This is a genomic window from Deltaproteobacteria bacterium (genome assembly GCA_009692615.1).
In the GTDB taxonomy this organism is placed as follows: Bacteria; Desulfobacterota; Binatia; order UBA9968; family UBA9968; genus DP-20.
Map to the genome: position 1 here is coordinate 1 of SHYW01000001.1, position 109,441 is coordinate 109,441.

Annotated in this window: 102 protein-coding genes and 3 pseudogenes; 48 read left to right on the forward strand and 57 right to left on the reverse strand. The window is 57.2% G+C overall.

The window, feature by feature from the left end; all coding sequences use genetic code 11:
• The first annotated feature begins 168 nt into the window (after nucleotides 1–168).
• The 3 genes and pseudogenes from EXR70_00005 (at nucleotide 169) to EXR70_00015 (ending at nucleotide 2,625) form a co-directional block, all read left to right on the forward strand.
• The gene (locus EXR70_00005) at nucleotides 169–651 is read left to right on the forward strand and encodes a hypothetical protein (GenBank protein MSP36856.1); all 483 of its coding nucleotides are present in this window, start codon (nucleotides 169–171) and stop codon (nucleotides 649–651) included.
• Between the two features lie 217 nt (nucleotides 652–868).
• Entirely contained in the window at nucleotides 869–1,378 is a 510-nt protein-coding gene (locus EXR70_00010; GenBank protein ID MSP36857.1) for a hypothetical protein, read from the forward strand.
• Between the two features lie 5 nt (nucleotides 1,379–1,383).
• A pseudogene (locus tag EXR70_00015) lies at nucleotides 1,384–2,625 on the forward strand (threonine synthase).
• Between the two features lie 39 nt (nucleotides 2,626–2,664).
• Here EXR70_00015 and EXR70_00020 read toward each other — a convergent pair.
• The 3 genes from EXR70_00020 to EXR70_00030 all read right to left on the reverse strand — a co-directional run bounded on the left by EXR70_00020 (nucleotide 2,665) and on the right by EXR70_00030 (nucleotide 4,951).
• Nucleotides 2,665–3,756 carry an ABC transporter substrate-binding protein gene (locus tag EXR70_00020; GenBank protein ID MSP36858.1) on the reverse strand — a complete coding sequence of 364 codons (1,092 nt, stop codon included), beginning with the start codon at nucleotides 3,754–3,756 and terminating at the stop codon, nucleotides 2,665–2,667.
• Between the two features lie 132 nt (nucleotides 3,757–3,888).
• Nucleotides 3,889–4,689 (reverse strand): VOC family protein, encoded by an 801-nt coding sequence (locus EXR70_00025; GenBank protein ID MSP36859.1) that lies wholly within the window; start codon nucleotides 4,687–4,689, stop codon nucleotides 3,889–3,891.
• Between the two features lie 13 nt (nucleotides 4,690–4,702).
• Entirely contained in the window at nucleotides 4,703–4,951 is a 249-nt protein-coding gene (locus tag EXR70_00030) for a hypothetical protein (protein ID MSP36860.1), read from the reverse strand.
• A 307-nt stretch (nucleotides 4,952–5,258) separates the two neighbouring features.
• On the opposite strand from EXR70_00030, the gene EXR70_00035 reads away from it, so the two are divergent.
• Both EXR70_00035 and EXR70_00040 read left to right on the forward strand, forming a co-directional pair.
• On the forward strand, nucleotides 5,259–6,149 hold the full coding sequence (locus tag EXR70_00035; GenBank protein ID MSP36861.1) for a PAS domain S-box protein: 891 nt from the start codon (nucleotides 5,259–5,261) through the stop codon (nucleotides 6,147–6,149).
• The gene (locus EXR70_00040; protein MSP36862.1) at nucleotides 6,146–9,172 is read left to right on the forward strand and encodes a PAS domain S-box protein; all 3,027 of its coding nucleotides are present in this window, start codon (nucleotides 6,146–6,148) and stop codon (nucleotides 9,170–9,172) included. The genes EXR70_00035 and EXR70_00040 overlap by 4 nt, the downstream gene beginning before the upstream one ends.
• A 114-nt stretch (nucleotides 9,173–9,286) precedes the next feature.
• On the opposite strand, the gene EXR70_00045 is transcribed toward EXR70_00040, so the two are convergent.
• Nucleotides 9,287–9,517, reverse strand: a complete 231-nt coding sequence (locus tag EXR70_00045) for a hypothetical protein (GenBank protein ID MSP36863.1) — start codon at nucleotides 9,515–9,517, stop codon at nucleotides 9,287–9,289.
• Nucleotides 9,498–9,775: pseudogene (locus EXR70_00050) on the reverse strand (BrnT family toxin). The gene EXR70_00045 and the pseudogene EXR70_00050 overlap by 20 nt, the downstream one beginning before the upstream one ends.
• A gap of 143 nt (nucleotides 9,776–9,918) precedes the next feature.
• Between EXR70_00050 and acnA the strand changes: the two are divergent.
• Together acnA and EXR70_00060 are read left to right on the forward strand one after the other, a co-directional pair.
• A complete protein-coding gene (gene acnA, locus EXR70_00055) occupies nucleotides 9,919–12,612 on the forward strand; it encodes an aconitate hydratase AcnA (protein ID MSP36864.1) in 2,694 nt (897 codons plus the stop codon).
• Nucleotides 12,566–13,642 (forward strand): MBL fold metallo-hydrolase, encoded by a 1,077-nt coding sequence (locus EXR70_00060; protein ID MSP36865.1) that lies wholly within the window; start codon nucleotides 12,566–12,568, stop codon nucleotides 13,640–13,642. Before acnA ends, EXR70_00060 begins: the two co-directional genes overlap by 47 nt.
• Here EXR70_00060 and EXR70_00065 read toward each other — a convergent pair.
• On the reverse strand, nucleotides 13,618–15,012 hold the full coding sequence (locus tag EXR70_00065) for a hypothetical protein (GenBank protein ID MSP36866.1): 1,395 nt from the start codon (nucleotides 15,010–15,012) through the stop codon (nucleotides 13,618–13,620). The genes EXR70_00060 and EXR70_00065 overlap by 25 nt on opposite strands.
• Nucleotides 15,013–15,654, reverse strand: coding sequence for a septal ring lytic transglycosylase RlpA family protein (locus EXR70_00070; GenBank protein MSP36867.1), 642 nt, complete (start codon nucleotides 15,652–15,654; stop codon nucleotides 15,013–15,015).
• A gap of 226 nt (nucleotides 15,655–15,880) precedes the next feature.
• On the opposite strand from EXR70_00070, the gene EXR70_00075 reads away from it, so the two are divergent.
• From EXR70_00075 to EXR70_00165, 19 genes are all read left to right on the forward strand, one after another.
• A complete protein-coding gene (locus tag EXR70_00075) occupies nucleotides 15,881–16,627 on the forward strand; it encodes a YebC/PmpR family DNA-binding transcriptional regulator (protein ID MSP36868.1) in 747 nt (248 codons plus the stop codon).
• Nucleotides 16,628–16,665: 38 nt separating this feature from the next.
• Entirely contained in the window at nucleotides 16,666–17,202 is a 537-nt protein-coding gene (ruvC, locus tag EXR70_00080) for a crossover junction endodeoxyribonuclease RuvC (GenBank protein MSP36869.1), read from the forward strand.
• Between the two features lie 50 nt (nucleotides 17,203–17,252).
• Nucleotides 17,253–17,846 carry a Holliday junction branch migration protein RuvA gene (gene ruvA, locus EXR70_00085; GenBank protein ID MSP36870.1) on the forward strand — a complete coding sequence of 198 codons (594 nt, stop codon included), beginning with the start codon at nucleotides 17,253–17,255 and terminating at the stop codon, nucleotides 17,844–17,846.
• A 17-nt stretch (nucleotides 17,847–17,863) separates the two neighbouring features.
• Nucleotides 17,864–18,883: a Holliday junction branch migration DNA helicase RuvB gene (gene ruvB, locus EXR70_00090; protein ID MSP36871.1), complete on the forward strand. Its 1,020-nt coding sequence runs from the start codon at nucleotides 17,864–17,866 to the stop codon at nucleotides 18,881–18,883.
• Nucleotides 18,884–18,901: 18 nt separating this feature from the next.
• On the forward strand, nucleotides 18,902–19,123 hold the full coding sequence (locus tag EXR70_00095) for a DUF2905 domain-containing protein (GenBank protein MSP36872.1): 222 nt from the start codon (nucleotides 18,902–18,904) through the stop codon (nucleotides 19,121–19,123).
• Nucleotides 19,124–19,149: 26 nt separating this feature from the next.
• Entirely contained in the window at nucleotides 19,150–21,390 is a 2,241-nt protein-coding gene (locus EXR70_00100; GenBank protein ID MSP36873.1) for a PAS domain S-box protein, read from the forward strand.
• Nucleotides 21,391–21,420: 30 nt separating this feature from the next.
• A complete protein-coding gene (gene lpxC / locus EXR70_00105) occupies nucleotides 21,421–22,689 on the forward strand; it encodes a UDP-3-O-[3-hydroxymyristoyl] N-acetylglucosamine deacetylase (protein MSP36874.1) in 1,269 nt (422 codons plus the stop codon).
• Between the two features lie 23 nt (nucleotides 22,690–22,712).
• Nucleotides 22,713–23,162: a DUF2203 family protein gene (locus tag EXR70_00110; protein MSP36875.1), complete on the forward strand. Its 450-nt coding sequence runs from the start codon at nucleotides 22,713–22,715 to the stop codon at nucleotides 23,160–23,162.
• 147 nt (nucleotides 23,163–23,309) lie between these two features.
• A complete protein-coding gene (queG, locus tag EXR70_00115; GenBank protein ID MSP36876.1) occupies nucleotides 23,310–24,488 on the forward strand; it encodes a tRNA epoxyqueuosine(34) reductase QueG in 1,179 nt (392 codons plus the stop codon).
• Nucleotides 24,489–24,569: 81 nt separating this feature from the next.
• Nucleotides 24,570–25,358 (forward strand): enoyl-CoA hydratase/isomerase family protein, encoded by a 789-nt coding sequence (locus tag EXR70_00120; GenBank protein MSP36877.1) that lies wholly within the window; start codon nucleotides 24,570–24,572, stop codon nucleotides 25,356–25,358.
• 68 nt (nucleotides 25,359–25,426) lie between these two features.
• Complete coding sequence (locus EXR70_00125) at nucleotides 25,427–26,587, forward strand: citramalate synthase (protein ID MSP36878.1); 1,161 nt, start codon at nucleotides 25,427–25,429, stop codon at nucleotides 26,585–26,587.
• Between the two features lie 104 nt (nucleotides 26,588–26,691).
• Complete coding sequence (locus tag EXR70_00130) at nucleotides 26,692–28,821, forward strand: CoA-binding protein (protein ID MSP36879.1); 2,130 nt, start codon at nucleotides 26,692–26,694, stop codon at nucleotides 28,819–28,821.
• A gap of 20 nt (nucleotides 28,822–28,841) precedes the next feature.
• Nucleotides 28,842–29,888: a hypothetical protein gene (locus tag EXR70_00135; GenBank protein ID MSP36880.1), complete on the forward strand. Its 1,047-nt coding sequence runs from the start codon at nucleotides 28,842–28,844 to the stop codon at nucleotides 29,886–29,888.
• An 87-nt stretch (nucleotides 29,889–29,975) separates the two neighbouring features.
• Nucleotides 29,976–30,581: a transcriptional repressor LexA gene (lexA, locus tag EXR70_00140; GenBank protein MSP36881.1), complete on the forward strand. Its 606-nt coding sequence runs from the start codon at nucleotides 29,976–29,978 to the stop codon at nucleotides 30,579–30,581.
• Nucleotides 30,582–30,644: 63 nt separating this feature from the next.
• Nucleotides 30,645–32,405, forward strand: a complete 1,761-nt coding sequence (locus EXR70_00145; GenBank protein ID MSP36882.1) for a hydantoinase B/oxoprolinase family protein — start codon at nucleotides 30,645–30,647, stop codon at nucleotides 32,403–32,405.
• A gap of 165 nt (nucleotides 32,406–32,570) precedes the next feature.
• On the forward strand, nucleotides 32,571–33,410 hold the full coding sequence (locus EXR70_00150; protein MSP36883.1) for an MBL fold metallo-hydrolase: 840 nt from the start codon (nucleotides 32,571–32,573) through the stop codon (nucleotides 33,408–33,410).
• 65 nt (nucleotides 33,411–33,475) lie between these two features.
• Entirely contained in the window at nucleotides 33,476–34,060 is a 585-nt protein-coding gene (locus EXR70_00155) for a hypothetical protein (protein MSP36884.1), read from the forward strand.
• 72 nt (nucleotides 34,061–34,132) lie between these two features.
• Complete coding sequence (locus EXR70_00160; GenBank protein MSP36885.1) at nucleotides 34,133–34,465, forward strand: hypothetical protein; 333 nt, start codon at nucleotides 34,133–34,135, stop codon at nucleotides 34,463–34,465.
• Nucleotides 34,466–34,472: 7 nt separating this feature from the next.
• Nucleotides 34,473–35,480: an ABC transporter substrate-binding protein gene (locus EXR70_00165; protein ID MSP36886.1), complete on the forward strand. Its 1,008-nt coding sequence runs from the start codon at nucleotides 34,473–34,475 to the stop codon at nucleotides 35,478–35,480.
• Between the two features lie 38 nt (nucleotides 35,481–35,518).
• On the opposite strand, the gene EXR70_00170 is transcribed toward EXR70_00165, so the two are convergent.
• From EXR70_00170 to rlmD, 4 genes are all read right to left on the reverse strand, one after another.
• Nucleotides 35,519–35,971, reverse strand: a complete 453-nt coding sequence (locus EXR70_00170) for a PIN domain-containing protein (GenBank protein MSP36887.1) — start codon at nucleotides 35,969–35,971, stop codon at nucleotides 35,519–35,521.
• Entirely contained in the window at nucleotides 35,968–36,228 is a 261-nt protein-coding gene (locus EXR70_00175) for a hypothetical protein (GenBank protein MSP36888.1), read from the reverse strand. The genes EXR70_00170 and EXR70_00175 overlap by 4 nt, the downstream gene beginning before the upstream one ends.
• A gap of 153 nt (nucleotides 36,229–36,381) precedes the next feature.
• The gene (locus EXR70_00180) at nucleotides 36,382–37,371 is read right to left on the reverse strand and encodes an ABC transporter substrate-binding protein (protein ID MSP36889.1); all 990 of its coding nucleotides are present in this window, start codon (nucleotides 37,369–37,371) and stop codon (nucleotides 36,382–36,384) included.
• A 14-nt stretch (nucleotides 37,372–37,385) separates the two neighbouring features.
• The gene (gene rlmD, locus EXR70_00185; protein MSP36890.1) at nucleotides 37,386–38,804 is read right to left on the reverse strand and encodes a 23S rRNA (uracil(1939)-C(5))-methyltransferase RlmD; all 1,419 of its coding nucleotides are present in this window, start codon (nucleotides 38,802–38,804) and stop codon (nucleotides 37,386–37,388) included.
• Between rlmD and EXR70_00190 the strand changes: the two genes are divergently transcribed.
• From EXR70_00190 to EXR70_00200, 3 genes are read left to right on the forward strand one after another with little or no spacing between them, the layout of a single operon-like run.
• Nucleotides 38,767–39,132 carry a DUF309 domain-containing protein gene (locus EXR70_00190; protein ID MSP36891.1) on the forward strand — a complete coding sequence of 122 codons (366 nt, stop codon included), beginning with the start codon at nucleotides 38,767–38,769 and terminating at the stop codon, nucleotides 39,130–39,132. The two genes, rlmD and EXR70_00190, sit on opposite strands and share 38 nt — an antisense overlap.
• A gap of 9 nt (nucleotides 39,133–39,141) precedes the next feature.
• Nucleotides 39,142–39,828 carry an ABC transporter ATP-binding protein gene (locus EXR70_00195; GenBank protein MSP36892.1) on the forward strand — a complete coding sequence of 229 codons (687 nt, stop codon included), beginning with the start codon at nucleotides 39,142–39,144 and terminating at the stop codon, nucleotides 39,826–39,828.
• A gap of 55 nt (nucleotides 39,829–39,883) precedes the next feature.
• On the forward strand, nucleotides 39,884–42,466 hold the full coding sequence (locus tag EXR70_00200) for an FtsX-like permease family protein (GenBank protein ID MSP36893.1): 2,583 nt from the start codon (nucleotides 39,884–39,886) through the stop codon (nucleotides 42,464–42,466).
• Nucleotides 42,467–42,514: 48 nt separating this feature from the next.
• Here EXR70_00200 and pal read toward each other — a convergent pair whose 3' ends face one another.
• The 6 genes from pal to EXR70_00230 form a co-directional block, all read right to left on the reverse strand.
• Nucleotides 42,515–43,075 (reverse strand): peptidoglycan-associated lipoprotein Pal, encoded by a 561-nt coding sequence (pal, locus tag EXR70_00205; protein ID MSP36894.1) that lies wholly within the window; start codon nucleotides 43,073–43,075, stop codon nucleotides 42,515–42,517.
• A 91-nt stretch (nucleotides 43,076–43,166) separates the two neighbouring features.
• Complete coding sequence (locus EXR70_00210) at nucleotides 43,167–43,589, reverse strand: VanZ family protein (protein ID MSP36895.1); 423 nt, start codon at nucleotides 43,587–43,589, stop codon at nucleotides 43,167–43,169.
• Complete coding sequence (locus EXR70_00215) at nucleotides 43,586–44,863, reverse strand: MFS transporter (protein ID MSP36896.1); 1,278 nt, start codon at nucleotides 44,861–44,863, stop codon at nucleotides 43,586–43,588. Before EXR70_00215 ends, EXR70_00210 begins: the two co-directional genes overlap by 4 nt.
• Complete coding sequence (locus tag EXR70_00220; GenBank protein ID MSP36897.1) at nucleotides 44,863–46,137, reverse strand: MFS transporter; 1,275 nt, start codon at nucleotides 46,135–46,137, stop codon at nucleotides 44,863–44,865. The genes EXR70_00215 and EXR70_00220 overlap by 1 nt, the downstream gene beginning before the upstream one ends.
• Before the next feature lie 405 nt (nucleotides 46,138–46,542).
• Nucleotides 46,543–47,697 (reverse strand): aminopeptidase P family protein, encoded by a 1,155-nt coding sequence (locus EXR70_00225; protein ID MSP36898.1) that lies wholly within the window; start codon nucleotides 47,695–47,697, stop codon nucleotides 46,543–46,545.
• 68 nt (nucleotides 47,698–47,765) lie between these two features.
• A complete protein-coding gene (locus EXR70_00230) occupies nucleotides 47,766–48,473 on the reverse strand; it encodes a hypothetical protein (protein ID MSP36899.1) in 708 nt (235 codons plus the stop codon).
• Between the two features lie 200 nt (nucleotides 48,474–48,673).
• On the opposite strand from EXR70_00230, the gene EXR70_00235 reads away from it, so the two are divergent.
• The 3 genes from EXR70_00235 (at nucleotide 48,674) to EXR70_00245 (ending at nucleotide 51,384) form a co-directional block, all read left to right on the forward strand.
• A complete protein-coding gene (locus tag EXR70_00235) occupies nucleotides 48,674–49,834 on the forward strand; it encodes a hypothetical protein (GenBank protein MSP36900.1) in 1,161 nt (386 codons plus the stop codon).
• Nucleotides 49,835–49,886: 52 nt separating this feature from the next.
• On the forward strand, nucleotides 49,887–50,705 hold the full coding sequence (locus EXR70_00240; protein ID MSP36901.1) for an alpha/beta hydrolase: 819 nt from the start codon (nucleotides 49,887–49,889) through the stop codon (nucleotides 50,703–50,705).
• Nucleotides 50,706–50,799: 94 nt separating this feature from the next.
• Entirely contained in the window at nucleotides 50,800–51,384 is a 585-nt protein-coding gene (locus EXR70_00245) for a hypothetical protein (GenBank protein ID MSP36902.1), read from the forward strand.
• Nucleotides 51,385–51,617: 233 nt separating this feature from the next.
• On the opposite strand, the gene EXR70_00250 is transcribed toward EXR70_00245, so the two are convergent.
• The 4 genes from EXR70_00250 to EXR70_00265 all read right to left on the reverse strand — a co-directional run bounded on the left by EXR70_00250 (nucleotide 51,618) and on the right by EXR70_00265 (nucleotide 56,211).
• Nucleotides 51,618–52,775 (reverse strand): amidohydrolase, encoded by a 1,158-nt coding sequence (locus EXR70_00250; GenBank protein MSP36903.1) that lies wholly within the window; start codon nucleotides 52,773–52,775, stop codon nucleotides 51,618–51,620.
• A gap of 153 nt (nucleotides 52,776–52,928) precedes the next feature.
• Nucleotides 52,929–53,762 carry an ABC transporter substrate-binding protein gene (locus EXR70_00255; protein ID MSP36904.1) on the reverse strand — a complete coding sequence of 278 codons (834 nt, stop codon included), beginning with the start codon at nucleotides 53,760–53,762 and terminating at the stop codon, nucleotides 52,929–52,931.
• A 316-nt stretch (nucleotides 53,763–54,078) separates the two neighbouring features.
• Complete coding sequence (locus EXR70_00260) at nucleotides 54,079–55,074, reverse strand: ABC transporter substrate-binding protein (protein MSP36905.1); 996 nt, start codon at nucleotides 55,072–55,074, stop codon at nucleotides 54,079–54,081.
• Nucleotides 55,075–55,182: 108 nt separating this feature from the next.
• Nucleotides 55,183–56,211: an amidohydrolase gene (locus EXR70_00265; GenBank protein MSP36906.1), complete on the reverse strand. Its 1,029-nt coding sequence runs from the start codon at nucleotides 56,209–56,211 to the stop codon at nucleotides 55,183–55,185.
• Between the two features lie 198 nt (nucleotides 56,212–56,409).
• On the opposite strand from EXR70_00265, the gene EXR70_00270 reads away from it, so the two are divergent.
• From EXR70_00270 to EXR70_00280, 3 genes are read left to right on the forward strand one after another with little or no spacing between them, the layout of a single operon-like run.
• Entirely contained in the window at nucleotides 56,410–57,279 is an 870-nt protein-coding gene (locus EXR70_00270) for a hypothetical protein (protein MSP36907.1), read from the forward strand.
• A 13-nt stretch (nucleotides 57,280–57,292) separates the two neighbouring features.
• Nucleotides 57,293–57,937: a LysE family translocator gene (locus tag EXR70_00275; GenBank protein ID MSP36908.1), complete on the forward strand. Its 645-nt coding sequence runs from the start codon at nucleotides 57,293–57,295 to the stop codon at nucleotides 57,935–57,937.
• Nucleotide 57,938: 1 nt separating this feature from the next.
• Entirely contained in the window at nucleotides 57,939–58,910 is a 972-nt protein-coding gene (locus tag EXR70_00280) for a fatty acid desaturase (GenBank protein ID MSP36909.1), read from the forward strand.
• 55 nt (nucleotides 58,911–58,965) lie between these two features.
• On the opposite strand, the gene egtD is transcribed toward EXR70_00280, so the two are convergent.
• Nucleotides 58,966–59,994: an L-histidine N(alpha)-methyltransferase gene (egtD, locus tag EXR70_00285; GenBank protein ID MSP36910.1), complete on the reverse strand. Its 1,029-nt coding sequence runs from the start codon at nucleotides 59,992–59,994 to the stop codon at nucleotides 58,966–58,968.
• 55 nt (nucleotides 59,995–60,049) lie between these two features.
• On the opposite strand from egtD, the gene EXR70_00290 reads away from it, so the two are divergent.
• Both EXR70_00290 and EXR70_00295 read left to right on the forward strand, forming a co-directional pair.
• On the forward strand, nucleotides 60,050–60,817 hold the full coding sequence (locus tag EXR70_00290) for an ATP-binding cassette domain-containing protein (protein ID MSP36911.1): 768 nt from the start codon (nucleotides 60,050–60,052) through the stop codon (nucleotides 60,815–60,817).
• Nucleotides 60,814–62,373 carry an ABC transporter permease subunit gene (locus EXR70_00295; protein MSP36912.1) on the forward strand — a complete coding sequence of 520 codons (1,560 nt, stop codon included), beginning with the start codon at nucleotides 60,814–60,816 and terminating at the stop codon, nucleotides 62,371–62,373. Before EXR70_00290 ends, EXR70_00295 begins: the two co-directional genes overlap by 4 nt.
• 15 nt (nucleotides 62,374–62,388) lie before the next feature.
• Here the strand turns inward: EXR70_00295 and EXR70_00300 are convergent, their stop codons facing one another.
• From EXR70_00300 to EXR70_00315, 4 genes are all read right to left on the reverse strand, one after another.
• Nucleotides 62,389–62,694: a transcriptional regulator gene (locus tag EXR70_00300; protein ID MSP36913.1), complete on the reverse strand. Its 306-nt coding sequence runs from the start codon at nucleotides 62,692–62,694 to the stop codon at nucleotides 62,389–62,391.
• Nucleotides 62,669–63,004, reverse strand: a complete 336-nt coding sequence (locus EXR70_00305; protein ID MSP36914.1) for a type II toxin-antitoxin system RelE/ParE family toxin — start codon at nucleotides 63,002–63,004, stop codon at nucleotides 62,669–62,671. Before EXR70_00305 ends, EXR70_00300 begins: the two co-directional genes overlap by 26 nt.
• A 96-nt stretch (nucleotides 63,005–63,100) precedes the next feature.
• On the reverse strand, nucleotides 63,101–64,267 hold the full coding sequence (locus EXR70_00310) for an acyl-CoA dehydrogenase (GenBank protein MSP36915.1): 1,167 nt from the start codon (nucleotides 64,265–64,267) through the stop codon (nucleotides 63,101–63,103).
• A 160-nt stretch (nucleotides 64,268–64,427) separates the two neighbouring features.
• Nucleotides 64,428–65,375 (reverse strand): FAA hydrolase family protein, encoded by a 948-nt coding sequence (locus EXR70_00315; GenBank protein MSP36916.1) that lies wholly within the window; start codon nucleotides 65,373–65,375, stop codon nucleotides 64,428–64,430.
• Nucleotides 65,376–65,695: 320 nt separating this feature from the next.
• Between EXR70_00315 and EXR70_00320 the strand changes: the two genes are divergently transcribed.
• Nucleotides 65,696–66,247: a hypothetical protein gene (locus EXR70_00320; GenBank protein MSP36917.1), complete on the forward strand. Its 552-nt coding sequence runs from the start codon at nucleotides 65,696–65,698 to the stop codon at nucleotides 66,245–66,247.
• 96 nt (nucleotides 66,248–66,343) lie between these two features.
• Nucleotides 66,344–66,661, forward strand: coding sequence for a hypothetical protein (locus EXR70_00325; GenBank protein MSP36918.1), 318 nt, complete (start codon nucleotides 66,344–66,346; stop codon nucleotides 66,659–66,661).
• Nucleotides 66,662–66,871: 210 nt separating this feature from the next.
• Here EXR70_00325 and EXR70_00330 read toward each other — a convergent pair whose 3' ends face one another.
• The 10 genes and pseudogenes from EXR70_00330 to EXR70_00375 all read right to left on the reverse strand — a co-directional run bounded on the left by EXR70_00330 (nucleotide 66,872) and on the right by EXR70_00375 (nucleotide 75,694).
• On the reverse strand, nucleotides 66,872–67,921 hold the full coding sequence (locus EXR70_00330) for a hypothetical protein (GenBank protein MSP36919.1): 1,050 nt from the start codon (nucleotides 67,919–67,921) through the stop codon (nucleotides 66,872–66,874).
• Between the two features lie 33 nt (nucleotides 67,922–67,954).
• Nucleotides 67,955–69,082 carry a mandelate racemase/muconate lactonizing enzyme family protein gene (locus EXR70_00335; protein MSP36920.1) on the reverse strand — a complete coding sequence of 376 codons (1,128 nt, stop codon included), beginning with the start codon at nucleotides 69,080–69,082 and terminating at the stop codon, nucleotides 67,955–67,957.
• Nucleotides 69,083–69,145: 63 nt separating this feature from the next.
• Nucleotides 69,146–69,606: pseudogene (locus EXR70_00340) on the reverse strand (hypothetical protein).
• A gap of 283 nt (nucleotides 69,607–69,889) precedes the next feature.
• Nucleotides 69,890–70,339, reverse strand: coding sequence for a hypothetical protein (locus EXR70_00345; GenBank protein MSP36921.1), 450 nt, complete (start codon nucleotides 70,337–70,339; stop codon nucleotides 69,890–69,892).
• On the reverse strand, nucleotides 70,333–70,881 hold the full coding sequence (locus EXR70_00350; protein ID MSP36922.1) for a hypothetical protein: 549 nt from the start codon (nucleotides 70,879–70,881) through the stop codon (nucleotides 70,333–70,335). Before EXR70_00350 ends, EXR70_00345 begins: the two co-directional genes overlap by 7 nt.
• A 172-nt stretch (nucleotides 70,882–71,053) precedes the next feature.
• Nucleotides 71,054–71,758 carry an ABC transporter ATP-binding protein gene (locus EXR70_00355; GenBank protein ID MSP36923.1) on the reverse strand — a complete coding sequence of 235 codons (705 nt, stop codon included), beginning with the start codon at nucleotides 71,756–71,758 and terminating at the stop codon, nucleotides 71,054–71,056.
• A 5-nt stretch (nucleotides 71,759–71,763) separates the two neighbouring features.
• A complete protein-coding gene (locus tag EXR70_00360) occupies nucleotides 71,764–72,492 on the reverse strand; it encodes an ABC transporter ATP-binding protein (protein ID MSP36924.1) in 729 nt (242 codons plus the stop codon).
• Complete coding sequence (locus EXR70_00365; GenBank protein MSP36925.1) at nucleotides 72,489–73,430, reverse strand: branched-chain amino acid ABC transporter permease; 942 nt, start codon at nucleotides 73,428–73,430, stop codon at nucleotides 72,489–72,491. Before EXR70_00365 ends, EXR70_00360 begins: the two co-directional genes overlap by 4 nt.
• Nucleotides 73,431–73,456: 26 nt before the next feature.
• The gene (locus tag EXR70_00370) at nucleotides 73,457–74,332 is read right to left on the reverse strand and encodes a branched-chain amino acid ABC transporter permease (GenBank protein ID MSP36926.1); all 876 of its coding nucleotides are present in this window, start codon (nucleotides 74,330–74,332) and stop codon (nucleotides 73,457–73,459) included.
• A 138-nt stretch (nucleotides 74,333–74,470) separates the two neighbouring features.
• Nucleotides 74,471–75,694 (reverse strand): branched-chain amino acid ABC transporter, encoded by a 1,224-nt coding sequence (locus EXR70_00375; GenBank protein ID MSP36927.1) that lies wholly within the window; start codon nucleotides 75,692–75,694, stop codon nucleotides 74,471–74,473.
• Nucleotides 75,695–75,926: 232 nt separating this feature from the next.
• On the opposite strand from EXR70_00375, the gene EXR70_00380 reads away from it, so the two are divergent.
• The gene (locus EXR70_00380) at nucleotides 75,927–76,487 is read left to right on the forward strand and encodes a hypothetical protein (protein MSP36928.1); all 561 of its coding nucleotides are present in this window, start codon (nucleotides 75,927–75,929) and stop codon (nucleotides 76,485–76,487) included.
• Nucleotides 76,488–76,504: 17 nt separating this feature from the next.
• Complete coding sequence (locus tag EXR70_00385) at nucleotides 76,505–77,212, forward strand: class I SAM-dependent methyltransferase (GenBank protein MSP36929.1); 708 nt, start codon at nucleotides 76,505–76,507, stop codon at nucleotides 77,210–77,212.
• A gap of 44 nt (nucleotides 77,213–77,256) precedes the next feature.
• On the opposite strand, the gene EXR70_00390 is transcribed toward EXR70_00385, so the two are convergent.
• Both EXR70_00390 and EXR70_00395 read right to left on the reverse strand, forming a co-directional pair.
• A complete protein-coding gene (locus EXR70_00390; protein ID MSP36930.1) occupies nucleotides 77,257–78,564 on the reverse strand; it encodes a hypothetical protein in 1,308 nt (435 codons plus the stop codon).
• A gap of 531 nt (nucleotides 78,565–79,095) precedes the next feature.
• On the reverse strand, nucleotides 79,096–80,148 hold the full coding sequence (locus EXR70_00395; GenBank protein MSP36931.1) for a hypothetical protein: 1,053 nt from the start codon (nucleotides 80,146–80,148) through the stop codon (nucleotides 79,096–79,098).
• A gap of 303 nt (nucleotides 80,149–80,451) precedes the next feature.
• Here EXR70_00395 and EXR70_00400 point away from each other — a divergent pair, with 303 nt between their 5' ends.
• Complete coding sequence (locus EXR70_00400; GenBank protein MSP36932.1) at nucleotides 80,452–81,615, forward strand: cupin domain-containing protein; 1,164 nt, start codon at nucleotides 80,452–80,454, stop codon at nucleotides 81,613–81,615.
• A gap of 349 nt (nucleotides 81,616–81,964) precedes the next feature.
• Here the strand turns inward: EXR70_00400 and EXR70_00405 are convergent, their stop codons facing one another.
• From EXR70_00405 to EXR70_00455, 11 genes are all read right to left on the reverse strand, one after another.
• On the reverse strand, nucleotides 81,965–82,978 hold the full coding sequence (locus EXR70_00405) for an ABC transporter substrate-binding protein (GenBank protein ID MSP36933.1): 1,014 nt from the start codon (nucleotides 82,976–82,978) through the stop codon (nucleotides 81,965–81,967).
• Nucleotides 82,979–83,022: 44 nt separating this feature from the next.
• The gene (locus tag EXR70_00410; GenBank protein ID MSP36934.1) at nucleotides 83,023–83,517 is read right to left on the reverse strand and encodes a GNAT family N-acetyltransferase; all 495 of its coding nucleotides are present in this window, start codon (nucleotides 83,515–83,517) and stop codon (nucleotides 83,023–83,025) included.
• Between the two features lie 14 nt (nucleotides 83,518–83,531).
• Nucleotides 83,532–83,981, reverse strand: a complete 450-nt coding sequence (locus tag EXR70_00415; protein ID MSP36935.1) for a hypothetical protein — start codon at nucleotides 83,979–83,981, stop codon at nucleotides 83,532–83,534.
• A gap of 4 nt (nucleotides 83,982–83,985) precedes the next feature.
• Entirely contained in the window at nucleotides 83,986–84,645 is a 660-nt protein-coding gene (locus EXR70_00420) for a PspA/IM30 family protein (protein MSP36936.1), read from the reverse strand.
• A gap of 32 nt (nucleotides 84,646–84,677) precedes the next feature.
• Complete coding sequence (locus EXR70_00425; GenBank protein MSP36937.1) at nucleotides 84,678–86,099, reverse strand: flotillin family protein; 1,422 nt, start codon at nucleotides 86,097–86,099, stop codon at nucleotides 84,678–84,680.
• A gap of 9 nt (nucleotides 86,100–86,108) precedes the next feature.
• Entirely contained in the window at nucleotides 86,109–86,711 is a 603-nt protein-coding gene (locus EXR70_00430) for a hypothetical protein (protein ID MSP36938.1), read from the reverse strand.
• The gene (locus EXR70_00435) at nucleotides 86,708–87,196 is read right to left on the reverse strand and encodes an XRE family transcriptional regulator (GenBank protein ID MSP36939.1); all 489 of its coding nucleotides are present in this window, start codon (nucleotides 87,194–87,196) and stop codon (nucleotides 86,708–86,710) included. The genes EXR70_00430 and EXR70_00435 overlap by 4 nt, the downstream gene beginning before the upstream one ends.
• Before the next feature lie 130 nt (nucleotides 87,197–87,326).
• Complete coding sequence (locus tag EXR70_00440; protein MSP36940.1) at nucleotides 87,327–87,818, reverse strand: GNAT family N-acetyltransferase; 492 nt, start codon at nucleotides 87,816–87,818, stop codon at nucleotides 87,327–87,329.
• A 27-nt stretch (nucleotides 87,819–87,845) separates the two neighbouring features.
• On the reverse strand, nucleotides 87,846–89,360 hold the full coding sequence (locus EXR70_00445) for a hypothetical protein (GenBank protein MSP36941.1): 1,515 nt from the start codon (nucleotides 89,358–89,360) through the stop codon (nucleotides 87,846–87,848).
• A gap of 152 nt (nucleotides 89,361–89,512) precedes the next feature.
• The gene (locus tag EXR70_00450; GenBank protein MSP36942.1) at nucleotides 89,513–90,781 is read right to left on the reverse strand and encodes a DUF2130 domain-containing protein; all 1,269 of its coding nucleotides are present in this window, start codon (nucleotides 90,779–90,781) and stop codon (nucleotides 89,513–89,515) included.
• 90 nt (nucleotides 90,782–90,871) lie between these two features.
• Entirely contained in the window at nucleotides 90,872–92,062 is a 1,191-nt protein-coding gene (locus EXR70_00455) for an amidohydrolase (GenBank protein MSP36943.1), read from the reverse strand.
• Between the two features lie 184 nt (nucleotides 92,063–92,246).
• On the opposite strand from EXR70_00455, the gene EXR70_00460 reads away from it, so the two are divergent.
• The 4 genes from EXR70_00460 (at nucleotide 92,247) to EXR70_00475 (ending at nucleotide 97,751) form a co-directional block, all read left to right on the forward strand.
• Nucleotides 92,247–94,469, forward strand: a complete 2,223-nt coding sequence (locus tag EXR70_00460) for a xanthine dehydrogenase family protein molybdopterin-binding subunit (protein MSP36944.1) — start codon at nucleotides 92,247–92,249, stop codon at nucleotides 94,467–94,469.
• Between the two features lie 70 nt (nucleotides 94,470–94,539).
• Nucleotides 94,540–95,610, forward strand: a complete 1,071-nt coding sequence (locus tag EXR70_00465; protein MSP36945.1) for a hypothetical protein — start codon at nucleotides 94,540–94,542, stop codon at nucleotides 95,608–95,610.
• Between the two features lie 124 nt (nucleotides 95,611–95,734).
• On the forward strand, nucleotides 95,735–96,766 hold the full coding sequence (locus EXR70_00470; GenBank protein ID MSP36946.1) for an ABC transporter substrate-binding protein: 1,032 nt from the start codon (nucleotides 95,735–95,737) through the stop codon (nucleotides 96,764–96,766).
• Nucleotides 96,702–97,751 (forward strand): ABC transporter substrate-binding protein, encoded by a 1,050-nt coding sequence (locus EXR70_00475; protein ID MSP36947.1) that lies wholly within the window; start codon nucleotides 96,702–96,704, stop codon nucleotides 97,749–97,751. The genes EXR70_00470 and EXR70_00475 overlap by 65 nt, the downstream gene beginning before the upstream one ends.
• 550 nt (nucleotides 97,752–98,301) lie before the next feature.
• On the opposite strand, the gene EXR70_00480 is transcribed toward EXR70_00475, so the two are convergent.
• From EXR70_00480 to EXR70_00510, 7 genes are all read right to left on the reverse strand, one after another.
• Nucleotides 98,302–98,595 carry a hypothetical protein gene (locus EXR70_00480; GenBank protein ID MSP36948.1) on the reverse strand — a complete coding sequence of 98 codons (294 nt, stop codon included), beginning with the start codon at nucleotides 98,593–98,595 and terminating at the stop codon, nucleotides 98,302–98,304.
• A gap of 82 nt (nucleotides 98,596–98,677) precedes the next feature.
• Nucleotides 98,678–100,261, reverse strand: a complete 1,584-nt coding sequence (locus tag EXR70_00485; protein ID MSP36949.1) for a DHA2 family efflux MFS transporter permease subunit — start codon at nucleotides 100,259–100,261, stop codon at nucleotides 98,678–98,680.
• 8 nt (nucleotides 100,262–100,269) lie between these two features.
• Nucleotides 100,270–101,352 (reverse strand): HlyD family secretion protein, encoded by a 1,083-nt coding sequence (locus tag EXR70_00490; protein MSP36950.1) that lies wholly within the window; start codon nucleotides 101,350–101,352, stop codon nucleotides 100,270–100,272.
• Between the two features lie 223 nt (nucleotides 101,353–101,575).
• Nucleotides 101,576–102,697, reverse strand: a complete 1,122-nt coding sequence (locus tag EXR70_00495) for a hypothetical protein (GenBank protein MSP36951.1) — start codon at nucleotides 102,695–102,697, stop codon at nucleotides 101,576–101,578.
• Nucleotides 102,698–103,031: 334 nt separating this feature from the next.
• Nucleotides 103,032–104,126 carry an amidohydrolase gene (locus tag EXR70_00500; protein ID MSP36952.1) on the reverse strand — a complete coding sequence of 365 codons (1,095 nt, stop codon included), beginning with the start codon at nucleotides 104,124–104,126 and terminating at the stop codon, nucleotides 103,032–103,034.
• Nucleotides 104,127–104,287: 161 nt separating this feature from the next.
• On the reverse strand, nucleotides 104,288–105,247 hold the full coding sequence (locus EXR70_00505) for a hypothetical protein (protein ID MSP36953.1): 960 nt from the start codon (nucleotides 105,245–105,247) through the stop codon (nucleotides 104,288–104,290).
• Nucleotides 105,248–105,261: 14 nt separating this feature from the next.
• A complete protein-coding gene (locus EXR70_00510) occupies nucleotides 105,262–106,311 on the reverse strand; it encodes an ABC transporter substrate-binding protein (GenBank protein ID MSP36954.1) in 1,050 nt (349 codons plus the stop codon).
• A 57-nt stretch (nucleotides 106,312–106,368) separates the two neighbouring features.
• Here EXR70_00510 and EXR70_00515 point away from each other — a divergent pair, with 57 nt between their 5' ends.
• The gene (locus tag EXR70_00515) at nucleotides 106,369–107,115 is read left to right on the forward strand and encodes an SDR family oxidoreductase (GenBank protein ID MSP36955.1); all 747 of its coding nucleotides are present in this window, start codon (nucleotides 106,369–106,371) and stop codon (nucleotides 107,113–107,115) included.
• 100 nt (nucleotides 107,116–107,215) lie between these two features.
• Nucleotides 107,216–107,962 (forward strand): 3-oxoacyl-ACP reductase FabG, encoded by a 747-nt coding sequence (locus EXR70_00520; GenBank protein ID MSP36956.1) that lies wholly within the window; start codon nucleotides 107,216–107,218, stop codon nucleotides 107,960–107,962.
• A 201-nt stretch (nucleotides 107,963–108,163) separates the two neighbouring features.
• Here EXR70_00520 and EXR70_00525 read toward each other — a convergent pair whose 3' ends face one another.
• A complete protein-coding gene (locus EXR70_00525) occupies nucleotides 108,164–109,231 on the reverse strand; it encodes a D-2-hydroxyacid dehydrogenase (protein MSP36957.1) in 1,068 nt (355 codons plus the stop codon).
• Between the last annotated feature and the right edge of the window lie 210 nt (nucleotides 109,232–109,441).

A 109,441-nucleotide genomic window follows, 5' to 3' on the forward strand; every position in this document is an offset into this window, starting at 1 on the left:
ACGCACACACTTGGCCTATATCGAACCAACTCCAACAAGGTGGGGTTCCGCTATGGCCAGGTTTCTAACTTACGACCTCAACCCAACGCACTACCCTGACATAATCGCGTTGCTGTTAACATGACATATTGACGTTGCCACGACAATCAGGCAGAGATCGATGCCGCGATGGTCGGTTACAACGAGCACGGCCTGGGATGGTTTTCGCGCCGGCCTGTGGAGTTCGCCTTTGCCAACGGTTCGAAGGACGCCGTGATCGACGTCGCTAACGTGCGGCTGCTCAACCCTGCGGGGGAAAATATGCTCGTCAACGGCGACTTCGCCCGCGGCATGGACCGCTGGTTTTTCACCGTCGACGACCACACGCCGTGGCAGAACTGGAATCACGCCGTTCATCTCTACTTCGAACAAGGTGGGTTGGGCGTCGCAGCTTTCTTCTTTTTCCTGGCCTGCGTCTTCGTCCGGCTCGGCGCACAAGTCATGCGCGGGCAGTGGCTCGCCGCTGTTGGCATGGCCGCGCTGGCGAGTTTTTTGAGCGTCGGTATCTTTGGCTTTCTCTTCGACACGCCGCGCATGGCGTTGCTGTTTTTCTTCGTCGCGCTAGTGTTTGCGCGCGGTTTGGTGGAAGCGGAAAGGACGGCGGTTGGTTGATGTCTTGGCTTGGCTCTTTGTCGGTTTCTGATCCGACTAACACCTCTTTGAAAAAGGGGGGCAAGGGGGATTTTCTTGAGCCGCTTTTGCACGAAGATAATTCAAATCCCCCTCTGTCCCCCTTTTTCAAAGGGGGAGGTTGTAAGAATCTATCGAAGATCTTTTTGGCTTTGGATGATCGATGGCGCGCGGATGTTTGTGATACTGGAGCCACTTCGTGAATACCCTCCAAGAGCGCGCCCAATATTTTCTGCGTCATTGGGCTGCGGCGCACAAAGAAGCGCTGCTCTACGATGAACTGAGCGCGACGTTGCTCGATGTCGCGTCGGGAAAGTCGCTGGCGATTTCCTGGCGCGAGGTCAGCGCCTTTGAGGAGAAAGTCCATCCCGAGAGTCAGGAAGGTTACGGCGTGCTGCGTTTTGAAAATGGCACGCAGATCGCCGTGGTTGATCCCGGCGGCGTGGCGTTTGCGCCGGTGACGGATAATTCCGGGCCGGTGGAAAATTTGCCACCGGTGGTTTGTCTGCGCGATTTTCTCATGCTTAAGCAACGCGTCGATCATCACTTGTACGATCATCCCGACCAGCCGCCGCCGCGCGAGTGCTTGGATTTGATCATGGTCTGCATCGCGACGCTCGATGGCGCGCGGGCGGTGGGTTTCGACGTCGGCGATCTCGAAGGGGAGCTGGAAGTGTCGTTGAATGAAGTCGAGCGCCGCGCTTCGTAGTCGTCATGGCTAAAGTCATCTCATTGCGTTGTCCGAAGTGCGGCAATAATTCCTTGGACCGGCGCGTTTTCAAATGCTCCGATTGCGGCGCGATTCTCGAAGTCAAAGTTGCCATCGACGATTTGCGCCCCGGCGATTTCACGCCCATGCGCCAAAGCCGCGACCGATCGATTTGGCGCTGGTTCGATTTCTTTCCAGTTGAGCACCGTTCGTCGATCGTTTCTTTGGGCGAAGGCTCGACGCCGCTACTGCACGCCAAGCGGCTTGGCGAGAAATTAAACATCGCCCATCTCTATTTGAAAAACGATACGGTGTTACCCACCGGTTCGCTCAAGGACCGCAGCAACAGCGTGGGGATTTCCGTCGCCAAAGAGTTGGGCTTCACGATAACCTCCGTCATGTCGACGGGCAACGCCGCGGCGTCGGTGGCGGCCTATTCGGCGGCGGCGGGTTTGCCGAGCGTTGTTTTAGTCCCGCGCGGCACGGCGGCGGCGAAAATCATCCAAGCCCGCGCTTACGGCGCGACGGTGATCGTCGTCGACGGCGATTTCGACAACCAGGTGGCGCTTCTTTACAAAGCGGCGGTGCAAGAGTTCGGTTGGTACGACTGTCTGTCGTCCAATCCTTATCGCGTCGGCAAAAAATCCTATGCCTACGAATTGGTCGACCAGTTGGACGGCCGGGCCGCCGATTGGGTGATTCATCCCACCGCCGGCGGCACCGGGATTGTTTGCATGTGGCAAGGTTTTCAAGAATTCCTAGCCCTCGGCTGGATCGCGCGCGCGCCGAAATTGGTCGCCGCTCAAAGCGCCGCCGCGGCGCCGTTCGTCACGGCGATGCAAAACCCCACGGCGCAGATCGTCGCGGTAATCGCGCGCGAAACCGTTGCGGAAAGCATCCAAGTCGGCAATCCGGCGGCTCTCGGTTGGCGCGCTCTGGCCGCGCTGCGTGAGTCCAAGGGCGCGGCGGTGGCGTTGAGCGATGGAGAAATTCTCGAAGCGCAGTCGTTGACCGCAAGGCTCGCCGGTATATTCGCCGAACCGGCAGCGGCGACTTCAGTGGCCGCGGCGGGAAAAATGCGCGCGGCGGGTTTGATCGAAAGTGATGATGTGGTGGTCTGCAATCTCACCGGCCACGGATTGAAACAGCCCGAGGCGATTCAGCTCGCCGAGAAACAGTTCGTTCCCATCGCGCCGACTTTGGCGGCGTTGCGTGAGCAGTTAGATAAATCGTCGGTTCCGAGCTGACCGCAGGCAGCGGACTTCCACTCAGTCCTTACTTCTTTTTTAACTTCCCCGCTCGAGCCAGCCGTCCTTGACGAGTTTATCGAGCGGCGCGTGGTCGCGGAACAATTCGGGCTTGCCGAAAAATTCCTTCGACACCGGTCGCCGGCCGGACAGCTCTTTAATCACTATTTCTAATCCTTGGTCCGAAACGTAGGGGATCGGTTTGAAAATCTTGGCGTACACTTCGGCGGTCTTTTTGATAAAGGCGGCGTCGGTTTCGCGGTGCCATTTCTTGATTGACCCTTCAACTACGGTGCTGTCCTTTTTGATCAGGCGGATCGCTTCGACGTAGGCTCGAAGAAAACGCTCGACGACCGCAGGATTGTTCTTGATAAAGCTCCGGCTGGTGGCGACGCATGACGATGGGTAAATGAAATTGGCCGTCGATTGATCGACCAGCAGCGGCCAGCCGGCTTGGATTAAATTATAAGTGTTGCGGTAGGGTAGGGCCGCGGCCGCGACTCGGCCGCTGCGCATGGCCGTGACGATCTCGGCGCCGCCGCCCAACTGTAAAATCGTCATGTCCTTTTCCGGGTCTAGTCCTAATGAGCGCAGCGCCGCGCGCAAATAAAAATGGGTCGTCGAACCGAGCCGGGTAACGGCGCTGCTCTTGCCCTTCAAGTTCGCCGCGGTTTTGATCTCCGGCCGGCCGACAAAATAAACCACATCGGTGTCGGCGGGGCAGGCGATCAGCGCCACGTCGCCGCCTTCGATGCGTGCCGAGACCACGGATTCCGCGCCGGCGCCGGAGAATTGCACCGTGCCGCTCATGATCATAGTCGTGATCAGCGCGCCGCCGCGAATGTGAATGGGCTCGACATTCAATCCGTATTTGGCGAACAAGCCGCTGTCCTTGCCGACCAGCACCGGCAGATGTTGCAGCGACGTCGTCACGCCGTAGGGCACGCGCAGCAGCTCTTGGGCATGGTTGGTAATTGGCAGCCATGCGATCCCGACGATCAGCGCACGCACAAATGCCAGACCTCCCCCTTTGAAAAAGGGGGACTGAGGGGGATTTGAATTTTGCCGCTGCAAGAAAATCCGCTGGAGGAAATTCCCACGTCCCGCAGTTTTCGTCTCGTCGTTACCCATAAGTTTTGGTTCGATAGGAGGGTGTGATACTCAGCCGAGTTGGCTGAAGCGTTCAACAAATAGCGAATTCTCCGCCCCATCAAATCCCCCTCGATCCCCCTTTTCCAAAGGGGGACGGGATCGTTGCTAGTGTCATCGTCCGGTCGAAACATCGATGGGCACGCCGTCGGGGTCGGCGAGTTGGAATTGGCCGTGCTTGCATTTTGCCAGCAGCTTGAGGCGAATCGCGCCTTCGTGGCCGCCGGGTTTCGGCGACAACGCTGGGTTGCGTTCGACCAGCTTGGCTAAATCTTTTTTGAAGGCGTCGAGATCTTCGACGCGAAAGCCCAGATGATCCATGTGGCGCGGTTCGATGCCAGCGCCGTCGTAGTCGGAGATCGCCCAGGGCGCGATAATAATCGTTACCCGCCCGTCGGTTAGATAATGATTCGTGTCGTCCGCCGGTTTTTCCATTTCCTGAAGGTCGTATACCTCGCGATAAAATTTCGCCAAGGTCGCCGGATTCAAAGAGCGGAGAGTGAAATGGCTGATGTAACGCTCCTGTTTCCATTCACCCTCGACGTAGACTTCGGCACGGTTGGTCATCTGCTGTTGCGATAGGTCGAAGACATAACCGTCTGGATCATGGGTGCTGATGCCGGCGAAGGGCCGGTTGGTCGGCCGCTTGACCAGTTGCACGGCGGGATATTTTTCTTTTAGCCGCGCCGCCACCGCTTCGACGCTTTCGACTTCCAAACCGAAGTGTTCGAGTCCGGCTTGGCGGCCTAATTTCTGCGGGATGATATTCATGCCGATGTAGCCGTCGCCGATGGCGACCGCGCTTTCGGGCTGCGGCGACTTGGAAGTCTTCATGCCGAACAGTGCTTGATAGAAGCGGCTCAGTAAAGTGTAGTTGTCGCTGATGATGGCGAGGTGTTTGATTTTCGCAGGCATGAAATTCTCCTTATTAGCGATAGATCTGGTCGATGAAGCCGGATTTGTCCAGCTCGGTGAGAATCGTGTTGTCGATGAAATCGTCCGGGTTGAGCTTCGCCGACTGGGGCAGCTCGGTGCTCATTTGATCCAAGGCGAACTTGACTGCGCGGCGGTCGCCGTAGGGGACTTTCAATGATTGACCGTCGGCGAAGTGCGCTCGGGTAAGTAGTAACGCTAGTGTAGCGGCCCCGAGAAGTTGGATCGCGTGAGATGATTGCATCGAATTTCCGTTGCTTGGTGAACAATGGTTCAAAGTCTTGCAGGTCAAAGTAATGGACGGCCTAGGCTTAAGTCAAGGTAGAGGGCGCTCATCCATTGATCAGAGTTTGTGAAAAAAACTTTTTTAGCTTGAAGAACTCCGCCAGTACGGATAAATTTCGAACAGGTTATCTCGCCATAGTGCTAGGCGGTGTCGCGTAAATTGGAAACTCGTTAAGGTCAAGACATCCATGAACAAATCAGGCCCGATCGTCATTGCTTTCGCTCTGTGACTCCTCGCGGTAGCCGGATTCGTTGGCGACATCCTGATGCCCGGCGACGATACGCTGTTGATGCTGTTTGTTCCCCTTTGTTTGGCGGCAGCTAGTTTTTGTACCGCCCAACAGGCGCGAGCGATAAAAATTCTTTGCACGATCTTCGTCATCGTCGATCTAAGCGTCGAGCTAGAAAGTTTTTCCATGGCCCGGTTCGTGGCCCGCTCCGAAGCTGTGGCGCTGATTTGGATTGTTACCGCCTTCGTTGACCGTTCGCGTCGGCTGTCAGCAACCGATAGCCGGCTTCGGCAAGAAAATGCTGCGCGTGAGCAGAGCGAACGGGTGCTCGAAGAATTACATATCGCCCTGACCAACGCCATGCCAGGGATTGGTCGTCTCGGTATCGACGGTCATTATCTTGAGGTCAACGAAGTGTACGCCGGAATGCTCGGCTATGTACCGGTGGAGTTGATCGGTACAGGCTGGATAAAAACGGTTCACGTTGACGACCGCGCGCAGGCTTTAGCCGCTTACGATCGGATGGTGCAATCCGGCAAGGGCGAGTTCGAAGCCCGCGCGGTGCGTAAAGACGGATCGAATTTTTTCAAACATGTCTTGATGGTTAAGATCGTCGATGAAAATGGCCGCCACATTGGCCATCACTGTTTTATGCGCGACATCAGCGAACGAAAAGCAGTCGAGGCGGAACGAGGACGGCTGGCGACCATCGTCGATCACTCCGACGACGCCATCGTGAGCCGCGGCATCGACCTGAAGATTCTCACTTGGAACGCCGCCGCCGAGCGGAGGTTTGGCTACTTAGCTGACGAAATTGTTGGCCAGAGTATCGATATTCTCAATCCTCCCGATAAGCAGGCATTGGGGGAGCAAAGACGAAAATTGTTCGACGCCTCCGTTCCGTCCCGGCCTGTCGATACTGGTTGACGAAGTCTGGTCAGCGCGTCGACGTTTCCGTCGCCCAATCGCCCATTCGCGACGCCAACGGCAAACTCCTCAGCGTGTCGCTGATCGTGCGCGATATCACCGCCCGTAAATTGGCCGAGCAGGCGCTGCAAACTAGCGAGCAGAGCATCCGGCGGCTATACGAGATTACCAACGCGCCTGAACTCGCTTTCGAGCAACGCTTGCGCGCGTTGCTGGAGTTTGGCTGTGCGCGCTTCGACATTTCCTATGGTTTTTTGACCACCTCCAAGGGAGAGGAGCTTGAGATTATCTACGTACATGCGCCGGACGGCGCGTTTGCCGAGGGCTCTACGATTCCCATGAGCGCTGCGTTTTGTAGTAGCACCATGCGGACGGACGAACCGATTTGTAACGAGCATGTCGGCGCGTCGGAATGGCGCACGCATCCGGGTTACCTCGCCTTGGGTATGGAATGCTACATGGGAACTAAAGTCATCGTCGATGGCGGTATTTACGGCACGCTTTGCTTCTTGGGAGCCGAACCGCACGACGATTTATTTACCGACCCCGACAAAGATTTTCTCAAGTTGATGTCGGTATGGATCGGCGGCGAGATCGCTCGCCGGCAAGCCGCGCAGGCATTGCGCGCGGCGCATGATGAACTTGAGCGGCGCGTCGAGGAACGGACAGCGGAGTTGGCGCAGGCGGTTGCGTCGTTAACTAAAACGGAAGCGCTCTTGCGTCAGGCTGTCGAGGTTGCGGACCTCGGTATTTTCGAGCGCGATCATGTGACCAACGAATTGAACTACTCGCCGACAATGAGAGAAATTTTGGATTTTTCCGAAGATCAGCAGATCAAACCCGGCGAGTTTCTTGCAATTGTTCACCCTGACGACCGGGAAACGGTACGGATGGCAAGGCAGCAGGCGCAGGTTCCAGCTGGCGTCGGCCAGATGTCTTTGGAGTTCCGTATCGTTCGGCGCGATGGCAGCATCGGCTGGATCTTGAATCGAGCCCGCACCTTTTTCGATGGCACTGGCGATGCTTGTAGGTCAGTGCGCACTGTTGGTGCCATACTCGATATCACGAAGCGCAAGCAAGCCGAGCAGGCGCTGCGCGAGAGCGAAGAGCGGCTGCAGCACGCGCTCGCCGTCGGGCAAATGGGCACGTGGGAGCGCGACCTCTGCACCGACACGGAGACGTGGGACCGGCGCACTTATGAAATATTCGGGATTGAGACAGGAACTGCGGTCGACTTTGCGGTTTTCTCTTCTCGTATTCATCAGGAGGATTTACCATCCGTGAAGGAGTCGGTCCTTCGTACGGAGCGCACGGGATCTAGTTATGAGTACGATTACCGCTTTGTTAGGCCTGATGGCAACACCCGGTGGATACGTTCTAACGGTGGGTTGCGCCGCGACGCCAATGGCATGCCGACCCATATCGCCGGAATCAACTTCGATATCACCGAGCGCAGACAAGCGGAAGAGGCCTTGCGGGAGAGCGAAGCTCGAATGCGCGCGATTCTCGACCACAGTCCGGCGCCGGTGTTCATTAAGGATTGCGACGGCAGATATCTGCTGGTCAATTGCCGATTCGAGGAAATGTTCGGCCTCGGCGACGCGAATTGCCTGGGTAAAACCGACTCGGAGTTGTTCGCTGCGGAACAGGCGGCGGCTTTTCAGATGCACGATCGGGAAGTGCTCGATCGGGGCGCCGGTGTCCAGTTCGAAGAAGTGGCGCAATACCAAGACGGTTCGCACACCAGTATCGTCAACAAGTTCCCGTTGCGCGACGGCGCCGGAAAGATTTACGCGCTGTGCGGCATCGCCACCGACATCACCGAGCGCAAACGGACGGAGGACGAGCTGCATCAGCTCAACCAAGAGTTGGATCAGCGGGTGGCGCGGCGTACTGAGCAGCTGGCTGAGTCGCGAGCCAACCTTCGCACCTTGGTGGCCGAGTTGACTCGCGCCGAGGAGCGCGAGCGGCGCCGGCTGGCGGTGGAGCTACACGATTACCTGGCGCAATCGCTGACGGCGACGCGGATGAATCTGAGCCGCGCCGACAAATTTGTCGCGAACTTCAGCAACAGTAGCGATTTGAAGAAAATACTTTACGAAGTGCACAGCGATTTGAATAACTCGATCAATTATACGCGCACGTTGATCGCCGAGTTGAGCCCGCGGGTTTTGTACGATCTGGGCTTGGTGGCGGCGCTCAGTTGGTTGGGCGAGCAGATGGGGCGGCACGGCCTAACCGTCGAGGTCGACGGCCCGCGGGAAGGATTCTCCGTCGCCGAAGATGACGCGGTGTTTCTGTTCCAATGCGCCAGGGAACTGTTATGGAACGTGGTGAAGCATGGCGATACCAACCAAGCCACGGTGGCTTTTGGACGGGACGGCGATCGGGTCTCGGTGGTGGTGATCGACAACGGCAAAGGATTTGATGCGCAATCGACGGCTAATGGTAACGGCGGCTCGCATTACGGACTGTTTAGCATCCGCGAGCGCGTCGAACTGCGCGGCGGGCGCGTGGAGATCGATTCGACGCCCGGAGTGGGCACTTGGGTGACGATTATTTTACCTGTGGATCAGCACGAGGAGGGGTTGGCCGAAATGGTGACGCCAGATATTCAACAGAAGGCGTTCGGAACTGTGATTAAGATCGTCATCGTCGACGATCACAAGATGGTGCGCCAAGGGTTGCGCAGAATTTTGGAAGAGCATGAAGAATTCACTGTCGTCGGCGAGGCGGGCGATGGCGCGGAAGCGATCGCCATGGCGCGCGAGCTGGAACCCAATGTCGTGATCATGGATGTGAATCTGCCGACCATGAGCGGCATCGATGCGACCCAGGCGATCATCCGCGATCGGCCTTCGACGATCGTCATCGGCGTATCCTTCGGCAGCGATTCTTACGTCAGCCAGGCGATGCAAGCGGCCGGCGCGGTAACCTGTATCGCCAAAGAACGGGCGGTTGAAGATGTCCATCGTGCGATCATCGACGCGATGGATGGGCGGTGGGTGGATTCGGCGCGTTAAGCAGCTACTAACTATTCCTGCCATGCGAATCGCACTGCGGCACGAGCATCGATAGCAGAGGATTGAAGGTCGCGATATCCGAACTGCTGTGATCAAGCGCTGCGCTGTTGGTTGTCAGCCGGCGCGCCGCGACATCCTGGTCGCAGCCTGCATTACGGCGCGAAGCGTTTCGTTGACAGCTTGGTCGCTGGGAAATGCTTTCGCGACATCTCTTTCCAACACGACAATGTTCGTTCCCTGACGATATCGTTTGACATACTTGCCGCGCACTCCGCCGGTCATGTCGGGAAAATCGTACTCCGGTAACATTTCATCGCGATCTGGTTTATTTTTTTTGCTCTTCATAAAACCGCCTTTCTCGGTGGGTCGCTGGCCGTGCGCTAATGATCCGAACCGTTTCGTCGTTATCGCTGTGAGAGACCACCAAGACTCTAAGCCGCTGGGACGCGCCAATGATCAAGCGTCGTTCTTCGTTTTCGGAATGTAATAAATCCGGATATGTCATTGATACTGGGTCATCGAATACCGTGGCCGCTTCCACGAAACTAACGCCATGCTTTGACGGTTGCCGGATTCCTTTCTTGGATCCCACTCGATTAACACACGACGACTTTATCATAAACTCAGCGAACCTCCCAACGATTTTGTGGCCGAGCGCTTTGGCTTACCAAACCTCCCTGTTGCTTTATCCCGTGACGCTCGCTACAAAATAGGGCCTACCGATTATCTTTACTTAAGGAGCGCTCATGGCACAGAAATATGTGGATAGTTTCGGCACGCGCAAAGTGCTGACCGTCGACGGCGAGAGCTACGACATTTTTCGCCTCGATCTGTTGGAGAAGGCGGGATTCAAAAACGTTTCGCGCTTGCCGGTGTCCCTAAAAGTGTTGTTGGAAAACTTGCTGCGCCAGGAAGACAACCATCACGTCAACAAAGCCGACATCGAGGCGTTGGCCAATTGGAACGCCAAAGTAAAATCGGAAAAAGAAATCGCCTTCATGCCGGCACGGGTTCTCATGCAGGATTTGACCGGCGTGCCCGCGGTGGTCGATCTGGCGGCGATGCGCGAGGCGATGAAGCGGTTGGGCGGCGATCCGAAAAAGATCAATCCGCTGGCGCCCGTCGACTTAGTCATCGATCATTCGGTGCAGGTCGATTATTTCGGCACCGCCGATTCGTTCCAGAAAAATTCTGAGATCGAATTCGAGCGCAACGTCGAGCGCTATGCGTTCTTGCGCTGGGGCCAGATGTCCTTCGACAATTTCCGTCTGATCCCGCCCGATGTCGGCATCTGTCATCAGGTCAATCTTGAATATCTCGCCCCGGTGGTGTTTCGCGCCAAGAAAGACGGCGCGCATTTCGCCTATCCCGACACCGTGGTCGGGACTGACTCCCATACTCCAATGATCAACGGTCTCGGCGTCGTCGGTTGGGGCGTCGGCGGCATCGAAGCGGAGGCGGCGCTCTTGGGCCAACCGATCATCATGCTGATTCCCGAAGTGATCGGCTTCAAACTCCATGGCAAATTGCCGGCGGGCGCGACGGCGACGGATTTGGTTCTGACGGTCGTGCAGATGCTGCGCAAAAAAGGCGTGGTGGAAAAATTCGTCGAGTTCTACGGCTCGGGACTTTCGAGCTTGAGCCTCGCCGACCGCGCCACCATCGGCAACATGGGGCCGGAGTACGGCGCGACTGTCGGCTACTTCCCCATCGACGACGAAACGCTGCGCTATCTGACCCTCACCGCACGCGATCCGCATTTAATTAAACTTGTCGAAACCTACGCCAAAGAGCAGGGCATGTTCCGCACCGATAGTTCGCCCGATCCGATGTTTACCGATACGTTGGAATTGGATCTCGCCAGCGTGGTGCCGAGCATTTCCGGTCCGCGCCGGCCCCAGGACCGCATCGCTTTGACGGACAGCAAGAAAGCTTTTGCCGAAGCGCTGCCGTCGTTGATGAAAACCAAGAACGCCGACAAGAAAGTCGCCGTGCAATTGAACGGCGACAAGTTCGAGTTGAAGCATGGCTCGGTGGTGATCTCGGCGATCACCAGCTGCACCAACACTTCCAATCCGTCGGTGATGATCGGCGCGGGACTGCTCGCCAAGAAAGCCGGCGAGAAGGGACTGACGCGCAAACCTTGGGTGAAAACCAGTTTGGCGCCGGGTTCGCGGGTGGTGACGGAGTATTTGAAAGACAGCGGCTTATTAACCGATTTAGAAAAAATCGGTTTCAACGTCGTCGGCTACGGCTGTACGACTTGTATCGGCAACAGCGGACCGTTGCCGGAAGCAGTGTCGAACGGCATTCAAGAGGGTGATCTAGTCGCCGCCGCGGTGTTGTCGGGCAACCGCAATTTCGAGGGACGCATTCACGCCAGCGTGCGGGCGAACTATTTAGCTTCGCCGCCATTGGTTGTCGCTTACGCTTTAGCCGGCAGCATGGATGTCGATTTGTACAACGATCCGCTCGGCAACGACAAAGCCGGCAAACCAGTTTTCTTGAAAGACATCTGGCCGACGGCGCAGGAAGTTCAAGAAGTATTGAACAAGTCGGTGCGCCAGGAAATGTTCAAGAAAGAATACAGCCAGGCTGCTCAGGGCGACGAGCGCTGGCGCGGCATGCCGGTGCCCGAGGGCGAACTGTTCAAATGGGACATGCAGTCGACTTACGTCCGCGAAGCGCCGTACTTCGACGGCATGGGCAAGACGCCCAACCCGATCAAACCGATCACCGGCGCGCGCGCGTTGGCGATGATTGGCGATTCGGTGACCACCGATCATATTTCGCCGGCCGGCTCGATCGAAAAAAATGGCCCGGCGGCGCGCTACCTCACCAACAACGACGTGCTGCCCAAGGATTACAATCAATACGGCGCGCGACGCGGCAATCATGAAGTGATGATGCGCGGCACGTTTGCTAACATTCGTCTGAAAAACATGTTGGCGCCGGGCACCGAAGGCGGCGTGACCGTGCATATTCCGGACAACAAACCGATGTCGATCTACGATGCGGCGATGCAGTATCAAAAAGAAGGCACGCCGCTGATCGTCATCGCCGGCAAGGAGTACGGCTCCGGCTCATCGCGGGACTGGGCGGCCAAGGGGCCGCGCCTGCTCGGCATCCGCGCGGCGATCGCCGAGAGCTACGAGCGTATCCACCGCAGCAACTTGATCGGCATGGGCATCGTGCCACTGGTGTTCAAGCCGGGCGAAAATTTATCTACGCACGGGCTTAGCGGTTTCGAAACTTTCGATATCCTCGGTATCGGCCAGGATCTGAAATTGCGCCAGGAGCTGACCGTCAAAGCGACCGCGGACGACGGCAAGGTGACTGAGTTCAAAACGATCTGCCGCATCGATACGCCGGCGGAATTGGATTATTACCGCCATGGCGGCATCTTGGAATATGTGTTGCGGCAGTTGCTGGCGAATTGAATATCGGGACTCACCACGATGGACGCGAAGGTTTCGAAAAAATATTATTCCGAACTTCGTGCTCTTCGTGTCCTTCGTGGTGAAAAAAATCTTTCGCGTATTGAAAACAATTCGTGACTACTCGAAGAGAAGCGCTGGTGACCTTGGGGAAATCCTCGCTGGCGTTTTTTTTGCCAACTCAGTTTTGCGCGGCGCTGGATTCGCCGCCGAAGGGACGTCCATGGCCACACCGGCGCATATCGGAACATTCACCGCTAACAATCCCGGCATCATGACGCTGCAGGGGACCAATCAGTATATCGTCGGCAAGGACGGCGGCCTGGTCATCGACGTCGCGCTGAGCGCGGACTCGAACATGGACGGCATCATCGAGCAAGCGGAAGCTATGGGCGTGAAGAAGATCGAAAAGATTTTGCTCACCCATATTCACAGCGACCACACCGGCGGCGCCTTGGCGCTGCGCAAACGGTGCGGCGCGAAACTCGGCATTCACCGTTCGCGCAAAGGCTATCTCGGCGGCGAAGATTTTCAGTACGACGACAACGACCGGATTAGTTTCGGCGGCGGCGAATTGCATGTGCTGCACACGCCGGGACATGAGTCGGGCCACTGCTGCTTTTACGAAGGCGGCGACAAGGTTTTGTTCAGCGGCGACAATATTCTCGGCACCGGCACCGCGGTGATCCATCCGCCCGACGGCAACATGAGCGATTACATGAAAACGTTGGAGCGGCTGTTGGGGTTCGAAATGAGTCTGATTCTGCCTGGCCACGGGCCGATGATCGGCAAGCCGGAAGCGAAGATTCGCGAGTACATCAAGCATCGCCTCGAACGCGAGCAGCAAGTTCTCGCCGCCCTGCGCAACGGGCGCAATACCATCGGCGATATCACCGAGTCTATTTACCTCGGTATTTCGGCGGCGCTCAAAAGAGTAGCCGAATTTTCCGTGCAGGCGCATCTGGAAAAACTCGCCCGCGACGGGCGCGTCAAGCATGAGGGCGGGCGTTACTTGCTGTTAAGCGATAGCTGATCGCCAAATCTCTGTCGGCCCGCCGAATCGAAACGCAGCGCGCTGTCATCGGCTTCGATCTCTAGATCCTGCCAGGCGGTTTCGGCGAACGAACTCAAACCTTCGAGGGCGACGCCGCTGATGAAGACTACCACAGAGCCTTTAACTTGGAGCCAGACGCCGCGGTTATCGCGGGTGCGGCCGCTCATGACGCTGGTCGTCGGACCTTTGCGGTCGTCAAAGCGAATGCGCGGCAGCTTTTCCAACACGGCGCGATAACCGGTTTGAAACGCGCCGGCATCCGCCGGCGACTCCCACTCACTAAACCAGACGGTGATTAGATTTTCTCCTTCGGCAAAGGCGAAGAGTTGATCGGCGCGCCAGCGCGCCGCGTTGTCGCTGGCTTGCTTCAACGGATTGGCGTTGGCGAGCAAAGTGCGAATGAGCAATTCGCCCAGAGTCTGTTCAACTGCCGGTCCGTCCTTCATGGCGCGCAACAAGGCGGCGGGAAAAATTTGCCGCGGCGCTTGGCGCTTTATAAAATATTTTTCCGGATGGAGGATTTCCGCCGTCGATAACGGCGGGTCGGCGTAGAGCGCATCGACACCGGGCCAGCCTTTGCTCCTGAGCGCCCAGAGCGTGAACTGACTGCCTTCACGATAAGGGAAGATCAATTGTTGGCGCAGAAAATCCGGTAGATTCTTCGCGCTTTGTTCCAATTCGGCGCTGAACTTTCCGGCGGCGCTGAGATCGTTAGGCGAAAATGTTTGCGCGGTTTTACGATTGCCGCGAGCCAACAGGGTCAGCGCAGTGTCGCCGGTGGCGATGGCGCGAAAGGCGCTGCGGCGATCTTCTAAATAAATTGCCTCGCTCCTGCTCTGCCAGTTGAAACTCTGTTCTTGCAGCGCCGCCATTACCGCGAAGCCAAGCGGCGCTTCGCGCGCCAAGATCGCATCGCTCATGTCGAAGGGCGCGCCCAGTTTCTCTGCCTCGGCGGCGATGGCGATGCGTCCACTGGCGTTGTCGTATGGGGTGAGTTGAGCAAGGCGGCGAAAATCGCTCAACGCTTTGGCGTAGTCGACGTTGTTGGCGAGCAGGCCGATACTTTTGTAGGCGCGCTCGACTTGATTCAATGCAATCGGTTCCTGGGTTGCGATTGGATCGCCTGCGCTCGCTGAGCGGCCGAGGACGATGTCGCGTTTCAACGGTAGACCGCGAAAGCTCGCGATGTCTTGGGCCAGGGCGGCGAACGCGGTGGGCGAAGCTTGGTTAGACTGGCGCGGTTCAGTAGCGATGCAGCTCGTCAGGGCGGCGAGCAAACAGGGTACGATAGTCCAAGTTAATAATGTGCGGGACGATGGCAGAAAAACTTGCCGGCTCGGATCATTCACTCATTTCTCCATGATCACGACTGAATAGCCGGCTTGGCTCACTTGACGCGCCTGCTCTTCGGCGGCGCCGCGGTTGGCAAAGTTGCCGAGATGGACGCGGTAGTAGGTGTTGTCTTTCGACTGCAAGGTGTTGATCGTCACGTTGGCGTAGGATTTGGCGAGACGCTCGCGCAGCTGCTGGGCATTTTCCAACTGTGTGAACGAACCCATCTGCAAGGTGTAGTCGAGTGACGAGCGAATGGTCTCGATGCGCGTCGGGCTACCGAGGACATCGATGCGCACCAGCGCCGTGCCGGGGCCGACCATCTTGATCGATTGCGCCGCCGCGTAGGAGAGATCGATGATGCGATTCTTGGCAAACGGGCCGCGGTCGTTGACCAGCACTTCAGTCGTGCTGCCGTTTTCCAGATTGGTCACCATGACCTTGCTGCCCAGCGGCAGCGTCTGATGCGCCGCGGTGAGTTCGTTTTGATCGTAAATCTCGCCGCTGGCGGTGGCTTTGCCGTGAAAGCCGGGACCATACCAAGAAGCGATACCGGTTTGGCTGACGCGACTGTCCGAAGTGGGCGGCGTTACTTTGGAGCCAGTTATCGAGCAGCCGGCGATTAGCGTCAGGGCGAGAAGGAAGAGTGTTCGGCGCATCATTTTTATCTCGACAAGAGTTTCTAAATTGCGGCTGGGGATTTGCTTCATTGCCGGGAGTATAGCGAAAAGCGCCGCGGGTGAAAAGTATTTTGCCAGTTAATCGTTATGCTGAGCAAATTATTTAAGCCGCGCGGTGCTCGTGGTCTCGACCGGCTTCGTGCTAGTTTACCCAAGCATGGCTTTGTGTTAGCGTACTCGCACCTTGAACAGGAGTGTCTAAAGTATGTCGGGTCATTCGAAGTGGAGCACGATCAAGCATAAGAAGGCCGCCAAGGACGCCAAGCGGGGCAAGGTCTTCACCAAGTTGATCAAGGAAATCACCGTAGCGGCGCGCATGGGCGGCGGCGATATCAACGCCAATCCGAGATTGCGCACGGCGGTGTTGACCGCGCGCGGCAGCAGTATGCCGAGCGACAACATCGAGCGGGCGATCAAAAAAGGCACCGGCGAGTTGGAAGGGGTGACCTACGAAGAAATTCAATACGAAGGCTACGGCCCAGGCGGCGCGGCGATCATCGCCCAGGTTTTGACCGACAATAAGAATCGCACAGTCTCCGAGATCCGCCGGCTGTTCAGCAAGCATGGCGGCAACATGGGTGAGACCGGCTGCGTGTCGTGGATGTTCGAGAAGAAAGGCATAATCGGCATCGACAAGTCGCAGATCGACGAGGATCGCTTGATGAGCATCGTGCTCGACGCCGGCGCCGAGGATGTGCGCGACGAAGATGAGATTTTCGAGGTCGTCACGCAGCCGGAAGACTTCGCCACGGTCAAAGAACGCTTGGATCAGGAAAAGATCGCCGTCACCAGCGCCCATGTGACCTTGGTGCCAAAAAATACCGTCGACATCGATGCCAAGCATGTCGAGCAGATTCTCAAACTCAGTGAAGAGCTGGAAGATCATGACGATGTCCAGAACGTGTCCGCCAATTTCAATATTTCCGACGAGCTGATTGAGAAGGTCAGCTAGCCCAAGTGGCCGACGCGACGAAGCAAGAGCCGCCGCGCATCATTCTCGGCATCGACCCAGGCACGGTCATCACCGGCTGGGGCGTGGTTCAGGTGATCGGCAGTGCTTTGCGCCATGCCGGCCACGGTACGATCAATTCTTCCCAAGCCGAGCCCCAAGCGGTGCGCTTGAGCCGGATTTTTAACGGCTTGACCAAAGTGTTGCGCGAGTACCAGCCAGACGGCGTCAGTCTGGAGAAAGTGTTCTTCGCCCTCAACGTTCAGAGCGCATTAAAATTGGGCCAGGCGCGCGGTGTGGCGTTGCTCGCCGCGGCCGAACAGGGAATCGACGTCCACGAATATGCCGCGGTGGAGATTAAATCGGCGGTGGTCGGTAACGGCCACGCGACCAAGCAGCAGGTGCAAATGATGATCGGTTCGCTGCTGCGCGTGTCGGGGCGAGTCCCGGTGGATGCGGCCGATGCCTTGGCTGCGGCGATCTGTCATCTCAACCGGCAGAACTTCCAAGCCCGCGTGGCCGAGGCGCTGCCGAAGCGGCCGACGCCGATTCGTCCGCGCGGTACGCGCGTGCGTTAGCGTTAACTTAGCGACCGCGTCTTTTGCGCGGTGCAACCTCTTTTACCATCGTGATCGCACAAATCAGCGGCCAGCTGGCGCAAAAACTTCCCGGTGAGATCGTCGTCGATGTCGGCGGCGTCGGCTATCAAGTGTTCATCCCGCTAAACGTCTTTTACCGGCTGCCGGAGATCGGCGCCGACATCAAATTGCAGATCCACACCCATGTGCGCGAGGATTCCTTGCAGCTGTTCGGCTTTCACGATGTCGGCGAGAAGCAAGTTTTTTTGCTGCTCACCAGCGTCTCGGGCATCGGCCCCAAGCTGGCGCTGAATATTCTTTCCGGCATTCCCGCCGATGATTTGGCGCGGGCGCTCAAGGACGGCGATCAAGTGCGCTTGGTGGCGATCCCCGGCGTCGGCAAAAAACTCGCCGAGCGGATGATCGTCGAGCTCAAGGACAAATTCGCCTCCCTAGCGCCGTTTACGCTCGACGTGCCGAAGTCGGCGGTCGCCTCGCAGCTGCTGCTCGACGCGGTTTCCGCCCTGGTCAATCTGGGCTATAAAAAACCTGACGCGGAAAAATATGTCGGCGATGCGCTCAAGAGCGGCCACCACACGTTGGAAAGCGTCTTGAAAGAGACCTTGCGCCGGCTGAGCTTTTAACTATTGTAGTTCTATTCATGCAAGACGGTGAGCGCACTGACGAAGATTTGGGTTTTGAGCTGAGCCTTAGGCCGCGCGGCTTCGACGAATACGTCGGCCAAGAGCAGGTCAAGGAGAATCTCAAAGTCGCCATCGCCGCGGCCAAGGGGCGACACGATGTGCTCGACCATCTGCTCTTTCACGGCCCGCCGGGGTTGGGCAAAACTTCGCTGGCTTATATCATCGCCAGAGAAATGGGCGTGAATATCAAAGCGACCTCCGGTCCGGTGGTCGAACGGGCCGGCGATCTGGCGGCGCTGCTGACCAATCTCGAGGATGGCGACATTCTTTTCATCGACGAGATTCATCGCCTCAATCACGTTGTCGAAGAAGTCCTCTATCCGGCGATGGAGGACTATCAGATCGATCTGATGATCGGCCAGGGGCCGGCGGCGCGTTCGATCAAGCTCGATTTGAAACGCTTCACTCTGATCGGCGCGACCACGCGCTCGGGGCTTTTGACCTCGCCGCTGCGCGATCGCTTCGGCCATATTCATCGCTTGGATTTCTACGATGCCACCGCTCTGACGCGGATTCTCAAACGCTCGGCGGCGATTCTCAGCGTCGCCGAAGAGGGCGACGGCATCGCCGAAATCGCCGCGCGCTCGCGCGGCACGCCGCGCATCGCCAATCGCTTGCTGCGCCGGGTGCGCGACTACGCCCAGGTCAAAGGCCGCGGCATCATCACAAAGAACATCACCGACGAGGCGCTGCGCATGTTGGCGGTCGACCATCTCGGTTTGGATAAGATGGATACCATGCTGCTCTTGACGCTGATCGACAAGTTCGCCGGCGGCCCGGTAGGAGTTGAGACCTTGGCCGCCGCCATCGGCGAAGAGCGCGATACGATCGAAGATGTTTACGAGCCGTTTTTGATTCAGGCCGGCTTCATCCAGCGCACGCCGCGTGGGCGCATGGCGACGGTGTTGGCCTACGAACACTTCGGCCGCCAGCAGGGCGCCGCGCCGGCGCCGAAAAAACAACCGACGCTGTTTTGATGATCGTGGGAGTGGGCGATGGCAGGATTGGGCAGATTGCTAATTTATCTGGGCTTGGCTGTGGCCGGCGTCGGGTTGTTATTATCGTTCGCGTCAAGGCTGCCGTGGCTGCGCTGGCTCGGCCATTTGCCCGGCGATATCGCCATCGAGCGCGAGAATTTTTCTTTTTACTTTCCCTTGGTCAGTTGTATGCTTGTCAGCGCGATCATTTCGCTGATCGTTTATTGGGTCAAAAGGTAGTCCCACTGTTGAGCTAGGCCGAGCCGATGGAAGCTGCAAGTCCGGTAAATAACGTGGAGCAATCCCGCAAATTCGAAGAAACCAAGCGCCGTAGGCGCGAGGCCGTCGTCATTTTCGTGACCACCGTCATCTTGGTGGCGCTGATTTATTTCGAAGTGCAGTTGCCCGAGGTCGTGCCGGAATATACCCTGGGCAGCAATATCGTTTTCTTTCTGGTGATCAACGTCACGATCATCCTGCTTGGCTTGCTGGTGTTCTTAGTCGTACGCAATGTCGTCAAGCTGGTCTTCGAGCGTAGACGGGGCATCCTCGGTTCGAGATTGCAGAGCCGTCTGGTCATCGCGTTCGTCGGCTTGTCCTTGGTACCCTGCGTGCTGCTATTCGTCATCGCCGGCGGTCTGCTGACCCGGTCCTTCGACCGTTGGTTCGACATCAAAGTCGAGAGCGCGCTTCAAGGTTCGTTGGAAATCAGCCAGACCTACTATCAAAATTCCGCCAACAACGCGATTTTTTACTCGCGCCAGTTGAGCCGGGCGATTAGCCGCGAACGATTGTTCACCGCCGATAACGCCGCGCAGCTGAAAGAATTCATCGAACGTAAGCAGAAAGAATATAATCTTGGCACGGTGACGCTTTATTCCCCCGACGGCCGATCCTTTGCGGTGGCGTTCAACGAGCGGGTGCCCACTGGCGTCACGGTGAAACCGGCGGGGGATTTACTGACCCGGGCGCTGCGCGGTCTCGATGGCGCCAGCACGCAGGTGTTCGGCGACGCCGATGTGATTCGCGGCGCGGCGCCGATCTATGGCGACGAGAAACGGATTATCGGCGCGGTGGTGGTCGACTACTTCGTGCCCAAGAGCGTCAGCAAGCGGGCGTCGCAAATCTCGCAATCCTATGAGAATTATAAATACCTGAGCTTCCTCAAGACCCCGGTGAAAAACAGCTATATCCTAACGCTGTTTTTGATGACGTTGGTGTTGGTGCTGGTGGCGACTTGGTGCGGCATTTATCTGTCGCGCGGGATCATCGTGCCGATTCAAAAACTCGCCGAGGGCACCCATGAGGTGGCCCAGGGCAATTGGGATTATCAGATCGAGTCGGGCGGCGACGACGAGCTCGGCGTGCTGATGAACTCGTTCAATCATATGACCGGCGATCTGAAGCAGATCAAGCTCGAACTGGAACGGCGCGGAAAAGCGGTGGAAATGTTGCTCGCCAACATCGCCGCCGGGGTTGTGTCGGTGGATACGGCGGGCAAGATCACCACCTGGAATAAAGCCGCGGAAAAGGTTTTGGGTGTCGCGGCGCTAGACGCCATGGGCAAACATTATCAAGAAGTCTTCCGCGCCGAAGGTCTGGGGACGATACGCGAGATCGTCGAAACCATCGAGAACGTTTCCGGGCCGCGCAGCATCGAGCGCGAGATCAAGATTCCGTCGGCCCAACAGGTGCTCACGGCGGTGGTCAGCGCCGCGACGCTGCGCGACGACGCCGAGCTGACCCTCGGCATCATGATTTTCCTAGAGGACATTACCGAAATTAAAAAAGTCCAGCGCATGGAAGCCTGGCGCGAAGTGGCCCAGCGCATCGCCCATGAGATCAAAAACCCGCTGACGCCGATCCAGCTTTCCGCCGAACGCCTGCGCAAGCGCTACTCCGAACTGCTCAAAGAGGACGGCGCGATTCTCGACAAGTGCACCACCACGATCATTCAACAGGTCGACGAGCTGAAAAATCTGGTCAACGAATTTTCCCAGTTCGCGCGCTTGCCATCGGCGCAGCTGTTGTCCAACGATCTCAACGAGGTTGTCAACGAAGCGTTGTTTCTGTTCAAGGAAGGGCACAACGGCATCGACTTTGAGTTTCGCGGCGGGGTGATTCCGCCGGTGGAAATCGACCGCGAGCAGATCAAGCGCGTACTGATCAATTTGCTCGACAACGCGGTGGCGGCGGTGCAGGGCGGCGGCGCGATCAAGCTGGCGACGGTGTATGATCCACGGCGTGCCGTGGTGACCCTGGATGTCGCCGACGACGGTTGCGGCTTGGCGCCGGACAGCCGCGCGAAAATTTTCGAGCCTTACTTTTCGACTAAGCACAACGGCACGGGACTTGGGCTCACCATCGTCAGCCAAATCATCGAGGACCATCGCGGCTACATTCGCGCCCTGCCGAATCAGCCGCGCGGCACGCGTTTTACCATCGAGTTGCCGGCGGCCAACGGCGCCGGGCCGCTCGATTCGGCGAAAAAAGTGTTACACTCATAAGCGGAGTCAGGAGGGCGGGTGCAAGAAATTCTGCTGCAAAAGACCATTTTGGTCGTCGACGACGAGGACGGCGTGCGCGAATCGGTGTGCGAAGTCTTGAGCGACGAAGGTTATCGCGTCGTCGATACCGCCGACGGCACGCGGGTGATGGAAATGATTCGCAAAGAAAAGCCCGAGTTGGTTTTGCTCGACATTTGGATGCCGCAGGTGGACGGCATCGGACTCCTCAAGGAAATCAAAAGCCAGGAGCCCGATATCAACGTCGTGATGGTTTCCGGCCACGGCAACATTCATACCGCGGTGACGGCGACCAAATATGGCGCCTTCGATTTCATCGAGAAGCCGGTTTCGTTGGACGGCCTGCTGGCCACGGTGCAGCGCGCGCTGGGCGAGTTGCCCGGCGCCCGCGAGCAAAAAAAGCTCCGCGTGCACAAAGCCAAGAGCGTGAAGGCGGCGAAGAATAGTTCGCCGACGGTGAAGCAGCGGACTTTGAAAAAGAGCGTCGTACTCTCGGGCCAGGGACTCCATTCGGGGGTCAAGAGCGGTTTGATCTTGCATCCCTTGCCGCCCAACAGCGGTATTCAATTCACCGGCATCTCCGCCGAGGTTCGGGTGCCGGCGCATTTGGATTATGTCGGCTCCACCGGTTACGCCACTTCGCTGCGCTCGAAAGGTTTCGCCGTCGGCACGGTGGAGCATTTGCTGGCGGCGTTGCACAGCTACGGCATCACCAACCTATTGATCAAAGTGCAGGGCGAAGTGCCGATCATGGACGGCTCGGCGTTGGACTTCGCCCAGTCCATCGAAGAAGCGGGCATCGATGAGGAAGACGCCGAGTTGGCACCCATCGTCATCGAGCGGCGCTATCAGGTTGACGCCGAGGGCGGCGAATCGATCGCCATCGAGCCCGCCGAAGCTTTGTCGGTGCGCTACCTCATGCGTTATCCGGCGCCGGTGGGGGAGCAGGAATACACCTATCACCATCGCGATGCGGCGTCGTTCAAAAATGAAATCGCGCCGGCGCGCACTTTCGCTTTTCTCCGCGACATCGCCAAGCTGCAAACCATGGGCTTGGCTAATGGCGGGCGGTTGAGCAATTTTATCCTCATCGACGACGAAAAAATCGTCAACACGGAACTGCGTTTTCCCGAGGAATTCGCGCGCCATAAAATATTGGACATCCTCGGCGATTTCTATTTGCTCGGCCGGCCGATTCGCGGCGCGATCACCGCGCGCATGACCGGCCACTCGGACAACATCGCGTTGCTGCGGCAAATCCGCGAAGCGATGAAACTCTAACCCGCTAGACGAAAGACCGCACGATGGACTCCAGCGCCCAGTATCAAAAACTTTTTACCATCAACGAAGCCAACGAACTGCTGCCGATCGTGCGGCCGTTGGTGGAGCGGATCTTGGATAACATTCGGCGCTTGAAACGCGCCAGCGAAACTGTGATTCGCACCCAGCAGCTCGATCCCGAAGCGCCGGACCTGATGAAACATCTGCATGCCGACGATGAGATCGCCCGGCTTGTCGGCGAAGTGCAGCAGTGGGTTGACACCATCAACGGTCATGGTTGCCAGTGTAAAGGCGTGGAGCAAGGATTGATCGACTTTCCCTGCGTCTACGGCGCCGAGGTGGTGTTTTTATGCTGGCAGCTGGGCGAACCGAGCGTGAGTTTTTGGCATCGCATCGAGGACGGCTTCGCGGGCCGCAAACCGCTACTCGACGGCGAGGAGGCCGAGCCCGACAGCGGCACGTCGATTCATTAGGTCAGCCGGAGGTTTCTCGTTTTCCGATCATCCCCCTTTGAAAAAGGGGGACCGAGGGGGATTTGAATTCTGCGCGGGTAAAAAACTACTGAAGAAAATCCCCCCTTCCCCCCTTTTTCAAAGGGGGGATCGTTCAATAGTAAATCTATGAAAGCGAAGCCGGCGGATGACGCCGCGGTGTTGTCCGCGCGAATTAAAACCGCGGCCCAACAGCTGGGTTTTGAATTGGTCGGCATCTCGGCGGTCAAAGCGCCGCTCCATGAGCAGTCTTTTGCGCAGTGGCTGCGCGACGGCTTCGCCGGCGAATTGGGCTACATGGCGCGCACTGAAACGTTGCGCCGCGATCCTCATGAGTTAGTTCCCTGGGCCGAGTCGGTAATTTCGGTGGGGCTCAATTATTTTACGCCGCCGGCGCGGCCCGAGTCGGTGGCCGGAACCGCCGGATGGATTTCCCGCTACGCTTGGGGCGACGACTATCACGAGCTCATGCAGGGCAAATTGCAGGCGCTGCTGCAAAGCATCGAGCAGCATGCGGGAACGCCGGTGCAGGGACGCGCCTTCGTCGACTCGGGGCCGGTGCTCGAGCGCGATCATGCTGGGGTCGCCGGTCTCGGCTGGATCGGCAAAAATACCCAACTGATTTCGCCCAAGAAGGGCTCGTGGTTTTTTCTCGGTGAGCTGTTCGTCGATCTGCCGTTAGTCTATGACCGGCCGATCCGCGACCGCTGCGGCAAGTGCGATCTCTGTCTCAAAGCCTGTCCGACCCAAGCTTTCGTCGGCCCCTACATTCTCGACGCTCGCCGCTGCATATCTTATCTCACCATCGAGCTCAAAGGTTTCATGCCGCGCCACCTACGGCCGCTGGTCGGCAATCATATTTTTGGCTGCGACATTTGTCAGGATGTTTGCCCGTACAATGTGAAAGCCGAGGCCAGCGCCGAGAGCGCCTTCGGCCCGCGGCCGGGTCTGCATGCGCCGCAGTTGACGCCGTTGCTATCGCTCAGCGCCGCCGAGTTTCGCGAAAAATTTCGCGGCAGCCCGATCTTGCGCGCCAAGCGGCGCGGTTTTTTGCGCAACGTCGCCGTCGCGCTCGGCAATCTCAAGAATCGCGCCGCCGTACCGGCGTTGATCGATGCCTTGAACGACGAAGAACCGTTGGTGCGCGGCCACGTTGCTTGGGCTTTGGGTGAGATCGGCGGCGATTCGGCGCTCGCTGCTTTGTCTCGCCGCCGGCAAATCGAATTGGATGAAACGGTGCTGAGTGAAATTGACGAAGCGGTGAAATCGCTGAGTCCGTTGAGTGCGATGGCGCCGGTCGAGTCCTGACTGGGTTTCCTTGATCTTCCCAGTTCTGGATGTTAATTCTCGCGGTGCATTTAAATAATATTTATTGAGGAAAATCTTTCCATGTCAGATTTCGTACTGTTCGAACAAAAGGGCCATGTCGCGATTGTCACGATCAACCGGCCCGACCGCATGAATGCTCTGGGCCATGAGGTGCGAACCGGTTTGGTCGACGCGTTTCTAAAAGTTCGCCATGAGCCGTCGATCAAAGTCGCGGTGATTACCGGCGCCGGCGATAAGGCGTTTTCCGCGGGCGCCGATTTGAAAGAGCACAACGAAATTTTTCAAAAGAAATCTTATCGCGTCGGGCCCGACTATGGCGCGCTCGACGAGCCGCCGCACTCGAGTCAACTTGCCATCGAAACCTACAAGCCGACCATCGCGGCGGTGAACGGCTACGCGCTGGCCGGCGGCTGTGAATTAACTTTGGCGTGCGATATTCGTATCGCATCGGAAAATGCCCGCTTCGGTTTGCCGGAAGCGAAGCGCGGCCGCGGCGCCAATTTCGCCACGGTGATGTTGCAGTATTTGATTCCGCGCGGCATCGCCATGGAAATGCTTTTCACCGGCGAGCAGATTTCCGCGCAGGACGCGTTGCGTTTTGGTCTGGTCAACCGGGTGGTGCCGTTGGCGGAATTATTACCGACCGCAGTGGCGTTGGCGGATAAGATCGCCGAAAACGCGCCGGTGTCGTTGCGCCGCATTAAAGAACTGTCGGTGAAGTCGATCGGCTCGCCGTTGCTGTTCGCATTGAAAATGGCGCCGGGGCCGAGCCCCTATGAAAGCCAAGACGCGCGCGAAGGCGCCAAGGCTTTCGCTGAAAAGCGCTCTGCGAAATATAAGGGCGACTGAAACTAAGGGTACTACGAGGCGCGCAAAGGTAGGGGGCGAAAAATTTTGCGCCCCTACGAGGAGAGACTATGAGCAACTATCCCAAAGTGGTTTTGACCGAAGAAGGCATGCGCGACGGTTTGCAAATTGAGCGCGCCGATATTCCTGTGGCGGGGAAGATTCGTTTGCTCGATATGTTGTCCGAGACTGGGCTTAAAGACATTGCCGTCGGTTCTTTTGTCAGCCCGCGCTGGGTGCCGCAGATGGCGTGCATCGACGAACTGGTCAAAGGCTTTCATCCCAAGCCCGGCGTCAGCTACACGGCGACGGCGTTGAACGACATGGGCCGGGAGCGCTTGCGCCAATATATTCCGCCGTTGAACGATCTCAAATATCAGGCGCAGACCGCGGTGTATCTGTGCGACGTGTTCGCTCAGCGTAATATCAACCGCACCATCGCCCAGCAAATGGCGCGCTGGCCCAAGGTGATCGACGAAGCCAAAGCGAAAAGCGCAAAGGAAGCCGGCATCAGCGTCAGTGCGGCGTGGGGCTCCAACTGGACCGGCCAAGTGTCGCAGGAAGACCGCATGAAGATGCTCGATCGCCAATATCAACTTTGGGACGCAGCGGGGATTCCCGTCACCAAGATCGGCATCTCAGATCCGATGGGCTGGAACATGCCGGATCAAGTGGAGCGCCAGCTCGAAGCGATTAAAAAACGCTGGCCGGCGATCAAGAGCTTTAACTTACATTTGCACAACACCCGCGGCATGGCGCTGACTTCCTCCTACGTAGCGATGCGCAACTTGGATGCCAGCGACACCATGCGCTTGCAGCCGGCCATCGGCGGCATGGGCGGTTGTCCGTTTTGCGGGAACGGCCAGTCGGCGGGTTTGGCGCCGACGGAAGATTTGATTCACATGATGGACGGCATGGGCATCGACACCGGCGTCGATCTCGACAAGTTGATCGAGGCGGTGTGGGTCGCCGAAGAGTTGGTCGGTCATCCGCTGTGGGGTCATGTGTCGAAGGGGGGACCGCGGCCGAGCGGCAAAAAACTTTACTCGATGGACATGCCGTTCGTCGAAACCCTCGATCATGCGCGCCACTTCATCAAAGGCGCCGCGGCGTACAAGGACGCGCCGTCGCCGTGGAAAGAAACGATCAAAAGCCCGCAGCGTCCGGAGACGATGAACGGCGATGCAGCGAAATCGACTTCAGAGCAGAGCGGGCGCTGGCTGCCGTTGTAGGATCACATTCGACAGAAATGTTTGAGGCGTTTTCTTCCTCATCGCGGAGGACGGGCGGTTTGCGATGTAGGGGCGAAATTTTTTTCGCCCTACAATAATCCGTCGTGGCACATCCAGGTAGTCATTGCGACGCTAATAATTCACCGGAGGAAGTTTTCGTGTCCGATCCTAGAGTTGGTTTACTATTTGATCCTAAATCCGTTGCCATCATCGGCGCCTCGGCGGATCTTGCCAAGGCGTCGGGGCTGCCGCTGCGCAATATTATTAACTCGAAATTCGCCGGCAAGATTTATCCTGTCAATCCGCGCGCGACGGAAATTAGCGGGCTTACCTGTTATCCAACCGTGACGGATTTGCCTGAAGCGCCCGATGTCGTGATCCTGATGGTCGATGCGAAACTGACGGCGCAAATCTTAGAAGAGTGCGGCAGGAAGGGCGTGAAAACCGCGATCATCGGTTCCGCCGGTTTCAGCGAGGACGGGCCGGAAGGGCAAGCGCGCCAAGACGAAGTCAGCGCCATTGCCAAACGCTACGACATTCGCGTCTGCGGCCCCAACTGTCACGGCACCTTCAATGTTTATAAAAATATTCCCTGCGGCTACGATCACGCCTTCGCTCTACCGATCAAGCCGGGACCGGTGGCGATCGCGTCGCACAGCGGCGCACTCTTGGGCGTCATCGGCCATCGCGCCGTGCAGGCCAATCAGGGATTTAGTTATATGGTCAGCAACGGCAACGAGATGGATGTCGATCTGTGCGACTTCACCGAGTTTTTTCTTGAAGACGACAACACCCAAGTGGTCGCTGTGCTGATGGAAGGTTTGAAGAACGGGCCGCGCTTTCTCCAACTCGCCGAGCGCGCGCACGAGCTTGGCAAAAAGATTGTCGTGCTCAAAGTCGGCAAGTCCGAGCGCGGCGCGTTGACGACCCTGGCGCATACCGCGCGCATGGCCGGCGCCGGCGAAGTTTACGAAGCGGCGTTTCGCCAGCACGGTATTATTTCAACGGATACCGTCGAAACCTTTCTAGGTAGCGCGCAGTTGGCGGCGCACCAACCGGTGCCGCGCGGCGGACGCCTCGTCGTCATGACATCCAGCGGCGCGGGCGCCAGTTTGATGGCCGACAAGGCGAGTGAATATGGCATCGAGCTTGCCGATATTTCCGAACAAGCTCAGTCGCGCATCCCGCAACGGCGCACGGCGATCTTGACCAATCCTTTCGACACCGCCGGCACTTCGCGGGCGCCGGGATTTCTTCAGGCGGCATGTGAAGCATTAGCCGAAGATCAAGCCAACGACTGCATGCTCATGTACATGGGGCCGCTGGCGGTGCGCCACGAATATGGCCGGCAGTTTGCCGCCGCCGCGGAGAAATTCAGCAAGACGGCGGCGGCGATCATCAATCTGTCCGAAACCGACATGCGCGATATTTTTCAAGAGAAGCATATCCCAGTCTACGATGCGGCGACGGATGCCTGTTTCAGAATGCTGCGCGGTTACATCGATTACGGCCAGTTCCTTGAACGGCGCAAAGCTGCGCCACGCCGCAGTTCGAATTCACAACCAGTGCGCGCCGGTGTCGAGGCAATTCTCAATGCGCAACGCGGAACGAAAATGCTGCCCGCTGCGCCAACGGTTGAGTTGTTGAACGCCTATGGATTTTCTTGCGCGAGCGCCGTTCTCGTTTCATCGATCGCTGAAGCGAAAGCGGCCGCGGCGAAACTTGGCTATCCGGTCATTCTCAAGGGTTTAGCGCCGAATGTGGCGCATCGCAGCGATGCGGGATTGGTCAGTGGAAAAGTCTCCGACGATGGCGGGCTTGAAAAAGCGTTTGCCGCAATCGCCGCTAAGTTAGCGGCGCCGCTGTCGGTCAGCGTCGAGAAGTTTATCGATCATGACCTCGAAGTGATTCTTGGCGTGAAGTATGACGCGACCTTCGGCCCGGTGATCCTCTGCGGTCTGGGCGGGATTTTTACCGAGGTCTTAAAAGATTTTGCGCTTCGGCTCGCGCCGCTGACTCAAGCCGACGCCGAAGAAATGCTGGCGGCGCTCAAAGCTTATCCGGTCTTGCAAAAATCGCCGCACAATGTCGAGGCGCTTATCCTTGCACTGCTCCGGCTGTCCGATCTCGCCGTGGAACTCAATGGCAGGATTCAGGCGGTGGATATCAATCCCATCGGCTTAAGCGGCGCATCGGCGCCGGCCTTGGTGCTCGACGCCAAGATTCATTGGTAAATTTAGCGGAAGCGGATGTCATGAAATCGTCGACGAGTTTTCTTGCAAGATTTTGTTTGGCCCTTGCGTTGGTTCCGCCCGCGCTTGTTGCGGCCCAGAGCGAGCACGACTTCAAAGGCAAAACCATTCGCATCGTCATCGGCACCAGCACCGGCGGTGGTGTCGATCTCTATGCGCGCTTGGTGGCGCAGTTTCTCGGTAAGCATTTGCCGGGCGAGCCGTTTATCATGGCGCAAAACATGCCCGGCGCGAGTTCCGTGGTTGCCGCCAATTACGTCTACAGCGTAGCCAAGCCCGACGGCTTGACCTTGGGCGCATTGCAGGGCGGCGCCTTTTTCGATCAGGTTCTCGGTCACAGCGCGGTGAAGTTCGATTGGTCCAAGTTCACTTGGATCGGCTCATCGGAGCGGCTGGAAGCGCAGCTCTACATGCGCGCCGATAGCCCGTACAAAACTCTCGACGACATTCGCCGCGCCAGCGAGCCGCCGCGCTGCGGCGGCGCCGGCACCGGCGCGACCGGCTACTTCGTGCCGAAGGTGCTGGAAGAAACCCTCGGACTGAAATTCAAAACCGTCACCGGTTATCAGAGCGGCGGCGAGATCGATGTCGCCGTCGAGCGCGGCGAACTGCATTGCCGCGCCTTTGACATCGGCAGCTTCGTCGGCCGCGATCCGACCCGCACTTGGTTCAAAAATGGTTATGTGAAGAGTTTGATTCAGACCGGCAGGAAACGCGACGTTCGCTTGGGCGACGTGCCGACGCTCTACGAATTGATGGACAAGCAGAAAACTTCCGATGCGCTGCGCCGCATGGCGACTGTGGTGCTCTCCTCCGGCGGTTTCGGCCGCCCGATGGTGGCGCCGCCAGGAATGCCGGCCGAGATCGCACGGATTATTCGCGACGGCTACGCGAAGATGTTGAAAGATGCGGAATTCATCGCCGAAGTAAAAAAGCGCCGCTACGATCTCGAACCGATCGGTTGGGAAGAGATGCAGAACTTGGCTAAAGAAGTGGTGAGTCAGCCTATCGACGTGGTGGAACGGGTGAAAAAGATTTTAGAAAATTAGCGCGCCGGCGCATTGTTTCCGTTTTACGCCGGTGTGAGTTCCTCCGTGTTTGACTACTAAAACTGTTTTCAGTATTCAAACACTATGCTGCCTGTGCTGACGGATCGCCAAAAAGCGATCTACAGTTTTCTCCTAAAAAATATTCGCGACAACGGTTTTGCACCGTCGATTTCGGAAATCGGTAAGCAATTCAAAATCGCCTCTACCAACGGCGTTTCCGATCATTTAAAAGCTTTAGAGAAAAAAGGATATATCCGCCGGGTCGGCACCCGGGCCATCGAAGTGCTCAGCGTCTTGGGGAAGACCGTTCTAGGCACGACGCGCGAAGTGCCGTTACTTGGGCGGGTGGCGGCCGGCAAGCCGCTCTTGAGCGAGGAAAATATCGAAGGGCTGCTGTCGATTCCCAGCGACATGGGCAGCGGCAAACTTTTTGCCTTGCAGGTCAAAGGCGACAGCATGACCGGCGCCGGCATCCTCGACGGCGACCGGGTGATCATCAAGCAGCAGGGCGGCGCGGAGAACGGCGAGATTGTCTGCGCGATCATCGACGGCGAAGCGACCCTCAAACGATTCTACAAAGAAGACGGCGTCGTGACGCTCAAGGCGGAAAATGAAAAATACCCGCCGATCACGGTTTCCCAAGGCGAGTTCCGCATCGCCGGAAAAATTGTCGGCCTGCTGAGGAAGTTTTAGCAGCGATTTTGGTATTACAACTGACGAATAATTTTCAGCGAGTCCGACTGTGAGATCAGAATTATGAAATCGGAAATTCCGAGCGAAGCGAGGATCGACGCGTTCACCGCCGAAGTGATTCGCAGCGCGCTGATCGCGATCACCGGCGAGATGAAGACCAATCTGATGCGCACGGCGTATCACACGATCATCTACGAGGCGGAGGATTTTACCGTCGGGTTGTTCGACGCCGACGGCAACACGATTTCTATCGGCCTCGGTCTGCCGATGTTCATCCGCGGTTTGTCCGACGCGATCAGAGCCAAGATCGCCCATTGGGGCAAGGACAATATTCATCCCGGCGATATTCTCCTCACCAACGACAGCTACATCATGGGCAGCCATTTGAATCACATGATTTATACGCTGCCGATTTTCAACGACGGTGAGCTGGTGGCGTTCTCATCGTCGATGGCCCATTGGCAGGATATCGGCGGGCAGTTGGGCGGCATTACGCGGGATATTTTCTCCGAAGGTTTGCAGCTGCCGTTCGTCAAACACTTTCGCGCCGGCGTCGAGAACAGCGAGATCACCGACATCATCAAAGCCAACGTGCGGGTGCCGTCGCGGGCGATGGGCGACCTGCGGGCGCAGCTGGCGGCGATCCGCACCGGCGAACGGCGGGTCATGCATCTTCTCAAACGCTACGGCAATCGGGCGTTCAAAGAGAGCATTCAAATAGTTTTCGAGCAGAGTGAAAAGCTGGCGCGGGCGGCGGTGGAGAAAATTCCCGACGGCGTTTATCAGGCCGAGTCGTTTATGGACGACGACGGCGTCAACATCGGCAAGCATATTCCGATCAAAGTGCGCATCGAAGTGCGCGGCGATCAGATGACCATCGACCTCTCCGGGGTCGCGCCGCAGGTGGCGGGCTTTTACAATTCCGGGCCGACCGCGGGCCGCTCGGCGGCGGAATTGGTTTTCAAATGCATCACCACGCCGCTGCTGTTGCCGATCAACGAAGGTTCGTTTCGACCGTTGAAAATTATTTTACCGCCGGGCCGGGTGGTGAGCGCGATGAAGCCGGCGCCGGTGCGGGTCTGGCACACGGTGCCGATGACGGTGTGCGACACGCTGTTCAAAGCGCTCGCCGACGCTTGTCCGGAGCGGACGATTGCCGGGCATTACGCCGATCTGTGCATCGTCAATCCCCATGGCTTCGATATTGAAACAGGAAAATTCTTTTTTGCGCATATCGGCCATCCCGGCGGCGGCTGGGGCGCCAAGTCGGATCAGGACGGCATGAGCGCGACGGTGGCGCTCAACGACGGCGACACCCACAACTCGCCCATCGAAGCGACCGAAGCGAAGAGTCCCATCGTCATCGAGCAGCGCGCGCTGCGCCAAGACTCCGGCGGCGCCGGCAAGTTTCGCGGCGGTCTGGGCGTGGCGCAGCAAACCCACGTGCGCAAAACCGCGACGATCTATTCGCGCATGGAGCGGACGATTTGCGCGCCCTGGGGTTTGCACGACGGCAAAGCGGCACTGGCCAATCGCGTGTCGATCATCCGGCGCGACGGTACGAAAAAGAGTTTCGCCACCGGTAAATTCAATCCGACGGAGCTCGCCGAAGGCGACGGCTTTTTGGTCGAGACCGCGGGCGGCGGCGGCTTTTGGAGTGCCTTGGAGCGGGAACCCGAGAAAGTGCTGAGCGATGTGCGCTCAGGTTACGTCTCCTTGGACGCGGCGCGCAGTGAATACGGCGTGGCGATCACCCAGCGCGGACGCAGGTTTGAACTCGATGTTGAAACGACCGCGGTGTTGCGGCGCAGTTTGGATCGATGAAGGGCCTCGGATTCGGAGTGTCTCTCGCAAAGGCGCAAAGACGCAAAGTTCGGAAAGATGTTTTGTAGGGGCGCGATTCATCGCGCCCTCTGACTTAACCTTTGCGCCTTAGCGCCTTTGCGAGAAAAAATCTCTTTCCGAACCGACCTTGGAAAAAAGTGAATTATGGAACAGCTCACAGCAAACGTTTTCGTGGAAACGCAGCAGAAGGGCGCCAATCATGGGTTGGTGACGACTTCGGACGGGCTGGTTCTCATCGACACGCCGCACAGGCCGAGCGACGCAGTGCGTTTGCGCGCTGAAATTGAGCGGCGCGGCAAGCTGCGTTACATCATCAATACCGAGCCGCACAGCGACCACTGGACCGGCAATGCGTTTTTCGACGTGCCGGTGATCGCCCACCATGGCGTGCGCGCGCGCATCCTTGAAACTGACACAGCGACTCATCTCGCGCGGGTCGCTTCTTTTGGACCTGAAGAGCCGAAGCTCTTGGAGAACTATCGCGCCAACGCGCCGGTGATTACCTTCGAAAGCGAGATGAAACTTCACGTCGGCAATCACACCTTCCGCATGATCCACATGCCCGGCCACACGCCCTATCAAGCGGCGGTGATCGTCGAAGAGGAAGGCGTGACGTTCACCAGCGATAATATTTTCTGTAAAGTGCAGACCTGGATACAGGAAGGCCAGCCAGATGACTGGCTGAAATCGCTCGAATCGTTGCGTGCGCTGGGCGAAGATACTTTCGTTCCCGGCCACGGGCCGGTGTGTGATAAAAGTTATTTAAATGAGCAAGGCGGGTTCATTCAAGAATGGCTCGACTACGTGCGCGGCGCCATCGGGCGCGGCATGAGCAAAGAAGAATGCGTGACGAATCTCACGTCGTTGACCGACAGATATCCGATGGATGTCGAGCAAGACGGCATGGCGCCGCGGGTGATGCAGCTGAATGTTGCTAATCTGTACGACTATTTGACGGCGGCGGGAATCCACGCTCGTAGGTGATAGAGATCAGAAGTTAGAAGTCAGAGTTCAGACGGCAGAAGTCAGCAAAGAATGGGAGGGTCGCCATGAAGTTAAGAAGTCTTATCGCGGTGTTCGTAAGTCTTGTGTTCACAACAGCTTCATTCGCCGCCGCGCAACAGCCGGCAAAAATCCCGCGCATCGGTTACGTGTCGGGAACCGGTGACGCGATTAATCAGGGTCCCTACGTCGAGGCATTGCGCCGAGGTCTGCGCGAGCTCGGTCACGTCGAGGGGAAAAACTTCATAATCGAGTATCGCGGCGCCGAGGGGAAACTAGATCGTGTCCCAAGTCTCGTAACCGAGCTTCTGCAACTCAAGGTGGATATCCTTGTCGCGTCGATTCCCCAAGCAATCTTCGCGGCAAAGAAGGCAACCCAAGCGATTCCGATTGTTATGGTAACCGGTCTGGATCCTGTCGCGACTGGACTTGTCGATAGCTTGGCGCACCCCGGAGGAAATATCACTGGACTCGCCACACTGAGTCTGGAGTTAAGCGAGAAGCGACTGGCGTTGCTTAAGGAGGTCGTGCCGCGGGTATCGCGCGTTGGAGTTCTGCGGAATCCAACCGAGCAAGCTGGAATTATTGCTTTCAAAGAGTATGAAACCGCGGCGCGCATTCACAAAGTCTAACTACGATCCCTTGACGTTCAAGGGCCAAACCCTGACTTAGAGGCGGCTTTTCAAAGCGCGGCCAAAGCACGCGTGGGCGCGCTCATCACCGTCACGACCGCGCCTCTGCTGCTGCAGTCGGAGCGAATCGCCCAACTGGCCATTAAGCACCGCTTGCCTTCGATGTTCCAAGGCGCAACTTGGGTAGATGCGGGCGACCTGATGTCTTACTCAAGCAATGATCTTGACGCTTTTCGCCGCGCCGCCACGTACATTCACAAAATTCTCAAAGGCACGAAGCCCGCTGATATACCCGTTGAGCAGCCGATGAAGTTCGAGTTCGTGATCAACTTGAAGACGGCGAAGCTGATCGGGCTGAACATCGCGCAGTCGGTGCTGTTCCGGGCGGACCGGGTGAATCAGTGAAGAAGGCATGAGGCATGAGGCGAAAGTAATGAGAAATCAGATGAAACGATTTATTTTAGTATTAGCCCTGAGTTATTTGTTCTCATCGCTTAACGGTTTGACGCTGGTCGGCGCCGCGGAAAAAGTTCCGCGCATCGGTATTCTTTTCATGGGCGGCAAAGATCAGCCGCATCTGGAATCGTTCAAGCAAGGTCTGCGCGCGCTTGGTTACACGGAGGGGAAAAACATTATCATCGAGTACCGCTACGCCGAAGGCAACCAGGACCGGCTCGGCGATCTTGCCGCCGAGTTGGTGCGCGACAAAGTCGATGTCATCGTTACCACCTCTGGGATCAGCGCCAACGCGGCTCGACGGGTAACCCAAACGCTACCGATCGTCATGACCACCGGCGATCCACTTGAGTCGGGGCTTGCCGCGAGCCTGGCGAAACCGGGCGGAAACGTGACCGGCTTGAGCATCATGTTGGCCGACATGAGCGTCAAGCGGCTAGAGCTGCTTAAAGAATCCTTTCCCAAACGAACCCGCGTTGCGGCGCTGTGGAGCCCGGGCCAGCGCGAAGCGGTCATCGGATTTAAAGAAACTGTAGATGCCGCCAAAGTTTTATCCTTACGTTTGCATCCGTTGGAAATAAAGTCGGCCGCTGATATCGACCCCGCGTTCGATGCGATGACCAAGGCGCGCGACAGTGCACTGGTGGTAATCCTGTCGCCGCTCGCCACGCTGAACTCGAAACGCATCGTCGAGCTCGCGCTTAAGCACCGTCTACCGGGAATCTATCCGACTCGACAGTTTGTCGAGGAGGGCGGGCTGATGGCCTACGGCCCGTTGATCGGCGATCTGTACCGCCGCGCGGCAACCTATGTGGACAAAATTCTCAAAGGAAGAACGCCCGCCGACCTGCCCATCGAGCAGCCGATGAAATTCGATTTCGTCATCAGCCTGATAGCGGCCAAGCAGATCGGCGTGACGGTTGCGCCGAATGTGCTGGTGCGGGCGCAGAGGGTGATTCGATGAGCCGAGTCGTTAAGGGGATTGAGTAACGATTGCCAATATCAGGGTCCGGGCGACGGCGTGAGTTTGGTTTCGAGTGCGGCGACTTCTTGTAAGGCAAGCCACTCGTCCGGGTTGAGCACGGAGATCGTAGCGGCATCGAAGTCTTTTTTGTTTCGGGTGATGAGATGATTGACGGCGATCGATTCAGCGCTGACAAGTTGAATATTGTCTTCAAAGTCGGGGCCTGCAGCGATGATTGCCCGATCGAGGACGGCTTGACTCAAAGCTACCAGATGAAGCCCACTCAAGATCGCTTGGGCGTCGGCACGCGCGGTAGTTTCGTCTACGACTCTGCGCCGAAAGAAATAAATCAAGGGCAATGTGAGCGCGGATGTCGAGCTCTCGATCTCTTGCGAGCGCCGCGCCAGGTTAAGCACACGGAGACTCTCTGTCCAACCGCGCCGCTTGGTCATCACGTCAATGAAGACATTGACGTCGATGAAAATCTTCAATCGGTTATTCTCCGCGCAACGATCTCACGAATCAGCGCCTTGTCGTCCTCGACGGGATTTGCCGGATGGATACCGACTAGGGCAAGAAGATCAGGATCGATCGCCACGTCGCGACACGGCTTTGCTAACTCGTCGCGGTCGGTGTCGTTGTGTCGCGCTAGCGCTTCATCCCGCTCTTTTTGTTCAAGGAGGGAAAGCAGCTGGCGTTCGAGGGCGCGCAAGGTCGATGCATCCTCGTTGCGCACGAGCTTGAGCAACTCATTTACTTGTTCTGGTGTTTTACCCATGGTGGACCAGATTATAGACGGCGGCCTGACCAAGGGTCAAGCTCGCACTGGGCGTCGATAAGATATTCGCCAAGCAGATCGGCTTGAAAATACCGCTATTGATTGTTGCCTCATGCCTATCGCCTATCTGCCAAACGCGCCGCTCTTTTCCAACTCGACCAAATAGCGCCGGTCTATCATGTCGGCGGGCTTGATCGCTTTGGCGCGCGCGTCGAGAGGCGCGATCTCGTCGAGGGACGCTTGCAGCGCGGCTTCATGAATTTCCAAACGTTGCTCCAGCGCGGGGATCTCGGATTGGTAGGCGGCATCGAGCACTTTGGTGTCGGTGATGCGCATGTATTTGCCGATCACCTTGTAAACGAAGGCTCGGTCCGTGTGCATGATTCTCGACGCTTCCGCCATGGAGCGCATGAAGCGGCCGATGACCGGGCCGCGTTTGTTGATCAACGAGCGCAGGGTGACGACGCAGGTCGCGGCGTAGGGAATCTTGAGATCAAAACCGTTGACGACATAACGGTAGCCGCGAGACGCCACCTGAAAGTCTCCCGGCGCTACCAATCCAGCGGCGTCGACGTTGCCGCCGAGCAGCGCTGCGACCGTTTCCGGTCCGCCGCCGGTTTGAATGGTCTGAATGTCACGGCTGGCATCCATGCCCAAACGTTTCAGCGCTTGTACGACGAAAAAGTGGGTGTTGCCGCCGAAGCGGCCGACGGCGACTTTCTTGCCCTTGAGATCTTGCGGGCTCTTGATGTCGGCCTTGCCCATGATGCTGTGGGTTAAAAAATTTTTCATGCCGCCGATGAAGACTAGATCGGTGCTGCCTTGAACGATGGCGCGGACGTTGGCAACCGCGCCGGTGACGCCGATCTCGGCATCGCCGCTCAACGTCGCCGCGGTGGCGACCGGCGACGAGGGGATGAAAACTAAATTGAAGTCGAGATCGTATTTCTTGAACAGGCCGGCTTCCCGCGCGATCCAGGGCATCGACTGCGACAACACTTGCGCCGAGTGAAGACCGATCAACCGGTCCGCGGACCTGGCGTGTCTGGGACAGCCGATGGTCATGATGGAGACGAGCAGAATGGACAATGAGATTTTGTCGGCGATTCGCATTTTCGTGGTCCTCCTTAACGCGTCATCACGGCTAACGATTCAACATGAAAGGTTTGGGGAAAAAAATCGATCGGTTGCACTGAGCGAAGTTTATAACCCAGCTTGGCGAGGTTGGCCAGGTCGCGCGCCAAGGTCGTCGGGTTGCAAGAGACGTAAATAATTTTCTCGGCTTTGAGCGCGGCCAAGTCGGCTTCGATGCCTTTGGCGCCGGTGCGCGGCGGGTCGAGGACGATTTTGTGATAGCTCTGCCGTTGGCGTTTTAGGCGCGCCACTGCTTGGGGCACGCTGGCGCATTGCCATTCGATATTTTCCAGCCGATAGCGCTGCGCGTTGAGTTCGCCGCTGGCAATCGCCGCGCGATGACCTTCGATAGCCGTCACCTGGGCGACGCGACGAGCCATTGGCAAAGTGAAATTGCCGGCGCCGCAGTAGAGATCGAGAACCTTATCTTGGGGTTTAAAATCGCCGGCGGCGAGCAGTTGCTCGATCATTTGCCGGTTGCCGTCGCTGTTTACTTGAGTGAAGACATCGGCGTCGACTTCGAGCGTGAGTTCTCCTTGGAGTCTGACGGTGATCAGCGTGCGGCCGTAAACTTTTCGTTCGTGGCGCGTTTGAATGATCAAGCCGCCGATGCCGTTGTCGGCGCCGACCAATCGTTCGCAGGCTGACTCGTTGCCAGTGAGAAACGACTCGGCTGGCTGGGCGACCGCGACGAGTTCGTTAGCTTCATCGCCGCCGACCAGCTCCAAATGTTCGATTGCGCCGTTGAGTTCGTTGAGCCAACGGCGCAGTTCAGCGAGTGGCGCGTTCAAGCGCGCGTCGGCGATCGAGCAGGAGTCGATTTCGACAATGCTGTGGGAGCCGGGGGCGAAGAATCCCAAAGTGCCATCGGCGCCGACTTGCAGACGAATGCGCCGGCGATAGTGAAATGGATCGTCGGCGGCGATGATCGGCTTCAGTTCAAAATCGCCGAGCTTGCCGATGCGCCCGAGCGCGTCGGCGACGCTTTGCTGTTTGGCTTTGAGTTGCGCCGGATAGTTTAGATGCTGCCAGGAGCAGCCGCCGCAACGGCCGACGTAAGGGCAGGGCGGTGTTTGGCGCAGCGGCGAGGGCTCGATGAGGCGCAGGATTTCGCCGATAGCGTAGCGCTCTTTGGATTCGACAATCCGCGCCAGGAGCTTATCGCCAGGCGCGCTGTCGGCGATCATCACCGCCTTGCCATCCAGGCGGCCGACGCCGTAAGGCCCGTAGGCGAGAGCGTCGATAACGATCTCGGCCTCTGGTTTGAGTTCAACTTTCGCGTTAGTCTGTGCCATCTGTGCAATCCGGACAAAGAAACAAGAACATTTAACCGCAAAGAACGCAAAGTAGGCAAAGAAAAAACATCGGCAAGACATGGAACCGCAAGACGATCCGCGCTTTATCAAAGGCATCGAGGAGTTTAACCGGCAGCTTTTTTTTGAGTGTCATGAGACCCTCGAAGAGTTGTGGCTCGAAGAGCGCGGCGAAGACCGCAAGTTTTATCAAGGCATCATTCAAGTCGCCGCCGGCTATTACAAGTTGCAACAGGGTGTGCCGGTTGGCGCGCTCAAGTTGTGGCGTACGGGACTAGAAAAGCTTCAGCCCTTCGAGCCGGTCTACTACGGCATCAACGTCGAGTCGTTGATCGGCGCCGTACGCGCCAACTTGGCGCAGTTGGAAGCCGGCGAACCCAACGCCGTCGATGTCTTGTTGCCGCCGACCATCGCATTGTTCTGCTAACCAACCCGCATGATCCGCTGCCGCGACCTTCACAAAGTTTATCAGCAGGGCGACAATCGGATTACCGCGCTGGCGGGGATCTCATTGGAGATCGCCAAGGGTTCGTTCACCGCGGTGATGGGGCCGAGCGGCTCGGGCAAGAGCACGCTGCTGCATTTAATCGGCGGTTTGGACCGGCCGAGCGGCGGTGAATTGTTGGTCGACGGCCGCTTGATCGGCCAGATGGCCGACGACGAGATCACGCTGTTTCGGCGCACGCAGATCGGTTTTGTTTTTCAGTTTTTCAATTTGCTGCCGACGCTGAGCGCGCTGGAAAACGTCGCGCTGCCCTTCGTGCTCGACGGTAAATCCAAATCGGAAGCCGACGGCCGGGCGAATGCGCTGCTCACCAAAGTCGGTTTGCACAATCGCCAACATCATTTGCCTGAAGCGATGTCGGGCGGCGAAATCCAACGCATCGCTATCGCTCGCGCACTGTCGTTCAATCCGCCGGTGCTGCTCGCCGACGAACCCACCGGCAACCTCGACTCCAAGACCGGCGCCAGCATTCTCGCCCTGCTCAGCCAAATCAATCAAGAAGAAGGCTGCACGGTGGTGATGGTGACGCACAGTGGCGAGGCGGCGGGATTTGCCAGTGGGCGGATTTATTTGCGCGACGGAAGATTGGAACCGGCAGGGGTGAAGGGTGAAGGGTAACCCCGCTTTCTTCGATGCGCCTTACCCCTAACCCTTTACCCCTTACCGTATTTGCATGCTGCGTTTATTAACTACCATCTCCTGGCGTCATGTGCGGCGCCATCGGCTGCGCACGCTACTTACTTTCTTAGGTATGGCGCTGGGCGTGGCGGTGATTGTCGCCATCGCTTTGGTCAATCGTTCGCTCACCACTTCGTTTCAATCGACCATCGAACAGATCGCCGGTAGGGCGGTGTTGCAGGTGAGCAACAGCGAGAGCGGTTTTGCCGAGGCGTTGTTTCCGATCGTTCGCGACACCGACGGAGTTGCCGATGTCGCCGCGGCGGTGGACGGCTTTTTGCCCGTGAGCGGTGTGCCCTCGGAGCGGCTCTATGTTTACGGCGTCGACTTGCTGACCGATTTCGTCATGCGCGATCATCAATTTGTCGGCGCTGATTTTGGATTCGATGGCGCCTTAGATTTTATCGCTCAGCCGGACTCCATCGCTCTCACCGAAACGTTTGCGCACCGTTACGGCTTGCTACTGGGCTCGGCGATCACGCTCAACACCAGCCTGGGCAAACAGGTCTATCGCGTGCGCGCCTTGCTCAAAGAAACCGGCACGGCGAAAGTGTTCGGCGGCAACTTCGCCTTGATGGATTTGCCTACCGCGCAACGTGCTTTCGGCAAACAGGGCAAACTCGACATCGTCGACATTACCGTCGAAGCGGGCGCGTCCATCGAAAGCGTGCAAGCGCGCCTGCGCCAGCGCCTCGCCGGCGCCGTCGATGTCGAGCGGCCGAGAAAGCGCGGCGAACAGATCGAGTCGCTGCTCACTTCCTTTCGGGTCGGACTTTTCTTCGTTAGCTTGATCGCGCTGTTCGTCGGTTTTTTTCTGATCTACAACACGGTGGCGGTGTCCGTGGTCCAGCGCAAACGGGAGTTCGGCACCCTGCGTTGCATCGGCATGCGGCGCGGCGAGCTGTTGCGTCTGATCGTGGTCGAAGCGTTATTGCTGGCCATCGTCGGCGCCGCCATCGGCTGCGTGATCGGCTGGGCGCTGGCGCAAGCCGCGCTGTTGGCCGTGGGCGAGACCGTGCGTAATCTTTTTTCTTCCATCGGTCTCAGCGGCAGCAGTCTCACGCCGCGCGAGCTTGGCCTGGCTTTGGCGAGCGCCATCGGCGTCGCCCTATTCGCGGCGTTGCATCCGGCCCTCGATGCGGTTTCGATCAGCCCGCTGGAAAATGCCCGCCAAGCTCTGTGGCGGCCGGTGTTTGACGGGCGCAAGTCTTGGGCGACGCGCTTTGGCATCATCAGTTTTGCCGTCGCGCTGGCGCTGATCGGCGCGGCGCCGCTGATTTCCGGCGCGGTGCGCCAATTTAGCTTCGGCGTCGTTGGTATGTTGATATTCTTGCTCGGTCTAGCCTTCTTCGCGCCGCTGATCATTCATCATGCGGTGCGCGGCTTCTGGCGCTCATCGCTGCGCTTTCCCGGTATCAGCTGGGCTGAAAGCCGTTTAGCAGCGGACAGCTTGCGCCGTAATCCGTTTCGCTCGGCGATCACGGTGGCGACGTTGATCATCAGTTTGGCAGCGATTTTTACCATCGCCGCCTTCGTCAACAGCGTGCGCGGCTCGCTCCTAGCGTGGGTCGATCAGATGGTGACGGCGGATATTATCATCAGCTCCGGCGCCCGAACCGCCGGGCCGCGCAATGTCTCGTTGCACGAAGAGCCGACGGCGGGCTTGCGCGCGTTGCCGGGAGTCAAGGTCGTCGATCTTTATCGGTTGGTGCGGGCCAATTATCAAGGCCGACCCATCGTCGTCGAATCGTTTTCCGCGGTGGCCTCGGCGAGCGTGCGCACGCTGCCGATGGCTGAGGGCAATGGCGCGCGGGCGTTGCGCGAGATGGCCGAAGGCAAAGGCGCGATCATCAGCGAAAGCTTTCAAACTCGCTTTAAGAAAAACCTCGGCGACGACATCGAGATCGTCACGCCGAGCGGCCCGGCGACCTTCAAAGTGTTGGCGGTCTACATCGACTACTCGTCGGATATCGGCAGCGTGCTGATCGATCGGGCGCTTTATAAAAAATATTGGCGCGATGAATTGGTCGATGCTTTCGATCTCTGGTTGGAACCTGGCGCCGACATGCCGGCGCTGATTCAGCGCATTAAAGACGACTACGGCGAACGCTATCGACTGTTCATCAGCAGCCACCGCGAACTCAAGGACGCCGTCGTGCGCATCATGGAGCAATCCTTCGTGGTCAATTACGCCGTCGAAATCGTCGCCATCGTCGTCGCGATCTTCAGCGTGATCAATACTATGTTAGCGTCGGTGCTCGACCGTGGCCGCGAGATCGGCGTGTTGCGCGCCATCGGCGCCACTCAGGTGCAAGTGCGGCGCAGCATCGTCATGGAAGCGGCAGCGATGGGTTTGATCGGCGGTCTACTCGGTCTGTTCGCCGGCTCGCTGATGGCCTATCATCATGTGGTCTACAACACCAAGTTGCTCACCGGCTGGACGTTTCAGTTTTATTATCCTTACGGCATCGCCGGTTTGTCGGTGTTCGCCGCGATAATCCTGTGCGGCCTCGCCGGCTGGGGCCCGGCGAAACAAGCGGCGTCAACGCCGATCGTCACTGCGATCGGGTATGAATAAGATCGATTAGCCGCAAAGAACGCAAAGTCGGGGAATCTCCGATTCTCGCTACGAGGTCGGCAGTTCGGTGAACATGACGAAGCGGGCGCGGCGGTTTTGCACGCGGCATTCTTCGCTGGCTTCGAAGCAGGCGGGGGCTTCTTTGCCGTAGCTGATGGTCACTAATCGGTCGGCGGCGATGCCTTGTTCGATTAAGAAAGCTTTCGCCGCTTGGGCACGCTTGGCGCCTAGCGCGAGGTTGTATTCCGCCGAGCCGACATCGTCGCAGTGGCCTTCGACTTCCACTCTGGCTTTGGCATTGGCTTTCATCCACGCGGCGTTTTTCTTGAGCACTTCCTGGGCCTCGGCTTCGAGGTCGACACTGTCGAATTTGTAATAGACATCTTGCAGCGCAGCGCCCGGCGGGGTGACCGCGGCGACGCCGCGGTTGATCGCTTCCAAGGCCGACGGCGAGCGCGCCGCGACCGTGGTTGGCGCCGGGTTGAGCGAGGTCGATGTCGAGAACAAGTTGGCGATCGGCGATTCGTTGGCTGTGCACCCGGCGAGAACGATAGCCGCGCAAAAATAGCCGACGGTGAAACTTCTAGAGCGAATTGTTAGATTGAACATGATCAGCGAATAATAAAAAGTTATAGATCATCCTCGCGATTTGATCGCGGCTTGTCAAGTTTTTTTGCCAATTATTGTCGCGCGTGGCGATTCATTTGAGTTCGCCAGTCCACCGCGAAAAAATCGCACCACAGATTGCCCCGAAGGAATCGATCATGACATCCGCCAAGCTGGCGCTGCGGCTCGGCACGAAGGCTTGATGCCATTCGTCGCTCGCCGCGTAGATCGTTGCTATGACAATGCACCAGAGCCCGCGGACGATGGGCGATCGCTTGGGAAATTCCCGGCGCACAGCGCGGAGGAGCAAACTGGCGAGAATGAAATATTCGCTCCAGTGGCCGAGCTTGCGTAGAGTGAGATGGATGGCGGCGAATTGTGCGGCGCTGAGGGCGGGAAATAGTGCGGCGAGTAGCGGTTCGAGCCAGGAGGCGGTGTTGGCGCCATAAAAATTATCGCCGGAGAAAAAGAAAATCACCGCCATCCAACCGGCCACCGGTCCCCAGCTTTTCATCATGCGCTAGCCGTCGCTTGAGCCGGCTTCGGTTGCAACAAGGCAAAATAAAGCAGCGCGGTCAGCCAGCAGATCGCCATCAAAGCCCAGTAAAGCATCTGGTAACTTCGCGTGCGGTCGTAGACAATGCCGGCGAGCAGCGGCCCGAGGACGCTGCCCCAAGTGTAGAGAAAGCTCATGCTGCCGCGAATCTTGGCGAAGTTGTGCCGGCCGAAAAAATCGCCGACGGTGGCCCAAGTAGTCGGAAACAATCCTTCGAAGACGCTGAACAGCAACAGCGCAATCCACAGCTGCCATAGCTGTCTGCCGTTGAACAAAAAATAAATCGCCACGCTGCCGAGCAGCATGAAGCCGGCCATCAAGCGCGGTTTGTCGAAGCGATCGCCGAGCCAGCCGATCAATAAATGCGTCGGCATGCCGCAGATGGCGATGACGCTCAAATAAAAAGCTCCTTCGGTTTCCGAGTAGCCTTTCCAAACCAGGATCGGCACGAAGTGGACCAGTACGGCACTGGAGCAAGCGGCGCGCAGGGTGGTGGCGACGGTCAGCAGCCAAAATTGATGGGTGTGGAGCGTTTGGCTGAGCGACAGCTCGCGCGCGGCGGTTGCCGTGGCGGTGTCACGATTTTCTTTCGTTTCGTTGAAACGTGCGGTATCGCCGTCGGACAATAATCCCAGGCTTTCGGGTGAACGGTGAACGCAAAACGCCAGCGGTAAGCCGACGAGGAGAAAGGCGATGCCGGAACCGATGGACGCGCTGCGCCAACCCCAGCTGTGTACTGCGTAGGCGAGAAACGGCGTTAGCAGCGCGCCGCCGAGGGCTATGGATCCGCTGGTGATCGACATGGCCAAGGCGCGTTTGCGGATGAACCAAGTGTTGGCCAACGCCATCGTCGCGTCCATGAAACCGGCTTGGTAGGGGAGCGAGATGATGCCCATGTAGACGATCAGCAGCATGGTGTAACTGTGCACACCGGCCAAGAGCAGGTAGCCGACGCCGGCCAGCGCGATGGCGATGGCGATCACCGGACGCGGCCCGTAGCGGTCGATGCAGTAACCGGCGACCGGTCCTTCCAAGGCGCCTTGGGCGCGCGCCAGCGAGAAGACCAGCGATGTCGCGGTGCGCGTCAGGCCCAGTTCTTCAGTCACCGGCAAAAAAAACACCGAGATGCCGTAGGCGTGCAAGCCGCCGCCGAGCACGCGGATGGCACAGCTGACCGCGATCATACGCCAGCCGAAGTAGAGGCCGCGGAGTTTGTCGGGAATTGCTTGAAACATCAGTGCGGTTTCGGAGGGCGCAGCGTGGCGTAGAGCAAACCCGCGGTGATGGCGACGGCGATGTAAGCCGACATCAGTGGCGCGTAACTTTGGTAGCGGTCATAGACATAACCGGTGATCACCGGACCGAGGGCTGGCCCCCAGAGATAGAAAAAACTCATGCTGCCGCGGATGGTGGCGAAATGTTTGCGGCCGAAAAAATCTCCCACGGTCGCCCAGCTCACCGGGAACAAGGCTTCGACGAAGGTAAAGAGAATCGTGAACAGCCACAGTGTCCATTCACTTTCGCCGTAGGCCAAGATCGCCACGGCGCCGGCGCCGATGAACATGCAGATCGCCATCAACGTCGGTTTGTGCACGCGATCGGCGATCCAACCAACCAGCAAGTGGGATGGCAAACTCATCAGCGCCATGGTCGCGAGCATCGCCGCGGCGCGCGCCTCGCTGGCGCCGCGCCAGACCATGATCGGCACGAAGTGCACGGTGATCGAATTAAAGACGCCGACGCGGGTGGTCGTGGCGAGAACTAGTTTCCAGAAGGCGGCGGTTTTTAGCGCTTGTTTTAGGGTGAATTCGTTATCGGATTCGAGTGCGTGTTCCTGATCGTGTTCGGAAATTGCTGGCGATTTATCTTTTGGTTCGGCTGGCGGGGCGCCGTCGGGGAGTAGGCCCATGGCTTCGGGGGAGCGCTTGACGTAGAGCGCTACGGGGATTCCCGCTAGGATCAGACAAGCGCCGGCGATGAAAGCGCCATGACGCCAACCCCAGGTTTGCACGGAGTAGGCGAGCAATGGCGTGATCAAAGTGCCGCCGATGCCGATGGAGCTGCTGATCAGCGTCATCGCCATGGCGCGGTGGCGGATGAACCAGGAATTCGCCAAGACCATCGGCGAGTGCATGAAGCCGGCGGAGAAGGCCAGGGAGATGACACACAGATAGATTGTCAGTAGGGCGGTGTAATTCTGCACGGTGGCAAGCAGCATGTAGCCCAAGCCCGAGAGCAAAATGCCGGCGAGCATCATCGGCCGGGGCCCGAAGCGATCGATGACATAACCGGCTAGCGGCCCCTCGATGGCGCCTTCGGCGCGGGCCAAGGAAAAAACTAACGAGGTCTGGGCGCGCGATAAACCTAGTTCATTGGTGATCGGCAGAAAGAAAATCGTGAAGCCGTAAAGATGAAAGCCACCGCCGAGCATGCGGATCGCCGAACCGGCGGCAACCATGCGCCAGCCGTAAAAAAGGCCGTTGAGCTGTGCGGTGAGTTTGCTGGTCATCGGTGTATCGGTAGGGAAAGTTCCAGCGAGGCGAATTCTTTTCAACCTATCCGAGGGAGGCGAAGTCTGTCAACGCGGTCTGCGAAAATCGCTGATAGCCGCGTTTCTGGGTTGTCGTTGGGTGAACGCACGAATGTCGCTGGGGGATTTTTTCACCACAGAGCACACAGAGAACACAGAGTTCGGAAAAGTATTTTCTCTGTGATCTCTGTGTGCTCTGTGGTGAATCAATCTTCGTTTTGAGACTAGATCCCTCACGTTCGTTCGGGATGACAATCTGGATAATGGCTTGCACCCCAGGTTGTCATTTCGACCGTAGGGAGAAATCTGTCCGGCTCCGGTGCGCTCGCCGTCATTCCCGTGTAAACGGCAATCAAGGTTCGTTTCTGGCAAAAAAGCTAAACTTTATCCCTTGCAGGTCACCCACTGGCGCGGGTAAGCGTTCAAACTTTCGCAGCCATATTTTTTTATCACCAGAGTTTCGCCGAATTGCAGGCCCATCTTTTCGTCGTAGGTCATGAGATTGGGCTGGATGACGATCACCATGTTCTCGCGAAAGGTGATCTCGCGCGAGTCGTGGCGCTTGCGGGATTTGGTTTGAAAGATCGGCGGATATTGATTGACGCCGTGGACTAGATCGTCGTAGGTGCTGTAGCCGCGCTGGTGAATGATCTCCGCCGCTTCTTCGGCTTCGGTGGTGGTCGCGCCGTCCTTGATTACCTTCGACAAAATGTCGAAGGCTTCCATCGCTGCGTCGTGCATTTTTTGCCAATTCGGCGTGGGGCCCTCGCCGATGGAAAAGGTTCGGTGGATCTGGCCGCTGTAGCCGGAGTAGGCGCCGCTGATCTCGCTGATCAAGGCGTCGCCTTTTTGCAGCTTGCGATTGGAATGGAACTGGGATGGCACGCAGAAGTCCGGGTTCGCCATCGGCATGCTGCTGATGAAATGAATCCCGGCGTAGCCGCCGGCTTTTAGATAAACCGGTTCGATGATCGCGGGAATTTCATCTTCGCGCAGGCCGGCGTGCAAGCCTTCGGCCAGCGCTTGGATCGATTGGTCGGTGAGCTTAGAGGCGGTGCGGATGCGTGCGATTTCGTCGTCGCTCTTGATCGTCCGCATCATGCGCAGCTTGCCGCCTAGTTCGACAAAAGTCGCGTTGGGATATTTTTCGCGCAGCCGATTGAAGACCTGATAGGAGATCGATCCGACCAGGCCGATCTTTTTTCCTTCCAGGCCGCGCTCGGCGATTAATTCGACGACGCTGTTCGTAGTATTCGCGCCGGCCCAGCGCAGGTCGGGAATCCACGACATCACCTTCGCCATTGGGTAGTGATTGAACAGCTGCATCAAGATCACCGGTGGCTTGCCGGTTTGCATAAGCAGATAAGCTTCCCGGCTGCTCGGCCAATCGCTCAGCCAATAAATGTCGGAGGAATAACGCCCGCTGCCGTAAATCACGGCGGCATCAACGCCTTCCTGTTCCATGAGAGCATAGAAAGCGCGATGGCGGCGATTCAGTTCGGCGTCGGAAAATGTCGGATAGTCGGATCGTTGGCGCATAGTTAAGAACTCCTAATGTGAATTGTCAGTTGGGCCGCGGCGATTTCGCGATCGGCGGTTGCTTCGGTCTAGGCCAGCAGTCGGCCGTAGCCGGGAATGGGAATTTTCATGCCCAGGGTCTGCAGCACCCACCACAAGGCCGCCGCCGTCGAAGCAACGACCGGCCGGCCGGTGTCATCTTCCAGTTGCTGTACATAGCCGACGGTGCGCCAGCGGCCTTGGAGCACGAGACTATCGACATCGGGGTTTTGGCGAAACAGTTCGCGGGCGACTTTGTAGGATGCGTAGTCCGGCAGTTTTACTTGATCCACCGGCTTTGAAACTTCGAGTCCTTTGATCGCCCTTACTTGGACGCCGCCGTCGTCATAATATTTTTTGACCGCTTGGTTGATCGAATCTTTATAAGCCGTGACAATCACGGTGCTTTTAACTTGCAAATATTTCAGCGCCGCGGCCGTGGCGCCCATCGCCGTGCTGACTGGCAAGCCGACTTGGCGCGAAAGTTGGTCGACCACTTCCTGCTCTGCGGCGAAGCCGCGCTGAGTGCCCAGCGTGATGCCGCCCATCAAAATGACGTCGCATTCTTCAGCCTTGAAAATTCCCAAGCCGGCGCTTAGGGCGTCGATCGCCTTGTTAAATTCGCTTTCGGTGTGCGACTGAACGTTCAGTCCCGACGAAACGATGGTGAAGCCTTCGGGAAGGATCAAATCCCAATCCGAGGGGGTTTCGAAAACCGAGGGAGAGAGATAGCCGATGCGTGCTTTCCAACCGGACATGGAGCCTCCTTAACTGCTGTGAACTTTTCTTATCTCAAGCTGGTGGCGATGGGAAGCTTTGGCAAGCGTTTTGACCCGCGTCGCGGCAAATCAAGAGACATCGCTGAAATAAAATGTTATCCTTACGTCTAATCGATAACCACCCCGGCCAAGGTGTCGGCAATAATGAAAGGGATAACCTGGAGTACCAGCTAGAGCTTATGAATCTTAAAGCAGAAATGAATTCGATTAAATTTCTTCAATGGCTTCGTTTGAGTGTCGTAGTCGGGTTGCTGCTGGCCGGTCGGGACAGCCAAGCGGCGGGCACAGAGCCACAAGAGTTTAACCGGCGTGCCACGGCCACGGCGCAGTTGCTGGCCGGCATCATGCCCAATCCTCCTGAGCCTGCGTTCAATCGCTTTACCGAACTCGATGCTTGGAAAGAGCATCAAAAATGGATGACCAGTCAATGGGCTTTGGTGCGCGGCCGGCTCAATACCATGGAAACGTGGCGCGACCACGAAGTGAAAGTCACCGGCGCTGCGAAAAAGACCATGCTCTACCCGTTCAGCGGCCCGGACTTTATCAATGCCTATGCGCTGTTTCCCGATCACGCGCGCTATGTGTTTTTCAGTTTGGAGCGGCCCGGCGCGCTGCCCGACATGGAATCGGTAACCACGGTGCAGTTTATTAAACTACTAACCGACGTGCGCGGCGCCTTTCGCGACATCTTCGAGCGTAATTATTTTATTACCTCCTACATGACCAAGCAGCTGACCACGCCGTGGGTGCGCGGCACGGTGCCGGTGATGGCGACCATGATGGCGTTGATGAACCGGCGCATCGTGCGCATCGAACCCATCGATTTATTTCCCGAGTTGAACCGTGCCTACGACACTCCAGACGCCAAGCGGCCGCGCTTGTTGCTGCGCGGCGTGCGCGTCGACTTCGCCAACCCGGCCGCGGCCGGAATTCAGCAGCTTTATTATTTTTCCTTGGACGCCACGGATAAAGCGCTCGATTATTATCCCGAGTTTCTCAATTGGGTCGGCCAGTACAAACCGGCCACCGCGCTGATCAAGTCGGCATCCTACCTGTTACATGATGGCCAGTTCGCCAAGACTCGGGCGACGATTTTGGAATCAGCCGATTTAGTCGTGCAGGACGATACCGGGATACCTTACCGCTTTTTGAATCAAGCGCCCTGGCATGTGAAGTTGTTCGGCAGGTACAGCAAGCCGATTCGGCCGATGGAATACGCCTATCAAAAAGATCTCGAAAGCGCGTTCAAGGCCGCTCCCGACCAAGCCGACTTGCCGTTCCCGTTCGGCTATCATTGGCGCAGCAAACAATCGGCTTTGATGTTGGCCCATCGTCAGTAATCGAGTGAGAGCTTCGCCGGCGCTTTTCCTGATCGGAGCTTGTCTCGCCCTTATGGCGCAAAGCTGTGCCACGCAAATCTCTCGACGCACCTTTCAAACCAGCGACGGCGTGACGCTATCGCTGCTTGAAGCCGGTTCGCAACACACGAAGGATTCCAATATCACCATCGCGCTGATCACCGGCTGGTCCATGCCGGCGGCGATCTGGCAAAATCAAATCGAACATTTTAGCCGGCGGTATCACACCCTGGCGCTTGACCCGCGCGGCCAAGGCGAGTCGGAAGTGCCGGCGGCTGGTTTCACCGCGGAGCGGCGCGCCGCCGACTTACAAGAATTTCTTGCGCCATTAAAAAACGTCTTGCTGGTCGGCTGGTCGCTCGGCGCCATCGAGTCGCTGCAATACCTTCACATGTTCGGCGCCGAACGGCTGGCCGGTCTAGTATTGGTCGACAGTTCGGTGGGCGAAGAACCGGCGCCGGCGCCGGGCGGGACTTTTTTACAGGCGCTGCGCGACGAGCGCGACAAAACTCTCGACGGGTTTGTCCGAGCGATTTTCAAGAAACCGTTGAGCGAAGATGAAGTCGCGCGTTTAATCGGCGGCGCCAAGCGCATGCCGGTGGAAAGCAGTATCGCGCTGTTGTCCTATCCGTTTCCGCGCACACACTGGAAAGAAATCGCCCACGCATTTAAAAAGCCGCTGCTTTATGTGGTAACGCCGCAGTTTGAAGAGCAGGCGCAAAACCTGCAGAAGAACCGGCCTGGGACGCAGGTAGAAGTTTTCAAAGACGCCGGCCACACTTTGTTCGTCGATGAAGCGGAGCGTTTCAACGCGCTGATTGAGAAATTCGCTGCATCGCTGTCGCGCCGTTAATCTCTAGCTTTCACCTTCCAGACCCTTTAGGGTCGGCACCTGTACGAGCTGACAAGAAGAGTTAGCGCTAGCGGACCAAGGTGAGGCAACTAATATGGTCAAATTATTTTGTCCGAACATCGTTGCCCGATTAACTTTTTTGATTGTCTTCGCGACCACTTTCGCAGGCTGTCAGGATAAGTGGAAGGCACCCTGGCGACTAGATTCAAAGTACTCAGACTATCTGACAACAATGGCATGGGATTATAAAATGATTGCAGGGCACGGCAGTGCTAACACGGTTGATGGCATGCTTATCTATAAGATAGGAGATAAAATTCCAAATGGGGCGAATCGAATTTTTAGTCTTGAAGAACTTTTTGAGCGGGACATTCTATATGAGAGCCGTGACAAGGAATTCATCCGAAAGTTTTTGGAAGCCGCGCAAGACGAAGTCAAGCCTACGCCTACTGAAGCATGCCAAATTGATTGGAACGAAGCATCTTTACATGTGATTCTACTCGACAATACGTTTATGAGAGCAGGTTATTTCATATTTAGGACATGTAAAAATGCGGACAACGGAACTGTGTTTACCATGCGCTTTACTCATTATCGCACAAAGTCGTTAGTTCCACTGATAAGGGCAATCGACCCTGTGCTGCATCACGATCCGCAGTTGCCATTATCCACGCGTTAGCTCGGGAACTGGTCGAAAGATTTTTCGCCCCTATAATAACTCCTTCGTCTGCTTCGTATCTTCCTGGTGAAATCTACGGCTCGCGGAACAGCCTTCGTAGGATGTGGCGACCGCAGGGAGCCGCATCGTCGGTAAATCGCGCGTGCTCGATGCGGTTCGCGGACTCACCGCATCCTACGAGAATCCCTGCGTGTTCTTCGTGCCTTCGTGGTGAAATATGCCGTTGTCGAACGCTACGGTTCGCCGAACAGCCGCACGGTGTTGTCGTAGAGCAGTTTTTGCTTTTGCCTTTCGGTCAGATCCTGCCGTTCGAGGATTTCCAACGCGGCGTTGTCTCTGCCTTCGCCGTGGGGGAAATCGGAGGAGAACAGGACGTGGTCTTCGCCGATCAATTCGAAGAGCAAGTGGAGCATGCGATCGTCGGCTTCGGCGGCCATGAAGATTCTCCCCGACTTCACATATTCGCGAATGCTCGCCCGCGGCAGTTCGCCGGCGTTGGGCATGCTCAGGCCAAACGGGTGAGCGCCGCGGTCGAGGGGCAAGTAATGATCCATGCGCGAGACCATGTAGAAAATCCATTCGGCGCCGAATTCGAGAAACGCGACTTTCAAATCCTGATAGCGGTCGAGCAAGCGGTGGCCGACGATGGCCATGAAGGCCAACTGTGCAGGTAGCGACATGCCGATGATGTGGCAGTCGTAAATGCTCCGTCCCAACTGCGCCAGCGGCGGATAGCTCATGCCCATGTGCACGCAGAGCGGCAGCTTCGTACGCGCGAACTTATCCCAGATCGGCAGAAAACTCGGATCGGAAAGCAGCCGTTCGCCGGCGGTGCCGAAGACCACGGCTGCTCTGGCGCCGAGCCGCTGCATCTCTTCGATAGCGGCCAAGGCTTCGCGCGGCTCGCGCAGCGGTAATAAGCCCGACCATTTAAGCCAGGTCGGATTGGCCGCGCATTGTTTGGCGATGTAGCGATTGTAAGCGCGAAACAACGCGGCCTCGAATTCCGCATCGCTGGTCATATGCGCATAAAGCGTGCTGGGAAACAACATCTGAGCGTCGAAGCCCATGCGCTCCATGTCGGCCAGCCGCGCCTGGGGATCGTTGAGCGTCATGCTGCCGACCGAACAGTGCTCGCGCTTCATATCGGCGCCGAATTCGCTCAGCACGTTGCGCGGCGTGTTCGCCTGCTGGGCGCCGGGACCAAGCGCGTGGGGTTCGAGCGACCCTTCGATCAACCAACCGGCGTTGAAATTTCCCAAACCGGTTTCGTCGTGCACCGTCACCGGCCGCGGCCGGCGCGCACGAAACTGTTCGGGGAGGTCCTCCCACATACGCGGATTGATCGAGCCATGGGCGTCGGCGTCAAATACTCGGTAGCCTTGAAGCATAATCAAATTTTCCTTTTCAAGTGTTTCATCGGTGCCATGTTCAAATTGTTTTGTTCACCACGAAGCGCACGAAGGACACGAAGGGTTCGGATAATTTAATCTTCAACCTTCGTGATCTTCGTGTCCTTCGTGGTGAATATCCTGTCTCATCGTTCAGCGCAGTTTGCGCCGCGCCTCGGCGAGAAACCCGTTTTCTTCGAGAGCGCGCACGAAGGCCGGGTTGTTGAGTTGGTTGATGTCGACCTGGGTGACTTTGGGATTGATCTTGGCGACGATGCGCTGGACGATTTTCCAGGCGGCGGGATCGGGCATGAGTTCGATGGTCGCCATCTGGGTCAGCACTTTGTAGGAGGCTTCGGCGTCTTCGAGGCGCGGGAAACGAAAACTCTTGCGCAGGATCTCCGTAACGTCGGTTTTGGCTGCGGGGTCGTGGATCAGCAGGACGCTGTCGATCAGGCCCTTGAGCAAGCGCGTGATGGTGTCCGGCGAACTCGACGGCGTGTCGCGCAGAAAGCAAATGGTCGTGCCTTGATAGGGTATCGGTAGTTTGCCGATATCGGCGAGAACATTGGCGTCGACGCCGCCGTTGCCGAGGGCCTGGGTGACCGTGGCGGTGTCGCCGAGGATGCGCATTTTTAAATCGTACTTGTCCGCATCGATACCGAGAAAATCCAAAGCGATCATGGTCTGCAACCAAAAGCCGCCGCCGATGCTTTGCACGCCGAAGGTTTTGCCGCGCAACTCTTCCAGCGTGCGGATTTCTTTTCTTGCGATTAGCTCCCGGGGAATCTTCTGCACCGGTGAGGCGACGCATTGCAATCGCATACCGCCGGCCGCGGCGCTGAGCGCGTTGGCCGGCGAGCCGTAGTTGTATTGCACTTGGCCAGACGAGAGCGTCGCCATACTGAGCGAGCCGTTGCGCAGTTGCACGAGGCGAACGTCAAGGCCGTATTTTCTAAACGTGCCTCTCTCAATGCCGACCCACATGGGCCCGACGGTTTCGTTTTGGCCGGCGTAGGCGACGAGTGTCGGGCTCGGGGTTTGAGCATTCGCTACGCTTACGCCCGCCGTCTAGGCGATCATGACCGCGTTTAACGCTAAACGGATTTGCCGCTTCTGCTGCATGGCGCGACCCTCTCGCGATGGGCAATGGGAACCGATTTCTGCCAGTATACTGAAAAAGCCTGTAGGAGTCCTTCGACGAAGCTTAGGACGAACGGAGGGGATTTAAAATCATTGAAGATTTTCCGTTCATGCTGTGGCTCTCGAAGCATTCCGAAACTTTTTTCAGCAATTTGCTAAATCATTGCCAGAGCCGTTTGAAAAAACCGCTTTTCTCCAACTCGTCGACGTAACGGTTGTCGTAATAAGCTGTCAGTGGAGTCTTTTGCGCTGCCTGGCCATCGATCAACTTCAGACCGACGAGTTGCTCGGCGAGATCCTTGAAAACCTCAGGCGGCACGCGCGGGTCTTTGGCGAAGGCGTCGATGCCGGCCTGATAGCTTTCTTCGAGCATGATGGTGCGGCTAATTTTAGTGTACTTGCCGAGCACCTTGACGGCCAAGGCTTTATCGTCGTGAATCTTCTTCAAGCCGTCGTACACCGCGGCGATGAAACGTTTGACCACATCGGCGTTCTTGTCGGCGTAGCCGCGCCGCGCGACGATGCCTTGTTCGATGAAACGGATATTCATGTCGCGGATCTGTTTGATGCTCACCAGCTCGCGAAAACCTTTTTCGCGCAGGACGACGCTTTGCGGCGCCGGAATCATGGCGCCGGCGATGGCGTTGGTGCTGAGCGCGGTCATGGACTCCGGATAGCCGCCGGTTTGCACGATGACGGCGTCGCTAACATTGGACCGGTCCAAGATCGCCTTCGCGGTGAAATGGGACACCGAGCCGAAGCGGGTTACGCCGACGGGCTTGCCGGACAATTGCCCGATTTGGGTAATCGACGGCTGGACGTAGAGCGGCACGCTGAAGGATTTCACCAACGCGGCGACTTGGATGACGTCGCCGCCCTTGAGCACGTTGGAAATCACCGCCGGACCCGCCATACCGGCGAGATCGGCTTCGCCGGCGAGCATCGACTGCACGATCATCGACGACGCTCCGGCGAATATCGGATCGACTTCCAAGCCATGCTTCTCGAACAGCCTCGCTTCATAGGCCACTAGAAAAGGCAGGCTGTGATAGGAAATCGGTGAGTAGGGAAATTTAATCTTGTCGAGGGCGAACGTAGAGCCCGCGAAAATTAGCAGCGAAGCCAGTAATGTCAGGGAGCGTAGCAAATTTTTCATTGATATTAACCTCAAGAAGAACCCCTCGATAAGGAGTGACGGCCTACTCGGGGAACCGGAAAGAATTAATCCGATTTCCCGAGTAGCGCGCAGCGCGTAGCGAGGGATTCAGATTTTGTAAAAGCGCCGAGCGTTGTCGCCCAGGATCGCCGCTTTGTGTTCGTCCTTCAAATCTTTGCGCACGACGATCTCGTCGATTTCTTCCAAGCAGTTGTCCAGCGAAATCTCGTGGGGAAAATCCGAGGCGAACATGAAAGGCTCGGGGCCGACGCGCTCGATGGCGTAGGCTAGCGCTTTCTCGTTACCTTCGCAGCTGCAAAATAATTTGCCGCTGGAAAAATATTCCACCGGTTTGCGTTTGATTCTTAGCCCGCCGTATTCCTGTTCTCGGGAGAGACGGTCGAGCACCATCGGTATCCAGCAGGTACCGCCTTCCAAGAAGCCGACCCGCAGGTCGGGAAATTCATCGAGCACGCCGTCGACGATCATGCCCGTGGCGGCGATGGCCAGCGGCACCGGCATACCGAGGGCGCGGGTGGCGGGGAAGACTGTATAGGAATTGAAACCGAGATCGCCGTAACAGCCGCCGTGGACGGCGAGGGCGCAATCGAGCTTGGCGGCTTCTTCATAAACCGGCCAGAAATGTTTGGCGCTCAAGTGCGGGTTGAGTCCGTTGGACGGCAGCATGGCGGCAACCATGCCGAGATCTTTGACGGCGCGGCGTAATTCTAATACCGCGGCGGAAACATCTTGCAGGGGAATCAAGGCGATGCCTTTGAGGCGGGAATTGTATTTCAAATATTTCGCCGCGAGCCAGTCGTTATACGCTTTCGCATAAGCGATCGCCCATGGGGTAAAAACCACTTGGCCATAGGCGAGACCTTCGGTGGGGAAAAGCGCGCTAAATTCCAAACCCATCTTGTCGAGAAACTGCACCCACTTCTCCGGGCCGACGCTGGGATCGAAGGTTCCCGGTTTGCGCTCTTCCAAGCGCGGTGTGTGAAAGCGGTCGAGACTCGGCAAGACGCGCCGCGGATTCATATGACCGGTGGTTTTAAACGGCTCGCCGACCAGCCGGATGATCTCGTCGGTGTTCTCCATCACGTGGCCGTCGCAATCGACATACTTGTGCGCCATGGTTCTGCCTCCCAATGCTTTGCATTTCCTCCTGCATAGTGAAGCTTGGGGTCGGCTGTCAACAGCTGATCGGAATTGCTGTAAAAATTATTTCGCAGTAGACGCATCGGATGATTAGCCGCAAAGAGCGCAAACCGCACAAAAAAGGAATCGGAATCGTAGGAACAAGGCGTGCCTTGCCCCTGTGGCGGTGGTGGAATGTTCGTCCAGATTTGCTTGCGAAGACAAAAACCTTTGCGTAGGATCGACGCGGTTGGAGTTGTCTGCATGGGATCGCTTAGCGGTATCATAATTTTTGCATTGGCGCTTATGACGGCGGCGATTTCGATGAGTGCTAATTCGAAGCAACCGGAGGACATGGTGCGCGTGGCCGGCGGGGCTTTTTTGATGGGCAGCAAAGATGGAGCAGAAGATGAACGGCCGCAGCATTCAGTCGATGTCGCGGCTTTTTTCATCGATCGTACCAAGGTTACCAATTCCCAGTTCGCCGAGTTTCTCAATGACATCGGTCCCAAGGGAGCCAAGGGAGAAAATTATTTCGATGTCGAGGACAACGACGCCCGTGTGCATCGGCGCGATGGCACGTGGCAAGCGGACGTTGGTTTTGAAAATAATCCCGTCGTCGAAGCGTCTTGGCATGGCGCGCTGACGTTTTGTCGTTGGCGCGGCAAACGTTTGCCCAGCGAAGCTGAATGGGAGAAGGCGGCGCGCGGCACCGATGGGCGAAAATATCCCTGGGGCAACGAACCGCCGGATGGGACGCGGGCGCATTTCAACGGCGGCTGGAACGATTTTCGTCCGGTGGGAAGTTTTCCCAAGGGGGTCAGTCCCTACGGCATCCTCGATGGCGCGGGCAATGGCTGGGAGTGGGTGAGTAGCGCCTATCTGCCGTATCCTTACAGATCGAATGACGGCCGCGAAGATCTCAGCCGCGAGCAGGTGCGCGTCACCCGCGGCGGCGGTCAAGATGGGCGCGCCGACGAATTGACCACGACTCATCGCGGGCGCCATGTGTCGCGCAACCCGCGCGGCGGCCATCATAACATCAGTTTTCGCTGCGCCGGCTGAACCTTCATCCACCATGTCAGTCTATCTCGTCATTAAAGGTATCCTCATCGGTTTCGTCGTCGCCGTGCCAGTGGGACCGTTGGGTATTCTGTGCATCAACCGCGCGCTTGGCACGGGCGCGCTGTGCGGATTGTTGTCGGGACTCGGTGTGGCCACGGCGGACGCCTTGGCTGCGGGGATCGCCGCGCTAGGAATTTCGTTGGTGTCAGGCATCTTGAGCGATTATCAAATTCCCTTGCGCGTCGTCGGCGGAATTTTTCTCTGCTACTTGGGCTGGCAGACTTATTGGACGGAGCCTAAAGCGCAAGCCGCGTCGGGCCAAGTCAGCGGCCTGTTGAACGCCTATGCGACGACTTTTTTTTTGACCATCTCCAATCCGGTAACGATACTTTCATTCATCGCGATTTACGCCGGTTTGCATGTGCCGAGCTTGCACGGCCGCTATTTCGCTGCCACGGCGCTTGCCTGCGGCGTGTTTGTCGGCTCGGCTTCCTGGTGGGTCGCGATGTTCGTGACGATGACCGTCTGCCGCAGTAAGTTCGACTTGCGCTTGGTTCATTGGGTGCATCGCATCTCCGGTGTCCTGATCGGCGGTTTCGGCATCGCGATTCTGCTCAGTTTGACGCCGCTGAAAGCCATGATCGGCATTGAGTTCTAACATGGCCAACCCGCAAGATTCGTCAGTGCGCCACGATGGCGCGGTTCCTTCAGCGGTCAACTGCGTGTTGGCGGGCTCTTATCTTCTCGTCAATGTTTATCAGTTTGTCGTTTTGCCGCTTTGGCTACTGCCGAGTGCGCGTCCCTGGGGTTGGACGCTACTGCCATTCGCGCTGCTCAATAATCCGTTCTGGAGTCTGCTGCACGAGGCGATACACGATCTGCTCCATGCGAACCGGCGCGTGAACGGCGTCATCGGCCGCGGCCTGGCGATTTTGTTCGGCTCGCCGTTTCGCATTCTGCGCCTAAGCCATCTGTTGCATCATAAATTGAATCGCCTGCCAGTGGAGGGAACGGAATATTACGATCGTGACAAAAGTACCAAAGCCGCGGCGGCGCCGGGATATTTTTTTCAGATTTTAATTGGGCTGTATTTAGTCGAGGTGGTGAGCCCGATGTTGTTTCTGCTGCCGCGCGCTTGGTTGCAATGGTTCAAAGCGCGCTATATGCCGCCGCAAAGCGTCAGCGCTATCTTGATGCAGAACTGGCTTGGCGCCGAAGCGCTGCGCGAGATTCGCGTGGATGGATTGCTAACGTTGACCTGGCTGTCGTTATCGTTTTGGCTTTACGGCGAAAACTGGCCGATGCTTCTAGCGCTGTTATTGGCGCGCGGCTTTTTGATTTCTTTTCTCGATAACGTTTATCACTACGCGACGCCGGTGAGCGATATATTCTACGCCAAAAATCTGTGTTTGCCGGCGCCGTTGAGCAAACTGTTGCTTAATTTCAATCTGCACGGCATCCATCACATCAACCCGGCGATCTCGTGGATTCATTTGCCGAAAGCGTTCGCGGTGCAAGCGGGCAAGGTTCAAGGCGGCTATTTCGCCGCCGCGCTCAGCCAATTCGGCGGCCCCATCGCGCTGCAGGACTTGCCTCAGAGCGGTGTGGCACTGAGCTTGCGCGCGGAATGATATGGGTGGGACGGGCGCAGCATGCCGCGCCCCTACGGGACATTCTAAATTCGGCTCAGTTTTGTTTGCGAAACAGCAGGACGGAAAACCATTGGTTGGGATCGGTGAAGTGGGCCACCGGCGCTAGGCCGAAGAAACCCAACTGTTCTTGCAAGCGGTTGGGATCGAACTTGCGGCTGATCTCGACGAGGATATTTTCGTTTTCCTGCCATTCGAAATTCGCACCGCTATCGGCGAAGCGAATTCGTTGGCGGGCGGTGGCGACACCGTGCATTTCAATTTGCCGCCACTCGGGATTGAACCACGAGTCGTAGCGCATTCGTTCGACATCGAAGTTACCGGCCATGCGCCGGTTGATGTTTTGAAAGACGTTTAAGATAAACTTGGCGGTGATGCCTCGGCTGTCGTTGTAGGCGGCTTCCAGGAGTTTCGGATCTTTGACGCGATCGGCGCCGAGCAGCAAATAATCGTTGGGCCCCATGGCCGCCGACAGGGCGCGAAAAAAGCGCGGGAAGTCGGTGAGATTGAAGTTGCCGATGGTGCTGCCGAGAAAGACGAATAGGGTCGGCAGGTTTTTATCGATGGCGCCGAAGCCTGCTTCGTAGCGTGAGTGAATGCCGTGAAATTCGATTTGCGGAAAATCTTTTTGCACAGCGCTTTGCGATGCGAGCAGACCGGCGGCGCTGACATCGATGGGGGCAAAGATGCAATGGCGCCGTTGCGCCAGTTGCTCGGTGAGCAAATGGACGGTTTTCTTGCTGTAGCCGGCGCCGAGCTCGACGATGCATTCAACCGGCGCGCTGGCGATGATGTCTTTGGCGCGGGCTTCGAGGATGCTATTCTCCGTGCGGGTCAGATAATATTCCGGTAACTCGCAGATCTCTTCGAACAGTTCCGAGCCGGTGTCGTCATAAAGATGATAAGCTTCGAGCCAGCGCGGCTGATCCCAAAGGGTCGTCAAGATCGACATCGTCGGTGCGCCGTCGAGATCGGCGCCGGCTAACGACCAGATGCCGGGATGGTGCGAAAGCCAATGGAGTCGTTGCTCGGTGGCGAAAATACGTGGCGGTGTCGGTTGTTTCATGGACGGGGAGACTATAAAAGAAATTGACCAACGATGCGACCCCGAGCGAGCTTCAATGTCTAATCCATCGAGCACGATAAAATTTCACGACGTCAATTTCGTACTGCCCGGCGGTAAGAAGCTGCTGGCCAATCTCAATCTCGACGTCGGCGCCGGCGAGACCTTGGTGTTACTCGGCCGTAGCGGCTCGGGCAAGACCACGACGATGAAACTGATCAATCGGTTGATCGATCCGACCTCGGGACGGCTGGAAGTTGAAGGCAAAGCGACAGTCGACTGGGATCCGATCCAACTGCGCCGGCGCATCGGCTACGTGATCCAAGAGATCGGTTTGTTTCCCCATCTGACCATCGAACAGAATATCGGCGTGGTGCCACGCTTGGAAGGCTGGGCCGCTGAACGCATTCAACTGCGTGCGCGCGAACTTTTAAATCTAGTTGGCCTAAACGCTGACAGTTTTGCCGGCCGCTTTCCCAGGGAACTATCCGGCGGCCAGCGCCAACGAGTCGGCGTGGCGCGGGCGCTGGCCGCCGATCCGCCGGTGATTTTGCTCGACGAACCGTTCGGCGCCCTCGATCCAATCACCCGCCGCGAGATTCAACGGGAGTTCAAAAATCTCCAGCAGGAACTCGGCAAGACCATGGTTTTCGTCACCCATGATATCGCCGAAGCGTTCGTGCTGGCCAATCGCATCGCCCTGCTCAAGGACGGCGAAATGATTTTACTTGGGCCGCCCGCCGAGTTGCTCGAATCGAACCATCCCGAGGCGCGCGCCTTCGCCGAGTGCTTTCACGACGGCCAGAATATAGCGAGGCCGGCGTGACCCTGCTGGAATTTTTCACGCACAATCGTGGCGAGTTGGGCGAGCTGATCTTAGAACATTTGTTTCTGGTCATCGTTTCCACCAGCATCGCGATCCTGATCGGCGTGCCCCTCGGGATTCTCTTGACCCGCAAACCGGGGCTCAGCAAACCGGTGTTGGGCTTCGCCAACATCATGCAGACGGTGCCGAGTCTGGCGCTGTTCGGTTTTTTGATCCCGCTCAATTTCTATTTCTTCGGGGTCAAGATTGTCGGCGGCATCGGCGCCCACACCGCGATCGTCGCTTTGGTGCTCTATTCGCTGTTGCCGATCATTCGCAATACCTTTACCGGCATCAACAACGTCGATCCGGCGATCCGCGAAGCCGGGCGCGGCATGGGCATGACCGATCGCCAACTGCTCTTTCAAGTGGAATTGCCTTTGGCTCTCGGCGTGATCATCGCCGGCGTGCGCGTCGCCACGGTGATCTGCGTCGGCACGGCGACCATCGCCGCCGCCATCGACGCCGGGGGATTGGGGCGCTACATCTTTCGCGGTTTGCGCGCCAACGACAATGTCTTGATCCTCGCCGGCGCGCTGCCCGCCGCGCTGATTGCCTTGGCGGCGGATTTACTTTTGGGTTATGTCGAGCGGGCGATTCAGCTAAGCGGCGCGATCAGAATCAATACTCGCAAACTGGTTTGGTCGGCTGCGGCGCTTGGCTGCGGGGTTCTGGTCGCGAGCTATTTTCTCATTGGCAAGAGCGGCGCGCGCATCGCGGTGGGTTCTAAGGATTTCACCGAGCAGGTGATTCTCGGCGAGATTCTCGCCCAGGCGATCGAAGCGACAACCGGCGCCCAGGTGGTGCGCCGCTTCGATCTTGGCGGCAACTTGGCGCATGAAGCGATGATCGCCGGCGAGATCGATCTTTACGCCGAATACACCGGCACGGGTCTGCTGGCGATACTCAAAGAGAAGCCCATCGCCGATCCCCAGGAAGTTTATCGGCGTGTTCAGGGCGAGTATGCCAAGCGGTTCAACTTCGTTTGGACCGAGCCCTTGGGTTTCAACAATACCTTCGCGATTTTGGTGCGCGGCGAGGACGCGCGCAAGTTCAATCTCAAAACCGTCAGCGATGCGGCGAAGGTGTCGGCGCAATGGCGCGCCGGCTTCGGCCAAGATTTCATGTCCCGCGCCGACGGTTATCCGGGTTTTTCCAAAGCCTACGGTTTTCACTTCGAAGAAACCCGCGAGATGGATCTGTCGCTCACCTATCGCGCCTTGGCGGAAAAACAGGTCGATCTGATCGCGGGCAATTCCACCGACGGTTTGATCGCGCGTTACGGATTGTTTCAACTGGCCGACGACCGCAAATACTTTCCACCCTATGACGCCGTGCCGGTGGTGCGCCAAGCGACGCTAGAAAAATATCCCGCGCTGCGTGAAGTGTTGAAGCGGCTCGGCGCGATTCTCACCGTCGACGAAATGCGCAAGCTCAATTACGCCGTGGACGGCGAAAAGCGCCAAGCTAAAGAAGTCGCGCGGGAGTTCTTGCTGAGCAAAGGTCTTCTGCGTTAAGGGTGGGGTGCCCGGTCAGGCTGCGCGTTTTCGTTTTGGGCGTGGGGTAAAATGAATGGCGATACCAACGGCATCCAAAATAGCCGCAAGTGATGAAAACTTTGGATTACCTTTTTCAGATAGCACGCGGTAAAGATTCTCGCGATTGAGCGCGGTTAGCTTCGAAAGTGCTCGAACTCCTCCTCCAGCTTCAACGACGTTACGAAGCCCGACAAAGAACACTTCTTCGGAGTCGTGGTAACAAGCATTAAGATATTCCGCGGCTTCATTGGGATCGCGGAGCTGTTTGAGTAGTTCACTTTGATAGCTTCTTGTCGGCATGATATTCCCTCCACAGTTTTTTGGCCTGCGCGATATCGCGCTTCTGCGAACCTTTGTCGCCGCCGCAGAGCAGCACAACCAAAAACAATCCATCAGGGCCGAAGTACACCCGGTATCCTGGGCCAAAGGCAATGCGCAATTCATGGACGCCGTCGCCGATGCTTTTGGAGTCTCCCAGGTTTCCGAGGCGAACACGGTCGAGTCGTGCGCGAATGGTGGCTCGCGCCTTTATGTCCTTGAGCTGATTTAGCCAATCGAGAAACGGTATTTTTCCATCGATTGCCTCATAGATGAGAAGCTGCCGTTCCACGCGTGAATCGTAGCTCAAAAGCTACTACGCTGCAATCTGCGATCTTGAGTAGAACATGTTGCTTTGCGAAATCGCTGGCGGTCGAGCCGTACGCTACTAACCTTTATGTGCGCGAATGATATTTTGCCCCAGGCGCCAGCGCAGCACTTCGTTGGCGCCTTCGGTGATGCGGGTGCTGCGGATTTGGCGGTACCACCATTCGAGCGGCAGTTCCTTCATCAAACCCAAACCGCCGTGCACTTGGATCGAGCGGTCGACGACGCGGCTAGCCATTTCAGTCGCCATGACTTTGACCATGTAGGAGAGATCGCGCACGTCTTCGCCGCGGTCGACGCGCCAGGCGCATTCGTAGACCATGTTGCGCACGGCGTGAATCTCCATGGCCGAGTCGGCGATCATGAATTGAATCGCTTGGCGCTCGGATAGCGGCTTGCCGAAGGTGACGCGCACTTTGGAACACTCGATCATCATGTCGAGGGCGCGCGAGGCGATACCGACGGGGCGGGCGCCGTGGCCGCGGATGCGTCCTTCGCCGATCCATTTTTGCGCGATGGAAAAGCCGCCGCCGATCTCGCCGATCAGGTTGTTCGCCGGCACGCGGACGTTTTCGAAATACAATTGCCATGGTGCTTCACCCATCATCGCTGGCCATTGGCGCTCGAGATTGACGCCGGGGCTTTTCAAATCCACCGCGAAGCAGCTGATGCCGCCGCGCGCTTTCTTCTCCGGGTCGGTGACCGCCATCAGTTGCACGTAGTCGGCGCGGCCGGCCGCGGTAATAAATCTCTTGGTGCCGTTAATAATAAAATCATCGCCATCGCGTACCGCACGGGTGCGCATGTTGGCCGGGTCGCTGCCGGCGTCGGGTTCGGTTTGGGCGAAGCAGAACTTCATCTCGCCGCGCAGCACCGGTTTTAAAAACCGTTCCTTCTGTTCGTCGCTGCAATAAAATAATACCGGCCGCACCTCCGGTCCGAATAATTCTAGACTGCGAAATGGCAGAGAAGCGGCGCGGGCGATCTCTTCGTGAATCACGCAGCGCGGCAACAATCCCAGGCCGGCGCCGCCATATTCCTCCGGTACGTCGAGCATCCACAAGCCCATCGCCTTGGCTTTTTCCTGCAATGGCTTGAGCAGATGATCGGGCATGGGCCCTTCGCTGTCGTGGCGGTACTCGCGTTCCAGCGGGATCAGATCTTTGTCGACGAACTTGCGCACGGTGGCGCGCAGGATTTGGATTTCTTCGGGTAAGTTGAAGTCCATGTCTGCTCTCCGTTAAATGTTCCTTTTGTGACTGTACATTCGTCCTTAATCACCTCCGTCATGCCGGCGCAGGCCGGCATCCAGGTTAAGTATAAATGCGACGGGTGACAAACCTGGATTCCCGCCTACGCGGGAATGACGGAATGACGGAAACAAGATTCTAGTCGCTCGCGACAATTTTATTCGACAGCGCGCCGATCTTGGACGACGACACTTCGACGGTGTCGCCGACTTTCAAGAACAGATCGAGGGGCCGTTTGCCTTCGGCGCTGCGGCGCGATTTATCCGCCGCGGTTCCGGCCGAGGTGCCGCCGGCGATGACGTCGCCGGGGACGAAGGTGAAATCTTGAGATAAATATTCCAACACTTCGCCGAAGTTCCAGATCATCTCGCTAGTGCTGTAGCTCTGACGCACCACGCCATTGATTCGCGTCTCGACGTCGACTTCTTGCTGGCCGGTTTCGCCGACGACGATGCACGGACCCATGGATGCGGCGCCGTCGAAGTTCTTTTGCAAATTATAGCTTACCGCGCGGTCGGTGCCGCCGCCGTCGCGAATCGACCAGTCGTGGAATAATGTCACGCCCCAGACATAGTCATTTACTTTGGCGGCGGAAATATTTTTGCCGCGCTTGCCGATGACGATTGCGACCTCGCCTTCATAGTCGAAATAAGTCACGCGCTTGGGAAATGGAATCTCGCCGCCCGGTCCGGCGACTTCGGCGGGAACTTTCCAAAATCCCCACTGGCCGGCCTTCTTCGCTTCCGCTGCGACTTCCTCGACGGTGATGTCGGTCTTGCCCAAGCGGTTAGCCCACATGCCGAGCAGATGATTGGCGTAGTTGCCGCCGACGCAAGCGATGCGCCGCTCGGGCCAGGGCGCGTGCAACTGAACGGCATTCAAAGCTTGGACAACACCATCACCGCCCGGCGCAGTATTACTGAACCGTTCGACGACCTGTTTGGCTTCCGCTAAGGCGGGTGCTCCAGCTTCGATAAAATCTAACAGCCGCGTCGGCAATTGCGACGAGCCGCGATTGAGATCGATGACGCGGTCATCCAACAAAGCGCCGACGCGCCGTTGCGGACCGAATACTACGATTTTCATTTTCTCGCCTCCAAATTATTTCCGTGTGGATTGGCGTAACATCTCGGTCGGCTTTGGGTCAAGCGGTCGAACATCTTCGAATTAGGAGGTTGGCCGCACCCTTCGACCGGCTCAGGGCGATCGGGATGCAAAGGTCGCAAAGAACGTTCGGGATTGCAGGGGCGACCGGCTGGTCGCCCTGCCGATGCATTTTTGCTCGCTGCGTGTAGCGCTATCTGTTATGCTCGCGCGGTCTCCAAGTCCGCAGCATTGCCAATGATTCAGGAGGTGCCGTTGTGAGGGGAAATCCTGTCGTCCGCTTTTTGTTGATTTGGCGAGTTGTGAGTTTTTTTCTTTGGCTGTGGATGGGAACCGGCCTCGCCGCCGATAAGCTTGTCGGTTTTTATTCGGCGCGCACCATGTCGCAAGCGATGCCGTGGATCGCCGAGGAAGCCGGGCTGTTTCGCAAGTACGATTTGGATTTTCAGCTGCTTTACATTTCTTCCGCTCAAATGGTCACTGCCGCGATGCTCGGCGGCGACGCCCAGGTGGCGATCAGCGGCGGCGAAGCGATCGTGCGCGCGGTGGCCCAGGGCGCGAGCGATTTAGTTATTATCGCCAGCGCCAAGAATACGCTCACGCACAGCATTCTCGCCAAGCCGGAAATCAAGCGGCCGCAAGATTTAAAAGGCCGGCGCTTCGGTTTGTCGCGTCTCGGCAGCAACTCGCACTATTTCGTCGTGCAGGCGCTACGGCAATTCGGTATGGAGCCCAGCGATGTGAATATCATTCAGACCGGCGGCCAGGTGGAAAATCTTGCCGCCTTGTTCGGCGGCGCGGTGGATGCCGCGACGATGACCGGACCGTCGGGCGGGGCGCGGGCGTTGGCCTAAGGTTTTCGTTACGTCGTCTACGGTCCCGATCTACGCATTCCGTTCGCGGCGGCGACGCTGATCACGCGCCGGTCGATCTTGAATGCCCGCGGGCCGGTGATCGAAAAATTCGTCCGCGCCTGCGCCGAAGCGATGAAACTCATGTTCACGGACAAAGAGCTGACTTACAAAGTCTTGGGCAAACAGCTGCGCATCACGGACCGCAAAGTCTTGGACAGCGCCTATGACGAAGAGATAAAGGCGTTAGAGCCGCGCTTGGAATTCAAGCTAGAAGCGCTGCAGGCGATCATCGACGAGACCGCTAAGACCGACGCGCGGGTGAGAAAAATCAAGCCGATGGACCTGATCGACCGGCGCTATTTAGATTCGTTCAATAAGAGCGGATTCTTCGACAAGCTGTGGGCGGGGAAGTGAATCAAGCGATGAGGGTACTTGTCTCGCGAGGTTGTCCCCACCGATGCGGTTCTCTTCGCTCGCCGCATCCTAACAGGCTGCTGAAAAAAGTGGAACATGCTTCGACAAGCTCAGCATGAATGGATTTTCTCTCAATGATTTCAATCTCCGATCCGTTCGTCCTGAGCTTGTCGAAGGACTCCGAAGGGTTTTTCAGCATCCTGCTAAGGACTAATTTGCCAGCATTTTGTTGACCCGCTCGGTGACTTCCTTGGGTTGGTCCATGACCTTTTTGATCAGCGTTTCCAGTTCGTCGCCGGGAGTCGGATCGACGTCCATTTTGGCTTTCTCGGTTTCCTTGAGCAGCTCGGTGTCTTTGAGCGCGTTGGCATAGGCGTCGCGCAGGATTCTGATCCGGTCCACAGCGGTTCCCGGTATCGTTAGCATGGGCCGGCCCAACTCGCCGCCGGTCATGATCACATGTGCCACGCGCCGGCTGACCTCGGCGGATTTATATTCCTCGAACAATTCGTAGATGGTTGGCGTGTCAGGTAAGCGGGAGTCCCGTTTGCCGCCGGTCTGAACGATGTGGCGGTCGAAATCTTTGCGGTGCCAGCTATTGAAGGGCTCGCGGCCGAAGTGGGCGGAGATGTTGTGGGCGCGGCAAACCACCTCGCCTTTTTCCACGGCGAGATCGATTTCGGCGCCGCCCGGATAACCGATTACGTTATTGAATTTTGCGCCGATCGCATCCTCGAGCAGCTTTCCCAGCAAATAGTCGGTGCTGACGGTTCCTGACGAGCCGCATTTCGGCGGCTCTTTCGCCTTGATGATATCTTTGATCGATTTATAGGGCGCGTCGCTGCGCATGTAGAGCAGCACGGTTTCACTGGCCGGCGAGCCGATCCAGGCGAACTTGCGGACATCGAACTGGACTTCTTTGCGCCCAACCAGCTGGTCCATGTAAATGTTGTACTGGACCATGCCGAGAGTGAGACCGTCGGGTTTGGCGACGTTGTAGACATAGTTCGCCGCCACCAGTGAGCCGGCGCCGGGCATGTTCTGGACGACAATTTCGGGGTTGCCAGCAATATACTTGGGCATGTATTTGGCGAAGATGCGCGCCCAGCGATCGTAAAATCCACCCGGGGTCGAGCCCACTACCAGGCGAATGGATTTGCCTTTGTAGAACGGTTCCTGCGCCGAAAGGCGGCCGGCAAATACGAAATGGCAAAGAGAAGCAAACATGACGAACAGTAAGCCGACAGCAAGTTTCTTCATGACACCTCCAAAATCAGATTCATGCCGAGAAGTTTATTTCACTTTGTATTCCCTTGCCGCGTCCTCGTTGATTTCGAGACCGAGCCCTGGGGTCTCGCTCAAGCTGATCCAATTATCGGTCAGCTTCGGCAGGTTTTTATAAACCACATTGGCCGTCAGCCAGTTGTTGACGTGAATTTCGGCGCGCCAACCGTTGGGCACCGCGGCTTGTAAATGAAAGTCGAAATGATCGCCGTTGCCAATCGGCAGATTGAACGCGTGGGCGAGACCGGCGGCCTTCATGCCCATGGTAAAGCCGCCGACGGAGAGCACGTGGATGTTCAAAAAATCGACGGCATCCTGCTTGACCAAGTCGGCGAGTTTGAAAAAGTTCTCCCACTGTCCGGCGGCGATCGGGATGCTGGTCTGCTTGCGCAATTGCGCGAGTAGATGCGGATCGTTGTGCACGATCGGCTCTTCGAACCACATGAGATTGTACGGCTCGAAGCGCTTGCACCAGCGCACCGCGGCATCGAGCTTCATCAAACAGTTGGCGTCGACCATTAACTCGACATCATCGCCGACGGCGTCGCGCACGGCTTTTACGCGGGCTTCATCTTCGGCCGGATTATCTTCGCGATGCTCGCCGCTGGCGCCCGAAGGGTCCATGGCGCCGCGAATGTTGGATCGTCCCACTTGAATCTTGAGCCGCGTCTGCCCGTTGGCGAGCCAATGCTTTGCCGCGGCGGCAAGCTCGTCGCGGCTATAAGCGCGCAGGCCGAAGGTGATGTAGGCTGGAATCGATTTCTGCGCGCCGCCGAGCAGGCGCCACACCGGCGCATTGTAAAATTTGCCCTTGATGTCCCACAGCGCGACGTCGATGGCGCTCACGGCGAAGCTCCACACGCCGGCGTGGGCGCGGGTGTTAAACTTCCACAGCATCTGATGCATCAAGCGCTCGTTCTCCAACGGGTCCTGGCCTTTCAGAAACGGCAAAAGCTCATGCTGGATTGCCGCCGCGGTGGCGGAATGCATGAAGCCGCCGAACTGTGAAATGCCGACGAGGCCATCGTCGGTTTTGACTTTCAGCAAGCGCACCGCGGTGTGTAGCGGTTGCTTGAACAAAGGCGGCGTGACCGGGATATTTTGCAGCTCGATGATTTCGATATCGGCGATCTTCATGATGGCGCTCCTGATGGTTTAAAAATACAAAAAATTTATAATCGGGCCATACGGCTTTTTTGGCTAGGATTTAGTTTGTCGTCGTTCTTTCCTTTTCAACGCTTCGACGTCGGCCAGGTCTTGCGTCCGTGCGGCCGCGAGTTTTTTTTTATCAAGTGTTCTCTGGAGAGTACGGAGACCGGTTGATCGGCGAACTTCGAAATCAACCGGCCAGCCCAAGCTTCGGCGAACTGGACACCGTCGATTACGGTCAAGACGTCGATGCGTATGGGTTCAACGCCGATCTGAAAAATGAGGCCAGGTGTCGAATGGTCTTTCTCCGTCAGGTCATGCAACGGGGCGCCGAAGGCGCGGAGAGCTTCGATGACTCGCGTCGCGTTTTCAGGGGAAGGACGGACCCAAACGTCGAGGTCTTGGGTGGCGCGGACATGACCATGCGCGGCCAAGGCGTGAGCACCGACGAGGAGAAATTCAACTTGCCGGCCGTTGAATTCTGCTAATAGATCTCTGAAGTCTTCGTTCATGGACGTGGGCCGGTTGCCAAGCTAGGCAGAGCAGAGTCAATTCCCAAACAGCGTTGATCCGCTCTTCGGGCGTAGCGTTATCCCAATGTTGCTCGTCGGGGACGGCAGCTCCGGGCCGTATGATGCGGGTAGTGATCTTCTTGCGTCCGTCCGGTTGGTTCATACAGCGAGTTTATAGCACATTCCAAAAGGCACTTCTGCTCACTGCTCCGTTTTCTCGATCCACACTTTCGCGCCCCATTCTTATACCCTCCCTTTGGGAGAGGGCTAGGGTGAGCGCACCTCACCTGATAATCTTAGTCCCCCGCGCCAGCACGTCGGTGTTGATGGTCACGCCGATCTTGTTTGCCGTCTGCAGGTTGATCACGAACTCAAACCTCATCGGCTGCTGCACCGGTAGTTCGGCGGGCTTGGTACCTTTTAAAATCTTGTCCACGTACCAGGCGATCTGACGGTGAGTTTCATCGAGGTCCGCTGCGTAGGACATCAGCCCGCCCGCTTCTACATCAAGTTTACTGCCGTACATCGACGGTAACCGGGACTTTAACGCAAAGTTCGCGATACGTTTTCCGTTAGCCCCGAATAGCCCGCCCTGGAGCACGTAGAGTCCATCCGGGCGCTGCTTACTCATCGCGGCGAAAACTTTCTCGAAATCGTCGACGCCTCGTACCTCCCAAGGCTGAAGAGTCAACTTCAGCGCACGCGCCACGTCTGGGAAATCCTTTTTCAGCAGGCGTTCACTGGTGGATTGGCCGGTTCATAGAGAACCGCGACACGTTGAAGTTTTGGCAGCGCTTCTTTGAAGATTTCCAGCCTTTTGCTGGCTAGGTTTGTGCTAAGGTGGGCAATGCCCGTAACGTTGCCGCCGGGACGGGCAAGGCTTTTAATCAGACCAGAGTCGACTGGATCGAGTCCACCGCCCGTCATTACGATGGGAATCGTCTTGGTCGCTTCCATAACGGCCCGGATCCATTGGTACGCTCCAGCGACCACGATGACATCACAGTTGAGAGCGACTAACTCGGACGCAAGCTTGGGGGCTCGATCGAGGTTTGCCTCACCATATCGGTAGTCAATCGAGATGTTTTGTCCTTCCACATAACCTAGCTCGCGCAGTCGCTTACCGACTGCCTCGGAACGGGCGGACTCAGCAGATGGATAGGTGTTCGAAAGATACCCGATCCGGAAAAGTTTTTTTGGCTGCTGCGCGTGGGCGAGCGAAGCAGTAGTCAGAAACAAAGTTGCCAGTCGCCGGACGGCGGTTCTTCTGTTCATTTTTTCCCCTCAGATATTCAAGGACGAATTCGCTGCCGTCCTGTCGTTATTCCTGCGTTATCGTCACCTGGATTTTCGCTCCATGATGTATTTCTTTTATCCCTGACAGACATTAATCCGAGTGATTCACCATGAGCAAGTGCAAAATTTCTCAAACGTGCAGCGAAAACAACTATAACCCCAGATACGCCTTCCGCACGCGTTCGTCGCGCAACAATTCTCTGCCGCTCCCAGACATAACGATGCGGCCGTTCTCCATCACGTAAGCCTGCTGCGCCAATTTAAGCGACAGCGCGACGTTCTGTTCGACCAATAAGATCGTTGCGCCTTTTTCATTGAGCGTGCGAATCGCGTGCAGCATGTCGCGGGCGACGTTGGGCGCCAGTCCGAGGGACGGTTCGTCGAACAGGATCAGCTCGGGACGGCCCATTAAGCAGCGCGCGATGGCGAGCATCTGCTGTTCGCCGCCCGACAGCGTACCGGCGAGTTGTTCGCGTCGTTCGGCGAGTTTTGGGAAGAGGGCGAAGACTTCGTGGAAGGACTGCTGTAGCTTCCCGCGTGCGCGCGTGAGCAGCGCGCCGGTCAGCAAGTTTTCCTGCGTCGTTAGTGAAGGAAACAATTGGCGGCCTTCGGCGACTTGGCCGATGCCCAGCTCGCAAATTTCGTGGGAGTCGAGGCCGGTGATGTCCTCGTCGGCAAAACGAATTACGCCCGCGCGCGGGCGCTCGATGCCGGCGATGGCGCGGATCAAAGAAGTTTTCCCCCCGCCGTTGGCACCGACGATGGCGACGATTTCACCGGCAGCGATTTCCAACGACACATCGTCGAGCGCTTGGGCGTCGGCGTAGAACAGATCGAGATTTTTCACTTCGAGCAGCGCGCTCATGGCTCGCTGTCCTCGCCGAGATAAGATTCGAGCACGGCTGGATTGCGGACAATTTCCGCGGGGCTGCCGCCCGCGATCACTTCGCCGTGGTGCAGGACGATCACTTGTTCGGCCAGCGCCATGACGGCGCGCATGACATGCTCGATCATTAGAATCGAAATTCCATCGCGGCGCTGAATCTCGCGCAGGAGGGCGAGCATCTCATCGCATTCGGTGGGTCTGAGCCCGGCCAGCACTTCGTCGAGCAGTAGTAATCTCGGACGGGTGGCCAGGGCGCGGGCGACTTCCAGCCGTTTTCTCTCTGGCAGCGTGAGCGTGGCCGCCGGCAAGTCGCGCTTGGCGCTAAGGCCGAGCTGATCGAGAATAGTTTCAGCATCGCGCCGCGCTTGACCGACGGCGCGCGCACGGTGGAGCGCGCCGACAATGACGTTGTCGAGCACCGACAGGCCAGCAAAGGGTTTCACGATTTGAAACGTCCGGCCGACGCCCGCGGCGCAAACTTGATCGGCGCGCAAGCTGTCGATGCGCCGATGGTCGAATTCGATTTCCCCTTTGTCGGGAGGAAAAGCTCCAGCGATCAGATTGAATAACGTGGTCTTGCCGGCGCCGTTGGGACCGATGAGCGCGACGATGCTGTTTGTTTCCACGGCGATGGACACGTCGGCAACTGCGCTGAGTCCGCGAAAAGATTTGCTGACGTTGCGCAATTCCAATAGCGGACTCATCTGTTCACCTTCAGTTTGCGCGCCAAGGCCGGCCAGATACCGTTCGGCAGAAAGACCACGACGAAAAATAGCGCGAGGCCGTAAATCAGTTGCTTGACACCGGGCACATCCCAGCCGAGGGCGGCGACCAGCTCGGTGCTACCGTCGGCGAGCAAGGTGAGCAACGCCGCGCCGACGATCGGGCCGAACAATGTACCGATGCCGCCGATGATCGGGCCGAGAATTATTTCAATCGATCGGCTGATGTTGAAAATCTGGTCGGGAAAAAGGTTGTTGTAGTAGAAAGCTTGAAACACGCCGGCGGGCGCCATCAGCGCGGCGCTGAGCGTCATCGCCAGCATTTTCCAGCGAAAGATATTTATGCCGAGCGCCTGCGCCGCCTCTTGGTTCTCGCGAATCGCTTGCCAATAAAAACCGGCGCGGCTGTGCAGCAACCAGCGGCAAAGCGCCAATGCCGCCGCTGTCAATGCCAGTATGAGGTAGTAGAACAGCGCCGGCGGGCCGCGCAGATTGAGCAGATCGATTTGCTCGCGTTGGACAACTTTTAGAAATAATCCACCCGAGCCGCCCACCCAGTTGAAATGATCGAAGCCGATGCGGGTGAACTCGGCGAACGCGATGGTCAGCAAAGTGAAATAAACGCCGGCGATGGCTGAACGAAAGGCGAGGGCGCCGATGACGGCGGCGACTAGCACGGATAATGAAATTGAAAGCCAGACGGTTGCCCACGGGCCAACGCCGAAGTGATGATACAGCGCGGCGGCGGCATAGGCGCCGACGCCGAGATAAAGCGAATGGCCGAGGGAGAGCTGGCCGGCGAAGCCGAGCAAAATATTCCAAGCTTGGCCGGTGTAGGCGAAGAACAGAAACAGTGTCGCTAGCGAGAGTACGTAGTTATTTGCAAAACTTGGTAGCAGCAGAAAAAGCGCGGCCAACATCGAGAGCCAAGCGATGGCGCGGCGGTTCACAACTTTCCACCGAGCAAGCCGCGGGGGCGTACTAGCAGGACGATGATCAGTAGCGCAAAGCTGATCATGCTTTTCGCCGACGGCGTGATGAGCAGTCCGGCGAGTGCTTCCGAGACGCCGATGAGGACGCCGCCGAGCAGCGCGCCGTGAATAGAGCCGAGGCCGCCGACGATGACGATGACGAAGGCGAGCAACGTGTAGGTCGGTCCGAGGGCGGGGGTAAGATCGCCGAGCAGCAACATCATGCAGCCGGCAACCGCGACCGAGGCAGAGCCGAGGCCAAAGGCGACGGCGTAGCAGCGCTTGACGTCGAGGCCGACGACTTTGGCGCCGAGCCAATTGTCGGCGCAGGCGCGGATCGCCGTGCCGGTGTCGGTGCCGCGAAAGAAGGCGACCAGCGCTGCCGATGTCGCGAAGGCGACCAGCGCGGCGTAAAGTTTACCGCGATCGATGAGCAACGGGCCGAGCTCTATCGATTCCAGCAAATAGTCAAGACTGATGTTGCGCGCATCGGGACCGAAGATAATCAGCTGCGCATTGGTCAGGATCACGGCGAGGGCGAGCAGCAGCAAGAACTGCGCATGATCGGGGCGGGTGATAAACGGATCGATGATCTTGGCCTGCAACAGATAGCCAAAAAAGAAAAATAGGATCGCTACAGGCACGATGGCGAGAAATGGATTGAGACCCAGTGTCGTGAACAAAAGCACGGCGAGATACATCGCCAGCGTCATCATCTCGCCATGGGCGAAGTTAACCACCCGCGCGACGCCGAAGATCACCGACAGGCCGAGCGCCATCAGGCCGTAGACGAGGCCGGTGAGGACGCCGGAAATAATCACGTTAGCGAGAGTGACGAGATCAGTGGGCATGGAATGGTGAGAATTGCTGTCAAAGTGAAATCGAGTTCCTCCCGATTCCGTCATTCCGGCGCAGGCCGGAATCCAGTCATAGTCCCATTCGCTGCTAATTGCGAGTTTGGATGCCGGCCTTCGCCGGCATGACGAACCTCAGATTCGCTTGTACTCCGCCCAAGGGAAAATCGGTTTTGCTTCGGCGGACGGCGTCGGCAGCACGACGACCGGTTTCTGGCCTTGGTTCTGAATGCAGGCGGACAGATTGCCTTCCACTTGGCCCTTGGCGTTGAACTTGATCGGCGCGCCGATCATCATGCGGTTTTTGATTTCCGTCGTGCGAATCGCTTCGGTCAGCGTCTGTGCATCGGTGGATTTCGCACGTTTGTAGGCGTCGGCGGCGATCAGGATCGCTTCGAAAGTGAAACCGACGTTGAGCGCGTGAAAGCGCAGCTGGTCTTTCGGATTCTGTTTTCTAAATGCCGCGTCCACGGATTTTGTCAGCGCGGCTTTGGGATCGAACCATGGAACGTTGGAGATGCAGCCTTCGGAGAGTTTGCCGAGGGTTTGAAAAAACTGGTTCTCGTACATGCCCGGCGAGCCTGGGCTGACGATGCCCATAATATTCCAGCGCTGCTTGACGATCTCGCGGCGCAGCACGATGGCATCGTTCAAGCGGCAGACGAGCATGAGGAAATCCGCCTTGGTCGCTTTGGCTTTCGACACTTCGACCGTCAAGTCTTTCGCCGCGGGATCGTAGGCGATGGTGTCGAGCAATTTAAATGGCAAGTTCAACTGCGGCAAGATCGCCGCGATCGCTTTGGCGTTGGCTTGTCCAAATGTGTCGTTGACGTGCATGAACAGCGCCGTGCGCGGCGTTATGCCAGTAGCTTTGAAAAGATCTTCGGTCAGCGTCAGCCCGTTTTTTACTAATTCGCTGGCGACGGGAAAATTGCGAAAGACGAATTTATAACCTTGCTCGGTGATCTGCGGCGCGGCGGCGATGTTGATCACAAACGGTACGCCGCGCTGTTCGGCGACTTGCGCGATGGCCGCGGCAGCGCCCGAATCGAACGGCCCGACCAGGCAGTGCGCGCCTTCCTGAATCAAGCGCTCGGCGCGCGTGCGCGCGGTGTCGACGTTGGTATCCGTGTCGGCGTTCATCAGTTCGATGTCGACGCCGAGCAATTCCTTGATAACTTCCGGCGCGAGGTCCGCGCCTTTCTGACAGGACTGGCCGATCAAACCTTGCAAACCGGATTTCGGCAGCAGCACGCCGATTTTTAATTTCCCCGACTCGGCGCGCACGATGTTAAACGGCGCCAACGCCGCGGCGCCAGCGGTTAAGAGGATTTTGTTGAAACGGCGGCGGTTAATCATTTGTCTCATGGGATTGGCCTTACTGGCAGACAATGACTATTTCCGCGCTAATGTGTCAAGGCCGTCAACCGTTGCGGCAGAAATTGTTCGTCTCGGTATTGCTAGCTTCGCGCCGATCGCTCTTGGGTTAAATAGTTTTCGCATTGGCGTATTTGTGTCAATAGCTAGTGCGTCAAGGCGCATTCGTTCCGATCGAAAACAACCTTAGCTTTACGCGGAGAGGCGGAGTCTCATGGATTCACGATTGAGTTGTCGGCATTTGCAGCGAACCGTGGCGATGGTGCTGTTGACGGTCCTAGCCGTTTGGTTTGCCAGTGTCGCTGCCGCGCGGGCGCAACAAAAAAGTAACGTTTCAGTCGCTAGCACGGCGCCCGCGCAGAGTGACAATGGCGCTAAAGCGGAAGCGCAGCCGGGACAACCCAGCGGTGTGCTTCATCCGCTGGATTTTCAACGGGTGCAATGGGCCTACCATTCGCTCTACATCACCGCCATCGGAGTTGTCGGCTGCATTCTCGCGCTGTTTATCTGTCTCTACTTTGGTAAAGACGTCAAGAACAGATTCGAGCCATTTTTCGGCGATGGCCAAGTCACCCAGCTTGTGGTGATCATCGCCGTGACTGGTAACGTTTGCAGCCTGGCTATCGCCGGCATCCTCAGCGCCAGTGAAGTCTCGGCGATCTACGGCGGCATTATCGGTTACGTCCTCGGACGAGGTAAAAAATCGGGTGATTCCGACAGGGGCAGTTCAGCGAATGGCAAGCACGCGCCGGACGCCGCCAGCCATCAGCCGTAATGATTCGATACGGCTAAATTGTGGCGAGCGAAAACCTTCAGCAGTTTTGGGACGAGTACGCTCTTTACTATACCAAGCTAAATCTTTCCCCGGTCCATCAGCGCTTTGTCGCAGACACTTGTCGTGCGGTCGCCGCCCGTGAAGGCGAAGAGATCCTCGATTTGGGTTGCGGTCCGGGAATCATCGCCAAGGCGCTCGCCAAATGCGGTGCGCGGGTCATGGCAGTGGACTACTCCAAGACCATGCTGCGATTCGCGACGGAGGATGTTATCGACGCGTCGCGAGGGTTTGATGGATCGTTGCGCTTTGTCCACGCCGACGCGCAGGAATTTCTCAAGTCGACGGCGGACAATTCTTTCGACGTCGTGGTTGCGAGCTTGTTGGTTTCCTACATTGGCACGGCGCTGAGCCGCCAGTCGGTGTTGGCGGAAGTGTTTCGTGTATTACGCCCCGGCGGCCGATTGATCATGAACAACCCCAAGCCCCACGCGGAATTTTCGCGGGTGTTCTGGAAATCCGGCTGGACGGCGATTCGGCATATTGTTTACGCCGTCCAACTTTTGCGCTATGCGTTTCGCTTCAAGCGCTTCGACCGCCAGGATAAATTTCACTTCTTGTCGAAAAAAGAAACTGTCGAGTTGCTAACCGGCAGCGGTTTTGAGTTCGAGCCGTCGAACGCCATCAGCGCGTCGTTGGCCGATACCGTATTTTTGAGCGTGGCGTGAAAACCGAATTCAACCATGAGCGCAAATCGTTGACGCGGCTCATTTCAAAACTCTTCGCAGCGCCACTTCTGCTCGCCCCAGATATCGGCGCCGCCGATGATCGCGTCCCGGGCTTCCATGGGTAATTCGCCGCGCGCGGAGACCGGCGCTGCGCCAGGGAAGGGAAATATTTTGATCTCGTTGTAGGGACCGACTGTGCGCGACATCGCCGGTAACTCGACCGGCCGGTCGAGGCTGCCGGTGCTGACGATGGCGTCAGCTTCCGGAACGTAGAAGAGCACGGCGCTGTCGCTGCCTTGTTTGCCGCCGTTCTCGTAGGTGACCAGCGTGGTCTTGATGCCGATCCGTTCGCAGGCGCGCACGGCGAACATGACATCGACGAAGGCATTGCCGCCGCCGATCCACGTGATCAACGTGCCATCGGCGCCCATCGCTTTCGCCAACCCCGCGGCGTTTTGCGCTCCGACTTCTTTGCCGTGACTGGTTTCGAAACGAATGCGCTGCAAGACCACGCCGGCGAAGTTCAATGTTTTGCCGTGAGCTTCATACAAGCCGAGAATCAGCGGATGGTTTTGCCAATCCCAAGTGGTCGGATAGTAGCCGCGGCCCGATCTCGTCGTGTCCACCGTCACGGCACCGTCGAAGATTTCGTTGGGGTGGACAAACGTCGCGAGGGATTCGCGCAGCGAGATGCCGTAATAGCCGACGCCGGAGTGCACATGCTGCGGATCGGTGATGCAGCCTTGGATCAGCATTACCGTTGGCAGCTGGGGATTTCGTTCGCGTATGTCGTAGACTGTAACGTTTTCAGGCTCAAGCGTTTGCGTGATGGCGGCGATTCGTTCGGCGACTTTGAATTCCGCTTGCTGGATCGCGTGGTGCGCGTCGAGTTCGCCGAGGCCGGGGGCGATGCGGAAGTTGACGATCAAATGCGCATGTTGACTAAAACGCGAGATCGCCTCGCCGGGACCGGTCATGTCGAGGGTCGCGCTGCGTTGTACCGTGGTGCCGGCGCGAATCGTGCATTCGTAGGCCGCGGCGGCGATCACGGTCATGCCTGACAAACGATGGGTGCGTCCTGCGCCGACGTTCGCCACCGGTCCTAAGATGCCGGGAAACACGATGCCGTTGCCGGCGACTTTGTAGCGCGGTTCGACGATGTCGCGGACGCCGGTGATGCGCACGTTCTCGCCGGGCAGCGCCACGGCGAGGGACGCTTCGCTGATGCGCTGGTCCGCGAGCACGAGAGCGGTTAGCGCGCTTTCATCGACTTCGAGGCTTCGCTGTCGATAGGCGAAGCGGCTCCCCAAACGGATTTGCTCGACGGGAAATTCGGCTAGTTCGAGTTTCATGTCTACTGAGTTCTATCTTTACGAGGACGGGCGACCGGCCGGTCGCCCCTACAATCCATTGAATCGCGCCAAGGTTAATACGTTCTATTGAATCCCCATGATCTGGCGAAACTCTTTTAGATAGTCGTTGAGCTTCGGGCCAAGCTTCGGTGTGACGACGTAGCCGGGCGGCACTTGGAATTCTTGAAATTTGCTTTTCACGCCTTTCATGGCGGTGACTTTAGCCATCGTCGCCGCGTGAAGAGAACTTGGGAGAATTGTTAGAAACAAACCGAGGCAGATTGTGATGACGGTACGCATGAAGCCGAGCCTAAATAATTTGCGGCTTCGTTGCAAACTTGACAGCGATATTACTGGGTTCAAGAAAGATTTCTCCCTTCGGTCGAAATGACATGTTTTGACTATGGTTCACTTTGAATTCAACGCCGCAGTCGGCGATCTACCGCGAGTGACGCAAGCGCGGCAAGGCCGAATCGAAGCGGAGAGAGAATTAACGACAGAGATCACCGAGTATAAGATTAGCCCTCTTGGCTAAGCCGCTTCTTTAAGAATCTCTTTGATCCGTTTGATCACGTCGGCGGGTTGGCTGATGGTCTTGTCGATTTTTTTCTGCAGATCGGCGCCGTTCAGATAGCTCGTGCCGTCCCAGTCGATGAGCTTTTTCGCTTCATTCAAAAATCCTGCATCAGTCAACATCTTTTCAAAACCATCTCGTATTAATTTCAATCGATCCGGCGGCACGCCCGGCGCGGTGGCGAAGGGGCGGTCGAAGTCGGTGTAGGCGACCATGACGTCCATCAAATTCAGCGTCGGCTTGGCGCTCGCCGGCGCGAGATCGTAAACCGTTGGCGTCGCCTGTGGCAGCAAGCGGCTTTTCGCCGGTCCTTGTTGGACGACGATGGTCACGTAGCCTTGCTGCATCCAAGTCGGCCAGGGTGGACGCACCAGCGTGATGTCGGATGTCGCGCGGCAGTCGGCTTCGCCGCGTTCGACGCCGAGGTCGATTTCGCGCGCCGAACCGTAGCCGGTGACATGCTTGACTTTTAAGTCGAGAATCTCGCCGATCAAGTTGCTAAACGTATAACTGATGCTGCCGGTGCCGCCTTCGCCGAAACGCGCCGGAGTTTTGGCGTGGCGCATGGCGTCGATGCTGGTGTAGGGCGTGTCTTTGCGGCAGGCGATCATCATCGGCGCGCGATTGAAGCTGCCGAGCCAATTCAACTTGCGAAAATCCAGTTTGACTTCCGGCCGGCCGACCATTTGCTCCAGATAATTGGCGCGATTGACCGCCAATATCGTCAGGCCGTCGGGCTTGGCGATGTTATATAAATAATTCGCCGCGACGATGCCGCCGGCGCCCGCCATATTCTGCGCGATGATGTTGGGATGGCCGGGAATATATTTGCCGAGATAGCGCGCGGTCAGCCGGCCGGCGACATCGGTGGCGCCGCCGGGCGAAGTGGAAATAAGCATTTGAATGGTTTTACCTTCGAAGAAGGAACGCGGCTCGGCGCCGCTTACCAATGGTGGCGCGAAGAATGACAGCAGGCAAAGAGTTGCGAGCGAAATGAGTCGAATGATCATTGGACCTCGTCGGAAAATTTTTTTAGCTACGGTCTTAGCAGGCTCGGCTGGCGCTGTACAACGGCGCGCGAATCTGGGGCAGGGCGGGTCGCGACCCGCGCCTACGATTGTCGGACTATGCGGAGCGTATGAGCCGGTCGCAATTGTCGCGATGCGGAATGTTTTGCCCGTGTTTCGGTTGGGCTCGTTGACATTATCGGACGATATCGGATATTTCTTTTAGTCTGACAGTCGGCGGACTAGCCGCTGGCCATTGATCAACTCAAATCGAACGCGATTTATAGCTAGAGGAGGAATCTTATCGTGGTAATGCTAGGCACTGACATGAAAATTGCCGAGACTCCCACAGAGGGGCTCAAGGAATATGTAAAGCTCGATCCCTACACCGATTGGCTCAGGACCGAGGGCGTGAAAGTTTATCAAGAGTATTACTTCCCGAGCTTGGCGAAAATCGAGCTTGGCCCGTGGGAACGTAAGGGCGGCAAGGGCGCCGTGGTGCATATCAACAACAACCACATGCCCAACGATTGCCACGTCGTCGAGATCAACGCCGGCGCCAAGTCCGAGCCCGAGCATCACATGTACGAGCTGACGATTTACATCGTATCGGGCCGCGGCGCGACCAGCATCTGGCACGATGAGAAAAAGAAAAGCAGCTTTGAGTGGCAGGCGGGCAGTCTGTTTTCGATACCGCTCAATTCCTGGTACCAAAATTTCAACGGCAGCGGCCAAGAACCGGCGCGCTACATCGCCGTCACCAATGCGCCGCCGATGATGCGTCTGTACCGCGATCCTAAATTTATTTTCAATTGCGATTACATGTTCGACGGCCGCTATGCCGGCGAAGAGGATTACTTCAGCGGCAAGGGCAAGCTTTTCACCCGCCGTGTGTGGGAGTCGAACTTCATCGCCAATGCGCCGGATATGTTGCTGTACGGCTGGAAAGAGCGCGGCGCCGGCGGCATCAACGCGATGTTGGAAATGGCCGACAACAACACCAAGAGCCATATCTCCGAGTTTCCCATAGGCACCTATAAAAAAGCCCACCGCCACGGACCGGGCGCGCATTTGGTTTTGCTCAGCGGCACCGGCGGTTATTCGTTGATCTGGACCAAGGAAGACCGCTCCGACATGATCAAGTGCGATTGGGCGTTGGGTTCCATGGTCACCGTGCCCAACGACAACTGCTATCATCAGCACTTCAACTCTGGCACGACGCGGGCACGCTATCTCGCGCTGCGTCCCGGCGACATGGGTTTGTATAAAAAAGGCCGCGGCGGCGGCGGCGAGAACGCCGACAAGAGTCTCAAAGATGGCGGCTGGCAGGTCGAGTACGGCGACGAGGATCGCGAGATTCACGCGATCTTCGAAAAAGAGCTCAAGGCTCACGGCGCGATGTGCAAAATGAAAGCGTTCGTGCCCTGGTGCACCGGCGAGGTCGGACCGACCAGCGAGAGAGATACGTAAGCTACACAATAGTACGTTGCCCAATGCCGTTCATGGTGCGGATGACTCGCCATGAGCGGCATTTTTTTGTCCGAAATATTTTTTGTCGAGCGTCAACCGTTCGGCGGTTTTCTGCACAACGGACGTATCAAAAAATGGGTGCCACGGAACCCTTCGATACGGCGGCGCTATACGCCGCCTACTCAGGGAATCGGGAAAGCTCACTCGAAAAATATTGGATCTCACATTGCGCACGAACCGTCCGTTTTCCCGAGTAGCGGTCTTCTGAGAGCGCGTATCGAGGGGTTCTTAGTTACTTACGCTGCTGGAAGATTGGCCGGGGAACTTAATGCCAAGGCGCGGGAGCAATCTATTTCCGCTCTAACTTTAACCTTTCCGCCGCGCGCTGCACGAATGACGAGTCCAAATAAGCTCTCGCATCCCGATTCTTGATTCCTTGCGGATTAAATCGTTCGTGGAAGCCGGTGATCATGCCTTCGATGCCGGCTTGCCAGGGAAACGGTAGACCGTTGATGGCGTCGTATTGTTTTGAATAAGACTCGTAGGTGCGTTGCAGGATCACCGGATCGTTTTGACGGGTTGCGTCAAAGATCGCTTTGTAGCCGATCTCCCGATTGGCGCGAAAAATCTGCATGGCTTCGACGATGGCCGTGATGTAGTCTTCCACCGTTCTACGGTTGCGATCGCGGAAATTTCTCGTGACGGTCTGAGGCACGCCGGCGTAGGGCATTTTGAAATCGAGAAAGTTGGCCAACTCACGGTAGCCGGCTTTTTCCAGATCGTACTCGTTGGGCGGGTTCACGGTCACGCCGTCGACCAGGCCTTGTTTCATGGCGCTCGCGCGAGTTTGCGTGCCGCCGGCGAGATAAACCATCTGAACGTCTTTTCCTACAGCTAAGCCAATTTTTTCCAGGTAGAGTAGCGATGCGTATTCATCGAGACCGGCGCGGCCGACGCCCAACTTCTTGCCTTTCAAATCGAGCGGATTTCGGATCGCAGGATTGACCATCATGCGCAGCGGGATGTAGCGCGTCTCGGTCGCTAACACCACCAAGTCGAAACCGCCGGTGCCGATGGCGCGCGAGATCGCCGTGCCGCCGCCGTACATCACTTGAATATTGCCGCTCGCCAAGGCCGGCATGTAGGTCGACGGACCCTGCATCAAGACCATCTCGACATCGAGATTGTGCTTGGCGAACAGTCCCTCGCGCTTGGCGATCCAGCCCGGCGAAAAAGTCGCCGCCGGGGATGAGTAGGCGACGATGAGCTTGGTCGCTTGCGCGCCGGCCGAATCGAGATTGGCTGATGACAATATTAGCAGCGCGGCAAAAGCCGACATGAAAGCGTGATGAAGCATCGACATCTGCTTTAATCCACATCGGTGCGCTTTGGCAATCGGCGGTTCCGTCAGTTGGGTCGAATCATTTCAAAGTTACTGAGCGCGGGATCGTTTCGATAGGGTTCGGTTTTTCCCGTCAGAGAAAAGCCCAGACGCTGGTAGAATGCGATGGCGGCGTGATTGTTGCTCGTTACCAGCAAGAGCAAGCTTGGGATATTTTGCGCCCGTGCCCAATCTGAAACCGCTTCGACGAGAAGGCGGCCGATTCCTTGACGGCGATGCGTCGGCGCGACCCACATCGATACCAGCTCCGCCCGGGAGGGATCGTTTCGATCCAAAAATCCCGCGGCGATGCCTACCGCCACACCGCTATCCAGGGCGAGATAGCCGGTGGATTTTGTGCTGCTCAACTGGCTTGCGCGCATCAGCCAATCGGCATCCGTGAACTTGGCCTCTTCGGAATAAGTGGCGCTGAACGCGGTGGGCGTGTCCTGCAACGCCCGCAGGCGAATAGATTTGTAGGGCGCGACATTGGCGGTCGCGATAGGCTCGATGGCGATCATTATCTGCGGCCGAATTATTCCACAGCTTCTACCGTCCAGACACCGCTGAATTTGAGATAGAAGCATTCCACGCCTATCGACGGGATGTTGCTCTGCAAATACTCGGCGGCGCGGCGCAGTTCGGACTCGTAATGGCTGGCTTCGCGGTCTTCGTCGCATTCAAAAGCTTGCAGTCCGCCGTAGGCGCCGCAGTCGGTGTGAACCATCAACATCACGCGGTCGGTCCCGTGCAGTCGCATCGAAGTCGCGACCTGGCCGAGGGCGACGGCGCGAGCGGATTCTTCGGCCGGAGAGGCAAAGACTTTTGCCCCTCCGGGGATTTTCAGTAGGTCGAACATCAAGATGCCGCGTTTCTTTAAAAATTTGCGCGTGGCTAACTCAAACCGAGCGTCGTAGCATGAAACGACACACGCGTCGGCGCGATATTTTTCCGTCGGCGAATCGAAATGGAAAACTTTTTTCACGTCATTATCCGGCGCGCCGGGCTTTGATCTCGTTCAATAGTCTTTCGACCTCGTCGGACTTTTCCAGCGCCGCGAAACGATCCTCGATGCTGTCGCCGGCCATCTCGGCTTTGGCTTGGCCGACCGCCTCGGCCGTGCGCACCTTGTTGTTCATGCGCTCGAAGGTCGAGTTGTTGGTGCCGACAGCGATGGCGCTCTTGGCGTCGCTGGCCTTGGCGACGGCGCGGGCGCGGCGGTGTTGGGCGATCAGGACTTCGCTTTTCGATTGGGCTTCGGCGAGTTTTTGATCGAGCTTGTGCAGCGCCGATTTGAGATTTTCGACTTCGATCTTCTGATCCGCCACCAGCGAGTCGAAGCTGCCGGCCATCTGCTTGGAACTCATCGAGCGGTCCAGCGCCGCGCGGGCGAGATCGTCTTGCTTCTTGTCGACGGCGAGCTCGGCTTTGCGCAGCCACTCGGCTTCCTTTTCGATGTTCTCCTTCTGCTTTTTCTCCAGCACATGCTGGTCGGCGATGGCGATGGCGACCTGGGTTTTCACCTGCATGAGTTGGTTCTGCATGTCTAAAATAACTTGCTTGATCAGTTTCTCCGGGTCCTCAGCCTTATCGATCAGATCGTTTAGGTTGGCCCGAATCAGCGTTGATACCCTATCTAGTAACGACATATAAACCTCCTATCAGTTTAGTCAGCTGCGCGTTAAACCTTGCCGTCAGGTTTCGGCGTCTTATCGCCGATCATTTTAACCTTCGACAGCAATTCGGCGAACTGCATGCCGGAGAGAGACTCGAACAGCGCTGGGATCTGCGCCGCCATCGCGGTGATATCGCCGGTGATCTTGTTCATGCCGGTGGTGTCGCCGTTGCCGGTGGACACGATTGTGATCTTGTCGACGTTAGCCAGCGGCGAGGCGAGGGCCTTGACGATCTCCGGCATGTTGCTGATCAGCTTATCGATGACCGCCGCCTGGTTGTACTCCTTGTAGGCTTCGGCCTTGACGTTCATCGCCTTGGCTTCGGCCTCGCCTTTCTTGAAGATGATCTCCGCTTCCGCCTCACCGTTGGCGCGGGTTGCCGCGGCCTGGCCATCGGCCTCGAAAATCATTTTCTGCTTCTGGGCCTCCGCCAGCGTCTCGATCTTGCGCCGCTCGATCTCGGCTTGCTTGAGCACCGTGGCAACCAACTCGCGCTCGCGGCGCTGAATTTCCGCATCTTGCACGGCGATCTGCGCGGTCTTTTGCACCTGCTCGATCTTGACCTGTTCGGCGATGACCTGCTGCTGCATGATGTTGGTCTGGATCTCATAAGCCTTGTCGGCGGAAGCCTTCTGCTTCTGGACGGTTTCTAAAAAGTTCGCCTGCTTGATTTGGAGATCGCGCTGCGCTTCGGCTTGCGCTGCCAGTGAGAGTGTTTCCGCGAGCACGCGTTCTTTATCGGCCTGCGCCTTGGCGACGGCGGCAGCGCGCATGGCTTCGGCGCGTTTGATCGCCGTGTCACGCTCGGCTTCGGCGGCGGCCACGTCGGGGTCGCGCTTGATCCTCGCGACATCGGGCCTGCCCATGTTGCTGATGTATTCGTTTTTATCGCGGACTTCTTTGATCGTGAACGAGATCCCTTCCAAGCCCATCTTGTTGATATCCTCAGCGCAGGTGGAGCGCATGCGGTCGCCGACCATCTCGGGCTGCTTGACGATTTCTTCCACCGTAAGCTGTCCGATGATGCCGCGTAGATGGCCTTCGAGAACCAAGCGGATAAGTCCTTCACGTTCTTCCGGTGTCTTGGTCAAAAATTGTTCCGCCGCGGTCTGAATCGATTCGGGGTCCGACTTGACCTTGATCTGCGCGACGGCTTCGACCGTGACGGCGACGCCCTGTTTGGTGTAGAGATCCTGCTGCGGCGCGACGTCGAAGGACATTAGTTCCAGCGAAAGCAGCCGGCAATTCTCGACCATCGGGAAAATGATCGAGCCGCGCCCCTTGATGATGCGCGTGCCTCGAAAGCCGTAGACCACGAGAGCTTCATGAGGCCCAGCCTTGCGGTACAAGCGGGCGAACATCACCATCAGGAAAATAAGCGATAGCGCCATCAGGCCCGCGACAAAGAAAATCATTTCTAAATTCATCTTTCCTCCTTAGTCTGGTTTCGATGCGACGGTAGAATTTGTCAGCTCATCCCAAGCCCGCACGTAGGCGATGCCGCGCTCGTAGCGGGTGACGACTACTTCGGTGCCTTTGGCGATGGGCGCTTCATTGTCGCTGCGGGCCGGGGTGGCGCGCCGCGAGCCGACTTGGGAAAATATGATTTCGCCGGTGCCGGTGGCGCGGATCTCGCCGCTGACTTTGCCGAGCACGCCGATCATGTCGTAGTCCGCGGGATTCAAGTTCTCGTCTTTTTGAATCAAAACTTTGGCGACGAAGTAAAACATGATCGCGGCGCCGATCAGTCCGCTAGCGCCGGCGAGGCCGAGGCCGATGAGGAACCAGAAGCTCGAGTATCGCGTGATCAAATAACCGGTGCCGCCAAACCAGCTGAAGAAAGCCGCGACGGTGCCGAAATTGATCGGTGAAATCTCGCCGCCGTGGCCGCCGCCACCGGAGTGCGCGGCATGACCGTGGCCGCCGCCGATATGGAGGTGGAAATGCGGTAGATGCAAATCCATGCCGCCCAACAGCGAGAGTAAGCTCAGCACAAATCCAAAGGCAAAACAGATGAGGTAAAAATCACTCCAGCTCATGAATTGCGGCTCCTTTCGCTTGCCGGTTTGAGTACCTGAAGTAAGCGTTCGGCTAAACCGGTATTCTCAATGATGGCGCCCAACAGTACCAAGCACATGCGCGTGTCGTCATGCTTCGCGATGGTAACCAGCGCCTCGTGCAGGTCGAGATCGCGTTGAAAACGTTCAGCGCCGTTGATCAACCATAAATCCAATTTGTCTTCCAGCACGCCGAGATCGGAGACCAACTCGGTCGAATAGCCTTCGGGATCGTCGACCAGATAGCCGGGATGCACTTTGAAAAATCGCGCCAGCAACATGCGCGTCGGATTGGTCAGGTGCGGCCGCGCGCCGCTCTCGATCTGCGAGAGATAGGATTGGCTGATCGCTTTACCCGATTCGTTCTTAATCGAGCGAGCGACATCCTGCTGGGTCATCGCCCGTCCAAGGCCGCGCAGCGTCCCTTCGACTTCGCGCAGATATTTTAGTTTGTCACTGAGGTTCATATTGCAATTAGCGATACTATTATCACGATTTGTAATACTGTCACGCGCTAAGCCGGCGGCGGCGCGGCAGGCTTGGCCGAGCAGTAGAAGTTGTCCAACGTTGACGGAGGTTTAGTCTGTCGGTCCGGATCTATAACTTTGGCGGTGAAGAGTCGGGTTTGGCTGCTAAGTCGCGGCTCATGTGAACGGCGGCTTCCATGCCTTGGTAGTAGCCGGGGAGTTGTTTCTGCGCGCGGTAACTCATGCGTTCGTAGAATTGTTGAGCGCCTTGGTTACTGTCGCGCACTTCAAGAGCGATGTGGAAGATTCCACCTATCGTGGCGCATTTTTCCAGCCACTCAAGCAACTGGCGGCCGATGCCTGAGCGACGATGTTCGGCGGCGACCGCGAAGAGATCTAAATGCGCGTCGTCGTCGCCGTAGCGCATGATGCCAAAGCCGACGATGCGATCGTCGAGGCGCGCTACCAGCACGTTGACGTTAACGGCGCGAATGCTCGCTTCCACCCGCTTCACCGTCCAACGCCATTGCAGCCCGTATTCGATCAACTCGCGCGACATAACGGCGATGGCGCGGGCGTCCGCCAATCGCGCTAGTTTCAACGACAGTTCAGAACGGATCATGGCGTGTGCGGTTCACCAAGCGTTAGTTCAGTGCTGTTTGATAAAATCCGCGGCGCGTTCGGCGATCATCATGACGGTGTAATTGGTGTTGGCATGGACGACGGTGGGCATGATCGACGCGTCGCCGACCCACAGGTTGTCGAAGCCGTGCACACGCAGCTGTTGATCGACTACGGCCATTGGGTCAGAGGCGGAGCCCATCTTGCAGGTGCCGACGCCGTGATAGTAGCTGGTGTACGACGAACGCGCGAATTTTTCCCAGTCTTCGTTGACGCCGGGAGAAAATAACTCGCCGAAAAATTCGCTCAGGGGTTCGGTGCTGGTCAAACGTTGGACGAATTTCATCGCCGCCAACATTGCCGCGATATCTTTTGGATGTTCCAAGATCTGCGGATCGATGTTCGGTAAATCGTTCGGATCGGCACTTTGCAAAGTTAGTTTGCCGCGGTTGGTTTGCTCCAGGAGATTGCACGAGAAACCGAGCATGTCGCCGATGCCTGACACGCTGATCGCTTCACGCGGGATAATATGAAAGTTGAGATAGTCGCGCGCCGGGTCGGTTTTGAAATAAAGCTTCAAAGTCGGGCGGCCGCGCATTAGCGGTTTCTGATTCGCCAGATTGGCTTTGAAGGACATCGTCAGCATCGGGTGATCTTGATAGTTCTCGCCGATACCGGGCATGTCGTATACCACGGCAATTCCATGGCGCTTGAGCTGCACGCTCGGGCCGATGCCGGACAGCATTAAAATTTGCGGCGAGTGATAAACGCCGGCGCTGAGCACGACTTTGTCAGCGATGGCGGTTTGTTCCTGCCCATCTTTGCGATAGCGCACGCCAGTGACGCGCTTGCCGTTCAAGATCAGCGAGCTGACGGGAGCTTCATCGATGATTGTTAAATTTGTTCGCGGGCGCGCCGGATCGAGATACATCACCGTCGCCGACTGGCGCTTGCCATCTTTAGTGTTCCGCGCCACCGGCGCGACGCCGTGGGGGTTGGGAATATTTTGATCGACGAAACGGGGCACGCCGAGTTTGGCCAATGTTTCGAGCAAGGCTTTTTCTTGCGCGCCGAGCTCGATGTCGAACAGATGCTTGCGCTTGACGTAGATCGGCCCCGAGTTGCCATGGATCGGATCGCTAGGAAAATCTTGATCGGCCTCCATCCGTTTCAGTACCGGCAAGACTTTGTCCCACGCCCAATCGGGATTGCCCTGACTCGCCCAAGTATCGAGGTCGGCTTTGATCGGCCGCGGAATCGCCATCATGTTCACCGACGACCCGCCGCCGGTGATCCGTCCCGCCAGCGAATAGAACTCACTGCCGTCGTAATTGCGCTTGGTCGGGTACATCTGGATGTACGGACTTTCGAGTAAGACGTGACTGGTCTTCTCGGCATCGGCGACTACGTCGGGAATCGGCTGCGGGTCCGGCCCGGCTTCGAGCAGTAAAACTCTACGCTGCGGTTCTTCCGAAAGACGAGACGCCAACACGCAGCCCGCCGAGCCGCCGCCGACAACAATTACGTCGTAATGATCGGACATGTAAAACTCCCACAGAATCCCTCGCTACGCGCAGAGCGCTACTGGGTAAATCGGATGTATGTGATTGATTCCTAGCATGACTCCGTTGCCCCGAGTAGGCCGTGAGGCCGTAGCGAGGGGTTCTTCATTCAACTAATATCAAAATTTATATCTCACTCCCCTTTGAAATCCAACATTCCCTGAAACTCCAACCCTTCGATCTCTTGCAGCGTTCTTCCCGCGATGCCTTGGAGGTCGCCGTACATGCCGACGGTGGCTTGCATGACGCGGTCGATTTGTTCCTCGCGCTTGGCCCATTGACGGGTGATGGCTTTTTTCTCCACGTCCAAATCTTTTTGCATCGACGTGAATGCTTCGACAATCGCCTGAACTCTTTGGCGGAAGCGCGGACCGGTCAAATAGCCGTAGACCATTTCCATTTTTGTTTGTTGGCCTTCGCTCGCTTGGCGAGCGGCGGCGACTTCGATCAGGCTTTGGCGCAGCGATAGGGCAACCGGCAGTGCGACTTTGGGATCGGCAACCCAGACGCCGTCGACGAAGCCAAACGTGTCGATTTCCTTCGGCAGCGCCTGACTGATGATAACGGCGATCTCGGCCTTGGCCGCGCGCTGGTCTTCGCGCAGTTTGGGGAGCCAGCCGTCGCTCCAATTTTTTGTCCGCTTCGATTCCCAGAGGATCGTGCCGCAGATTTGATTCAATGGCCCCATGACTCGCTGTAAGACGTCGCCGCCGAATTCGCCCTTGGGCACCGGTAGGATCGTGTCGCGGGGGAATTTTGCCGTGAGCAAGGCTTCGAGTTCTAGCTCCTGGACTTCTCCTTGAAGTTGTTGCGAGCCTTGTTCGGCGCGCCGTTTTAAGTCTTCGATTTGTTTCTGCATCGCCGTGATGGTCTGATCCTTCTCCATCACTTTGAACTTCAACTCTTCTTCGGCTTCTTTCTTGGCCTTTTCGCGCTCGCTACCGAGATCGGCTTGAACTCGCTTGGCAACCGTCAATTCCAACTCGCGCATGGCGTCGTCCAGTTCGCGCTGCTTGCCGATCAGCGCAGCTTGAGCCTGCTGCGCCTCGGCGAGTTTCACATCGCGTTGTTTCAAAACTTCCTGCAGCGTGCTGATCTCTTTGGCTTTCTGATTGAGATCGTTGCCGAGAACCATTTTCGCTTTTTGCTGTTCTTCGGCGGCGATGCGGACGCGTTCTTGTTGCAGTTTCGCGGCGATTTGCTGGTCGAGGGTGGCTTTGTCTTTGGCAATTGATTCGGCTCGCTCGTTCAACGTTTGCTCGCGCTTGGCCATGTCGGCATCTTTTTGCGCCAAGCGTTGTTCGAACTGCCGCTTCACGTCGGCGAGCAGTGGCGCGGCGAGGGATTCCGTCAGTTTGATTTCGGTTTTGCACTGCGGACATACAACTGTGGGTTCGGCCATGGGATCTCCCGTTCGTGTTCGTGGTTCTGAGATAGGACGGATCCGAGCGATAGGACCGATCGGACGAATCGCAAGCGACTCATCATAGACTTATGAGTTTGAGCTCAGCCGGAAAAACTCCACGGCGTTGCCGCAGACCATTTTGTGTTTTTCGCCTGCCGGTATACCGGCGAAGTTTTTTTCGATGATCTTGAGCGACTCGGGCCAGTCGGTTTCTTGATGGGGAAAGTCCGAACCCCACATCAAGCGGTCAATGTTGATTTTGTCGCGCAGTTCGACGCCGACGCGGTCGAATTGAAAACCCCAGTAGCAGAACTCGCGAATATATTCGCTCGGCGGCCGCTTAAGCGGTTTGAATCCCAACAAACGCTCGGCCCAGCGATAATGGCGGTCGTAGCGTACATCCGCAGCTTGGAGAAAAAATGGAATCCAGCCAATCTGATTCTCGGCGAAGAATACGCGCAGGGTCGGAAAGCGGTCGAACAGCCCGGACAAAACCCATTGCACGGCTGGGATCGAGCCGTTGCCGCGCACCGGGCCGAAGCGGCCCACTTGATCGACCAGGTCATGGGTCAGTTTTTTTAAAATCTCTTCGGACTCGTTGGGATATTTGAACAGCGGCCCTTTGCGTTCGCCGCTGCGGTCGAGATCGACATGGACGCTGATCGGCATGTTCAATTCCAACGCGCGCGCCCAGAAGCGGTCGTCGGCTTCTGATGGATAAGCTTTGCCACTGGGAAAACCTTGCAGCAGGACGGTTGTAAAACCCGCCTTGGCGCAGAATTCCAGTTCAACGATCACGTCGGCCAACTCGCAACCCAAGGGCAAGATGCCGACGCTGAGCAGACGGTCGGGAGCCGTGGCGCAGTATTCTTCGACTAGCCAAGTGTTGTACGCGCGTAGGATCGCTTTATAAGCGTCGTTGTCTTCAACCCGGCGCCAAAACTTCGGCCCGCCTTGCTGGGAGGGAAATAACACTTCGGCGTCGATGCCATCGCGATCTTGTTCGCTGACGCGCTGCGCCGCGCTGCCGGTGCCGGGGGTGCCTTCGTAGCAGCCATCGAAGGGCACGTAGGCGTCGCGCCCTTTGCCGCCGTAAAGGTCGGCGGCCGCGGCGGCGCGTTTAATATTTGCCCCGATCATCCAAGCGTCGCTGCCGTTGTCTTGACGCACCAAGCGCGGCGCCTGTTCGCGATATTTTTCCGGCACGCGACCGAGCCAATGTTTCGAGTCGATTTCTAGATGCGAGTCGCCGGAGATGTAACGATAATTTCTAGCCACATTAGTGCTCCTTTAAACTTTGCCGCCGCGCTGCCGGTGAAATTGTTTTCGCAGGCTGATACTAGCGAAAACCCGCCGCTCTTCCAAGCGAATCGGAAGTGTTGCCAAAATCGCTGGACAATGCGCCATGTTCCGGTTTAGAAATGGTTGTCACGGTCTCAGTTTTTCATTGGGAGGAATCTAAATGACGCTGGTTGTAGGTGTGGCGACGCCGCGAGTTGAAGCGGTAGCGAAAGTTACAGGCACGGCGCAGTACAGCGCCGATCTCAATTTACCAGATACACTATGGGGCCGCTGTCTGCGTAGTCCGATCGCCTACGGCCGGATCAAGCGTATCGATACCAGCAAAGCTTGGCAGATTTCGGGCGTCAAGGCGGTGATCACCGGCCTCGACGTGCCGGGATTGAGAATCGGCCGGTGCATCTACGACACGCCCGTGATGGCGGACGGCGTGGTTCGCTTCATCGGCGAGAAAGTTGCGGCCGTGGCGGCGGAAAGTAAAGCGGCAGCGGAAGCGGCGCTGGAACTGATCGAGGTGGACTACGAAGAATTGGAACCGCTGCTCGATCCAGTGGTGGCGACCAAAGACGGCTCGACGGTGCTGCATCCCGATTTGCTTTCTTACAAAGGCTTGCCCGTGCCGGTGGAAAAAGCCGGCAATGTCTTCGCCTATTTGAAATGGGGCAAGGGCGATATTGACGAAGGCTTCAAGCAGGCCGACATCGTCGTCGAAAATAATTTCACCACGCAAGTGACGCATCAGTCTTATCTCGAACCGCACGCCTGCGTGGTCGACGCCAAAGCGGATGGCAGCGCGGATATCTGGTCATGCAGCAAGACGCCCTACGCGGTGCGCGGCCAGCTGTCGAACTGCATCGGCATCGCCAAAGAAAAATTTGTTTTCCATCCCATGCACATTGGCGGCGACTTTGGCGGCAAGGGCGGCTTCATGGACGTGGCGGTGGGTTACTTTCTCTCGAAGAAGGCCGGCCAGCCGGTAAAAATGGTCATGGACTACACCGAGGAATTGACTGCCGGCAATCCGCGACATGCGTCGATCATCAAGATCAAAACCGGCGTCAAGAAGAGCGGCAAGATCGTCGCGCACCACATGGAATTTCTTTTCGATAGCGGCGCCTATGCGTCGATGAAGCCGGCCGGTTATCTGATCGGCGCGTCGACCTGCGCCGGGCCGTACAAGATCGCCAATTGCTTGATCGAAGAGCGGATGGTCTACACCAACAAAATTCCTTGCGGCCACATGCGCGCGCCGGGCGATCCTCAAGGTTTTTTCGCCAACGAGAGCCAGCTCGACATGGTGGCGCGCAAGCTCGGCATGGACCCGGCGGAGTTCAAACGCAAAAATATGTTGCACGACGGCGACGAGACGCCGATCGGCGGCCATATCTCGCATATTCGCGGCGACGAAGCGTTGGACAAGGCGATCCAGCTCGCCGGCTATAACAAACCTAAAGCGAAAAACATCGGCCGCGGTTTGGCGTTTTCCGAATGGAGCCCGAGCGGCGGCGAGGGCAGCGTGTTCGTCACTATCGAAGAAGATGGCAAGGTGAAAATCATTTCACCCGTCGTCGATCAGGGCGCCGGCGTGTTGACGGTGATCGTCGCCGTGGTCGGCCAAGAGCTGCAAGTGCCGGCGGCGGACATTCAGTTGAAACAAGCCGACAGCACGATCGTGCCGAGCGACGGCGGCGTCGGCGGCAGCCGCGCCACGCGGGTTTACGGCAACGCGTCCTTCGAAGCGGGCACCAAGGCGCGCGAAGAGTTGTTCCTGTTCGCGGCCCAAGCGCTGGAGGTCGATCCCAAGGAATTGACCACCGACAAGGGCGAAATTTTTCACAAACAATCGAAACGCAAGATGAGCTTCGCTGAAGTGGTGAAGTTCAAAGGCGCGCCGATCTACGTGCGCGGTTATTACAAAAGCTCGGAGAAGTCGCACGACGCCTCGGTGTCGGCGCAGATCGCCGAAGTGCATGTCGATCCGGAGACCGGCCAGGTGACGTTGCGCAACATGGTTTCGGCGCACAGCACCGGAAAAATTATCAATCCCTTGATGCATCAAGGCCAGGTCGAAGGCGGTATCGTCTTCGGTCTCGGCTACGCGTTGACCGAAGAAGTGTTGTTCGATGACGGCGGCCGGATCACGACGAGCAACTTCGGCGAATTCAAAATCCCCAACATCACCGACATCCCGCCGTTAAAAACTCACGTCGCCGAAAGCGTGCCGGCCGGACCGGGGCCGTATAATTCTCTCGCCATCGGCGAAGTCGCCAACACGCCGACCGCCGCGGCGGTTGCCAACGCCGTCGCCGACGCCTGCGGCGTGCGCATCACCGATCTGCCGGTGACATCGGAAAAGGTTTATCGGGCGCTGAGAGCTAAACACTAAGTTTCGGGTTTCGCGTTAACTCGAAACTCAAAACCCGGAACTCGAAACTGCGATAGACGAGGGATTTTTTATGGCTGAGTCATTGCGTTACTACATAGCCCACAATGGCGGCTTGAAGGTCATGGAGAACCGTTCCGGCGCGATGCAAACCGTCGCCGAGCACTTTCCTGGCGTGACGCTGGAGCATTTGATCGGCTGCATTGAGAAACCGGAAATTGTTTTTGCTGCGGTCGCGTTCGACGGTGGCTACCGATCCGAAGATGCCGGCAAGAGTTGGACGAAGATCATGGACGGCGACGTACGCACGTTTACCGTGGACCCGCACGACGAGCACGTCGTTTACATGGGGATCGGACCGATCCGCTTGTTCCGCAGCGAAGACGGCGGCAAGAAATTTGAGCCGCTCGACGGCATGCTCGACTTTGGCAATGAAGTTACTCAGAAGTGGGGCGTGCCGGCGCAGCTAAAGGGCGTCGAGTTTCCCCATGTGCGCCATATCTTTGTTCATCCCGACGATCGGAATTTGCTCTGGGTTCTGCTCGAACACGGCGGCGTCCTGCTCAGCCGCGACCGTGGCAAGACCTGGTATGACCGCAGCGTCGGCATCGACTACGTCGACATGCATTACATCGAAAATTTTCCCGGCAGCAAAGAGCGTTACTTCGTCTCGTCAGCGCGCGGCTTTTTCCGCACCGATAATAGCGGCGAACACTGGCGGCGCGCCGAGACCGGCATGCCCTGGGCGTACACCGAGATGCAAAGCTACTCCCATGAGTGGCACTTCATGCCCGGCGGGCGCATGGTGCTGTGCGGCGGCAAAGGTTCGCCAGGCGTATGGCGTCGCGACCGCCACTCGCCGCTCGGCCATATTCTCTTGAGCGATGACTACGGCGAGCGCTGGCGCAACTCGACCAAGGGTTTGGAAAAAGAGAATGAATGGATGCCCTGGGTATTGCTGCAACATCCCACCGACAAGAACGCGCTGTTCTGCGGCATGGGCGACGGCTCGCGCGGCTACGGCTTCGACGCGCGCATCACGGGCAAGGGCGGTTTTTACACGAGCCGCGACCGTGGCGACTCGTGGGAGCCGGTGTTGAAGGACACGCCGTCGGTGCTGACCGCGTGGGTGGCGGCGAATTGAAGAAATCTTCACCACGGAGGGCACAGAGGGGAGAATTTGGTTTCGGATATTTAACCGCAAAGAACGCAAAGTACGCAAAGGGGAAAAGTCATTTCTGAACTTGGCGCCTTTGCGCCTTGGCGGGATGAATTCCGCGTTCGTCTGGTGTAGGGGCGACCGGCCGGTCGCCCTCTTATTCATCGCAATGAAAATTCTAATCCGCACGCTCGTGCTATTTTTCTTCGCGACGCTGACTTCCGCCGGAGCCCAGCAAAAAGTTCGGCTCAACTGGGGCGCGATCAGCGGCGTCATGAGCCCGATCTGGGTGGCGCGGGAAGAAGGGCTGTTCAAGAAACATGGCCTCGATCTCGAACTGATTCACATCGCTTCCACTTCCAAAGCCATTCAGTCGATGCTTGCGGGCGAAATTCAATTCACCACCGCGGATGCGTTGAATTCGATTCAAGCCGTCGCCGCGGGCGCCGATGTCGTGATGGTTTGCGAGGGCGTCAATCGCTTCGTCTTCTCGATCATGGCGCGGCCGGAGATCAAGCGCGCAGTGGATTTGCGAGGCAAGAAGATTGGCATCACGCGCATCGGCTCGTCGACCCACACGGCGGTGCTTCATGTCGTCAACAAAGCGGGTCTGGGGCCCAACGATTATACTTTGCTCCAACTTGGCGAGGTGCCGAACATCTTGACGACGCTGCTTGCCGGCCAGATCGACGCCGGCGCGCTGTCGCCGCCGACCAACAGCCGGGCGAAAAAATCTGGGCTGCATGAACTGGTCAACCTCGGTGTCGATGGGCCGGAGTATCCTTCGACGGTGATCGCCAGCACGCGCGCATACGTCAAAGCGAATCCGGATAATACCCGGCGCATGGTGCGCGCGTTGGGGGAAGGCTTGCACATCTTCAAGACCAACCGGCAGATTGGCATGAAATCGATCCAAAAATATGCGCGCTTGAAAGAGGCGGACATCGTCGAGGACACGTACAATCAATTTCGCGATGCTTTCGATTCTTTGCCGTACGTGAGCCGAAGCGGGATCGCTTCGTTGATCGCGGGCTTGGGCGAGAAAGACACCAAGATTCGCCAGCTCAAGTTCGAAGATGTGGCGGACATGCGCTTTGTCACGGAAGTGGAAAAAGAGGGCTTCTTTAAGAAGCTCAAATAACAATCGACGTTGGAGGTCGGTAATGAAACTCAAACTAGTATTTTTGGCCGTCGCGATTTTGTCGCTGAGTCGGTTGGATGATTTAGGAGCGCAGATGAAAGAGTTAAAAAAAATTCGCGTCAATGTTTTTCGTGTCGACGCGGCCACCGTGGCGGCCAAGGTGCGGGGATTTTTTGCCGCCGAAGGCTTGGAAGTCGAGACCACCGAGACGCCGAACTCCACGGATCAAATGCGCGGCCTGAGCCAAGGCAAATACGACTTGGTCTCGACGGCGTTCGATAACGTGCTGGCGTGGTCGGGGCGTGAAGGGACGGAGATGGTCGCTGTCGCGCAGATTTCCGATAAGACCGTGCTGCCGATTTTCGTTCGGCCGGAAATCAAAAGTTGGAGCGATCTCAAAGGCAAGAAGCTAGCCGCGGATGCCGTCGATACGGCGTTCGCATTAGTTTTGCGGCGCGTGTTGCTGGCGAATGGTTTGGATATGACCAAGGGCGATTACGAACTCGTCGCACTCGGCGCCACCGGCGCGCGGTTGGATTCGATGATCAAAGGCGAGACCTTCGCCGGTGTTTTGAATCCGCCTTTCGATATCAAAGCGCTCGATGCCGGCATGCGCAAGATCGGCGACTCCAAAGAAGTGCTGCCCGATTATCCCAACACGATCTTCGCCGTGAGCCGCGAATGGAGCCAAAAGAATCGCGACACCGTTCTCAGTTTTCTTCGTGCATGGCTAAAAGCGGGAGCGTGGGCGAAGGACCCGGCCAATCGTGAAGCGGCAGTCAAAATGGTCGGCGCCGAGTTGAAACTCAATCCCAAGCAAGCCGAAGCGAGCGTCGACGAGCTATCGACGACCGGCAATCTAAATCTGCCGGGCCTGCAAATCGTTCTCGATCTGCGCAATCAATTCGGCTTCAAACTGCCCAAAGGCGACAAGCTGCCGGTGTATTTCGACGCAGCGTTTATCGATGGGGCGAAGGGGAAGTAGGTGATTAGTTGTTAGTTGTCAGACTGATCGGATTGACAATCTGGGAACTGAGCACTGGCAACTGATCAGGCGTAGGGTGCGCTTGCGCACCGTCCTAGGCGCGGTGGCACCTGTAGGTTGCGAAATCGTGATTATTCGATGAATTGGCAACGAAACTTTTGCATCACCGCCATGTTGGCTGGCGCAGTTACACTTGTCGTCATCGATGGCGTTGCCGGATTCATGAGCTTAGTCCTTGTCTATCCAACGATACTTGTAAGTGTTCATTTTGCCGATCGGATCGCTTTCAAATATTCGAGTATCTCTCGGCAGCTTCAAATATGTTTGCTCGCTAGCGTCATTGCAGCCGAGGCAATCATATTTATCGTGTGGTTCCTTAAAGGCGCGGACACAGTTTGGTGGGGTTGGCGCTTACTAATTTGTTACGCTGGTGCTGTGATGGTGATTGCGGAGCGACTCTGGCGGTACTCTGTGTCACCTAATAGGTAGTAACTTGAAGTCCCCTTGTCCACTCACCAATGGTCTCGGATTGGTGCGCAAGCGCACCCTACTAATAACCGAATCCGTATAGCCGCGCACAGTTGTCCCACAAATATTTGCGTTTGCTCTGATCGCTGAACGGCATTTTTAAAAAACTATCCACCGCGTGGGGGAATTTTACGTCCAAATGCGGGTAGTCGGTGGAGAAAACGATGTTGTCTTCGAGGCCGAACTCGGGGATGAATTTGGCGATGTGCTCGTCGCATTCCACCGCGCCCCAGCACTGGCGTTGAAAATATTCCAGCGGTTCGAGTTTCATTTCCGGATGTTCGGCGGCGCCGGTGAGTTCGGCGTATTCGCCCATTCTCCAAAGCAGCCACGGCAGCCAGGCGCAGTTGTCCCACGTGAATTTCCGCTTGCTCTGGTCGCGCAATCGACAGTCAAATCTAATCTCCCAACTGCCGGATTTCGGATTGAGTCTCCCGCTTATTGGTCCTGAAAAAAAATGCAATCGCGATCAGTCCCACATAGATAAGCGCGATGAGAAAGAATAAGTCCTGATACGCGCGCGCGAGCGCTTGGGTGATGAGCGTGTGGGCGAGCAGGGACTCGGCGCGCTCTTCCACGGCGAGACCGAATTGTCCGGCCTGAACCAAAAGCCCGCGGATGTGCGCGAGCGCCTCGAAGCGCTCGCTAGTGACAAACGCCGCGCCTTGCAGAGGCGGGATGGAGTAAAGATTCATATAAGCGTAGCGCTCGAGGAGAAAACTGAAAACTCCGACGCCGAACGCTTCTCCCAGTCCTCGGCTCATGCCGATGATGCCGCTGCCCATGCGCGCTCGGCCCTCCGGCAACGCGCCCAGGGCTAGCGTGTTGAGCGGCGCGTTCAAGCTCGACTCGCCGAAGCTCTTCAAGCACAGGAAAACGAAGATCATCGTCACCGTGGTCCATAACGTCATCGTCGACAGGCCGTAGACCGCGATGAAGAGAATGACGAAACCGGATACGATCGGTACGCGCGGACCCAGCCGGTCGCTCAAGCTCCCCGCTAGGGGCGACCACAGGCCGGTGATCACCGCGCCGGGCAGAAGAAAGATCCCGGCTTGGGTGGGGCTATAGTTGAGCGCCTTCTGAAGAAATAGCGAAACTAAAAAACTGGCGCCGCGGAACGCGAAGACGCGCAGAAAAATCAAAATATTCGCTATGCTGAAATTGGTATTGCGAAAATAACCCAGCTCCAAGAACGGCTGCTTCGCTCTAGTTTCAGCCAGCAGAAAGAGCACGGTCAGGATCGCGGCCGCGATGAACAGGCCGACGATGAATCGGCTGCCCCAGCCTTCTTCCTGGCCCAGGCTGAGAGCGAGCAGCAGCGCGATTGTCGCGCCGATCATCGTCACCAGACCGAAAGCGTCTAGTGGCGCCGCCGCCGCGGCGTGAGACTGCGTGCGCGGGAGAATGTAGTAGCCGGCGACAATGCTCAGCAAGCCGGTCGGGAGATTGATGTAAAAGATCGCGCGCCAATGCACATGTTCCACCAGATAACCGCCTAGAATTGGGCCGAGGAAGGGGCCCAAGGACCAACCGGTCATGAACAGCCCCATCGCCAAGCCGCGCTCGTTGCGTGGAAAGGCCTCGAACATGATCGCCATCGCCACACCCAGAAGCGGCCCCGCGCCGATCCCTTGAATGATGCGAAAAAAAATCAACGATTCGGTATTCCAAGAGAGCGAACAGAGCAACGATCCCGCGGTGAAAATGGCCGTACTAACGATGAAGACATTGCGATCGCCGAGGCGATCCCCCAACCAGCCGACGCAGGGAATAAGCACCGTGCGGGTGATCATAAAGCCGGTCAGCACCCACTGAATGCGATTCAAAGAAGTGCCGAAGGACGACATCATGGTAGGGATCGCGATATTCACCGCCGTCACGCTCAAGCCCACGGATAATGTTCCGAGAAATAGCGTGATCGCAATCGACCACTTGCGAAAACCGTCGAAACTTTGAAGATGGCTCAACGCGGGATTCATTGGACCGTTCAGTGAGAATGTTTTTTGATCCGCACCACGACGAGCATGCCTACTCTTAGCGCGCCGTTAGTATTTGTCACGGAGATCTTGACCGGCAGCCGCTGGGTCGACTTGATGAACTGCCCGGTGAGCTTCTGCGGTGTAAACAGGGAAAACTCCGAAACCGTGGCGCCGCCAACTTCGATCACCTTGCCGCCAAATTGCTCATCCGGGTAGGAATCCACCTTGATGATCACCGGGCTGCCGGGCCGAATAAAGCGAATCTCGGTTTCTTCGACGTTGGCCTCGATCCAGTAGCGGCTGGCGTCGACGACCATATAGATCGGATGACCGCTTTGAATCACTTCTCCTGTGTGAGCGTTCTTTTTCACCACAATCCCAGCGACGGGACTGTGAATCGTCGTCAGTTGCAGCTTGCGGTTCAAGTCGGCCAGCACGGCTTCGGCGCGCCGCACGTCGGCGCCGCGGGCCTGAAGATCAGCTTCCATGACCGCTGTTTCTTTTGCCTTGATCCGCGCCAAATCCAACGTGGACTCGCCCTCTTTGATTTTCTCCTGCATGGTCGATGTCTGCGCCTCGGCCTGGCGCAGGCTGGTTTTTGCCCGCTCCAATTCCTGCTCGGCCACCAGCGCTCGATCGAAGAGCTTATGATTCCTCGACCAGTCCTCTTTCACCTGATCGGCATGGGCACGCGCGTCATCGAATTGGTGGCGCGAAGCTCTGACCGCGGCCTCCGCTTTCACCACTTCTTCTTTTTGTCTGACGACGTGTAATTCGATCTCCTTTGCCCCTTGCTGCGCCTTGTTACGCAAGCGGTCCGCCTCCGCTTCGGCTTGTTGGAGCAAGATCTCCAGCTCGCGGCGATCCAGCGTTGCGAGCACTTCCTGGCGGGCTACCAGGTCGCCTTCCTCTTTGGTGAGTGAACTGAGCTTGGCGGTCAGTTCCGCGCTAACCGCCACGATCTCGGCTTTGATGCGGGCGTCGTCCGTGGAGACGTACCCCGAGGTTCGCCACCACCACACGCCAAACCCGCCAACGGCGGCGATAAAGGCTGCCAGAGCAACGAACGTCTTCCAGGATTGAAAGGTCATATCAAAAACCGCGTGGCGAAGGGGAAATATCGAATACGTTTCAAGTTTCGAGTTTGGGGTTTCGAGTTCGGGGAGGGGAAACCCGAAACTTGTAACCCGAAACCCGAAACTGTCTTAGTACCCAAAACCATAAAGTCGCCCGTAGTTGCGTAGGGTGCGCTTGCGCACCGTCAGTTGTGCGGTGGTGACCTCGGAATGGTGCGCAAGCGCGCCCTACTCGGTCTTAATATCCAAACCCATACAGCCGGGCGCAATTGTCCCAGAGATATTTCCGCTTGCTTTGATCGGTAAAGGGCATTTTCAAAAAGCTTTCCACGGCGTGCGGATACTTCACGTCCAAGTGCGGATAGTCGGTAGAGAAGACGATGTTATCTTCGAGGCCGAACTCAGGGATGAACTTCGCGACATGTTCGTCGCACTCCACGGCGCCCCAGCACTGGCGTTGAAAATATTCCAGCGGTTCGAGTTTCATTTCCGGATGTTCAGCGGCGCCGGTGAGTTCGGCGTATTCGCCCATTCTCCAAAGCAGCCACGGCAGCCACGCGCAGTTGCCTTCTAAGAACGCCACTTTCAGTTTCGGGAAACGCTCCATGACGCCGCCGTAGATCATGTCGGCGCAGGCGTGCATGTTGGCCATCGGAAACGACAGGGTGTTGAACATGGCGAAGCTTGGGATCAAATCCGAGATCGCCGGTTGCGGCAGGAACACGCGGCCGGCTTCGTGGAAGCCGACGGGCACGTTTAGTTTTTGGCATTCTTCCCAGAGCGGATCGTAGTAGGGATCGCTCCACATTTTGCCGTTGACGTGGTTGGGACGCATGAGGATGCTTTTGAAGCCGAGCTCTTTGACGATGCGGCGAGTTTCCTCGACCGCGGATGAGACATCGTGCGGCGCGACGATGGCAGCGCCGAACATTCTTTCCGGAGCGACTTTGCAAAAATCATGCATCCAGTCGTTGTAGGCTTTGGCGATGGCGGCGGCGAGTTCGGGATCGAGGCCGTCGACGGCGAGGACGAACAGGCCGCGGCTCGGATAGAGAATCGCCACGTCCAGACCTTCCTTGTCCATGGCGCCAACCTGGGCAATGTTGTCGAAGTCGCGCGCTTCCTCTTCGGGATAACGTTCGTTGAGGATCTTCTCACGAATTGGCCGCAGCGCTGGGATCGGTTTCGGCGTTGGCCGCGGCATGATCTTGCCGTCGACTTGCACGCCGAGATCGCGCTTGTGGCGGTTGAGTCCGATGGGCGCGCGATCGAGAAATTTCTTGTCGATATATTTTTGCCACAGATCGCAAGGCTCCATGACGTGCATATCCGAGTCCATCGCTTTGAAACCGTTTTTCATGAAGTACTCCCAGAGAAAAATTCGCGCTAGACCATCGAATAACAAAGGATCACGCGGCTGTCAATTTGAGCGGAGAAGAGCTTGATCTCGCCAGAGCGCTGGCGCTGAAATATTTTCTTGTCTGCGATCGCCTTAGCAGGATCCTGAAAAAACTTTCGGAGTCCTTCGCCGGGCTCATGACGAACGGAACAGAGGTAAAAATCATTGAGGAAAATCCGTTCATGCTGAGCCCTTCGTCACGGCTCAGGACAGGCTTGTCGAAGCATGTTCCGATTTTTTCAGCACCCTGTTAGCGTACTAATCGGCGCGCGCGCAGGGAGTTGCATCGACTGAACTACGCCACGGCTTTGGATTGGCCCTTCTCGACGCGCTCACGAAGCCGCGGATAGAAACGCAGCGGGTTGTCCCAGAAGATTTTGCGCTTCAGTTCATCGCTGACATCTTTGCGATTGATCAGATTGGGAATGTCGTGGCTGAAGTCGCGTTGGTCGCGTTCGTGCGGGTAGTCCGACGCCCAGATGAGCGCGTTGTCATTCGCCACTTGCGCGGCCAGCGGCAGGGCCGACTCTTCGACTTCGACGGCGAAATAGATGTTGCCCTTCTTGACGTACTCGCTCGGTTTCAACTTGCAGCGCGGCGAGTAATGGCCTTTGCGTTCTTGTTCTTCGTCCATGCGGTCCATCATGTAGGGCACCCAGCCGACGCCGCACTCGATGCAGCCGAATTTGAAATTGGGGAACAATTCGAAAATGCCTTCGAACATCAACGCGGTGAACTGGCGAATCTGCGCGAAGGGATGTTCTAAGGTGTGGCCGATGGTGAAATTGTTGACCGCATCCAAGCCGAGGGACGGCATGCTGAGACCGCCGTGCGTCGACACCGGCACGTCGAGTCTCTGCGCTTCTTCCCAAAGCGGATAAAATTCCGGACCGCTGTAAAGTCTTCCGCCTGGCGCCACCGCAGGCAAGACCGCGCCGACCATTCCTAATTCGGTCACCGTGCGGCGCAGTTCTTTGACAGCTTCGCCGATGTCTTGAATCGGCAACAACGCGACGCCGACCAAACGCGGGCTCACCGCCATGAACTTGTTGTAGAGCCAATCGTTGTACGCCTTGGCCATGCAGATCGCCCAGTCGTGATCTTGAATCGCGCCGTGGGTGAGGCCCTGGGTCGGATAAAGTACCGTCAGTTCGATTTTGTTGATGTCGAGGAAGCGCAGCCAATCTTGCGCGTTCGGTCCCGTGCCGCCACCGGCCCAGCCACCTTTCTTGCGCAGCGAGCGCAGAAAGCCGTCCATGGTGAGACCGGGCCAGAACGAGTAGCTGTGATGCCATTCGAGATCGTTGTACGGCGGGCCGATGAACTCGCGCAGCTCCGAGTCGAGTTCCATCACGTGGCCGTCGGCATCGATGATTCTGTAGTCGGACATGTTCGTCTCCTATGAGTTTCGGGTTTCGTGTTTGGTCGAGCAAAGCGACTATCAAGATGTTCCGAACTTCCCCCTTTGAAAAAGGGGGACTGAGGGGGATTTAAAACTCGACGCAAAAAAAAATCCCCCTTCCCCCCTTTTTTAAAGGGGGGATCAATAAGCTAAGTGTTTCTAGTATTCTCCGTAAACAATTCTTCCACGCTCAAATTTCGCCCGAGCATGCCTTGCTGGCTCGCGAACTTAATCAGGTTCTCCACGTCGTTGTGGTTCTCTTTTAGCCCTTGGTAAAACGGGTCCTTGCCGAAAAATTTTCTTTCCTCTTCCAAATAGGAGCGGCCCCAAGCGAAGCTCAGCCGGTGCGGTTGTTCCATGAATTCGTTATACGCTTTGCGCGATGCTAAGAGCGCTTCGTAAAGACTGGTCGCCACCCAGGGATCGCGGTCGAGGATTTCTTTTTTGATCACCACCGGGTGCATGATCGGGAAAACTTTGGTGCGTTTATAATACTCGCGCTCTTCTTTTTCGAATTCGGGAAACAAGCGCTCGACCGTGCCGTCGCCGCGAATCCAACGTTGCGGTAGATCAGGTTCGACTTCGGCGTCGACTTTGCCTTCGACCAGCAGGTCTTCGAGCTTGCGGTTGTCTTCGACGAATTCGACTTTGATGTGCGGCGGTAGTTTGAAGCCGACGTGTTCCTTATTCACAATCACCCAGGTGACATCGCCGACGCCGAGATCGTAGCTGTTCATCAGCATGCCTTTACTGACTAGCGCGAGGGTGTTTTCATAACTGCGCAGGCCGATACGGCCGCCTTTAAGGTCAGAAGGCTTCTTGATGCCGGAGCCGGCTTTGATGAAGCAAAATTTATGACCCCACATTCTGCGGGGAAAAAATGGGATGGCTTGTAGCCGGTCGATGTCCTGGCCGCGCGCGACCAGATAGGACGACATGGAAAACTCGCAGGCGTCGTACTCGCCGTAGTGAAACATCCGTTCGTGGCGGATGCCGCTTTCCACCGTGATGACGTTCAAGTCGAGGCCCTGGGCTTCGATCAGGCCGTCGCGCAGTGGTTGCAGGTAGTCATATTTATCGAAGGCGATGGTGAGTTTGAGTTTGGCCATAAAATTGTCTCCAATTATTTCTTGCCGTAGAGCCGATCGATGAAGCCGTTGCTTTCCAACTCCTTGACCAAATCCATATCGGCAAATCGCAGCGGATTCAATTCCGCCGTGCCCGGCTTGGTGCGGTCGAGATCTTGGAGCGTGAACTGAATGCCTTTGATCGACGGGTAGGGTTTGGGCAGATAGTCGGCGGCGATGAATTTATAAGCTTGATTGAGAATGTCGGGATCGGAGATGCGCGTGTTCTTCGCCATGATCTTTTTGGTTTCTTCCGGGTGGGTCTTGGTGAAATGGATCGCTTCCACCAGGCCGCGCATGAAGCCGCGCGCGGTGTCGCGCTGTTCGGTCAGATATTTTTTGCTGGCGACAGCCGAGACCGTCAACGATTCGAAGCCGTAGTCGAAAACGTCTAGCAAAGTGCGAAAGCCGAACTTCTCCGCCGCCCAACGATCCTCGACGGTGAGCATGGTGCCGGAGATTTGGCCGTTCTTCATCGCTGCCAGCCGGTCGGGTGAGTTGCCGATCTGCAGAATGGCGACGTCTTTCTCCGGATCGAGGCCGGCTTTGCGGAGGGCGAAGCGCAGGATGAAATCCGACGAGCTGCCGAAGCGCGACACCGCCACCCGTTTCCCCTTGAGCTGGGCGCCGGTTTGAATGTCTTTGGCCACGCCAAAATAGCGCGGCCCGGCGGCGGAGTGAAACGTCGAGAACAACACCAAGTCGGTGCCGGCGAGATTGCTGACGATCGCTTGCGACCCGCTGGTGATCGAGATCGGAATGTTGCCGTTGAGCATGCCCTGAATCAAAATGCCGCCGCCTTGGACGTAAAGCACCTGGGCGTCGAGGCCATGCTTCTTGAAAAAGCCGATATCGCGCGCCACCCACACGACGGTGTTGTTGGCGCCAATGGTCGAGTAGGCGAGGTTGATGTCTTTGCTCCACGCCGGCGCCGGTTGACTCAGTAAGCTTGCCGCGAGTGCTAGGCAAATGAGCAAGCGAGTTCTAATCATCTCGGCGATCATAAAAGTCAGTTGCGTCGCTGTCAATCTATCTGGTGATTTCATTGACACACATGGGAGCGGGTGTTAAGTCACAGTCAAGTTTAACTAAAGGAGAATATTATGCGCTTCGATGGTAAATCGGTGATTATCACCGGCGGCGGCGGCAAGATCGGTAAGGCTTATGCGTTGGGATTCGCCAAAGAAGGCGCCAAGGTTGCGCTGCCGGATATCGCCAGCGCCGATCATGTGGTCAAAGCGATTCGCGACATGGGCGGGACGGCGATCAGCATGGCCTGCGATGTGTCCGACGAAAAAAGCGTCAAGGCGATGGTCGATGAGGTGGCCAAACAATTCGGCAGCGTCGATGTTCTGGTCAACAATGCCGCCTACTTCATGACCGTAAAGAAAAGCATGTTCTGGGAAATGGAGGTCGACGAGTTCGACAAGGCGATGGCGGTCAACGTGCGCGGCTCGTGGCTGTGCGCCAAGGCGGCGTTTCCGTACATGAAGCAGCAGGGCAAGGGGAAGATCATCAATATCTCGTCGGGCACCGCGCTCAACGGAAGCCCGAATTACATTCACTACGTGACGTCGAAGGGCGCGCTGATCGCCATGACTCGCGCGATGGCCAAAGAAGTCGGCGATTACAACATCTGCGTCAACACCGTCAGTCCCGGTTTCGTGGTCACCGAAGGGCGCGCGGTGGACCCCGCTTTCAATGCCAGCCGTGTCGCCGGCCGCGCTATCAAACGCGTCCAGGTCGAGAACGATCTGGTCGGCACCGTGTTATTCTTGTCATCCTCCGAGAGCGACTTCATGACCGGCCAGCTGCTCAACGTCGACGGCGGCGCACATTTTGTCGGATAATCAAATGCCGTAAAGGGTAAACGGTTAGGGGTTAGGCGATCCGAATCGGAAACGCTTTACCCCTTACCCTTCACGCCTTACTTCTTTCACTGGAGTTTCCATGCGTTTCAAAGACAAGTCCGTGATCATCACCGGCGGAGGCGGCAAGATCGCCAAAGCTTACGCCATGGCGTTTGCCGAAGAAGGGGCGAAGTTATCTTTGCCCGACATCGCCAGCGCGGATCAGATCGTCAAAACCATCCGCGACATGGGCGGCACGGCGATCAGCATGGCTTGCGACGTAGCCAACGAGCAGAGCGTGCAAGCGATGGTTAGCGAGACGGTGAAGCAGTTCGGCACCGTCGATATTCTCATCAACAATGCGGCCTATTTCATGAGCGTTTGGAAAGGACCGTTCTGGGAAATGAAAGTGGAAGAGTTCGACAAGGCGATGGCGGTCAACGTGCGCGGCTCGTGGCTGTGCGCCAAAGCCGCGGTGCCGCACATGCAGAAACAAAAAAGCGGAAAGATTATCAACATCTCTTCCAACGTCGCGCTCACCGGCAATCCCAACTACATCCATTATGTGACTTCCAAGGGCGCGCTGATCGCCATGACCCGCGCGATGGCGCGGGAAGTGGGCGACTGGAATATCTGCGTCAACACCGTTAGCCCCGGCTTCGTTGTCACCGAAGGCCGCCAGGTCGATCCGGAGTACGAAAAAATCCGCGCCCAACAGCGCAGCTTGAAAAAGACCCAGGTGGAAAGCGATCTCGTGGGAACAGTGTTGTTCCTGTCTTCAAGCGAAAGCGATTTTATGACCGGCCAGTTGTTGAACGTCGACGGCGGGTTTCATTTCGTCGGATGAGAGAAGGGTTTGGCCGCACCCTTCGACAAAGCTCAGGGCGATCGGGAACGCAACGGGCGAAAAATGGAATCGGATTCGTAGGGGCGGGTTTTAAACCCGCCCTGCGTTTTTGGATTCGGATGATTAACCACAAAAAGCGCAAAGGGCGCAAAAATCAAACCCAGTGATCTGAAGTGGCAAGGCCTGCCTTGGCTGTCTGATTTAATAGCCGCGCTGCCAGTCGATGACGTTTTCCAGCGGCTGGCCTTCGAGATAATGCGCCAAGTTTTCGCAGAATAACTTCACGCCCTGGTGCTCGGAGACGTCTGTCACCGCGGAGACATGCGGTGTGATGACGACTCGTTCATCGTCCCACAGGCGGATGTCAGGCGGACGTTCGAATTCACCGTCGTAGACATCAGTGGCGAAGCCGCGCAATTTGCCCTCGGCCAGAGCAACGATCACAGCTTCTTCGTCGACGATCTCACCGCGTGCGATGTTGACCAAGACCGTTCCCGGTTTCATCGCGGCAAACGCTTCGCGACCGATCAGATGTGTCGTCTCTTTCGTCCACGGACAACAAACGGCGACAAACTCGCTCTCGCGCAGCAACTCATGCAATGATCGGGCGGGTTCCAATCGCGTAAAACCTGGCGGCAGCGCAGCTTGTGAGGAAACTTCCCGCCGCGTGCCGACCACGCGCATTCCCGCCGCCGCACAGAGTTGCGCCACTTCCTGGCCGATGCCGCCGGCACCGACGACGCAAACAGTCTTGCCGCGAATAATTATCGGATCGTAACTGTGATGATCGAGTTGGTGCCGCCGCTGGTCGCGGTAGCTCAAGTGAAGCCCGCGAGAGAAGTGGAGGAAGCTCGCCAACACATACTCGGCCATCGGGCGACGGTTGGTCAGGCCGCGCGAGGTGGTCACAACAACGTCTGAACTCCACAGATCAGTATCGAGGAAATTACTGGCTCCGGCTGGAAGCTCATGAAGCCATTTCAGTCGAGGTGCGCGAGCGCGGATGTCTTTGACCGGCGGCCAGCCCACGAGCATGATCTCGGCCGACGCCAGTGCTTGGTTTCGCTGGGCAATGGTGGTTGCAGGATATTTACGAGAGCCAAGATAACGATCGACGGTCCACTGCGGCCAAGTAGCGCGCAGCTCAACATCAAACCATCCTCTGGCATCGACAACTTTGACGCGATGATTGATCTTGGCAATGCGGTCGAGCACCGGGTCGGGCACCTGCTGAATCACCAAAACTTCGACGCTCTCCATAGCTGGCATGGTACTTGTTATGAGAAGTATGGCAAGTCTTTGTTCGTAACCGCGGATCTTGGATTGTTTATTAAGGAATCTCTGAACAAGTCATCTAGCAAGTCGTCTAATAACGAAGAGCAGAAAGACCGACAAGGTGAGGCGGGAGGAAAGAGCGTGGGGGAGCAGACAACGTTTGCGAGTTTGGCGTGGGCGAGAAAGAAAAAGCAGAGCAAGCGG

Excerpts from the sequence above, each read along its gene's own strand:
- EXR70_00005 (MSP36856.1), top strand. The coding sequence starts at position 169 with ATGGTCGGTTACAACGAGCACGGCCTGGGATGGTTTTCGCGCCGGCCT.
- EXR70_00020 (MSP36858.1), bottom strand. The coding sequence starts at position 3,756 with ATGGGTAACGACGAGACGAAAACTGCGGGACGTGGGAATTTCCTCCAG.
- EXR70_00025 (MSP36859.1), bottom strand. The coding sequence starts at position 4,689 with ATGCCTGCGAAAATCAAACACCTCGCCATCATCAGCGACAACTACACT.
- EXR70_00030 (MSP36860.1), bottom strand. The coding sequence starts at position 4,951 with ATGCAATCATCTCACGCGATCCAACTTCTCGGGGCCGCTACACTAGCG.
- EXR70_00035 (MSP36861.1), top strand. The coding sequence starts at position 5,259 with ATGCCCGGCGACGATACGCTGTTGATGCTGTTTGTTCCCCTTTGTTTG.
- EXR70_00045 (MSP36863.1), bottom strand. The coding sequence starts at position 9,517 with ATGAAGAGCAAAAAAAATAAACCAGATCGCGATGAAATGTTACCGGAG.
- acnA (MSP36864.1), top strand. The coding sequence starts at position 9,919 with ATGGCACAGAAATATGTGGATAGTTTCGGCACGCGCAAAGTGCTGACC.
- EXR70_00060 (MSP36865.1), top strand. The coding sequence starts at position 12,566 with ATGGCGGCATCTTGGAATATGTGTTGCGGCAGTTGCTGGCGAATTGAA.
- EXR70_00070 (MSP36867.1), bottom strand. The coding sequence starts at position 15,654 with ATGCGCCGAACACTCTTCCTTCTCGCCCTGACGCTAATCGCCGGCTGC.
- EXR70_00075 (MSP36868.1), top strand. The coding sequence starts at position 15,881 with ATGTCGGGTCATTCGAAGTGGAGCACGATCAAGCATAAGAAGGCCGCC.
- ruvB (MSP36871.1), top strand. The coding sequence starts at position 17,864 with ATGCAAGACGGTGAGCGCACTGACGAAGATTTGGGTTTTGAGCTGAGC.
- EXR70_00095 (MSP36872.1), top strand. The coding sequence starts at position 18,902 with ATGGCAGGATTGGGCAGATTGCTAATTTATCTGGGCTTGGCTGTGGCC.
- EXR70_00100 (MSP36873.1), top strand. The coding sequence starts at position 19,150 with ATGGAAGCTGCAAGTCCGGTAAATAACGTGGAGCAATCCCGCAAATTC.
- EXR70_00110 (MSP36875.1), top strand. The coding sequence starts at position 22,713 with ATGGACTCCAGCGCCCAGTATCAAAAACTTTTTACCATCAACGAAGCC.
- queG (MSP36876.1), top strand. The coding sequence starts at position 23,310 with ATGAAAGCGAAGCCGGCGGATGACGCCGCGGTGTTGTCCGCGCGAATT.
- EXR70_00120 (MSP36877.1), top strand. The coding sequence starts at position 24,570 with ATGTCAGATTTCGTACTGTTCGAACAAAAGGGCCATGTCGCGATTGTC.
- EXR70_00125 (MSP36878.1), top strand. The coding sequence starts at position 25,427 with ATGAGCAACTATCCCAAAGTGGTTTTGACCGAAGAAGGCATGCGCGAC.
- EXR70_00135 (MSP36880.1), top strand. The coding sequence starts at position 28,842 with ATGAAATCGTCGACGAGTTTTCTTGCAAGATTTTGTTTGGCCCTTGCG.
- EXR70_00145 (MSP36882.1), top strand. The coding sequence starts at position 30,645 with ATGAAATCGGAAATTCCGAGCGAAGCGAGGATCGACGCGTTCACCGCC.
- EXR70_00150 (MSP36883.1), top strand. The coding sequence starts at position 32,571 with ATGGAACAGCTCACAGCAAACGTTTTCGTGGAAACGCAGCAGAAGGGC.
- EXR70_00155 (MSP36884.1), top strand. The coding sequence starts at position 33,476 with ATGAAGTTAAGAAGTCTTATCGCGGTGTTCGTAAGTCTTGTGTTCACA.
- EXR70_00165 (MSP36886.1), top strand. The coding sequence starts at position 34,473 with ATGAGGCATGAGGCGAAAGTAATGAGAAATCAGATGAAACGATTTATT.
- EXR70_00180 (MSP36889.1), bottom strand. The coding sequence starts at position 37,371 with ATGCGAATCGCCGACAAAATCTCATTGTCCATTCTGCTCGTCTCCATC.
- EXR70_00190 (MSP36891.1), top strand. The coding sequence starts at position 38,767 with ATGGAACCGCAAGACGATCCGCGCTTTATCAAAGGCATCGAGGAGTTT.
- rlmD (MSP36890.1), bottom strand. The coding sequence starts at position 38,804 with ATGCCTTTGATAAAGCGCGGATCGTCTTGCGGTTCCATGTCTTGCCGA.
- EXR70_00195 (MSP36892.1), top strand. The coding sequence starts at position 39,142 with ATGATCCGCTGCCGCGACCTTCACAAAGTTTATCAGCAGGGCGACAAT.
- EXR70_00200 (MSP36893.1), top strand. The coding sequence starts at position 39,884 with ATGCTGCGTTTATTAACTACCATCTCCTGGCGTCATGTGCGGCGCCAT.
- pal (MSP36894.1), bottom strand. The coding sequence starts at position 43,075 with ATGTTCAATCTAACAATTCGCTCTAGAAGTTTCACCGTCGGCTATTTT.
- EXR70_00210 (MSP36895.1), bottom strand. The coding sequence starts at position 43,589 with ATGATGAAAAGCTGGGGACCGGTGGCCGGTTGGATGGCGGTGATTTTC.
- EXR70_00215 (MSP36896.1), bottom strand. The coding sequence starts at position 44,863 with ATGTTTCAAGCAATTCCCGACAAACTCCGCGGCCTCTACTTCGGCTGG.
- EXR70_00220 (MSP36897.1), bottom strand. The coding sequence starts at position 46,137 with ATGACCAGCAAACTCACCGCACAGCTCAACGGCCTTTTTTACGGCTGG.
- EXR70_00225 (MSP36898.1), bottom strand. The coding sequence starts at position 47,697 with ATGCGCCAACGATCCGACTATCCGACATTTTCCGACGCCGAACTGAAT.
- EXR70_00230 (MSP36899.1), bottom strand. The coding sequence starts at position 48,473 with ATGTCCGGTTGGAAAGCACGCATCGGCTATCTCTCTCCCTCGGTTTTC.
- EXR70_00235 (MSP36900.1), top strand. The coding sequence starts at position 48,674 with ATGAATCTTAAAGCAGAAATGAATTCGATTAAATTTCTTCAATGGCTT.
- EXR70_00240 (MSP36901.1), top strand. The coding sequence starts at position 49,887 with ATGGCGCAAAGCTGTGCCACGCAAATCTCTCGACGCACCTTTCAAACC.
- EXR70_00245 (MSP36902.1), top strand. The coding sequence starts at position 50,800 with ATGGTCAAATTATTTTGTCCGAACATCGTTGCCCGATTAACTTTTTTG.
- EXR70_00250 (MSP36903.1), bottom strand. The coding sequence starts at position 52,775 with ATGCTTCAAGGCTACCGAGTATTTGACGCCGACGCCCATGGCTCGATC.
- EXR70_00255 (MSP36904.1), bottom strand. The coding sequence starts at position 53,762 with ATGTGGGTCGGCATTGAGAGAGGCACGTTTAGAAAATACGGCCTTGAC.
- EXR70_00260 (MSP36905.1), bottom strand. The coding sequence starts at position 55,074 with ATGAAAAATTTGCTACGCTCCCTGACATTACTGGCTTCGCTGCTAATT.
- EXR70_00265 (MSP36906.1), bottom strand. The coding sequence starts at position 56,211 with ATGGCGCACAAGTATGTCGATTGCGACGGCCACGTGATGGAGAACACC.
- EXR70_00270 (MSP36907.1), top strand. The coding sequence starts at position 56,410 with ATGTTCGTCCAGATTTGCTTGCGAAGACAAAAACCTTTGCGTAGGATC.
- EXR70_00275 (MSP36908.1), top strand. The coding sequence starts at position 57,293 with ATGTCAGTCTATCTCGTCATTAAAGGTATCCTCATCGGTTTCGTCGTC.
- EXR70_00280 (MSP36909.1), top strand. The coding sequence starts at position 57,939 with ATGGCCAACCCGCAAGATTCGTCAGTGCGCCACGATGGCGCGGTTCCT.
- egtD (MSP36910.1), bottom strand. The coding sequence starts at position 59,994 with ATGAAACAACCGACACCGCCACGTATTTTCGCCACCGAGCAACGACTC.
- EXR70_00290 (MSP36911.1), top strand. The coding sequence starts at position 60,050 with ATGTCTAATCCATCGAGCACGATAAAATTTCACGACGTCAATTTCGTA.
- EXR70_00300 (MSP36913.1), bottom strand. The coding sequence starts at position 62,694 with ATGCCGACAAGAAGCTATCAAAGTGAACTACTCAAACAGCTCCGCGAT.
- EXR70_00310 (MSP36915.1), bottom strand. The coding sequence starts at position 64,267 with ATGGACTTCAACTTACCCGAAGAAATCCAAATCCTGCGCGCCACCGTG.
- EXR70_00315 (MSP36916.1), bottom strand. The coding sequence starts at position 65,375 with ATGAAAATCGTAGTATTCGGTCCGCAACGGCGCGTCGGCGCTTTGTTG.
- EXR70_00330 (MSP36919.1), bottom strand. The coding sequence starts at position 67,921 with ATGAAGAAACTTGCTGTCGGCTTACTGTTCGTCATGTTTGCTTCTCTT.
- EXR70_00335 (MSP36920.1), bottom strand. The coding sequence starts at position 69,082 with ATGAAGATCGCCGATATCGAAATCATCGAGCTGCAAAATATCCCGGTC.
- EXR70_00350 (MSP36922.1), bottom strand. The coding sequence starts at position 70,881 with ATGAACAGAAGAACCGCCGTCCGGCGACTGGCAACTTTGTTTCTGACT.
- EXR70_00360 (MSP36924.1), bottom strand. The coding sequence starts at position 72,492 with ATGAGTCCGCTATTGGAATTGCGCAACGTCAGCAAATCTTTTCGCGGA.
- EXR70_00365 (MSP36925.1), bottom strand. The coding sequence starts at position 73,430 with ATGTTGGCCGCGCTTTTTCTGCTGCTACCAAGTTTTGCAAATAACTAC.
- EXR70_00370 (MSP36926.1), bottom strand. The coding sequence starts at position 74,332 with ATGCCCACTGATCTCGTCACTCTCGCTAACGTGATTATTTCCGGCGTC.
- EXR70_00375 (MSP36927.1), bottom strand. The coding sequence starts at position 75,694 with ATGATTAACCGCCGCCGTTTCAACAAAATCCTCTTAACCGCTGGCGCC.
- EXR70_00380 (MSP36928.1), top strand. The coding sequence starts at position 75,927 with ATGGATTCACGATTGAGTTGTCGGCATTTGCAGCGAACCGTGGCGATG.
- EXR70_00390 (MSP36930.1), bottom strand. The coding sequence starts at position 78,564 with ATGAAACTCGAACTAGCCGAATTTCCCGTCGAGCAAATCCGTTTGGGG.
- EXR70_00395 (MSP36931.1), bottom strand. The coding sequence starts at position 80,148 with ATGATCATTCGACTCATTTCGCTCGCAACTCTTTGCCTGCTGTCATTC.
- EXR70_00405 (MSP36933.1), bottom strand. The coding sequence starts at position 82,978 with ATGTCGATGCTTCATCACGCTTTCATGTCGGCTTTTGCCGCGCTGCTA.
- EXR70_00410 (MSP36934.1), bottom strand. The coding sequence starts at position 83,517 with ATGATCGCCATCGAGCCTATCGCGACCGCCAATGTCGCGCCCTACAAA.
- EXR70_00420 (MSP36936.1), bottom strand. The coding sequence starts at position 84,645 with ATGTCGTTACTAGATAGGGTATCAACGCTGATTCGGGCCAACCTAAAC.
- EXR70_00425 (MSP36937.1), bottom strand. The coding sequence starts at position 86,099 with ATGAATTTAGAAATGATTTTCTTTGTCGCGGGCCTGATGGCGCTATCG.
- EXR70_00430 (MSP36938.1), bottom strand. The coding sequence starts at position 86,711 with ATGAGCTGGAGTGATTTTTACCTCATCTGTTTTGCCTTTGGATTTGTG.
- EXR70_00435 (MSP36939.1), bottom strand. The coding sequence starts at position 87,196 with ATGAACCTCAGTGACAAACTAAAATATCTGCGCGAAGTCGAAGGGACG.
- EXR70_00440 (MSP36940.1), bottom strand. The coding sequence starts at position 87,818 with ATGATCCGTTCTGAACTGTCGTTGAAACTAGCGCGATTGGCGGACGCC.
- EXR70_00445 (MSP36941.1), bottom strand. The coding sequence starts at position 89,360 with ATGTCCGATCATTACGACGTAATTGTTGTCGGCGGCGGCTCGGCGGGC.
- EXR70_00450 (MSP36942.1), bottom strand. The coding sequence starts at position 90,781 with ATGGCCGAACCCACAGTTGTATGTCCGCAGTGCAAAACCGAAATCAAA.
- EXR70_00460 (MSP36944.1), top strand. The coding sequence starts at position 92,247 with ATGACGCTGGTTGTAGGTGTGGCGACGCCGCGAGTTGAAGCGGTAGCG.
- EXR70_00465 (MSP36945.1), top strand. The coding sequence starts at position 94,540 with ATGGCTGAGTCATTGCGTTACTACATAGCCCACAATGGCGGCTTGAAG.
- EXR70_00470 (MSP36946.1), top strand. The coding sequence starts at position 95,735 with ATGAATTCCGCGTTCGTCTGGTGTAGGGGCGACCGGCCGGTCGCCCTC.
- EXR70_00475 (MSP36947.1), top strand. The coding sequence starts at position 96,702 with ATGTGGCGGACATGCGCTTTGTCACGGAAGTGGAAAAAGAGGGCTTCT.
- EXR70_00480 (MSP36948.1), bottom strand. The coding sequence starts at position 98,595 with ATGGGCGAATACGCCGAACTCACCGGCGCCGCCGAACATCCGGAAATG.
- EXR70_00485 (MSP36949.1), bottom strand. The coding sequence starts at position 100,261 with ATGAATCCCGCGTTGAGCCATCTTCAAAGTTTCGACGGTTTTCGCAAG.
- EXR70_00490 (MSP36950.1), bottom strand. The coding sequence starts at position 101,352 with ATGACCTTTCAATCCTGGAAGACGTTCGTTGCTCTGGCAGCCTTTATC.
- EXR70_00495 (MSP36951.1), bottom strand. The coding sequence starts at position 102,697 with ATGAAAAACGGTTTCAAAGCGATGGACTCGGATATGCACGTCATGGAG.
- EXR70_00500 (MSP36952.1), bottom strand. The coding sequence starts at position 104,126 with ATGTCCGACTACAGAATCATCGATGCCGACGGCCACGTGATGGAACTC.
- EXR70_00505 (MSP36953.1), bottom strand. The coding sequence starts at position 105,247 with ATGGCCAAACTCAAACTCACCATCGCCTTCGATAAATATGACTACCTG.
- EXR70_00510 (MSP36954.1), bottom strand. The coding sequence starts at position 106,311 with ATGAAATCACCAGATAGATTGACAGCGACGCAACTGACTTTTATGATC.
- EXR70_00515 (MSP36955.1), top strand. The coding sequence starts at position 106,369 with ATGCGCTTCGATGGTAAATCGGTGATTATCACCGGCGGCGGCGGCAAG.
- EXR70_00520 (MSP36956.1), top strand. The coding sequence starts at position 107,216 with ATGCGTTTCAAAGACAAGTCCGTGATCATCACCGGCGGAGGCGGCAAG.
- EXR70_00525 (MSP36957.1), bottom strand. The coding sequence starts at position 109,231 with ATGCCAGCTATGGAGAGCGTCGAAGTTTTGGTGATTCAGCAGGTGCCC.